Raw genomic sequence first — 115,343 nt, 5'->3', positions numbered from 1 at the left:
TTTTGCCGCCGACACACCCAACCAGACCTATGGTGTCGATGCGATCCCCGCTGACGGCATGATTCTCGATGCGGGCAGCCTGTCCACGGACCTGATCGCCTCCGCCGTAGACGACGCGGCAACGCTCATCTGGAATGGCCCGCTCGGCGCATTTGAACTGCGTCCCTTCGATACGGCAACCGTCAAGACGGCCCGGCATGTTGCCGAACGCACCAAAGCGGGCAAGCTGGTTTCGGTCGGCGGCGGTGGTGACACGGTCGCAGCCCTCAACCATGCGGGCGTGGCTGATGACTTCACCTATATTTCAACCGCTGGCGGCGCTTTCCTCGAATGGATGGAAGGCAAGCCGCTTCCCGGTGTGAATGTATTGAAGAAATAGATCGATAAGCCCGGTTCAGCCGGGCTTATTCCTTTGGCGTCAGCCGCAGCAAGCGCCCCGGATTGTCATCCTCGATCAGCCAGATCGCGCCGTCGGAAGCAACCGCGACATCGCGGATGCGGTTTTCCATGGCGAAGCGCTCGACCTCATCGGGCTGACCGTCGCTGTTTATGACAACCCGCACCAAGGCCATGGATGAAAGAGCGCCGATCAGCGCCGACCCGTCCCAGTCCGCAAACATCTTGCCTTCATAGAAAACCAGTCCTGCCGGAGCGATCACCGGCGTCCAGAACAGGGGCGGAGCCTCGAATTCCGGTCGGGTGCTGTGGCGCGGTATCGGCCTGCCGCTGTAATTGTCGCCATTGGAGACAACGGGCCAGCCATAATTGAGACCCGGCTTGATGAGATTGAACTCATCTCCGCCGCGCGGTCCCATTTCGTGTTCCCATAATTTCCCGTCCGCCGCGAAAGCAAGCCCATAGGGATTGCGATGCCCGGTCGACCAGGTGAGCGCTCTGATACCGCCTTCATTCGCATAAGGATTATCCGCCGGTACGGAGCCATCGGGGTTCATCCGCAAGATCTTGCCCATCGGCGCGTTGTCATCCTGCGCGCTTGCAGGCTCCATCCGGTCCCCGACGCTCAGAAACAGATGCTTGCCATCCGGCGTGAAGGTGATGATGCCACCCGGTTGCCCGCCGCGCGCGACCGTTGCCTGTTCCCAAATCGCGGTTCTGTCCTCAAGCACCGCCTTGCCGCCATCCTCGTTGAGCACGGCGCGCACGAGGATCACATAGCTGCCGCCCTTCGCTGGTGCGTTGAATGTAAAATAAACTGCCCTGCTCGTCTTGAAATCCGGTGCGGGCGCAATATCAAGCAATCCGTTCTGCCCCGTGGCGGCAACCTCGGGAACACCGGCTACCTCGGTCTTTTGGCCTTCCTGGGTCACGATGAAAATCCTGCCGCCTTTTTCCGTAAGAAGCAGCCGGCCATCAGGCAGAAACGCAATCGCCCAGGGCGTATCGAATTCAGCAATGGAAGTGACGTTGAAGGGTGCTTCGGCCTTGGCAACCCGTTCACCGGCATTGATGCTTTCCGCGCGGACAAAATGCGGCGCAAGAATGAGCATGGATGCTCCCAGAAGCATCGAAAGGCTTGTAAGGACCCGGCGCATTTCTCCTCCTGTGTCTGCTATCCACCAAATGGGGATCGGCGACATTAATGTCAAAAGCGTGACGCGGCCTGCCCTTCAACATTATTTATCAAGGCGGGTGCGGCCCGGTTCTTTCTGCTGCCGTCCTTAAACCGGTCTATCGGAAAGATGAAAGCCGACGATCAGCGCCATGATGAAAAGGGCGAGAACCGCGATTTTCCAGAAATCACTGCGCCGCCGCAGCCCGGGAAGCCCCAATGGCTTGATAATGTGCAGTCCCATCAGCATAAGAAGCAGCACGGGCAATATCTTTGTCACGGCACACCTTTTATCATTTCAACTCTCTTGTGCCGCAGCCATGCCAAAGCTGCAAGCCGCCACAGCGCCCGCCCCGCTTTAATCGCGTATCAATCTTAAGTTCGATGGACGCGGGCTTGCTGCTTTGCTTAACTGGCACCAGCGAGGATGAGAAGCCATGGAGGAGGTCCGCCAGCGGATTATGTGCTTCTCACTCAGGATCACGCTTGCTATTCTTCGAAAAGAGCGAGGCGTGTTGTGCGGAGGAGCAATATGACTTCAAAATATGCCGAAATATACGGAGCATGGCAGAGCAACCCGGAAGTCTTCTGGGCGGACGCCGCCAAGGCAATCGACTGGTTCACGCCCTATGAGCAGGTCTTTGCGGGCGATCAGGGCGTTTATGGCCGCTGGTTTGTCGGGGGACAATGCAATACCTGCTATAATGCACTCGACCGCCATGTGGCCAACGGGCGGGGAGACCAGAACGCGCTGATCCATGAAAGTCCCGTCACCAACCGGGTGCGCAAGATCAGCTATCGCGAATTGCTCGCAGAGGTCGAGGCGCTTGCCGCCGTCATGATTGACCATGGCGTTAAAAAAGGCGATCGCATCATCATCTATATGCCCATGGTGCCGGAAGCTGCCGCCGCCATGCTGGCATGCGCGCGCATCGGCGCGGTGCATTCCGTGGTCTTTGGCGGTTTCGCCGCCACAGAACTGGCAACCCGCATCGACGATGCGCAGCCGGTCATGATCATCGCCGCTTCCTGCGGCATCGAGCCGTCGCGCGTGGTGCCCTATCAGGACATGCTCGACAAGGCCATTGATCAGGCGCGCCACAAGGTTGCGCATTGCATCATCCTGCAACGCCCCGAACATGCGCATAATCCGCTCGAGGGTCGCGACATCGATTACCGGGCCGCAGTGGACGCTGCGCGCGGTCGCCACATTCCCTGCACGCCGGTCGAGGCCACCGACCCGCTCTATGTGCTTTATACATCCGGAACCACGGGCGAACCCAAAGGCGTGGTGCGCGACAATGGTGGCCATATGGTCGCGCTGGCCTGGTCGATGAAGCACGTCTTTGACGTCAGCCCCGGGCAGGTCTTCTGGACCGCATCCGATGTCGGCTGGGTCGTCGGCCATTCCTATATTGTCTATGCCCCGCTGATTGCGGGGGCCACCAGCATTCTCTTCGAGGGCAAACCCATCGGTACGCCCGACGCAGGCACGTACTGGCGCATCGCCGCCGAGCATGGCGTCGAAGTGATGTTCACCGCCCCCACGGCCCTGCGCGCCATCAAGAAAGAGGACGCGGACGGAAAATTCGTTCGTCACTACGATCTGTCGAAACTCCGCGCACTCTTTCTGGCCGGAGAGCGCGCCGACCCCGATACGATCAACTGGGCGGAAAACCTGCTGAAATGTCCGGTCATCGATCATTGGTGGCAGACGGAAAGCGGCTGGCCGATGGTGGCAAACCCGCTGGGTCTGGGGCTGCTCAAGACCAGATATGGCTCCCCTACGGTCTGTCTGCCGGGCTATGATATTCGCGTGCTTGACGATGAAGGCCATGAAGTCGAACGCGGCCAGCTTGGCAATATTCTCGTCAAGCTGCCGCTGCCGCCCGGATGCCTGCCGACGCTGTGGAATGCCGATGACCGCTTCCGCAAAGCCTATCTCTCCGAATTCCCCGGCTACTATAAAACAGCCGATGCCGGCTATATGGATCAGGATGGCTATCTCTACATCATGGGCCGCACCGACGACATCATCAACGTTGCCGGGCATCGCCTGTCGACGGGCGCGATGGAGGAAGTGCTCTCCTCGCACCCCGATGTCGCCGAATGCGCGGTGCTGGGCATTGCCGACCCGCTCAAGGGACAGGTTCCTTGCGGCCTCATCGTGCTCAAATCCAATATCGACCGTGACCCGCATGAGGTCGAGGCGGAATGCGCGGCCATGATTCGCGACAAGATCGGACCCGTTGCCGCTTTCCGGCTGGCCCTCACCGTCAATCGCCTGCCCAAGACGCGTTCCGGCAAGATATTGCGCTCGACGATCCAGAAAATCGCCGATGGCGAACAATGGAAAATGCCTGCAACCATAGACGACCCGGCGATTTTAGAGGAGATAAGCGCGATCCTGCGCGAAAGGCATATCGGCCATGCCTTCGCCTGACTATTGACCGCCCGCCTGCACAAGTTCACTCTTCCCCCAAACGGAGTGATTTCATGCGGCTGGAAGGCAAGGTAGCAATCGTCACGGGAGCAGCGCGCGGCATCGGCTATGCGATAGCGAAGCGTTTTCTGATGGACGGCGCAAGCGTCGTCCTGTCGGACGTAAATAGCGCGGCAGCGTCCCGCGCGGCCAGGGAGCTTGAACAATATGGCAATATCGAGCCTGTTGCCGCCGATGTCGGCGACAAGCTGGATATTCACAACATGCTGACCTATACCGCCACCAGCATGGGCAGGCTCGATATTTTCGTCAACAATGCCGCAATCACGCATCAGGCGGCTTTCCTTGATCTCAAGGAAGCGGATTTCGACCGCGTCCTGCGCGTCAATCTCAAAGGGGCATTCCTGTGCGGGCAGGCAGCCGCCAGACGCATGGTCGCACAGGTGGAGGCGGGTGCGGATGCAGGCACCATCATCAATATATCCTCGCTGAACGCATTGACCGCCCTGCCGGGCCATCTGGCATACGCCGTTTCCAAGGGCGGCCTGAACCAGCTTACCCGCGCAATGGCGGCGGCGCTGACCCAATGGGGCATTCGCGTAAATGGTATCGGCCCCGGTCCCGTCGAGACGGATATGCTTTCCGCACTTGATCCCGGCAACGAAAATACCGGCCCCGCAACATCGCCTGCACCAACAGGCGGCATCGGCCAGCCCGATGAGATAGCCGCAATCGCATCCTTCCTCGCCTCACCCGATGCAAGTTACGTGACCGGCCAGACGATTTATGCGGATGGCGGGCGGCAGGCATCCGGTTATATCGTTCCACCCTCCTGACAGAAGGTTGTCAGGAGGACTATGCGATAGTGCGTTTCCACGAATGAGGGAGATTTGCCATGACTATCGCGATTGCACCGCTGATTGCCATATTGAAGGCCTATAAACGCAGGCAGGATGCACGCCGCCGCTTCGTGCGCACCCAGCGCACCCTCGATGGCCTGCCGATGGAGCTGCGCAAGGATATGGGATGGCCCGACCGCTATCTTAAACAGTGCCGCAGAGGAGAGTGACAGGACAATGCGTCGCGCCGATCGCCTGTTTCAGATAGTTCAGCACCTGCGCGGTGGCAGGCTCGTCACCGCGCACCAGCTTGCCGAACGGCTGGAAGTCTCCGAACGCACGATTTACCGCGATATAGCCGATCTGCAATCGACGGGAGTACCCATCGACGGTGAAGCGGGCGTCGGCTATTTATTGCGTCAGGGTTTCGAGCTGCCGCCGCTGATGTTCACCCGCGATGAGATCGTCGCACTGGTTGCCGGGGCGCGTCTGGTCCGCGCCTGGGGCGGTGCTTCCATGGCGCGGGGCGCGGAAGAAGCTCTGGTCAAGATTGAAGCGGTCTTGCCCAGACAGGAGCGTATGCGGATCACCGGAACGCAGATTCACTCCCCCTCCACCAGCATCAGCGAGGGTGAACGCCACATTATCGATACCGTTGAACGCGCCGTCGACCGGAGCAATGTCCTCAATATCCGCTATCGCGATCTGGAGGCAAAAGAAAGCGAGCGCGATATTCGCCCTTTGGGCTTGTGGTTCTGGGGCAAGGTATGGACGGTGATCGGCTGGTGCGAATTGCGCGATGCATTTCGTACGTTCCGCACCGACCGCATCCTTGAAGCCAATAATGCCGGTCGCAATTTTCACTCCGAGCGCGGCAAAACGCTCAAGGACTTCTACCGGCAGATGGAATCGAGCGAATATAACGCGTTCAAAGATTAGAGCATTTCCAGCAAAAGTGTGAAACGGTTTTACGTTTGGATAATGCGATAAAGCAAAACTTGAAGCGTAAGAAACGAATCTGAAAGATCGCGACACGCCAACCCATCCTCCCAACAAAAAGCCCGGCGAAACCGGGCTTTTTTCAATTCACGGCCAGACGATTATTCCTCGTCTTCGTCATCTTTCGAACCCTGAAGGGACGAAAGCTTGGCGAAAACCTTGTCCGCGTCCAGCTCTTCCTCTTCCGCTGGCGTCTCATCGCGATAGTCGAGATTCTCGGTCGCGGATGCAGGCAGCAGCGTGCTGTCATCTGCGGTAGCCGGGCGATTGCGCGCCGCACGATCCACTTCCAGATCCAGATCGATCTGCGAGCAAAGGCCCAGCGTCACCGGGTCCATCGCGGTAAGATTGGCTGAATTCCAGTGCGTGCGATTGCGAATCTGTTCAATGGTCGACTTGGTCGTGCCGATCAGGCGCGAAATCTGGGCATCCTTGAGTTCGGGATGGTTGCGCACCAGCCACAGAATCGCGTTCGGACGATCCTGACGCTTGGACAGGGGCGTATAGCGCGGTCCCTTGCGCTTGGCCTCCGGCACCCGCACCTTGGGTTCGGCAAGTTTCAGGCGGTGATTGGGATCCTTCTCGCCCTTGACGATCTCCTCGCGCGAAAGCTGGCCGGTAATGACCGGATCAAGTCCCTTGATGCCCTGCGAAGCCTCACCGTCCGCGATAGCCTTTACTTCGAGCGGGTGCAATTTGCAGAATGCTGCGATCTGGTCAAAAGACAGCGCCGTATTATCGACAAGCCAGACGGCCGTTGCTTTCGGCATAAGAAGCTGGGTGGCCATTAGATATAATCCTCTTGTTCGTCCGCTCCGGGGGCGCGGGCCGTGGGCAAAAACCACAATTTCCGGGAAATCACGGCTTATATATATTTTTTTTCCATCCAGAGCAAGAAAGCGCTGCGATTACCCGCTCATTGTTGAAAAACCGCCGCGCCGTCAGGCGACATCCAGCACGATCTTGCCGATATGCTTGCTGCTTTCCATGCGTTCATGCGCGCGCCATGCATCCTTGAACGGAAAAATCATATCCATTACCGGGGCGACCTGCCGTTCCGCCAGAAGCGGCCAGACCTTCGCCTCCAACTGGTGCGCGATGCCTGCCTTGAATTCGACAGAACGCGGTCGCAGCGTGGAGCCGGTATGGGTCAGTCGCCTGGTCATCAATATTCCGACATTGACCGTCGCCTTGGCACCGTTCAGAAACGCGATCTGCACGATACGGCCATCCTCCGCCGCAGCCTTGTAATTGCGATCGACATAATCGCCGCCCACCATGTCTAAAATGACATCCGCGCCCTTGCCGCCGGTCGCTTCCTTTACGGCAGCGACAAAATCCTCCTCGCGATAATTTACCGCCTTTTCCGCGCCAAGCTTCAGGCAGGCCTCGCATTTTTCCGGCGAACCCGCCGTCGCAATGACATGGGCGCCAAAAGCCTTGCCAAGCTGGATCGCCGTGGTTCCAATGCCCGACGAGCCGCCATGCACCAGCAGCGTTTCCCCGCTCTTCAAGCCTCCGCGCTCGAACACATTATGCCAGACCGTAAAGAAGGTTTCAGGTATGGCCGCAGCCTCGATATAGCCATAACCTTTGGGAAGCGGCAGCGCATTGGTCTCATGCACGACCGCATATTCGGCATAGCCGCCGCCAGCAAGCAGCGCCATCACCTGATCGCCGATCCTGTAGCGTTCAACCTCGTCTCCCAGCGCCACTATATCGCCGGCGATTTCCAGCCCCGGTATATCAGATGCGCCCGGCGGCGGCGCATAATTGCCCTGCCGCTGCACCACATCCGGCCGGTTCACGCCGGCCGCACGCACCCGCACCAGAATTTCCCTGCCGCTGGGCACAGGCACGGAGCGATGCGTCGGCCGCAGCATATGTGCACCGCCCGGTTCAGCAATTTCGATCGCTATCATCTGGGAAGGCAATTCGGCCATCATCGTCAAACTCCTGTCGGTTCCGCCTGACCGTCATCGCGTGACGGTCTCGCATTATACCCGCCTGAAAGGGCTTCAGCGGGAATGAGGGAAATCTTCATCGATTTTCGCAAATATATATGCGAAGATTCAAGGTGTTAAATCTTTTATCGGCGCCTGGCTGCTTTAGGCGCGCGCATTGGCTTTGGAGGAGGCTCATGAGCGGTTTAGATGACGATGACATAATGAAGCCACGCCGCAGCTTGATCCTGAGCGAAGAAGAATTGTCTTTGCTCTCTCTTGCCGAGATCGATCAGCATATCGCCGTCCTTCAATCCGAGATCGAGCGGCTGAAGGTGGAAAAGCTGAAAAAAGGCGACAGTCGGGCAGCAGCAGAGGCTCTTTTTCGTTAAGATAATTCCACTGACGCTGCATCTATAATTCCGGGAAGTTTCACTTGCGCATTTACATTCAGGTTCTCGCCCTCCTTTGCGGAACTGCTTTTCTTCTGATCGCTTCGGGCCTGCATGGGCTTCTGCTGCCGTTACGCGGCGGCATCGAAGGTTTTTCCGTGGCGTCGCTGGGCCTGCTCGGCACGACCTGGGCAGGCGGTTTCGTCGCCGGATGCGTTTTCGCACCCCGCCTCGTGCGCCGGGTCGGCCATGTGCGCGCCTTTGGCTGCTTTGCCGCCTCAGCCGCCATCATCGCATTGCTGTCGGGCATCTATATCGATGCGACGGCCTGGATCGTCCTGCGTGCCTTCACCGGCTTTTCCATGGCGGGCGCATTCATGGTCATCGAAAGCTGGCTCAATGAGCGCGCCACCAACGAATCGCGCGGCAGGATTTTCGGCCTCTATATGATGGTCAATTACGGAGCGACGATGAGCGGGCAGATGCTCGTTGCCACCGGAGACATCCATACAGACCATCTGTTCATGATCACCGGCATTTTCTTCTGTCTTGCCCTCATTCCCACCGCTATTTCCACCGCAGTCAGCCCCAGGCCGCTTACGGAAGTGCAGCTTGATCTCAAAGCGCTCTATCGCAATTCGCCCGCAGCCTTCGTCGGCTGCATATTGATCGGCATAGCCAATGGCGCATGGGGAACGCTTGGCGCAGTCTTCGGCGCGCAATCGGGCATCTCAACCGTCGAAATCGCCCTGATGGTCAGCGTCACCATTGCCGCAGGGGCGCTCATGCAAATCCCCGTCGGGCGCATTTCCGATCTGGTCGATCGCCGTTTCGTGCTTGCAGGCGTGGCCTCGCTCGCAGCCCTTGTCGGGCTTCTCGCCTTCATCATCGGGCCTTCCGATGGAACGGTCATCATCATGATGACCGGCTGCTATGGCGCACTGGCCTACGCGCTTTATCCGGTCGCCGTCGCCCATGCAAATGACCACGCCTCTTCGGAAAGCTTCGTGAAAGTATCGAGCGGCCTGCTGCTACTATACGGTTTTGGAACCATGCTCGGCCCCCTGCTCGGCGCGGCCTTCATGGGTATTTTCTGGCCATCCGCACTTTTTGCGATAACGGCCCTCGCCCATATATCGATCGCCGGCTATGCCTTGTTCCGCTATCGCCAGCGCGCGGCCCCCTCGAAAGAGGAAAAAGACAATTTCAAAAGCATGCCGGCAAGCCGCAGCGCAACGCCCGAAGTCATGAAGCTGGACCCAAGGGCGGAGCCGGATAACTAAAGCATGTCGCCCGAAAGTGGGAACCGGTTTCGGGATAACGACATGCGTTAAAACAACAACTTAAAGCGCATCCCGAAAAGTGGGAACCGGTTTTCGGAAAAGATGCGCGTTAAAACAACAAAAGCGTAAGGAGCGGATCTGAAAGATCGCGACACGCTTTAAGTGCGGATGAGTGTGACGGTTCCCTTTGAACAGGGGAATTCCAGAATAGTGCTGAAATCAATTATTTGGCGGCCGTGTCCCAGCCGCCAATGAAATATCTTCGCTTACAAGAGCAAAGGTCCAGAAGGTTGAAGCATTGCTGCCTGCTTGCGGACCCGCAAAAGTCTGATGTCAGGCTTTGTTTTTAATGGCGAGTGACTTGGGATTTCAATTTTTCAATCTGCTCCTTGAGAGCCAGCTTCCTGCGTTTGAGAGATGCAACATGAAGGTTATCCATTGCCGGTGACGCAATAGCTTCGGAGATTTCCTGTTCCAGCGCGCCGTGCTTTTTTTCGAGCGTGGCAAGATGGGACTCGATAGCCATCATCATTTCTCCTTTGATTGATTTCCCATCGGATGAACCGATGCAGCGCAACCACAACGCCTCATCCGCTTTGCAGCCGCCATGACATGGAAGGCGTGGCGACCACCATTCATGACAGAACCATGACAGTTTGGCACGAGTTTGGTGGAAAGTCGAATTTGATGTGGTAGCATTTTCCAAACTCGAAAAATGTGATAAGGGCTTCGCCAGCAGGCGTTCAAACGCCATAGCCAGCCATTTGGCGGCGGGGCCTGTAACATCATTTTGAACCAATGGGGCAAGCCGCATGTCCGATCAGGAACAGGCCGAAATCAGATTGGCCGTAGCACGTCTGAAACAGGAACATGCGGATTTCGATGCAGCCATCAACGCCATGATGGCGACCGGCTGCGATCAATTGCGAATCCAGCGGATGAAGAAGAAAAAACTGGCCGTCAAGGACAAGCTTCAGGAAATGGAAGATCTGGTGATACCCGACATCATCGCCTGAACTGCCGACCACATTTTCTCGCAGCCGGGCCTTGCCCGGCTTTGTTTTTCATTCACAACGCCATAAGGGAAATCAATGAGCGCCAATGCAGATGTCGCCATTATCATGGGCAGCCAGTCCGACTGGGAAACCATGCGCCATGCAGCGGAAACACTGGATGCGCTGCAAATTACCTATGATGCGCGCATCGTTTCAGCGCATCGCACCCCCGATCGCCTTGTCGATTTTGCCAAGGGAGCCAAGGCTGAAGGCTTCAGCGTGGTGATTGCCGGTGCAGGCGGCGCGGCCCATCTCCCCGGCATGACGGCGGCAATGACGCCACTGCCGGTTTTCGGCGTGCCGGTGCAATCGAAGGCCTTGTCAGGACAGGATTCGCTTTTGTCCATCGTGCAGATGCCAGCCGGAATTCCGGTCGGAACATTGGCGATTGGTCGCGCTGGCGCCGTCAACGCCGCTCTGCTTGCCGCAGCCGTTCTCGCCCTTCATGACGAGGCCCTCGCCGACCGGCTGGACGAGTGGCGCAAAGCCCAAACCGAAAGCGTGGCGGAACGCCCATCCGATGAGGTCTGATATGGATAAGAACGCGCTGCAACCCGGCTCCACCATTGGCATAATCGGCGGCGGCCAGCTGGGCCGCATGCTCGCCATGGCCGCAGCACGCCTTGGCTATAAAACCGTGATTCTGGAACCGCAAACGGATTGCCCTGCGGCACAGACGGCAAATAGCCAGATCATCGCCGCCTATGACGACGCGGAAGCCTTGGCAAAACTGGCGTCGGCTTGTGATGTCATCACCTATGAATTCGAAAACGTGCCGGTCCATGCTGCCGACAGCCTGGCACAGACGGCGCTCGTCCTGCCGCCGCCCGCAGCCCTTGAAATCTCGCAGGACCGCTTTACCGAAAAACAGTTTCTCAATGAAAGCGGCATCGAGACCGCGCCATGGCGTCTGGTCGACGATGAGGAATCCCTCATTGCAGCCCTTGGAGCGCTCGGCGGGCGCGGCATCCTCAAGACCCGCCGCCTCGGCTATGACGGCAAGGGACAGGTCCGCCTCGACTCTCTCGATGAGGCGCAGGCAAGAAGCGCGCTTGAAGCCATAAACCACGCCCCTGCCATTCTTGAGGGCCTTGTCGCGTTCGAGCGTGAAGTCTCCGTCATTGCCGCGCGCGACCGCATCGGCAATGTGGCGATTTTCGACATTGCCGAAAACGTGCATCGGGACGGAATTCTCGCAACTTCGACGGTTCCCGCCACAATCTCCGCGCAGACCGCGCAAGCGGCCCGCAGCGCCGCAGAGAAACTCCTGCATGCGCTCGATTATGTCGGCGTGCTCGGCCTCGAATTCTTCGTGCTTGAAGACGGAACCCTGCTTGCCAATGAATTTGCACCGCGCGTGCATAATTCCGGCCACTGGACGGAAGCGGCCTGCGCCATCTCGCAGTTCGAGCAGCATATACGTGCGGTCGCCGGCCTGCCTTTGGGCAATACGAACCGTCATTCTGACTGCATCATGCAGAATCTCATCGGCGACGATGTAAAGAGCGTGCCGGCGATTCTGTCCGAACCCGATGCCGTCCTCCAGCTTTACGGTAAAAAGGAAGCACGACCGGGCCGCAAGATGGGTCATGTGACCCGGATCAGACCGCGCAGCCCGCATCAAGCGTGATGAATCCGCATATTTTGCGAAAAGCTTGCGCTTGGGGCAAGTTTTTCAGCGCCCGCGCCTGTGAATCTGTCATGCGGGAGTTGACATAAGGCCGGATTCTTGTGTATTTCGGCCAACCCTTCAGGCACATATCCGTGTCTGTAACCAATTGGCGCTTCGGGCGCCTGTTTTTATGACGCCCGGCGGCATGCTTGTCGATGGGCCAACCAGACCGGTGATTGACATGAAGATCAAGAACTCGCTCAAGGCGCTCAAGGCCCGTCATCGCGACTGCCAGCTCGTCCGCCGCAAGGGCCGCGTTTACCTCATCAACAAGACTGCCCCGCGCTTCAAGGCTCGTCAGGGCTGATCTTATTTCGCATTTTGCATTTGACGTTTCGCTACGCATGATCGACATTATGCGTATGCGGAACGTTTTTGCATATTTGCATCCGATAGCGCTTGCCGCCATTATGGGAACAGGCCTGTCTCTCGACATGCCTGCACATGCAGAAACCAGGCCGCCCCCCGCACCGGCGTCCTCTGCGCTCATAGCGCCTCTCCTCCCCGTGCAGATTGGCCCTGACAGCGAGCAAAAGCCCGCCCGGACGGCTCCTGCGGCACCCCAAGCGCAGACACAGGAAGATCGCCTCGACAAGCTCTTTGCCGATCTTCGCCGCGCAAGCAACGAAGCCAAGGCGCGTCGCATCACGATCCAGATCAATCGTATATGGTCACAATCGGGCAGCGCCACCGTTGATCTGCTGGTGCAATGGGCCAATGCCGCCATGCTTGAACGCCGTTACGCCTCGGCGCTCGATTTCCTCAACGAAGCCATAGCACTTGACCCGGACTATGCCGAGGCATGGAACCGGCGCGCGACCGTGCATTTTCTGCGCAATGATTACGCCCATGCCATGCATGACATTTATCGTACGCTGGAGCTTGAACCCCGCCACTATGGCGCGCTGAGCGGCATGGCCGCGATCCTGCGCGCGCGCGGCCTCAAGGAACAGGCCATGAAAGCCTATGAGAAGGCGCTGACCATCAACCCGATGATGCGCGACGCACAAAAAAACTATATCGACCTCACCGAAGAACTGACCGACACCCGCACCTGATCCTTGCGTGATTTGCAAACCAAAACGCGCCCCGAAGAGGCGCGTTTTTACTTAGAGCATGTTGCCCGCAAGGGGAACCGGTCAGATGGCCGATTGGCCATCCGCCCCGATATAGGCGATGCGCAGCATGTTGGTTGCGCCGGGCGTGCCGAACGGCACCCCTGCCGTAATGATGATACGGTCGCCCGCTTTTGCGAATTTTTCCTTGTAGGCGATCTGGCAGGCATGATCGACCATGCCTTCCAGTTCTTCAGCATCATGGGTCACCACGCAATGCAGACCCCATACGAGGGAAAGCCTGCGTGCGGTATCGACCACCGGAGACAGCGCGATGATCGGCGTGCTTGGACGCTCGCGCGCAGCCCGCAGCCCAGTCGTGCCGGAAGCGGTGTAGGTGACGATCGCCGACAGCCGCAGCGTTTCGGCAATCTGCCGCGCAGCCAGCGAAATCGCATCCGCGCCCGTCGGCTCCGGAATGGCGCGCTGTGCGTCGATGATGCTCGAATAGGTCGGCTCCCGCTCCACCTTCTCGGCAATACGGTTCATGGTGGCAACCGCTTCCACCGGATATTGACCGGAAGCGGATTCGGCGGAAAGCATGACCGCATCCGCCCCTTCGAAGACGGCGGTTGCCACGTCCGACACTTCTGCGCGCGTCGGCACCGGCGCGGTAATCATCGATTCGAGCATCTGCGTTGCAACCACCACCGGCTTGCCGGCACGGCGCGCCTTGCGGGTGATCTGCTTCTGGATGCCCGGAACGCTTTCAAGCGGCATCTCGACACCGAGATCTCCGCGCGCAACCATGATTGCGTCCGAAAGCTCGATGATCTCGTCAAGCCTTGTCACCGCCTGCGGCTTTTCGATTTTCGACATCAGTCCGACCTTGCCGCGCGAGATTTTGCGCACTTCGGCCAGATCTTCGGGGCGCTGGATGAAGGATAGCGCCACCCAGTCGATTTCTTCCTTCAGCACGGCTTCAAGGTCACGATGATCCTTCTCGGTCAGCGCACCGACGCCCAGCGTCGTGTCCGGCAGGCTCACACCCTTGCGGTCGGAAATCCGGGTGCCCGAAATCACCTTGCAGCGGATCGACTTGCCGTCGCAGGCTTCTGCGACCAGATGCAGCCTGCCATCATCGATCAGCAGGCGATGTCCCGGCTGCACGGCTTCGAGAATTTCAGGATGCGGCAGGAAAACGCGATTTTCGTCGCCCGGTGCATCATTGTCGTCCAGCGTGAAGGTCTGGCCGGGAACGAGTTCGACCTTGCCATCCCTGAATTTGCCAACGCGCAGCTTTGGGCCTTGCAGGTCGGCAAGAATACCAATGGGGCGGCCAAGCTTCTTTTCCACGCTGCGGATACGTTTGACGAGCGTGCGCATCAGATCATGATCCGCATGGCTCATATTGATGCGGAAGACATCGGCCCCGGCTTCAAAGAGCTCGGCGATGATAGCTTCTTCGCCTGACGCCGGACCCAGCGTTGCGAGAATCTTGACCTTGCGGTTGCGCTTCATTGACTGTTCGTTCCTGTAACTGTGGGGTTGTCCAACGGCGCTTCATCGGTGAGCTGCACCATCCAGCTCGATTGCTCGCCGGTGTCATACTCCTGAAAGCCGTTGCGTTGAAAGCCGCGTGCAAAGCAATCCTGCACGCCTGTGATGCGGAATTCCTTTTCCGCTACGCACATATTGACCTTGCCTTCCCAGCGTCCGCCGCTTTGGGAATCTTCGGCATAGAGATAATAATAGCGGGAGGTGAGTGGGCCTTCGATCAGCGTCTTGCAGGTCGAGCCGTCGATGTGCCACCAGCCTTCGGTCACCCAGCCAGCCTTCGCCCGGTAGCCGATAGCGACGCCGACGAGGTTTTGCGTGGAGTTGCATACCCTGAAATCGGCCCGCGCTTCCGTGGATGTCATGCCCATTGCAGCTACCAGCGCACTGGCAAACAAACCAAGAAACAGTGGAAGTCGCATTCGCCGAACTCCTTCAGCCCGCAATCGCTTGTGTCTCACCAGGGAAATCCTCTTTCGGTCGCTCTCTTTTCGGCAGTTTCGCCTTTGATGTCAACGCAATCCCACCGAGAAGCGGGACGTAGATACAAGAATGATCGTTGCAATCGGGGTTTTCTCATGACAGATCTGGCCTCTGCACGTTCTTTGGCCGCATAAAGCGTGTCGCGATCTTTCAGATTCGCTCCTTGCGCTTTCAGTTGTTGTTTTAACGCGCATCTTTTCCGAAAACCGTTTCACACTTTTCGGGATGCGCTTTAAGTTGTTGTTTTAATGCATGTCGTCATCCCGAAACCGGTTCCCACTTTCGGGCGTCATGCTTTAGTCTCGAAATAACCGGGGTAAATCACTTCATGCCATTCTCGCCTGCCCACCTGATCGATGGTGATTTCAGCGTCGGCCTGCTGCTGACGGCAGATCATGCGCGGCGTGACGTCCCTTCCGAATATGGCTCGCTGGGTCTGGCGCAAAGCCAGTTCGACCGCCATATCGCCTATGACATCGGCGTGGAAGAACTGACGCGGCAACTGGCTCTGCGCCTGAATGCCCCGGCGGTCATGGGCGGGTTTTCCCGCCTCCTGATCGACCCCAATCGGGGCGAGGACGATCCCACCCTCATCATGCAATTGTCGGACGGGGCGGTGATTTCCGGCAATTATCCTTTATCCGCGCATGAACGCGAAACCCGCCTGAAGCATTTTTACCGCCCCTATCATGATGCGGTCGCCCGCCAGAGCGCCCGGGTGGCTTCCACGAGCGGCAAGGCCCCTTTCATCGTCTCCATCCATTCGTTTACGCCGCACTGGAAAGGCCGGGCCCGCCCGTGGCATATCGGCCTGTTGTGGGATAGCGATCCGCGCGCCGTAACGCCGCTTCTTTCCATGCTGCGGGAAAATCCTGATCTCATCGTCGGCGATAACGAGCCTTATGATGGCGCCCTGCGCAATGATGCGATGTATCGCCATGCAACCGCCAATGGCTACGCCCATGTGCTGATCGAAGTGCGCCAGGATCTCATCGCGGAAAAAAGCGGGGCCGGACAATGGGCGGAACGCCTCGCGCCCATGCTCGAATCCATCAATGCACAACCGGAGATTCATGAAATCCGCCATTTCGGCTCGCGCACAGGCCCTGTCATCTGAACAGCTTTACCCGCTATCCACAGGGTGTTGGCATCAAAAACCCTAAATTTTGCCTGCGACCCGCAGGACAAATCTTTCCTCCTTTCGACCGCCCTCTTATTCCTCTAACTGGATGCATCCGCGCATTCATCATCGACTTGTATTGGAGAAACCCGTGAGCGACGATATTACCAGCGAAGCCCAGACCATTGCCGTTGGCCAGTTACGTGCCTTCATCGAACGCATCGAGCGTCTCGAAGAGGAAAAGAAGACCATCGGCGACGACATCAAGGAAGTTTACGCGGAATTGAAGGGTTCAGGATTTGACAGCAAGGTCGTAAGGACCATTATTCGTTTGCGTAAGAAAGAAGATCATGAGCGTCAGGAAGAGGAAGCCATGCTCCAGCTTTATATGGACGCACTTGGCATGAGCTGATTTCAAGGGCCTTTCTCTTCGCAGAATCACAACCCTGCGAATCCATGAGGATTTGCATTCCAGGGAAGGAATTGAATCCATGGAATCAAGAAAGCTCGGACAGACCGGACTTGAGGTCTCGCCGCTGTGTTTTGGCGGCAATGTATTCGGATGGACGGTCGATGAAGCGACATCTTTTTCGCTGCTCGACCGTTTCGTCGATGCAGGGCTGAATTTCATCGACACAGCCGACGCCTATTCCTCCTGGGCGCCCGGCAATATCGGCGGCGAATCCGAAACCATCATCGGCAACTGGCTCAAATCCCGCGGCCTGCGCCATAAGGTCGTCATCGCCACCAAGGTCGGCTCGGAAATGGGGCCGGGAGAAAAGGGCCTGTCTCCGGCCTATATCCGCAAGGCCGTCGATGCCTCCCTCAAACGGTTGCAAACCGACTATATCGATCTCTACCAGTCCCATTGGGACGACCCCGAAACCCCTTTCGAGGATGTGCTCGGCACCTATAAGGAACTGATCGAAGCAGGCAAGGTGCGCGCCATCGGTTGTTCCAACCTGACGCCGGAACGCCTGTCGGAAGCGCTCGATACCGCAAAAAAGCATAACCTGCCGCGCTATGAAAGCTTGCAGCCGCTTTATAATCTCTATGATCGCGCCGATTTTGAAAACGGGCTTGAGGCCATCTGCCGCGATAACGGCTTGGGCGTCATTCCCTATTATTCGCTCGCCGCCGGGTTCCTTACCGGCAAATACCGCTCAAAGGACGATCTTGGCCAGAGTGCGCGCGGCAGTTCGGTGGAAAAATATCTCACCGATCGCGGCTTGCGCATTCTCGCGGCACTTGATGAAGTGGCGCAGGCCAATAATGCCACGCCCGCCCAGATCGCCATTGCATGGCTGATCGCCCATCCGGCGATCACGGCGCCGATTGCCAGCGCGACCAGTTCCGCCCAGCTTGGCGAATTGATCGACGCCGCCCGGCTGAAGCTCGATGACGACGCCATCGCGCGTCTCAACCAAGCCAGCAACTGACAATGGATGGAAGGGTAAACCTTACCCTTCCAGTTCCTCGCGCAGCATTTCCAGCTCCAGCCATTCTTCTTCCATGGCCGAATGCTCAGCGCGCTTCTTTTCCAGAAGATCAGCGGTCTTCGCAAACAGGGCCGGGTCCTTGGTGTAAAGCTGCGGATCGGCAAGCTTGCCTTCAAGCATAGCGATTTCCTTGCCCAGCACGTCCATTTTGCCCGGCAGTGTTTCAAGCGCGAATTTCTGCTTGTAGGAAAGCTTGCGCTTCTCCTCGCGCTTTGGCTGTGCAGCCTCTGCGCCTTTGTCATCGCTGCGTGAAGCCGTCTTCACATTGCGCCGCGCCAAAGCCTGTTCCTTGCGCTGCGCCATCATATCGGCATAGCCGCCCGCATATTCGAGCCAGTTACCATCCCCTTCCGGGGCAATGACCGAAGTGACGGTGCGGTCAAGAAAATCGCGGTCATGGCTGACCAGAATGACCGTGCCGGGAAAGCCCGCGACCAGTTCCTGCAACAGATCGAGCGTTTCCATATCGAGATCATTGGTCGGTTCGTCGAGAATCAGCAGATTGGCAGGCCGCGCCAGCACGCGGGCAAGCATCAGCCGTGCTCTTTCGCCGCCCGAAAGTTCGCGGATCGGTGTCCGTATCTGTTCGGGCTGGAACAGAAAGTCCTTCATATAGGAAACGACATGACGCTGTTCGCCATTGACGATGAGGCTTTCGCCACGACCATCGGTCAGATAATGCGCCAGAGTGTCATCAAGATTGAGGCTCTCGCGCTTCTGGTCGAGTTCGGCCATTTCCAGATTGACGCCAAGCCGCAACGTGCCGGAATCGGGTTCCAGCTTTCCGGTGAGAAGCGACAGAAGTGTCGTTTTTCCCGCCCCGTTCGGCCCCACCAGACCGATACGGTCGCCGCGCTGGATGCGGGTCGAAAAGTCCTTGACCAGAACCCGCTCGCCATAGGCCTTGTTAAGCCCCTTGGCTTCGATCACCAGCTTGCCCGATTCCTTTGAATCGCTTGCGGCAAGCACGGCATTGCCCTGCGCCTTGCGATGATTGCGAAACTCGGCGCGCATCGTGTGCAACTCGCCCAGTCGGCGCATATTGCGCTTGCGGCGCGCGGTCACGCCATAGCGCAGCCAATGTTCCTCGCGCGCGATCTGACGACCCAGCTTGTGCAGATCGCGTTCCTCTTCTTCGAGAACCTTGTCACGCCATTCCTCGAAATGCGCAAAGCCCTGCTCCAGACGGCGCGTAATGCCACGGTCGAGCCATACCGTCGAACGGCTGACATTTTCGAGAAAACGGCGGTCGTGGGAAATCAGCACGATTGCCGAACGTATCTGCCGCAACTCGTCTTCCAGCCATTCGATGGTGTTGAGATCGAGATGGTTGGTCGGCTCGTCCAGCAGCAGCACATCGGGCTGCGGCGCGATCACCCTTGCAAGTGCTGCGCGGCGCGCCTCCCCGCCTGAGAGATGGTCCGGCTTTTCTTCCCCCGTCAGCCCCAGATGTTCGAGCAGATAGGTCACGCGATGCGGATCATCCGCCGGACCAAGCCCCGCTTCGACATAGGCGCGCACATTGGCAAATCCATCCAGATCGGGCGCCTGCGGCAAATAGCGGATCGTCGCGCCGGGATGTTTGAACACTTCACCCGAAGTCGGCTCCACCATGTCGGCGGCAATCTTGAGCAGGGTGGACTTGCCCGAGCCGTTGCGGCCGACCAGCGCGATCCGATCACCTTCGCTGACGGAAAGCGCGGCCTCTTCCAGAAGCGGTGTGCCGCCAAAGGTGAGTTTTACCTGATCGAGACGAAGAAGGGGAGGTGCCATGGTTCTCTTTGAAAAATGCCGTTGAAATTTGCGCCCTGCTTGTCGGGGACAAAAGCCGTTCTGTCAAATGGAACCGCTCAAAAAGGAAAAGGCCGGGTTGCCCCGGCCTTCCTTGAACCTTGCTGCATCCGGCAGCCTGCAACTGCTGATCAGTTACATGGAGCTTCGTAGATACGGCCATAATTGTCGCGATAACGGCAATATTGCACGCCGTTGCGCGTCTGTGCAGCACCCACCAGCGTACCGGCAGCACCGCCAATGGCAGCACCGGCCAACGCACCGCGGCCGCTACCCGTGATAGCGCCGCCAGCCAGCGCGCCAAGAGCCGCACCGCCGACACCATAACCAGCGGTACGCTTTTCCGAGGTCGTGCATGCAGCCATCGAGAACGCAAACACGCCGACAATTGCAATCATGGAAAGACGTGACTTCATGAAACAATCTCCTTCAAGAATTGACACAATCACCGACTTTGCGTCCCCAATTTCGGCGTAAAGCAGATGATACCCGCTTGAATCATTTACAATACATTTTGCTTGCAAGCGTCAAGCCTTTTCAGATTTTAAGGTTAGCGCCCCTCGGCGGACGCCGCCAACTCGAAGTTAGCGACAAGTATTGCAAGACCAGAACGCATGGTAACGCCAAGAGTTCCATAGGCTATATTGGAAACCGTCCATGAAGAGCCGAAAGGAAGGGTCACATTATCTAACGGCCATTGCGCGTTCGTGATTGAAAGCCCTTCAACAGTACTGAAGTTGACAACGCTGAAAATTGTTTCCTGCCCGAAATCAAACTGATGGCTTCCGGCCACAAGGGGCCACGCCTCCTCCGTTCCGCTTGTGAGCATGATATTGCGGCCTCTGGCCGCCTGCGCGCTCGCCATCGTCAGATGCAGCAATGTGTGATCGACGCGCGATCCGCCAAAGGCTCCGCAAAGAACGACTTTCGTTGCTCCGCGCTCGAAAGCCTCATCCAGCGCCAGTTCCCCATCGGTCTTGTCCTTGGCGCGCGGAAAGGTCTTTTTCGGTATATGGGCGTATTGCCTGTGCAGGTCTTCCGATGTCGAGTCGAAATCGCCCAGCCACAGTTCCGGCTCGACGCCAAGCATTTGCGCATGACGCATGCCGCTGTCGGCAGCAAAAACCCGCGCATCGGAAATCTGGCGCTTCAGGCGGTCGGTGACGACGAGATCGCCGCCCAGCAAAATGACGAATGTGCTCATAAGCTGCTCATAACACGACCAAATCGCAGCCGGAAGCCCGGTTTTGCCCACGCGCGCCCTCCCTTGCCCTTCGGGTACGAAAGCACTATTGTCATATTTGCTCTAACGGGGTGCCATTCGCAATCGCAATGGCTGAGAGGCCGCACTCCGGCCAACCCGCTGAACCTGATCCGGTTTGCACCGGCGGAGGGATTAGATGCTGCCCGATACAATGATAGCGGCGCTCGATCCTCTCGAACTTGAAAAGGAAAGTGCCCCTATGCGGCTTTTATCTTTGCTCGCCTTTTCGGCGGCTGTCATTCTCGCTCCTGCGGCGCAGGCAAAAGACACGCTTACGATCTATACCTATGACAGTTTCGTCGCCGACTGGGGCCCCGGCCCCAAAATCAAGGAAAATTTCGAGAAGGAATGCGATTGCGAGCTGCAATGGGTCGCTTCCGCCGATGGCGTCGCCCTTCTCAATCGCCTCAAGCTCGAAGGCGGCAATACCAAGGCCGACATCGTGCTGGGGCTGGACACCAATCTGACGAGCGAGGCGCGCGCGACCGGCTATTTCGCGCCCAGCCTCATCGACCAGTCCAATATCAGCATTCCCGGCGATTTCAGGGATGATATTTTCGTGCCCTATGATTACGGTTATTTCGCCGTGGTCTATGATTCCGAAAAGCTTGCCCGTCCGCCGCAAAGCCTCAAGGAACTGGTGGAAGGCGACCCTTCGCAGAAGATCGTCATACAAGACCCGCGCACATCGACGCCGGGGCTTGGAATCCTGCTCTGGATGAAAGCGGTCTATGGCGATCAGGCGGGGCAGGCCTGGGAAAAGCTTCAAAAGCGCATTCTCACCGTCACGCCGGGCTGGTCCGAAGCCTATGGGCTTTTCACCAAGGGCGAAGCGCCGATGGTGCTTTCCTATACCACTTCCCCCGCCTATCACATGATCGCGGAAGATACGCAGCGCTATAAGGCGCTGGCCTATCCGGAAGGCAATTATCTCCAGATAGAACTGGCAGCCCAGACGACGACAGGCGCAAAAAACCCGCTGGCACAGAAATTCCTTGCCTTCATGACCGGGCCGGGTTTTCAGGATGTAATCCCTGAAACAAACTGGATGTATCCGGCGGGCAAGACGTCAAATCCGCTTCCCGCTGCTTTCGACCAATTGGCAAAACCTGAAAAAACACTGCTCCTGCCGCCTGATGAGGTTGCGAAAAACCGCAGGGCATGGATCGATGAATGGCTTGCTGCCACGAGCAAATGAGCCATTCACACGCACAAAACCGCTTCAACCATGCACCCGCGATGAAGCCCGTCGCGGGAATGCTGGCATTGCTGTTTCTTGCAGTGCTCACCGGCGGCGCGCTTCTTGCGCTTGCTCTGGAAGCGAGTGGTTTTGGAGCGCAAATCCATATCGATGCCTATCTGCTGCGGGTCGCGCGCTTCACGGTCTTGCAGGCCATCGCATCGAGCCTGCTATCGGTTCTGTTTGCAGTTCCCGTCGCCCGCGCGCTCTATTCGCAGCCACGATTTCCCGGTCGCGCTTTCATCCTGCGCCTTTTTGCCCTGCCTCTGGCCCTGCCTGCGCTCGTTGCGGTTTTGGGCGTCACCAGCATTTACGGGCGCAACGGTTTTATCGCCCAGATTTCGCAATTGACCTCCTATCCGTTGCAGCCCGACATTTACGGCATTACGGGCATTCTCATCGCCCATGTCTTCTTCAATATGCCGCTGGCCGTGCGGCTCATTCTTGCGTCCTACGAAACGATTCCCGCCGATTACTTCAAGCTTGCCGCCCAATTGGGCATGGATAATCGCGCACGCTTGCGCCTCATCGAATGGCCGGTCATCCGCCGCAACCTGCCGGGAATGACGGGCCTCATCTTCATGCTCTGCATTACGAGCTTTACCACGGTTCTGACGCTGGGCGGCGGCCCGCGCGCCACGACGCTGGAAGTAGCAATCTACCAGAGCCTGCATTTCGATTTCGACCCCGCCCGCGCCGTGACCCTCACCTTCGCGCAACTGGCGCTGACCCTGCTGGTTCTGCTCGCTTTACGCCTGACCGGCAAGCCTTCGGAAGAAGGCTTCACCCTTGCGACCAGCGCGCGCCGCTATGGCAAGCCATCGGCGTCCGAGCGCCTTTTCAATATCGTCGTCATCACGATCGGATTTCTTTATGTGGCGCTGCCCATTGCCGGGGTCGTCATCTCCGGCCTTGCCTCCGATCTGGCCCGGCTCCTGGGTGAGCGCGCCGTCTGGCACGCTATCGGCACCAGCATCGTTCTGGGCTTTTCGGCAGCGCTTTTGGCGCTTCTCCTGTCGCTTGCGCTTGTCATGGCGCGTGCCGCAACGAAAAACGCCAGACTGGCAAACTTCTTCGATACCGGCTCAAGCCTCATTCTGGTCATTCCACCGATTGTCATCGGCGCGGGCTGGTTCGTGCTGTTACGCCATTTCACGGACCCTTTCGCCATGGCCGCTCTCATGGTCATAACCGTGAATGCCGCCATGGCCATGCCCTTTGCGGTAAGGCTGCTGCGCCCCGCCTGGGATACGGCGGCAGCACGCCATGACCGGCTCTGCGCCCAGCTTGGCATTCATGGGATCAACCGGCTGAAAATCATCGACTGGCCATCCATCCGCAGGCCATCCGGCATGGCCTTTGCCTTTGCCATGGCGCTTTCCTTGGGCGATCTGGGCACAATCGCCCTTTTCGGCAGTGACGCGCTGCAAACCCTGCCCTATTTGCTGTTGCAGCGCATGGGCAGCTACCGCACATATGACGCGGCTGGCCTTGCGCTCATTCTTGGCCTGCTCTGCCTTGGCCTGATGATGATTGCCGATCGTGCCGCCAGCCAGAAGAATAGGCCCTCATGACCACCTCCCCTGCCGCCGAAATCCATCTTGAAGACGTGCAGTTCAGCTATGGCGAAACGGCAATGCATTTTGATGCGCATGTGCCGGGCGGAACCATTGCCGCAATCGTCGGGCCGAGCGGATCGGGAAAATCCACCCTGCTCAATCTCATCGCCGGGTTCGAAGAGCCGCAGGCCGGTCGCATTCTCATTGCAAACCGGGATATTACCGCGCTTCCTCCCGCCCGCCGCCCCGTTTCCATGGTGTTTCAGGAAAACAATCTTTTCGCACATCTCGATGTCGAACAAAATGTCGGCCTTGGCCGCGCGCCAAACCTCAGGCTGAGCGCGCAGGATCATAAGGCTGTCGCCAATGCGCTTGCCCGCGTCGGGCTGCAAGGCAAGGAAAAACGCAAGCCCGAAGCGCTTTCGGGCGGCGAGCGTCAGCGCGTCGCCATTGCCCGTGCACTGGTGCGCGAAAGGCCCGTATTGCTTCTTGATGAAGCTTTCGCTTCACTTGGCCCGGCTCTGCGCCATCAGATGCTCGATCTCGTCAAACAGTTGCAAAGCGAGACCGGCATGAGCGTTTTGATGGTGACGCATACACCTGAAGACGCGCTTTATCTCGATACGCAACTGCTGTTTCTCGACAATGGCAGCATCCGCGCTCAGGGTCCGGCGCGCGAATTGCTCTCGCCGTCTGGACCGGAAGCGCTCAGACGCTATATCGGGGAGCAGGTTTTAAATCTGAAATAGAGTTACAATGACGGACATATTTTGTTCGCAATCACCTTTAACAACCGCCTTCGGCAATGATCTGCCGCTTGTACCCGTTCGCATCTGTAGCTAGATTTGCGGCAGATCGACCCGGTACACTTCATTTGCGAGGATAAAATACTGTTCCGTCAAAAGACCCCCATGCGGGCCTCCCTGCGTCTTCCAGACCTTCTGCCAGTTCGGACGCAGCGCAATTGGCGGAAACCGGCCCTCGGGCTTGGCTTGCTGGCGGTGTCGCTGATCTCCGGTTGCCAGTCGCTCAATTCAAGCAGCGATCTGGGACTTCAACCGTCCTCCAACCCGGTAACGGTCGAAAACGTCACGCGCAACGACCGCCTGGCGCAGATCGGCGCACGGCAACATCCGCGCATCCTTGCGACCTATGGCGGCGAATACAAGGATCCCAAACTCGAACGCATGGTGGCCAAGATCGTCGGCAAGCTGACGACCGTTTCCGACAAGCCCGATCAGACCTATCGAATCACGATCCTTGATTCGCCCAATATCAATGCCTTCGCCCTGCCCGGCGGCTTTCTCTATATAACGCGCGGCCTTCTCGCGCTTGCCAATGATTCGTCGGAAGTGGCGGCAGTCATCGCCCATGAGATGGGCCATGTCGTTGCCAATCACGGCATTCTGCGTCAGGAAAAGGAGACGGAAACGGCGATTGCCGGGCGCGTCGCCAGCGAGGTTCTGCATAACGAGGCCGCAAGCCGCGAGGCGACCATCCGCGGTAAATTGCGTCTGGCGCAATTCTCACGCAATCAGGAACTGCAAGCCGACGTACTGGGCATCAAGATGATCGGCGAAGCGGGATATGATCCCTTTGCTTCGGCTCGTTTCCTGCAATCCATGGAAGCCTATAACAGCTTTCGCTCGGTTTCGGGCGCAACCGATGCCAGCCTCGATTTCCTGGCGAGCCATCCGGCAACACCGCAGCGCATCGAACTGGCATTGCGCCATGCCCGCCGTGTCGGCGCACCCGGCGTCGGTTCCGCCGACCGCGATTCCTTCCTCGACGGCATAGACGGCATTCTCTATGGCGATTCGCCCACCGAAGGCTACGTCCGCGATCAGGCCTTCATTCATCCCAAGCTTGGCATAACCTTCCGCGTGCCCGCTGGCTTCAGCATCGACAATTCGGCCAATGCCGTCATGGCGAGCGGCCCCGGCGAAGTCGCAATCCGCTTTGACGGCGCAGCTTTGCCTGCCGGTTCCAACCTCACCGATTATATTCGCTCCGGCTGGGTAAAGGGGCTTGAAGAAGGCTCTATTCGCACGCTGACGATCAACGGCCTGCCTGCCGCTTCCGCGCGCGCCAGTGCCGACCGCTGGCAGTTCGATATTGTGGTGATCAGCCTGAACGACAAGGTCTATCGCTTCCTGATCGCAGCCCCTCGGGGAAGCAGTGCCTTGGCGCCCGCCACGCAGACCGCGACGCAATCGTTCCGCGAGCTTTCTGAAGCTGAGCGCACCGCGATCAAGCCATTGCGCATCCGCGTCGTCACGGTGAAGCCGGGCGACACGATGGCAAGCCTTGCCGCGCGCATGCAGGGCGCCACACGCAAGCTCGACCTTTTCCGTCTGCTCAACGCCATGTCGGCGGGAGCGTCCGTCTCGGTCGGCGACCGCGTCAAGCTGATCAGTGAATAATGAGCGTGGGGGCTGAAATGGCGGTCTGCATCGAAGCCTTGCTCATCGGCGGGATTGCCCCGCTCGGAGCGCGACAGGCGCCAAGCGGCATCGACAAAAAGCCGGTAAGCGGCCGCCTCAAGGTGTTGCGCGAAGGACTTGACGGCGATGCGCAGGGCGATCGCAGGGTCCATGGCGGACCGGAAAAAGCGTTGCATCACTACCCGCGTGAGCATTATGCCGACTGGCGCGCGGATATTGGCGATAATCCGCGCCTTGATGCAGCAGGCGCTTTTGGCGAAAATCTCTCCACCAGCGGATTGACCGAGCATAATGTAGCGATAGGCGACCGCTTCCGGCTGGGCGGCGCCATTATCGAAGTTTCCCAAGGTCGCCAGCCCTGCTGGAAACTCAATGCCCGTTTCGATCTGCCCGACATGGCGATCCGGGTCCAGAAGACCGGGCGCACCGGCTGGTATTACCGCGTTGTCGAGGAAGGCGAAGTCGAGGCAGGCGACACGATGGTCCTCATCGAGCGGCTATCGCCCGAATGGACGCTGCATCGCCTCTGGCATCTGCTTTATGTCGATATGCTCAATTATGACGAGCTTGCCCTGATGGCCCGGCTTCCGCATCTCGCGGATGGCTGGAAACGATATGCCGTGCGCCGCCTCGAAAACCGCAAAGTCGAAGACTGGTCGTCCCGCCTTCAAGGCGACAAACAGGAACGGCTGTAAAGCATGTCGTTATCCCGAAACCGGTTCCCACTTTCGGGCGACATGCTTTAGGCCTGATAGGCAGCCTGTTCATGCTGATCGAGCAAGGCGAGCTTGAGCTTCTCCATGGCCCGGCTTTCGATCTGCCTGACACGCTCCTTTGAAATACCGAGCTTCTGCCCTAAAGCCTCCAATGTCACGCCATCATCATCGAGGCGGCGCTCGCGAATGATGTGCAGTTCACGCTCATTGAGGGAATCAAGGGCAACGTGAAGCCAGCTTACGCGCCGCTCCATGTCGATCACGCTTTCCACGACCTCGTCCTGCAAGGGACGGTCATCGACAAGAAAATCCATCCGGCGCGAAACACCCGATTCATCGTTGTTCATCGAAGCGGACAGCGAACTGTCGGGACCGGAAAGCCTGCTGTCCATGAATTCGACATCGCTCTGCGAAACGCCCAATTGCTCGGATATTTCCCGATAGATCTGCGCCTTGCTCATCGTTTCGTCTTCCTGCGCCAGCTTGGAGCGCAATCGGCGCAGATTGAAAAACAGCGACTTCTGTACTGAACTCGTGCCGCCGCGCACAATGGACCAGTTGCGCAATATGTAATCCTGCATGGATGCACGAATCCACCAGGAGGCATAAGTAGAAAAGCGCACGCCGCGCTCCGGATCAAACCGTGCCGCCGCCTCCAGAAGCCCGACATAGCCTTCCTGGATAAGATCGCTCATCGGCAGCTTGAATTTGCGAAAACGCCCGGCCATCGAAATAACCAGCCGCATATGCGACGCGGTGATGCGATGAAGCGCTTCCTGATCTTCATATTCCTTCCAGCGGATGGCAAGGGCGTGCTCTTCTTCACGCTCCAGATAAGGCGCGGACATCGCATTGCGGATCATGGACTGGGAGGATGCGGCGGGGGCCGGAAATTTAGGGGAAACCGAGGCTAGGCGGGCTGGCGAAACGGTGGAGGAACTGCTCGTAGACGACGGCTTCATCTGGCTCTCCTGTTCTGGCGCTCTATTCCATTGCCCGGTTCTGGTGTTGCCAGTCTCCCAACGCCCACAAATGACCATCGCATTTGCCGGTTATCGTTGCAGACCGGCCCTAAAGCGCCCTGAAATACGTTGAACGCCCCAAAACAAAGCCGCGTTCGAAATGGCCTGTATTCGAACTGGTAGAAAGTAGAACGCGGGAAGAACCGTCCGGTTCCATCATGCCGCTTAAATTCTCCTTCGTTGAAAAGCGCCATGACAAGACTGTCCGCGCCCATATGCTGGAAGCCGCATCAACAAAAAGCCCGGCCTCTTTGCAGAGCCGGGCTTTTGCGGGAAATGTTCGGAAGAACTTGATCTTCTTATGCTGCTTCGACTTCGCTGCCTTCAACATCACCTTCGGCATCGGCTTCCGCATCAGCCTTGCCGCGCTTGGGTCCCTTGGCAAGATTGGCTTCGATGAGACGAACCGCTTCGGTTTCCGACAGCTTGTTTACGGCTGCGATTTCGCGCGCCATGCGGTCAAGCGCTGCTTCATAAAGCTGGCGCTCTGAATAGGACTGCTCCGGCTGGTTTTCAGCACGATGCAGGTCACGCACAACTTCCGAAATCGAGATAAGATCGCCGGAATTGATCTTGGCATCATATTCCTGCGCGCGGCGCGACCACATGGTGCGCTTGACGCGGGCGCGGCCCTGCACGACCTTGAGCGCGCGCTCGACATAATCCGTCTCCGACAGCTTACGCATGCCGATGCTCACGGCCTTCGCGACAGGCACCTTCAGGCGCATCTTGTCTTTTTCAAAATCGATTACAAAAAGCTCAAGCTTATGGCCGGCAACTTCCTGCTCTTCAATGGCGACGATCTGGCCAACGCCGTGGGCAGGATAAACAATGGATTCACCGGTCTTGAAACCCTGACGGGCGGAGGATTTCTTCTGCTGGGATGACATACGCTTCAATACTCCCTGTTGTGCCCGGCGCAATTCGCCGGTTGACACATGATACCAACCGCGCATCTTGCAGGATGTGCGGGAGTCGTGTTCGGATTTGAACTGAAAGCGTTTCCGGAAAGCGCAAGCTTGTTGACCGGGAGTTACAGGTGAGGAACGGACGCGAAAATCGCACTCGACCGTTCCGGTGCCATAAAGCCCAGTATAAAGAAGCAGCCTTTCAGAGATTAACGCATTTGCGCCACGAATTGACGTCCAGTCACCGAAATTATTAACGCAAGCTAACACAATTTCGCGAAAGAATCAACAAATTGCCAATTATGTCGTATTTGGCGATTTCACGGCTCTGCCGCGCAGGCCTGTCATCGCCCGCCGCGTCGATCCATGGCAAATATATCGAGGGCGTTCTAATCGCCTGTGCCCGGCTCCGCCGAGAAGAACTGTTCGAATTTGCCCGGCACGCCGTCCATTTCCTTGGCTTCCGGCATCTCGTCCTTCTTGGCGGTGATGTTCGGCCATTTCACGGCATATTCGGCGTTCAGCTCCAGCCACTTGTCGAGACCGGGTTCCGTATCGGGGCTGATGGCTTCAGCGGGGCACTCCGGCTCGCAGACGCCGCAATCGATGCACTCGTCCGGATTGATGACGAGCATGTTCTCGCCTTCATAGAAGCAGTCCACCGGACAGACTTCGACGCAGTCCGTATATTTGCATCGGATGCAATTATCGGTCACGACATAAGTCATTGTCCAACTCCTGTTGCCATTCTTGCACGGAAGACATGGCTTTTCTATCCCAAGCTGGTTGCCTCAGTTTCACGATCAGGCAAAGGAAATGATCGAACCGCCGCAGCGGCAAAAACGTTATCGCGAGGCCAGCTCATATTCTTGCAACAACCACGGGTGAGGTAACGATTTTATCAGCCCGTGACAAGGGTCCAATCGCCGCAATCTGAATATCTTGCAGCAGTTTGAAACAGCATTTCCCTGTAGCGCCTGCATTCGGAAAAGACTTTTATTCTAAGGGCTTATGACGCAACTTCTGTTACAGCGGCAATCAGCCCTGCGGCATCGCGTCCAGCTGAAAAAGCGACATCCGCCAGCCAGCCCTCTCCAAAATCACTACGCTCCCCGCAAGCGATCCGTGTCGCGGCGCTCTTTTTTGGTGGGTCGGCCCGCTCCGCTTTCGCGCTGCGGTATAGCCGCATTCGCAATGCCGGGCCGCTCCTCGGGCGGTGGAGACATATCCTCGTAAAGAAGCTGAGCTTCCGGTGCCGGGCCGCGCCGCTCACCCGTTCCCAATATCTTATAGACGAGGATGCGGCGTTCCAGCGCGATGGTCAGCACATCGCCGATCTTCACCTGATGCGACGCCTGATCGATCTTGTCGCGATTGACGCGGACTTTACCGCCAGCGGCGAGTTTCGCCGCCAGCGATCTGGATTTGACCACGCGTGCAAAGAACAGCCACTTGTCGATACGCTGCCTTGCAATCGCTTCGCCCGCCATCTTACTTCTTCATCTGCTCCTTGAGAGCAAGCAATTTGGCAAATGGCGAATCGGGATCGATGCGGGCGGGACGTTCCTGCTCGAAGCGTTTATTGCCCTGCTGAGCCGCATTCTCCCGCTTCGGCTGGCGTTCACGCCCACCGCCATCGCGCGGCTTGCCCTTGAAGCCGTCCCGCTTGCCATGGCCCTGCCCCTGATTCTCACCGTCCGGGCGCTTGTTTCTGTCAAAACGCTTGCCGCCGCGGCGCTGCTCTTCGCCTTCCGGCTTTCCGGCTTCACTGCCAGCCCTTCCCTGCTGATCGCGATTTTGGCGCTGCCGGTTCTGACCCTGCCGGTTCTGACCCTGATTACGACCATCAAAACGACCCTGACGCCAGAGAAGTACAGGCTTGGGCTTTTCGGCAGCCGCCTCTTCCCCGGTCTCGGAAGCTGGCTTGTCCTCTGCAAGCGTTTGAGCAGCAGGCGCGGCTTCAACAGGCTTTTCTTCGGCAGGTTTTTCCTGAACCACCGGTGCAGGCACCGGTTCGGCTGGCGGAACGGCGGGCTTATCGTCTTGGGCAGATGCCGGTGTGCTCTCACCTGCCGCTTTGAAGACGGTTTCCTTGGCCGCAGCCTCCGCCGCAAAGGCATCGAGTTCTGCAAGCTTGGCCGTTACTTCTTCCGCAGCCGCCTCTTCATGGCGATAGCCAAGGCTCTTGAGGATTTCTTCCATGTCTTCGGAAGTCGCGCCGAGGATAGACATCATGGCAGGCGTTACGATGAAACGTCCGCCAATATATGCGCCTTCCGGGCGCGCGCCCGATCCCGGACGCCAGGCAAGCGCTGGACGAAGGAGGTCCGCAAGCCGTTCCAGAATATCGATGCGCACGGCGCGGCGACCAAGCACGCGATAGCCTGCCAGACGATAGAACATCGGATCGAATGCGGGATCGATCACCGCCGATGTACGGCCAGCGGCCAGAACATTGACGACATCGCCATAGCCGGGACGCTCGCGCCCGTCATTCTTCAAGGCCCAGAGCAGCGTAATCATGCCTGCCGGTGCGGGCTTGAGCAGCATCGGCATGAAAATGTGATAGGCGCCGAAGCGCACGCCAAGACGGCGCAGGGCCGCGCGCGAATCCTGATCAAGTCCGCGCACTTCCTCCGCCACGTCGCGGCGCTGGAGAATGCCGAGATTTTCCACGATCTGGAATGCGAGGCCGCGCGTCATCCCCGTCAGGGCATCGGCAGCGGCAAGATCGGTGAGCGGTTTGAGGACCGTTTCGATATGATGCGCCACGAAGCGGTCGATACGGGCGGCAACCTTGTCGCGTGCCGGTCCCGTCAGCTGTTCATCGGCCAGAATGACCGCGCGCGGCTTGAGCACGTCCTCGCCCGCGACCAGTGCTGCGACGGTTGCGCCAACCCAGCGCAGCACGCCATCCGAACCCAGCGCAAAGTCGCTGTTGGGCGCGGCGGCGAACCGTTCGGCCCGGCGTTCGAATTCGGCGGCAAGCGCCTTTTGTGCGGCCCCTTTTACTGCTTTCGCGTCCGGCCCTTCGGCCTGAACATCGGCAGTGAAACGGAACCCTTCCAGTTGCCCGACATTATGACCTTCGACAATCACATCTCCGGTCGGGCTGATTTCTGCTTCAAGCATGGCATTCTCTCTCAGGCGCCTCATAAGCACGCTTGTCCTGCGGTCTACAAAGCGTTTCGTCAACCTTTCATGCAGCGCGTCGGACAGTCTGTCCTCTATTTCGCGCGTCTTTTCCTGCCAGTGTGTCGGATCGGCAAGCCATCCGGGCCTGTGCGACACAAAAGTCCAGGTTCGAATTTGCGCCACGCGATGCGAGAGAGCATCAATTTCTCCCTCGGTACTATCGGCGAGACGTACCTGTTTGCTCATATAATCTTCATCAACGCTCCCCCGGCGCACCAGATCCTGGTAGATGGTTGCAATAATATCAGCGTGCTGCGCTGGCGCAATCTTGCGATAGTCGGGAAGCGCACAGGCATCCCATAAAAGTGCGATCCGCTCCGGCGTGGTCGCCAGCCGGGTGATGTTTTCATCCCGCGACAGATATTCGAGCGCCTGCTGGTCGACGGCGGGCAAGGCCCTGGCAAGCCCTTCGACGGGACTGGGTGTTTCCAGCGAGCGGCGCAAGGCATCAAACGACGAAAAATCAAAACGTGCCGTGCGCCATTGCAAGACTTTTACCGGATCGAATGCATGCCCCTCGACCCGTTCCACCAGTTCAATGTCGAACGGATCGACCTGCCCGGTCACGCCAAACGTGCCGTCGCGCATATGGCGTCCGGCCCGGCCCGCGATCTGGCCGACTTCGGCAGGCGTCAGATCGCGAAACTGATAACCGTCGAATTTGCGGTTCTGCGCGAAGGCGACATGATCGACATCGAGATTGAGGCCCATACCGATTGCGTCGGTGGCAACCAGAAAATCCACATCCCCGGATTGATAAAGCTCGACCTGCGCATTGCGGGTGCGCGGCGACAATGCACCCATGACCACCGCCGCACCGCCGCGCTGGCGGCGGATCAGTTCGGCGATGGCATAGACCTCATCGGCTGAGAATGCCACGATTGCCGAACGATTGGGCAGGCGCGTGATCTTCTTCGACCCCGCATAGGTCAGTTGCGACAGGCGCGGCCGCGTTACGACATTGATGCCGCGCAGCAGCTTTTCGAGAATGCCGCGCATGGTTGCAGCGCCCAGCAGCAGGGTTTCCTGCCGCCCGCGCAAATGCAGGATGCGATCAGTGAAAATATGCCCGCGTTCCAGATCGCCCGCCAGTTGCACTTCATCGATGGCGACAAAAGCAACGTCGGTACGGCGCGGCATCGCTTCCACCGTGCAAACCGAAAAACGCGCGCCGGGCGGGGCGATCTTCTCCTCGCCGGTGATCAGCGCGACATTGGCGCTCCCGACTTTTTCGGCGACGCGATTATAGACCTCGCGCGCCAGAAGCCGCAGCGGCAGGCCGATCATGCCGCTTTCATGCGACAGCATGCGCTCGATAGCCAGATGCGTCTTGCCGGTATTGGTTGGACCTAACACCGCCGTAACGTCACGACCGCTTAAAATCAGCGGTAAATCCTGGGCAGAGAGTTGGTTCATGCCAATAATAAAATTCCCCGAGCAAAGGCGATATACGAAACCACGCGAATAGCACTCTATGGCTTCGCCCGGAAGCGCTCTTGTTAAGTTTCAGCCAGTGTTTTAGCCGTCGTTGCGGATTTTAACAAACCCGCATTTTAAGAAATGGAACGAGTCTGGAACGAATCAGCGACGAATCGCTGACTCCGGTCTCTTCGCCTTTTGTTCACGCCCCATATATAGTGTTCATACAGAGGCCCGCCACCATATGGTGAATCAGGCCCGTTAAGGATTAATCCGGTCGCGGAACAAAATGCCGGGCCTGTTAACCTTTGCCCGATGCGGCTTACGACGAAAGGACGAGAGGCATGCAAAGCGAGTGAATATCAATAAATCCCGATAGTTGTTTAATGCTCGTGCCGCAAGAAAACACTCCCCGTCATTAACCTTCAGGCCAAAGCCGGAACGAATCAGCGACGAATCGCTGATTGAGAACATTTCCCTGTTTGTTCCCACAATATCTGGTAGGTGATGGCCGCAACACCCCTATATAATTGCCGCCTATCGCCTTCAAAAGAACCAGAAATCCGGATCTTGTTAAGGTTTGCAGCGCTTTCGGCAAAGCCTGAATAAAAAAGCGGCCCGAAGGCCGCCTTGCTCAGTCGCTCAATTTCAAGGCTCAATCGCGTTCAACACACATGGCGACACCCATGCCGCCGCCGATGCAAAGCGTGGCAAGACCGCGCTTGGCATTGCGCCGCTTCATTTCAAAAAGAAGCGTGGTCAGCACGCGCGCACCGGATGCGCCGATCGGATGCCCGATGGCGATTGCACCGCCATTCACATTGACGATTTCCGGGTTCAGCCCAAGATCGCGAACCACCGCGCAGGATTGCGCCGCAAAGGCTTCATTGGCCTCGATAAGATCAAGATCGTTCACGCTCCAGCCTGCTTTTTCCAGCGCTTTCCTTGTCGCAGGAATAGGGCCGGTTCCCATGATCGACGGATCGACACCCGCCGTCGCCCATGAAACGATGCGCGCCATCGGCGCGATGCCGCGCTTTGACGCCTCTGCGCTATCCATCAGAACAAGAGCGGCAGCACCGTCATTGATGCCCGACGCATTACCTGCCGTAACGGTCCCTTCCTTATCAAAAGCAGGCTTGAGCTTTGCAAGCGCCTCAATCGTGGTTCCGTGACGGATATATTCATCTGCTGAAACCACTGTTTCCCCCTTGCGGGTCTTTACGGTGAAGGGCACGATTTCCTCATCAAACCGCCCAGCCTTTTGCGCGGCCTCGGCCTTTTGCTGTGAAGCAAGCGCAAACTCATCCTGCGCGTCACGGCTCAATTTCCACTGCCCGGCGATATTTTCAGCCGTCACGCCCATATGATAGCCATGGAAAGCATCGGTCAGGCCATCCTTCAGCATAGTGTCGACCAGCTTGAAATCGCCCATCTTCACGCCGCCGCGCAAATGCGCGCAATGCGGCGCCATCGACATGGATTCCTGTCCGCCAGCCACCACGATCTTCGCATCGCCGGCAAGAATCTGCTGCATGCCGAGCGCCACAGCGCGCAAGCCGGAACCGCATAACTGGTTGATGGAAAAAGCCGTCGCTTCCTTGGAACAGCCTGCCGCCATCGCCGCCTGACGGGCCGGGTTCTGCCCCTCGCCCGCCGTCAACACCTGCCCAAGAATGACTTCATCGACATCAGCGGCTGCAACGCCCGCCCGCTCCAGCGCCGCACTGATCGCTAGCGCACCCAGTTCATGGGCGGGAACATTGGCGAACGCTCCGTTGAACGTGCCGACCGCCGTGCGAGCGGCGCTGGCAATGACGATTGTCTTCGGACCAGTAGAAGCGGTCATTCTTTCCTCCTTGAAGAACCATTGCCAGAGAGAAAGACTAAAAAGCGCCTTATGGCAAGTTCTGCGTTTGGATTTCAGGCATCGTCCGCCAATAATAAAAGCCGTTTCCGGCGAACCGGAAACGGCTTTTAAAGATAGAAATCTGATTTCCGCAAATTGCGGGATCAGACTTATTCCTTCGGTTCGAGAACCTGACGGCCGCGATACATACCGCTCTTCAGATCGATATGATGCGGACGGCGAAGTTCGCCCGAATTCTTGTCTTCAACATAGGTCGGTGCCTTCAACGCATCGGCCGAACGGCGCATGCCGCGACGCGACGGAGAAGTTTTTCGTTTTGGTACAGCCATGGATTCAGCTCCACTGATCGGTCAATAAAGGTCCGGCACGGCCCCGGCGGAGCCTGTCACAGCGGACAAAATTCCGGAAAGTCAGGTGCCTATACACGCTCTCGCGGCATTTGACCAGCGGGAGTCTGATCTTTTTTTAGCTTACAGCCCTATCTGACGCAAGTAACATAGGGTCCGGCCCTTGCCGCACGGCCCGAAACGATCCGCGCGGTACGCTGCATGGCGCGGGTCGGCTTGGTCGGGTTGCGCATTGCCGGATTGGGCAGGGTGACGGCCAGAAGCGCCGATTGCTGCGCAGTCAGTTTTGCCGCCGGTCTTTTGAAATAATGCTGCGCTGCGGCTTCGATCCCGTAAATGCCCGGCCCCCATTCGGCAATATTGAGATAGATTTCCATAATGCGCCGCTTGGAAAGGATCGTATCGGTAGCGATCGCGAGAGGGAACTCCAATCCCTTGCGGATATAGGAACGCCCATTCCACAAAAAGAGGTTCTTGACCACCTGCATCGTGATCGTCGATGCGCCACGGCTTGGCGCGCCATCGCCCGCATCTTCGAGGACGAGACTGAGCTGATGCCAGTCGACGCCATCATGGCTGCAAAACTGCCCGTCCTCCGACATCATGACCGTATTGACCAGCACGGGGGCTATATCCTCGATATTCACCCATTGCCGATCCACGTCCTGCAACAGCACCTTATCCACGACCATCAGTGTCGAAACGGGACGGACGGACGGCACGGAGTAGAGAAACAGCAGCGCGAAAGGCAGCAATGCCAGCACCAGAAGAAGCCAGAACGCGATCACGATCCTTCGGCCCCAGCGCGGCGGCTCGGCGAGATAGCTGCGTCCGCCTCTGTTCTTGATGATGATTTTCGCCACGATCCCTGCCCGTTGCCTGCGCCTTTATGGTATTCCTTAACAGGTTTGAACTCGATTCCATAATCTTGCGCGTGACACAAGCCGCAAACGCTCGGCTCACATGCATTCCGAAAAGTTGGGACCCATTTTAGATTCCAAATGGACGCAGGATGACCGCCATATGAAAAAGCCTGTGCTCATCTGCATGACCAGTTGACCGCGCAACCGCTTTCGTCCATCCCCTTTTATATGGAAAACCTGTCTGACGATTTTGTTCACTCTCTCAACCGCCGCGCGCTCGAAGTGGAAACGATGCTGGCCGGCATGCTCGACATGCGCCTGCGCACCGGCGAGATTGCACGACCGCAGCGCCTGCTTGCGGCCATGCGTCACGGCGTGTTGAACGGCGGCAAGAGGCTGCGCCCTTTTCTGGTGATCGAAAGTGCCGCCATGTTCGGCAAGACCGGCGAGCCGGTTTTGCGTGTTGCGGCGGCGCTCGAATGTATTCATTGCTATTCGCTGGTTCACGACGATCTGCCCGCCATGGACAATGACGATATGCGCCGCGGCCAGCCCACCGTGCATCGGGCTTTCGACGAAGCCGCAGCCATTCTGGCAGGCGATGGCCTGCTCACCTATGCATTCGACATTATCGCATCCGACGGAACAGACCTTGCGCCGCATGTCCGCGTGCAGCTTGTCGCAGCCCTTGCCCGCGCCGCAGGTATTGGCGGCATGGTCGGAGGTCAGGCGTTCGATCTGATGGCCGAAACCGACAAGCCGGACGAAGCGGGCATCATCACGCTGCAAGCCATGAAAACCGGCGCGCTGATCCGCTTTGCCTGCGAGGCAGGCGCAATCATTGCCAATGCGCCGCGCGAAGATCGCGAGCGCATGGCCGAATTCGGCTCGGCAATCGGTCTCGCCTTCCAGCTTGCCGATGATCTTCTCGATGTGACGGCGGATGCATCCGCCATGGGCAAGGCCACCGGCAAGGATGCGCAAGCAGGCAAGGCCACTCTGGTCGCGCTGCATGGCATCGACTGGACGCGCAAGCAACTGGCGGGGCTCGTCAAGCAGGCCGAAAGCCTGCTTGAGCCATTCGGAGAAGACGCCGCCACCCTCAAACAGGCTGCGCGTTTTATCGCCGAGCGGCAAAGCTGATCAGGAAGCGATTTTACGACCTGCTCCAAAGCGGTTTTCGATATATTCGGAAACCATCTGCTGGAAATCCTCGGCAATCGCCGGGCCGCGCAGGGTCGTCACCTTCTTGCCGTCGACAAAGACCGGCGCGGAGGGCGTTTCGCCCGTACCGGGCAAAGAAATGCCAATATCGGCATGTTTTGATTCGCCCGGCCCGTTGACGATGCATCCCATGACCGCCACCGAAAGCGCTTCGACGCCCGGATATTTCTCGCGCCAGACCGGCATGTTGCGGCGAATATCGTCCTGAATCGTCTGCGCCAATTCCTGAAACACCGTCGATGTGGTGCGCCCGCAGCCCGGACAGGCCGCAACAATCGGGATGAACTGGCGAAAGCCCATCGTCTGCAACAATTCCTGCGACACCTGAACCTCGCGGGTGCGGTCGCCGCCCGGCTCCGGCGTCAGCGAAATACGGATCGTATCGCCAATGCCCTGTTGTAAAAGAATGCCCATGGAAGCTGAAGAAGCAACAATTCCCTTGGTGCCCATACCCGCTTCGGTCAGGCCCAGATGCAGTGCATGGTCGCAACGCTGCGCCAGCATCGTATAGACGGCGATCAGATCCTGCACCTGGCTGACCTTGGCTGACAGGATGATCTTATCGCGCGCAAGGCCAATCTCCTCAGCCAGATTGGCGGAAATCAGCGCCGATTGCACAATCGCCTCACGCATGACTTCCTGCGCGCTCAAAGGCGCGCCTTCCGCCTGATTGCGATCCATCAATGTGGTCAGCAATTCCTGATCGAGCGAGCCCCAGTTGACGCCGATACGCACCGGCTTGTCATGGCGGATCGCCATTTCGACAATATCGGCGAACTGCTTGTCTTTCTTGTCCTTGAAGCCGACATTGCCCGGATTGATGCGATATTTCGCAAGCGCTTGCGCGCATCCGGGATGATCGGCCAGCAATTTGTGACCGATATAATGAAAATCACCCACCAGCGGCACATCCATGCCGAGCCGTTCGAGCCTGTCGCGGATTTTCGGCACGGCGGCAGCGGATTCATCGCGGTCCACCGTGATACGCACGATCTCGGACCCTGCCTGATAAAGCGCTGCCACCTGGGCGACCGTCGAATCCACGTCCGCCGTATCGGTGTTGGTCATGGACTGGACGACGACAGGCGCGCCGCCGCCGACCATGATGCCGCCAACATCGACGCCAACGGACTGGCGGCGGGGGAAAGGCTGCGAAAAATAATTGGGGGTCTCGAAAGACATATCGCTCTGTTCTTTGTCTTGCACAATTCCGCACGAAAACCGCTTTGCGCTTCCCCGGAACTGCTTCTGATCGGGCCTGCATTCAGGTGACGCGGCTTGGCGCATTTGTCAATGTCCGTCCGCCTGTGGTTTCCTCTATATAATCTCTTGCCGTCGCGCTGTCGCCCTCTCATTATGTCCCGATTGGCAAACAGGATATAAGTCGATGAGCGCATCCCCGGACCGCAAGACTGCAATCATTACCGGTTCCAATTCGGGCATCGGCCTTGCCATCGCCCATGCGATTGCCACGGCAGGGCACAATGTCGTGATCAATTCGTTCACCGACCGGGAAGAGGACCACGCACTGGCGCAGACAATCGCCAGAAAACATGGCGTTAACGTGATCTATATTCAGGCCGACATGGCAAAGGCGGACCAATGCCGCGCGCTCATCGACAAGAGCGTCGCAGCGCTCGGCAGCGCCGACATCCTCGTCAACAATGCCGGTATCCAGCATGTGGCCCCGATTGAAGACTTCCCGCCCGAACAGTGGGACCGCATCATCGCAATCAACCTGACTTCGGCCTTTCATACGATTGCCGCAGCGATCCCACATATGAAAAAAGCAGGCTGGGGTCGCATCATCAATATTGCTTCCGCCCATGGCCTCGTGGCTTCGCCCTATAAATCGGCCTATGTGGCAGCCAAGCACGGCATTGTCGGGCTGACCAGAACCACCGCACTTGAACTTGCGCAGCACCAGATCACAGCCAACGCCATCTGCCCCGGCTATGTGCTGACCCCCTTGGTCGAGGCGCAGATTCCCGATCAGATGAAAGCCTATAATATGGATCGCGAAACGGTCATCCATGATGTGATGCTGGAAAAACAGCCCACAAAGCAATTCGTTACCGCAGGCCAGATCGGCGCGCTCGCCGCTTTCCTGATCACCGATGCGGCAGCACAGATCAATGGCGCAGCCCTGCCGGTCGATGGCGGCTGGACCGCGGAATAATTAATGTTTCTGATCGGCGTAGCGCGCAAGACCTGAAAACGACAGGACAACCAGCAGCAGCACGGGCATGGCGACGAACACCACGCCAAAGCCGCTATGGCGCGCCACAAAGCCGATCAGCGAAGGCGCGACCAGCATGCCCGAATAGCCAAGCGTCGTGGCGATGGACAGGCTGACGCCCGGATTGACGCCCGGCAGGTTCCCCGCCATGGAAAAGGCGATGGGTACCATATTGGAAATCCCGATGCCGCAAATGGCAAAGCCCACGATCACCGCATAGGGATGGCTGGAAAGCCCGGCAGTCAGCAAGCCTGCCATCGCAATCAATGTGCAGACCCGCAATGTCTTCACTGCGCCAAAACGGTCGCGCACCAGATCGCCGGCAAAGCGCATGATCGCCATGGTGAAGGAAAAGGCCGCAAAGCCAAACCCCGCCACCACGACCGACGCACCCAACTCGTCGCGCAGATAATAGGCGCCCCAATCAAGGATTGCCCCTTCCGGGATCATGGAAAACAGCGCCATGACGCCAATCAGCCACGGCAACGGATTGCGCGGCAATCGCAATTTCTGCTTTTGCCCGGACTGATGAACCGGCTGGTCCGAAATGACTTTCGGCCATGCGATGGCAAGCAGGATTGCGGCCACGACCATCGTGATGACAGCGTGGGTCGTCGCGCCGACACGCGCGATCAGAAGACCGCCCGTCGCCGAGCCGATCAAGCCGCCAAGGCTCCAGAAGGCATGGCAGGATGACATGATGGCGCGGCGCATGGATTTTTCCACCGCGACCGCATTGGTATTCATCGCCACATCCATGGCCGCGATCGTGCCGCCAAAATAAAGCATGGCCGCAATGGCCGCAGGCACATTGGGAACCAAGGCGATGATGAACAAGGCAGGCACGAGCGCAAGTGCCGCAATGCGTGCGACGATGCTCGAACCGTGATGCGCCGACAGAGCGCCCGCAATGGGCATGCAGGCCAGCGAGCCGACACCGAAAACGAAAATCATCAATCCCATCGCCGCGCTGTCGAAACCGAGCCGTGCAGCGAATTCAGGGATTTTCGGAGCCCAGCCGCCGAAAATATAGCCGTTCATCAGGAACAGCAGCGCGACGGCGACGCGTTCTCTGGTGATAAGCGGCAGGGATTTTCCCACCGCATTTTCCCGTCCGGCAAGCTGTTCCATCATAGCTCTCGTCAATTCTAGTGGTCTGATTCCAACATTTGCATCCCTCGGCTCAAGCGCTGAGCAAATGTTGGGATCAAAAAGACCACTAGCAAGTATATGTATCTAGTGGATTTTTCAAATTTGACGTTTGAAACAGCATATGTTTCAGCCGGGATTCAAACGTCAAATTCAATCCACTAGTGCGGGTCACTCCGCATAAACAATCAACAGGTCTTTGGCGTCGATCTGCTCGCCGGGCCGCACCAGCACTTCGGCAATTGCGCCATCACGCTCGGCACGCAGCGCCGTCTCCATCTTCATGGCCTCGATGGAAAGCAGCACATCCCCCGCCTTGACACTCTGCCCCACGGCGACCGCGACGGTCGAAACCACGCCCGGCATCGGCGCGCCAACCTGCCGGTCATTGCCCAGTTCCGCCTTGCGTTTCACACCACCCGAAGCGCCCTTGGCGCGGTTGGGCACCTTGACGCGGCGCGGCTGTCCGTTGAGCTCGAAGAACACCGTCACCATGCCCTTCTCATCCGTCTCGCTGATCGCCTGATTGACGATCACCAGCGTCTTGCCACGTTCGAGATCGACAAAAACCTCTTCTTCCGGCTTGAGACCGTAGAAATAGACCGGCGTTGGCAAAACGCTGGTCGGCCCATAATTTTCATGCGCTGCCGCATAGTCGGTGAAGACCTTGGGATACATCAGTGCGGATGCAAATTCCTGATCGGTGATTTCGCGCTCGACACTTTCCTCAACCGACTTGCGCTCGGCTTCCAGATCAGCCGGTTTAAGCAGCGAACCGGGGCGTTCGGTGAACGGCTTTTCACCCTTCAGCACCTTCTTCTGAAGCGCCTGCGGCCATCCGGCTGGCGGCTGGCCCAGATCACCGCGCATCATTGAAACCACCGAATCGGGGAAAGCAATATCCTTGTCGGGATCTTCGACATCGGCCACAGTCAGGTCCTGGCTCACCATCATCAGCGCCATATCACCCACCACCTTGGAAGACGGCGTGACCTTGACAATATCGCCGAACATGCGGTTCACATCGGCATAGGCCTGCGCCACTTCATGCCAGCGCGTTTCAAGCCCCAGCGAACGAGCCTGTTCTTTCAGGTTCGTAAACTGACCGCCCGGCATTTCATGTAAGTAAACCTCCGAAGCCGGGCCCTTGAGATCACTTTCAAAGGCCGCATATTGGTTGCGCACCGCTTCCCAGTAGAAGGAAATGCGGCGGATCGATTCCGTATCCAACCCCGGATCGCGCTCGGATCCGTGCAGTGCCTCGACAATCGAACCGAGGCACGGCTGCGACGTGTTGCCCGAAAATGCATCCATAGCCGCATCGACCGCATCGACACCTGCATCAACCGCCGCCAGCACGGTGGCAGCAGAAATGCCGGACGTATCATGGGTGTGGAAATGGATCGGCAGATCGGTTTCCTCGCGCAATGCCTTGAACAGAACGCGGGCTGCGGCAGGCTTCAAAAGCCCCGCCATATCCTTGACCGCAATGATATGCGCACCGGCCTTTTCGACTTGCTTGGCCAGATCGACATAATATTTAAGATCATATTTGGCGCGTTCCGGATTGAGAATATCACCCGTATAGCAGATGGCTGCTTCACAGAGCTTGTTCTCTTCAAGCACCGCATCCATCGATACGCGCATATTCTCGACCCAGTTGAGACTGTCGAACACGCGAAACAGGTCCATGCCGCCTCTGGCTGCTTCACGGACGAAATATTTCACCACATTGTCGGGATAGCTCTTGTAGCCGACGCCATTGGCGCCGCGCAAAAGCATCTGCAACAAGATATTGGGCGCGCCCTCACGCACCTTGGCCAGACGCTCCCACGGATCTTCCGTGAGAAAGCGCATGGAAACATCGAAGGTAGCGCCGCCCCAGCATTCGAGCGAAAACAGATTGGGCAGCGCCTGCGCATAAGCATTGGCGATGCGCGCAATATCATAGGTGCGAACGCGCGTCGCCAGCAGCGACTGATGACCGTCGCGCATGGTCGTATCCGTCACCAGAACGCGCTTTTCATTGCGCATCCACTCGGCAAACTTTTGCGGACCAAGCCTGTCGAGCAACTGCTTGCTGCCGTCCGCAGGCGGATGATCGCCAAACCACGGTACGATTGGCCGGGCTGCATCGCGCGATGGCTCGGCGCGGCCCTTGGTTTCGGGATGCCCGTTCACCGTCACATCGGCAATATAGGTCAGAAGCTTGGTCGCACGGTCCTGCCGCTTCATCTGCGTGAAAAGTTCAGGCGTCGTGTCGATGAAGCGCGTCGTATAATCATTCGACAGGAATTTCGGATGATTGATGATCGCTTCAACAAAAGTCAGATTGGTGGCAACCCCGCGAATGCGGAACTCGCGCAGCGCGCGGTCCATGCGCCGGATGGCTTCCAGCGGGCTTGCGCCCGATGCGGTGACCTTCACCAGCAGCGGATCGTAATAACGGGTGATGACCGCGCCCGAATAGGCCGTGCCACCATCCAGACGGATGCCGAAACCCGATGCCGAACGATAGGCCTGGATGCGGCCATAATCGGGAATGAAGTTCTGTTCCGGGTCTTCAGTGGTGATACGGCATTGCAGCGCATGGCCGTTGAGGCGGATTTCCTCCTGCGGCGGCACTCCCGATTCCGGCGTGCCAATCACCGCACCGTCGAGAATATGAATCTGCGCCTTGACGATGTCGATCCCCGTCACTTCTTCCGTGATGGTATGTTCCACCTGAATGCGCGGATTGACCTCGATGAAATAAAACGCGCCGGTGTCGACATCCATCAGGAATTCGACCGTGCCCGCACCGACATAATCGGTCGCATGGGCAATTTTGAGCGCATATCCGGCAAGTTCCTGCCGCTGCGCGTCATCGAGATAGGGCGCTGGCGCGCGCTCCACCACCTTCTGATTGCGGCGCTGGATGGAGCAGTCGCGCTCATAAAGATGCACCGCATTGCCATGCGTATCGCCCAGAACCTGCACTTCCACATGGCGCGCGCGCTCGACCAGCTTTTCGAGATAAACTTCATCCTTGCCGAAAGCCGCCTTGGCTTCGCGCTTGGCTTCCGTCACGCCGCGTTCAAGGTCCTCTTCCGCACGGATGACACGCATACCGCGCCCGCCGCCGCCCCAGCTTGCCTTGAGCATCAGCGGATAGCCGATCCCGGCGGCGAGCTTCTTCACCTCGTCCATATCGTCAGGCAAGGGTTCGGTCGCAGGCACCACCGGCACGCCGACCTCGATGGCCAGATTGCGCGCGGCCACCTTGTTGCCGAGCCGTCGCATGGTTTCCGGCTTCGGGCCGATGAAGATGATGCCGTTTTGCGCGCAGGCTTCGGCAAATTCCGGGCTTTCCGCCAGAAGCCCATAGCCCGGATGGATTGCATCCGCGCCCGAAAGCTTGGCAACGCGGATCACTTCATCAATGGAAAGATAGCTTTCAATCGGCCCCAGATCACGCGCGAGATGCGGCCCGCGCCCGACCTGATAGCTTTCATCCGCCTTGAAACGATGCAGTGAGAGCTTGTCTTCTTCCGCCCATATCGCCACCGTTTTAAGGCCCAGCTCATTGGCCGCGCGGAACACGCGAATGGCGATTTCGGAACGGTTGGCGACCAGAATTTTTCTGATAGGCAAGACAGAACTCCCAAACTGCAACGATGATTTTGCATTTGCTTACCCTGCAATGGGATCGAGTGCAACGAACTATGCAAAAGGCGTGCAAAAACAAAATGCCCGGCTAAAAGCCGGGCATCATGAAGAATTCAGTGCTTGTTACGCTCTGACTTCAGACAAATTATTTCTGAACGTAATTATACCTGCCATCGTCGCCCTTGCGCCATTCGAACATGACATAGGGCGAAAGGCTTGGATCGCCATTCGTGTCATAGGAAAGATCCCCGAGCACGGTCTTGAACGGTCCCTTGCCTTTCAGCGCTTCCGCCACTTCCTGCGGATCATTGCTGCCTGCGGCATTGGCTGCATCGACGAGCGACTGCACACCGGCATAGGCATAGAACGTATAGGCTTCCGGCTCAAAGCCCTTGTCACGGAATGCCTTGATCAGTTCAGCATTGGCCGCATCTTCGCGCGGGTCGGGGCCAAAGGTGTTCATGACGCCCGCCACCGCATCGCCCGCGATGGAAGCCAGTTCGTTCGATACGATACCGTCGCCGGAAATGAACTGCGCATCAAGATTCTGGTCGGCCATCTGGCGAATGATCAGACCGGCTTCGCCATGCATGCCACCCCAGTAAACGACCGTGATGCCCGCAGCCTTCATCTTGGAGATCAGCGCGGAAAAGTCCTTGTCGCCCTGATTGACGCCTTCATAAAGCGCCTCTTCCTTGCCATTGGCGTTCAGCGACTTTTTCGTCTCGTCGGCAAGGCCTTGTCCATAAGGGGTCTTGTCATGCAGGATGGCGACCTTGCCGTCCGCATAATGATCGGCGATATATTTACCCGCGACAATGCCCTGCTGGTCATCGCGGCGGCAGGTGCGGAATGTATTCCACAGACCGCGTTCGGTAAAAGTCGGATTGGTGGTTCCCGGAGCAATCATCAATACGCCGTTTTCGGAATAAATATCCGAAGTGGGTATGCTCACGCCGGAATTGAAATGGCCGATCACGAACTGAACGCCATCGCCTACGAACTTGTTGGCAACCGAGATGCCCTGGCGTGGATCGGCGGCGTCATCACCGTACACGATCGAGATTTTCTCGCCGTTCATCCCGCCATTGGCGTTGACTTCCGCAACAGCTGCCTCCACGCCGCGCTTGACCTGTTCACCGAACGCAGCCTGACCGCCGGTCAGCGGCGCTCCGACACCAAGAAGCACATCGGCAAAGGACGCGCCTCCCATGGCCACGAGTGCCGAAAAGCAAACGCCGCAGAACAAAGATTTCTTCATTTCAATCAACTCCCATTCAATACGAGTCCCGCATCAAATCCCGATATTCAGGCTTGTCCGCGAAACGAAATGCTTATTGCATGCCATGCAAACAACTTCGCCATGACAGATAGAGTGACACCGGGAGAAGATTGTCCATCCCAAGAAATAGCCGACTTCAAATTCTTTATTCATGACATCATGCAATTACAGAAATTATAAAATAAAAATGCCCGGCTGAAAGCCGGGCATTCTCTATCAGTACGAAATAATACTGACAAATATTACTGCTGAACGTAATTATATTTTCCGTCAGCATCTTTTTCCCACTTGTACAAGACGTAGCCGGGAAGCTTCGGATCACCATTCTCGTCATAGGCGAGATCGCCAAGCGTGGTCTTGAACGGGCCTTTCTCCTTCATCGCTTTTGCCACTTCCTGCGGATCATTGCTGCCGGCAGCCTTGGCCGCTTCTGCAAGTGACTGGACGGCTGCGTAGGAATAAAGCGTGTAGGCTTCAGGCTCGAACCCGGCATCGCGGAATTTCTTCACGAGTGCCTCATTGTCCGGGTTGTTGCGCGGATCAGGACCAAACGTATTGAGCGTTCCCTCAACCGCATCGCCTGCAATCGATGCCAGTTCGTTGGAAACAATGCCGTCACCGGAAATAAACTGCGCCTTCAGCCCCTGATCGGCCAGCTGCCGCATGATAAGACCGGCTTCGGCGTGCAATCCACCCCAGTAGAGAACACCAATATCCTGCTGTTTGAGCTTGGCGATCAGAGCAGAGAAATCCTTCTCGCCCACATTCACGCCTTCATAGACGGTTTCCTTGATGCCCAGTTCGTTCAGTTTTTTCTTGGTTTCGTCGGCAAGGCCCTGGCCATAAGGCGTCTTGTCGTGGATTACCGCGATCTTGGCATCCTTGAAATGATCGGCAATGTACTGACCGGCAACGACGCCCTGCTGGTCGTCACGACCGCAGGTGCGGAATGTATTCCACAGACCCTGTTCCGTATAAACCGGATTGGTGCAGCCCGGCGAGATTTGCAGAATGCCGTTTTCTGCATAAACGGTCGAAACCGGGATGCAGACACCGGAATTGAAGTGGCCAATGACAAACTGGACGCCATCGGCGGCAAATTTGTTGGCGACGGAAATACCCTGCTTCGGATCGGACACGTCGTCACCGAGCGTAATGACGATTTTTTCGCCGTTGAGGCCGCCGGCATCATTGATTTCCTTGATTGCAGCTTCTGCGCCCCGCTGAATCTGCGCCCCGTAAACAGCATTGGGACCGGTCAGCGGTGCGCCGATTCCGAGCAGGACATCGGCCCAGGCCGACCCTGTAAACGCGATGACTGCCGCAAGCGCTACGCCTGAGAAAAGCGACTTCTTCATTCCTTGAACTCCCGTTTTAGTTACCCCGAAGCGATGTTTCTGCATCGCCTTATGCCGTGCTGAATACCCAGCAACATCTACGTTGAACCTTGTTTTCAACGTGATTCTTTTAAAACTCCGCCATTTCGAGCACCCGGTTTATGAAGCTTTCCGGAGCCGCTCTTTCTTTTGTTTTATGCATTCCCCGGTCAAAATCGTTTGTTTTTGGTGGAATGCTCAAAATGACGGAGCCTGATTTATTTAGCCCTCCAGTTCAGCGGAGAAGCTTTCTCGTAAAGCCAGCTATATTGGCGCACCATCTGTTTGGTCCTTGTATACCGGAAACCAACCGACCCGATGATGATCAGCACGATCACATCGACCAGATAGTAATGGAGCGACAAAAGCGTGCCTTCAAAGAGCGCATAGTGGATGAACCGGACGGCGGCGCCCAGCGGAATGAGATAAAGCAGCAAGACGCCATAGGGGCGCCATGTCTGCGCACAGGCGCGGCCTGTCATCCATGCTGCCCAGCCGCCCAGAAGACAGGTAATGAGAAAAAACAGCCAGAACGACGGTTCTTCGTAAAGAATTCCCTGCATGATTTCTCCCTCGAGCATTGCCAGCAAAAGTGTGAAACGGTTTTGCGTCAGGACAATGCGTCAATCAAATAAATAGAGCAGTTCCAAGGCTTGTGTCAAAACCGGAACCGCTCTAATGCCTTCCGCCTTCGAGATAGGCCGCGCGGACCTCCGGATCGGCCAGCAATTCGCGGCCAGAGCCGCTCATGGTAATCGATCCATTGACCATCACATAGCCGCGATCCGCCAGCTTGAGCGCGCCGAAAGCATTCTGTTCGACCAAAAATACCGTCAGCCCCTTTGTCTGGTTCAGCTCCTTGATCGCCTCGAAAATCTGCTTGACGATCAGCGGCGCAAGCCCCAGAGACGGCTCGTCCAGCAGCAGCAGGCGCGGACGCGCCATCAGCGCGCGCGCGATTGCCAGCATCTGCTGTTCACCGCCCGAAAGTGTGCCGCCGCGCTGGTTGATACGTTCCTTCAGACGCGGAAACAGGTCGAACATCAGCGCCACATCTTCTTCGAAATGCGCCTGATTATCGAGGCTCGCACCCATTTGCAAGTTTTCAAGAACGGTCATCCGCGGAAAAATGCGCCGACCTTCCGGCGACTGCGCAATGCGCAGCTTGGCGATTTCATGCGGCGGAAGCTGCGTAATATCGTGGCCTTCAAACAGGATACGGCCTGATCGTGCGCGCGGCGACCCGAAAATCGTCATCATCAGCGTCGATTTGCCCGCCCCGTTCGCGCCAATCAGCGTGACGATCTCTCCCTGCTCCACGGACATATCGATACCCTTGAGGGCACGGATATTGCCATAATAGGTTTCGACCTTTTCGACGGCCAGAAGAGGTTGCTTTTTCTGCATGGTTTCAGCCTGCATCACTTGTCTCCCTTCCTGGGCCCGGAAGCCCTTGCGGGAGATGTCTTGTGGCTCGTGGGAACGTCACCGGATTCCACCCGTGCGGAAAATTCCGTTGCCTCGCCTTTCGCCAGTTTTCCTGCCTGCCCGACCCAGTCCTCGCGGGCGATGCGCCCGTCAAAGGCCAGATAGGATTCGGCCTGAACTATATCGGCTTCGCTCCACGCTGCGATCTGATCGAAATGATAGATGCCATGCGCATTGAGCTTGCGTTCATTGACAGGCCCGATGCCCTTGATAAGCGTGAGATTATCAGGCTTGCCATCGCGCGCGCCAGAAAGCCCCCCGGAAAGACGGGCGGCTTCTTCAGCCTCCACTTCCTCGATGGCCTCATCGGCAAGCTGCGCCGTCACCGCTTCGATTGGATCGACCGCACCGGGCTTGTCCGCATCCTCGATGAGTTCCACGACCTCCTCGTCATCAACGCCGAGATAAGCGGCGATGACGCGCGGATCATTCTTGACGTTTTCGGGCGAGCCGTCGGAAATCTTGGTGCCATATTCGAGCACGATGACATGGTCGGAAATCTCCATCACCACCGACATGTCATGCTCGATCAGCAGGATCGACGTGCCCGTCTCATTGCGAATATCAAGCAGCAGCTTGTTAAGCTGCGCCGATTCGCGCGGGTTCAGACCCGCTGCCGGCTCGTCGAGGCAGAGGATTTCCGGTTCGGTGCACATTGCGCGGGCAATTTCCAGCCGGCGCTGATCACCATAGGGCAGATCACCCGCCGGATCATCGGCGCGGGCAATCAGGTTGATCTTTTCGAGCCAGTGCCGCGCCTTCTCGATGGCGTCCTGCGCAGCCGTCTTGTAACTGGGCAGGCCGAACAATCCCAATATGGTGAAGCCGGAAGCCCGCATCAGCGTATTATGCTGTGCGACAAGAAGGTTTTCCAGAACGGTAAGGCCGGAAAAAAGCCGGATATTCTGGAATGTACGCGCCACTTTCGCCTGTTTGGTAATTTTGAAGTCGGGCAGGCGCTCAAGAAGAAACTCCTCGCCCGTACTGCTGTGCATGGACAGCATGCCACCGGTCGGCTTGTAGAAGCCGGTGATGCAGTTGAAGACCGTGGTCTTGCCTGCACCATTCGGCCCGATGATCGCTGTGATCTCGCCGCGCTTCACTTCGAAGCTCAGATCATTGATCGCAATGAGGCCCCCAAAGCGCATCGACAGGTGTTCAACTGTGAGAATGGTGTCTTTCGAACCATTGCCAGCCATATTCCCGGCCATATTGATTGTCTCCGCCATCAGCCGTGCCCCTCTTTGGTAAAGGCACCTGACACCAATTTTTTCTCGTGGAGAAATGCACTCGGTTCCCGGTTTGAGACGAAGCCGCGCGGCTTCCAGACCATGACGATCACCATGGCCAGACCGAAAATCAGCATGCGATAGAGTTCAGGCGTGAAGTTGGCTCCGAAAACAACTTTCAGGAAGCTCATCTCACGCAGGATTTCCGTACCGCCGATCATGAGAACCGCAGCGATCGCGATACCGACGAGCGACCCCATGCCTCCGAGAACCACGATGGCCAGAATGACCGCGGATTCAAGGAAGATAAAGGATTCAGGGCTGACGAACCCCTGGCGCGCCGCAAAGAACGACCCGGCAAAGCCGCCGAACATCGCGCCCGTCGCAAAGGCGGTCAGCTTGGTTGTCGTCGTATTGATGCCGAGCGAGCGGCAGGCGATCTCATCTTCACGCAAGGCTTCCCATGCGCGCCCCACCGGCATGCGGCGCATGCGGATGGTGACCCATGCCGTCAGCAGAGCAAGCAGCAGAATGATATAATAGAGGAAGAATTTGTAATGCGCCGCCGAAAACGACAGGCCGAAATAGGCGGCAAAGCCGTCTTTGCTGGCATTGAACGGCAGGCCGAAGAACGTCGCCTTTGCGATGCCCGAAATACCGAACGTGCCTCTTGTCAGGTCGGTCCAGTTGATCAGCACAAGGCGGATGATTTCACCGAATGCCAGCGTCACGATGGCCAGATAGTCACCGCGCAGGCGCAGGACGGGGAAACCGAGAATGACGCCCCATGTCGCCGCCAGAAGCCCTGCAATCGGCAACAGAACCCAGAAGGAAAGGCCGAAATAGCTCGACAGGATAGCGTAGGAATAAGCGCCCACCGCATAAAATGCCACATAGCCAAGATCAAGAAGGCCAGCGAGGCCGACCACGATATTGAGGCCCCATGCAAGCATCACATAGATGAGGATCTGGACGCCGAAATTATCCACCCATTTGAGCGATCCCTGCCAGCCGAGCGTGGTGACGATGAAGATCGGATAGGCGAAAAGGAACAACACTCCGATTTGTGAAAAATGCCGGACAAAAAAGGAGCGGTCTTCCGGCGCCACCGCCGCGCGGCTGCTTTTTTCCAGCTTGCGCGCATCGAGCCAAGGGTTGACGAAAGCGATAAAGACAAACCGCCCGACCGCCGACAGCGCAACGAGAACCGCAAGTGCGCCCCAGCGCTGGTCCAGCACCAGTGCGTTGTTGATGTTCTGATCGGTCTTGAAGCCGACGATGAGAATGAACAGCCCCAGTGCCAGCAGGCCGGCGATGATGCCTTCGCGAATGGCCCGGCCAAAAAGGGAATCCGGGCGTGAACCTGTTTGTACGGCCATGATTACACCTTTTCGACTTCAGGACGGCCAAGAATGCCGGACGGCATGAAGATAAGCACGATGGCAAGGATCGAGAACGCGGCAACATCCTTGTAGTCGATCGAGAAATAAGCTGACCACAATGCCTCGATGAGACCGATCAGCAGACCGCCGACAACCGCGCCCGGAAGCGAGCCGATGCCACCCAGAACCGCAGCCGTGAACGCCTTGACGCCGGGAATGAAACCGTCCGCAAAGGAAATCACGCCATAAAAGCTCAGATAAAGCGTCCCGGCCACCGCGGCGAGCATCGCGCCCATGACGAAGGTGAGCGAGATCACCCGGTCGACATTGATGCCGAGCAGCGCCGCCATCTTGCGATCCTGCTCGCAGGCGCGCTGCGCACGACCCAGCGACGTGCGATTGACGATATACCAGAAGATCGTCAGCAGCACCGCCGTCACCACGATGACCACGATCTGCTTGAGCGAAATCGTGACATTGGTGCCAAACAGGTTATAAGTGCCGCTGAGCAGATTTGGCACCGGCTTGTTGCGCGGCCCCTGCGTCACCTGAACGAAGTTCGACAATGCGATGGACATGCCGATTGCCGTAATCAGCGGCGCAAGCCGGAACGAGCCGCGCAAGGGCCTGTAGGCCGCGCGCTCGATGACCCAGCTCCAAAGCCCCGTCAGAAGCATGGCGACAACCATCATCACAAGCAGCATCAGCGCCAGTGGAAGCGCGCCGATGAAAGTGGTGATTATCAGGAAAACAATAAGCGCCATGAAGGCGCCGAGCATGAAAACGTCACCATGCGCGAAGTTGATCATGCCGATAATGCCGTAGACCATCGTATAGCCGATGGCGATCAGCCCATAGATCGATCCGAGCGCAAGCCCGTTGATCACCTGCTGGAGGAAATATTCCATAGAGAAGCCACCCATTTACTCTGCCGGAATTTTATTGCCGCATCATTATTTCGTGCGGCTTCATTTTATTTCCGGTTATTTACACCTAACGGCTGTATGGAGGATTGCAACCCTTTTTGTCTTCGACAAAAGACTAAGTTCCCATCCTCTCCCCGAAACTAGTTATGTCCCCTATAAAGCGCCCTGTATACGTTTTTTTCTCCTGCCAGCGGTGGCTTATTCCATTTTTTTCCCGCTGGCTAAATCGCAAAAAATTGGGCACAGATCGCAATTCCTGTCAACCGTACCGGTTTATGCAACGCTAAACCCATGCGCGAACGGATCGCGATCATCGATAAAGATCGTATTATAGCCGGTCATCCGCGCCCATCCCGCTATGGAAGGAACGATTCCGGGGCGTCCAGCCACTTCCACCGCCTTTTCCACACGGCCGTGAAACAGCGAACCAATGATTGATTCGTGCACGAAATCGTCCCCGGGCTTGAGCTTTCCCCTGGCCGCAAGCTGCGCCATACGCGCTGAAGTGCCGGTGCCGCAGGGCGAACGATCAATGGCTTTGTCGCCGTAGAAAACAGCGTTGCGCGCATCCGCCTCCGGGTGATTCGGCTTTCCTGTCCACAGAATATGGGTCAGCCGGTTGATATCTTTCAGTTCCGGATGCTGGAATTGATAGGCTTCGTTGAGGCGCTGCCGCAGCACCGGACTCCATGCGATCAGCTGCAACGCGGAATAATCTTTCATATCCGTGTAATTTTCTTGCGGCTCGACGATTGCATAAAAATTTCCGCCATAGGCGACATCCACCTTTAACGGCCCAAGATCGGGGCATTCCACCTCGAAATCCTGCCCATAGAGGAATGCCGGCACATTGGTCAGCCGCACGCGCTCGACATATTGGCCATCCTGCTCATATTCGATCGCGACCAGCCCCGCAGGCGTGTCGAGATTGAGCTTGCCCGGTACTTTCGGCGTCACCAGTCCCTGCTCGATCGCCATCGTCACGGTGCCGATGGTTCCGTGGCCGCACATGGGCAGGCAGCCCGATGTCTCGATGAAAAGCACGCCCACATCGCAATCGGGCCGCGTTGGCGGATAAAGGATCGAGCCGGACATCATGTCGTGACCGCGCGGCTCAAACATCAGTCCGGTGCGAATCCAGTCATATTCCGCCAGAAAATGCGCACGCTTCTCCATCATGGTCGAACCTTGCAGGTTCGGGCCGCCGCCCGCCACCAGACGCACGGGATTGCCGCATGTATGTCCGTCGATGCAGAAGAAGGAATGTCTTGCCATGAGGGTCAGTTCCGAAAACGTTGAGGCGCGAAGGGTGAAAGATCGATTGCCGGCCTGTCATCGGCAATCAGATCGCAAATGAGGCGTGCGGTCGCTGCCGACTGGGTCAGACCGAGATGGCCATGGCCAAAACCGTAATAAACATTTTTTGCCGCCGCAGCGCGCCCGATCACGGGAAGCGAATCGGGCATTGAGGGACGATAGCCCATCCATTGCCGCCCGTTTTCCGTCTTCAGACCCGGAAGGAACCTGGCTGCCTTTTTGAGCATGGCTTCGGATCGCGCAAAATTTGGCGCCAGCCTGAGACCGCCGAATTCGACCGCGCCACCCACGCGCAGGCCCGTTGCCATGGGGGTGATGACAAAGCCATGGCCGGGAAAGGTCAGTTGCCGCTTCACATCGAAACTGCCCACCGGCAAAGTGGTGTTGTAGCCGCGCTCGGTATCCAGCGGAACCGTATCGCCAAATGCCTGCGCCAGACTGCGCGACCATGCGCCAGCCATGATGACGAGATGCGGGGCGGCTATTTCGGTGCCGTCCTCAAGCCGCAATATAGCGCCTGCATCCGTGGGTCGGGCATGTACGACCTTGCCTTGCCTCAATCGCGCACCCAGACCTTCCGCATAGGCCCAGATGGCCTGTCCGAACAGTTTGGGATCGCTCACATTCTTCCAGCCCGGCACGAAGGTTCCCGCAACAAAGCGCGGGCTCAATCCCGGCTGCAATTGCGCAAGCCGGGCTCCGCGCACATGTTCATAGGCAATCCCGGCCTTCTCACGCACATCCCAGCCGGGCTGGGATGCGGCAAGTTCAGCCTCGCTTTCATAAAGCTCCAGATTGCCGTCTTCACGCAGCCTGTCGCGCAGTGCGGCGCGATCGATCAGCGACAGCATCTCGCTTTCGGCAAGACGCATGATCGCCGCCTGTGCTGCGGCTGTTTTCGCCTGCACGCTGGCGCTGCTTGCCCGCCAGAAGCGGTAAAGCCATGGAACCATCCTGGGAAAATAGGATGGACGGATTGTAAACGGCCCGAGCGGATCCAGCAGCCAGCCGGGCACCTTGCCCATCACGCCCTTGGAGGCCAGCGGCAGAATATCCGAGAAAGCCAGCGCCGCCGCATTCCCGCTGCTCGTTTCCTCGCAAATGCCGCTTCGGTCTATCACCAGAACCTTGCGGCCCGCCTCCGCCAGCAAGGCCGCAGTAGCAACCCCGACAATGCCTGCCCCTATGATTACGACATCGTGAGGGCTTGCCAAATCCGATTTCATCTATGCGGCTCCCCGCCGAATCCACATCGTTGATAGTCTGAACGGCATTTCATGGCTTATCGAGGGGATTGTCCAGTGTTTTCCCGAGATGAACCTGTGCGCATAACTATCCATCCCGCCGATTCTCGCAGCGGTCCGCGCTTGAAATAAGGTGATAAAGCATTCCGGAATCAAAAAAGCGGGCCGAAGCCCGCTTTGAAGAAAGAAAAAGACAATCGCAATCAGGCAGGCAGAACCGTTCCCTGCAACGTCATGAGCTGATGCAGGAAAATTTCGGCCTTGGTGCGATGCTCGACAGACGAAGCATCATTGAGAAGCTCGCGCGCATGATCGATGCGCCGCTGAATATCTGCCGGATCGATGTCATCGATATGTGTCGCTGATTCGGCCAGAACCGTGCAGCCCTGCGGTGTAATGTCGGCGAAACCGCCAAAAACCACGTAGGAATCCGGCTTGCCATCGGCCAGCTTCACCGTAACAATGCCCGGCATGATCGTCGTCATCAACGGCGAATGCCCGGCCAGAGCCGTCAGATAGCCCTCGCTGCCCGGGATAACGACTTCCGTCACCTGCGCTGAAAGCAGGAGCCGCTCAGGCGATACGAGTTCGAATTGGAAAGCTTGAGCCATGGTTCTCACTTAATTCTTCAGAGCGTGATCCCGAAATATGGACAGCAATTTTCGAAAAAGATCGTGCTCAAACAAAATGAACAGGCATTTCCGGCGGACATGAAAGCCCGCCGGAAATTCAATTCATCAAGCCGCTTCCGCAGCCAGCTTCTTGGCCTTTTCGACCGCTTCGTCGATGCTGCCGACCATATAGAAGGCAGCTTCCGGAAGATGATCGTATTCGCCGGCGCAAAGACCCTTGAAGCCCTTGATCGTGTCGGCCAGATCGACCAGCTTGCCCGGCGCACCGGTAAAGACTTCGGCCACGAAGAACGGCTGCGAGAGGAAGCGTTCGATCTTGCGCGCGCGCGCAACCGTGAGCTTGTCCTCTTCGGAAAGTTCATCCATGCCCAGGATCGCGATGATGTCCTGCAGCGACTTGTAGCGCTGAAGGATCGACTGAACCTGACGGGCCACTTCGTAATGCTCTTCACCGACAACCTTCGGATCGAGCATGCGCGAGGTGGAGTCGAGCGGATCGACAGCCGGATAGATGCCCTTTTCCGCGATCGAACGTGAAAGAACGGTCGTTGCGTCAAGGTGAGCAAACGAGGTTGCCGGTGCAGGGTCGGTCAAGTCGTCGGCAGGAACGTAAATGGCCTGAACCGAGGTAATCGAACCCTTGGTCGTCGTGGTGATGCGCTCCTGCATCGCGCCCATGTCGGTCGCGAGCGTCGGCTGATAACCAACTGCCGAAGGAATACGGCCGAGAAGAGCCGACACTTCGGAACCCGCCTGCGTGAAGCGGAAGATGTTGTCCACGAAGAACAGAACGTCCTGGCCCTGGTCACGGAAGTTTTCAGCAACCGTCAGACCCGACAGGGCAACACGGGCACGAGCACCCGGGGGTTCGTTCATCTGGCCGTAAACGAGGGCCGCTTTCGAGCCTTCGCCACCGCCGAGCTTGTTGACGCCCGATTCGATCATTTCGTGATAAAGGTCGTTACCTTCGCGGGTACGTTCACCCACACCAGCAAAGACCGAATAACCACCATGCGCCTTGGCGACGTTGTTGATCAGTTCCATGATCAGAACGGTCTTGCCGACGCCCGCGCCGCCGAACAGGCCGATCTTGCCGCCCTTGGCGTAAGGAGCGAGAAGGTCGACGACCTTGATGCCCGTAACGAGGATTTCGGCGTCCGTGGACTGCTCGGTATATTCCGGAGCATCCTGGTGGATGGCGCGCAGGGTCTTGGTCTTGATCGGACCCGCTTCGTCAACCGGCTCGCCGATGACGTTCATGATGCGGCCGAGCGTTTCCTCACCGACCGGAACCATGATCGGGCTGCCCGTATCACGCGCTTCCTGACCGCGCACGAGACCTTCGGTCGCGTCCATGGCGATGGTGCGGACCGTGTCTTCACCAAGGTGCTGCGCAACTTCGAGAACCAGACGATTGCCCTGATTATCGACCTCAAGCGCGTTGAGGATCAGCGGAAGCTGGCCCTCGGGGAACTTGACGTCGACAACCGCGCCAATGACCTGTGTGACATGGCCAACAGCACCGGTTGCAGCCGCTGCCTTGGGAGCGGCAGCCTTTGCTGCGGTTTTTGGAGCCGCCGGCTTTCTGGCGGGCGCCTTCGCCGCAGGCTTTTCTTCGGCCGCGGCGGTAGTTTTCGGGGTCGCTGCTTTTGCCATCGATCCTTACCTTCCGTTAGCATGATCCCGAAAAGTTGCAGACTTTTCGGACAAGATCACGCGGTAAAACCAAACTCTAGAGCGCTTCTGCGCCCGAAATGATTTCGATCAGTTCCTTGGTGATCTGCGCCTGACGCTGGCGGTTATAAGTGATCGACAGAGCGTTGATCATATCACCCGCATTGCGCGTTGCATTGTCCATCGCGCTCATCTTCGCGCCCATTTCCCCGGCGACATTTTCCAGCAAGGCGCGGAAAATCTGCACGGAAATATTACGCGGAATCAAAGTGCTCAGGATTTCTGCAGGATCCGGCTCATATTCGTAGATCGCCTCGCCCGCAGCTTGCGCACCGGCATCGCCATCGGCACTTGCCGGAATGAGCTGCTGCGCGGTCGGAACCTGGCTGATCACCGACTTGAATTCGGAATAGAACAAGGTGCAGACATCGAAGGCACCTTCTTCAAACAGCTTGATCACCTTCTGGCCGATCTGATCAGCATGAACGAAGGCAAGCTGCTTGACTTCGCGCAAGTTGACATGATCGATCAGCAGTTCGGCGAATTCGCGACGCAGAATATCCGCGCCCTTCTTGCCGACCGTGATGATCTTGACCGTCTTGCCTTCGGCAATCAGCTTACGCGCATGATCGCGCGCAAGACGTGCGATCTGCGAGTTGAAACCGCCGCAAAGGCCGCGCTCCGCGGTGCAGACGACTAGCAGATGCACGTCGTCCTTGCCCGTACCGGCCATCAGGGCCGGCGCATCTTCACCGGAAACGTTCTGGGCGATATTTGCCAGAACGGCGCTCATGCGCTGCGAATAGGGCCGTGCGGCCTCCGCAGCTTCCTGAGCACGGCGCAGCTTCGCCGCGGCGACCATCTGCATCGCCTTGGTGATCTTCTGCGTCGCCTTGACCGAGGCGATACGGTTTCTCAGATCCTTTAGTGAAGGCATCCGTTCATCCCGTCACAAAATTCAGGCAAAGGACTTGGCAAAAGCGTCAACCGCTGCCTTGAGCCTTGCCTTGATGTCGTCGGTAAGGGCTTTCTCATCGCGAATGCTCTCAAGCACGTCCTTGTGCTCGGTGCGCAGCGAAGCGAGAAGTCCCTGTTCGAACTTGCCGACCTGATTGACGGCGAGCTTGTCGAGATAGCCGTTGACGCCGGCATAGATCACGGCAACCTGTTCTTCCGTCTTGAGCGGCGAGAACTGCGGCTGCTTGAGAAGCTCCGTCAGGCGGGCACCGCGATTGAGCAGGCGCTGCGTGGAAGCATCCAGATCCGAACCGAACTGGGCGAAGGCCGCCATTTCACGATACTGTGCGAGCTCACCCTTGATCGAACCGGCAACCTGCTTCATCGCCTTGACCTGCGCGGCGGAACCAACGCGGGAAACCGACAGACCAACGTTCACGGCAGGACGAATGCCCTGATAGAACAGGTTGGTTTCAAGGAAGATCTGGCCGTCGGTGATCGAAATCACGTTGGTCGGAATAAAGGCCGACACGTCATTGCCCTGCGTTTCAATGACCGGAAGGGCGGTCAGCGAACCGGCGCCGTTTTCGTCGTTGAGCTTGGCAGCGCGTTCGAGCAGGCGCGAATGGAGATAGAAAACGTCGCCCGGATAAGCTTCACGGCCCGGAGGACGACGAAGCAGCAGCGACATCTGGCGGTAGGCGACAGCCTGCTTGGACAGATCGTCATAGCCGATCAGCGCATGCTGGCCATTGTCGCGGAAATATTCGCCCATGGCGCAGCCCGCAAACGGAGCCAGATACTGCATCGGAGCCGGATCGGAAGCGGTAGCCGCGATCACGATCGAATATTCGAGCGCGCCGCGCTCTTCGAGAACCTTCACGAACTGCGCAACGGTCGAACGCTTCTGGCCGACAGCGACATAGACGCAGTAAAGCTTGTCCTGGTCGGGGCCATTATCGTGGATCGGCTTCTGGTTGAGGAAGCTGTCGAGAATGATTGCGGTCTTGCCGGTCTGGCGGTCGCCGATAACCAGCTCGCGCTGGCCGCGGCCAACCGGGATCAGGGCGTCGATGGCCTTGAGGCCGGTCGACATCGGCTCATGAACCGACTTGCGCGGAATGATGCCGGGAGCCTTGACGTCGACGCGGCGACGTTCCTTGGCCTTGATCGGGCCCTTGCCGTCGATGGGATTGCCGAGAGCGTCGACAACACGGCCCAGCAGTTCCGGACCGACCGGAACGTCGACGATCGCGCCGGTACGCTTGACGACGTCGCCTTCCTTGATGTCGCGGTCGGCACCGAAGATAACGACACCGACATTATCGCTTTCAAGGTTCAGCGCCATGCCGCGAACGCCACCGGGGAATTCGACCATTTCACCGGCCTGAACATTGTCCAGACCATAGACGCGGGCGATACCGTCGCCGACGGACAGAACCTGCCCGACCTCGGAGACCTCAGCCTCCGTGCCGAAGTTCTTGATTTGCTCTTTCAGGATAGCGGAAATTTCCGCGGCGCGGATGTCCATCAGCCGACCTCTTTCAGTGCAAGCTTGAGAGAAGAAAGTTTTGTGCGAAGGGACGTGTCGATCTGACGCGAACCCATCTTGACGATAAGACCGCCGAGGATCGACGGATCGACGGTGACGTTGATCGCCACGTCCTTGCCGGCAACACCCTTCAGCGTTGCCTTCAATTCATTCTGCTGTGCAGCAGTCAATTCATGCGCGGAAACGACATCCGCGGAAATCTCGCCGCGATGCTCGGCTGCGATCTGGCGGAAAGCGGCAATGATGCCCGGCAGCGCAAACAGGCGCCGGTTATGCGCGATCACACGCAGGAAATTGCCGACGAGGCCCGTTATGCCCGCCTTGTCGGCTACCGCGCCGATCGCCTGCAACTGGTCTTCTGAAGAAAAGACCGGACTGGAGATCAAACGCTTGAGGTCTTCGCTTCCGCTCAGAAGCGCCTCGAAACGGTCAAGATCTTTTTCCACAGCTGCCACGGAATTCGCTTCGAGAGCAAGCTCGAATAGCGATCCGGCGTAACGCTGGGCGACACCTGAAATGAGCGAAGACGTTTCTGCCACGAACAACCTGCTCTCTGCGTTGAAATCATCTTTCTGGAGCCTATCGGGACACAGGAATCCAACCAGATGATTTTATTGAATCTTTCCGGAGAACTATTGACGCGCGGGCGCGCCAACACCGAAATGTGAATGCCGTCTAGCATAGACGAACGGGACTCGCAACACGCGAATCCCGCACTTTTGTGTAAGCTATGGTGCATTTTCTGGTTAAACAAAACGACTGCCTGCCTCCCGCATGGGATGGACACTCCTTTAGCGACCGGAAAATCAGGCCACAAAGCCGAAAGCATAGAGCAATGGGCCGGCCATGAGCATGAATTCGATGATGGCCGCAAATATGTTGTAAAAACTTGCGCCCCGATCAGACATCATTGAAATAAAACGGCCAAAAAGCGCGAACCCCCAGCCTGCCCCCAGCACCACCCACAGGAATGGCTGCGCGAAAACAAGGCAGCCAAGCCCCGTGCCAAGATAGAAACCCGCCATGGTGGCGCGGATCGACGCATAAGCCTCGGCCCGTCCGTGGGCGGGCTGCAGCCTGAGCAATTTCATCGACAGCCCCGGCGCAAAGAACATGACCGCGCCCAGAAAGGCCGTGATCGCCGCCGAACTCCAGGCGAGCCACTCGCCCGTACTTGCAGGAAGATAAAGATCCATTTGTTTTACCTCGTGGTTCCTGCCAGCTTTATCAAAGAAAACTCTGCGGATCGACGTCAATCTGCACACGCAGCGAGCCGCGTTCTTTCGGCGCGGCAGCAAGCAAGGCCCTGATAAAGCCTTGAATATCAGCGCGTTTCGTGCCGTGCACCAGAATGCGGAACCGATAGCGCCCACGCACCAGCGCCAGCGGTGCTTCGGCAGGCCCCAGCACCGAAATCTCCGGCGACGCGGGGGCTGCGCGGCGCAGGGCGCGCGCATGATTTTCCGCGTCAGCCCGGTTGTCGGCAGAAATTATAAGTGCTGCGAGCCGCCCGAACGGCGGCAGGTGGCTTCGTTCCCGCTCCTCGATTTCGCGCGCGTAAAAAGCCTCCGAATCGCCGCTGACAATCGCCCGCATGACCGGATGATCAGGCTGGTAGGTTTGAATGAGACCAAGGCTCTTGCGACCCGTACGCCCCGCGCGACCCGTCACCTGATTGAGAAGCTGGAACGTGCGCTCAGCCGCACGCGGATCGCCATTGGCAAGACCCAGATCGGCATCCACCACGCCCACCAGCGTCATATTCGGAAAATTATGCCCCTTGGCGACGAGCTGCGTGCCGATGACAATATCCGCCTCACCCTTTGCAATCGCGTCGAGTTCCAGCCGCAGACGTTTTACCCCGCCCGCCATATCAGACGAAAGAACGATGATTCGCGCCTCGTTGAACGTTGCCGCGACCTCCTCGGCAATCCGCTCCACGCCCGGACCGCAGGCGACCAGATGATCGAGCGTCCCGCATTCGGGGCAGGCTTCCGGCACCGGCTCGTGATAGCCGCATTGATGGCACATCAACTGCCCGCGAAAACGATGCTCGACCAGCCAGCTTGAACATTGCGGGCACTGGAAGCGATGGCCGCAGACACGGCACAAGGTCAGCGGCGCATAGCCGCGCCGGTTGAGAAACAGCAGCGCCTGTTCGCCGCGTTCGACTGTTTTGCCGACCTCTTCAGTGAGCGCAGGGGATAAAAACCGTCCCGGTGGTGGCGGCGAGCGACGCATATCGATGGTTTTCAGATCGGGCAACGCGGCTTGCGCATAACGACCATACAACTTGATTCGCCTGTAGCGGCCCTGATCGGCATTGACCTGGCTTTCAATAGACGGCGTGGCCGACGCAAGCACCACCGGAAAAGCTCCAATGTGGCCACGAACGACGCTCATGTCGCGCGCATTGTAAAAGACACGGTCTTCCTGCTTGTAGGCGGGATCATGCTCCTCATCGACCACGATCAGCCCCAGTTCCCTGAACGGCAGAAACAGCGCCGAACGCGCACCCGCCACCACCCGCACCGTGCCTTCCGCCACCTGCCGCCAGACGCGCTCGCGCGTCCTTGGCGCGAGATCGGAATGCCATTCGGCAGGCTTTGCGCCGAAACGATCATGGAATCGGTCGAGAAACTGCTGGGTGAGCGCTATTTCGGGCAAGAGAATCAGCACCTGCCTGCCCTGATCAAGTGCCTTGGCGACGGCTTCGAAATAGACCTCCGTCTTGCCCGATCCGGTCACGCCGTCAAGCAGCGAGACCGAAAAACCACCCGCTTCAACGGCTTCCGAGAGCATTTCCGCCGCCGCCTGCTGGTCTTCCGACAATGTCGCGCGCGCATAATCCGTATCGGGCCGCGCCACCACGGCGGGCGGCGGCAGCAACACTTCCTGAAACAGCCCTTGCGCTTTAAGCCCATCGACCACCGTCAGCGAGACGCCTGCGGCATGGGCAAGTCCGGAGCGCGTCCAGGCAAGGCCGCTGCGGGCAAGCTCCAGCACGCGGGCGCGCGCATCCGTCATGCGTTCCGGCTCGCCGCCATGATAGCGAAGTCCCGGCACATGCGGTTCGGGATCGAAAGCCGCAGGCGCGCGCAGCACCATGCGCGCCACCATTCCGGGTGGCGAAAGCGTATAGTCCGCCGCCCATCGCATGAAGCGCAACATCTCTTCATTGACCGGCGGGCAATCAAAAACCTCCGCGATCGCACGCAGCTTTTTCGCATCGACCGCATCTGTTTCCCCCGCGCAGACGATTCCGGCAACCTCGCGCGGACCTAAAGGCACGCGCACGATGGAACCGGGCTGGACCTGCATCCCTTCCGGCACCATATAGGAATAGGGTCGTTCAGCAGGCATGGGGACGAGCACCGGCACCACTCTGGGAGAGTGTTGCGCGAACAGACCTGAAATATCGTGCGAATCTTTCGACATGTCTGCGTGACCTTGGCGCGGCTTTGCGCTAAAGAAAAGCCACCTTCCGGGATTTAAATGGATTTAACTCCCTCACACCCGCGCTCATTATGGAGGAACGCTGTTATGAAGTTTTTCGTCGACACTGCGGACGTCAAGGAAATCCGCGAACTCAACGATCTTGGACTGGTTGATGGCGTCACCACCAACCCCTCTCTTATCGCAAAATCAGGCCGTGACATTCTCGAAGTCACCAAGGAAATCTGCGGCATCGTCGATGGCCCGGTTTCAGCCGAAGTCACTGCAACCGATTTTGACGGCATGATCAAGGAAGCAGCCGTGCTTTCCAAGCTGGCCGACAATATCTGCATCAAGGTTCCGCTCACTCTCGATGGCCTCAAGGCCTGCAAGAAATTGAGCTCCGAAGGCCTCAAGACCAATGTCACGCTCTGCTTTTCGGCCAATCAGGCGCTTCTCGCAGCCAAGGCCGGCGCGACCTACATCTCGCCCTTCATCGGCCGCGTCGATGATATGGGCATCAACGGCATGGAACTGATCGCCGAAATCCGCACGATCTACGACAATTACGATTTCCGCACGGAAATTCTTGCCGCATCCATCCGCACGGTCAACCACGTCAAGGAAGCAGCGCTAATCGGCGCCGACGTCGCGACCGTGCCGCCTGCAACGCTCAAGGCGCTGGTCAAGCATCCGCTGACCGACAAGGGCCTCGAAGCCTTCCTCGCCGACTGGGCGAAGACCGGCCAGAAAATCGCCTGACCACAGGCGCTATCCGCATAAAGCAAAACGGCGGGTCATTGGCCCGCCGTTTTCTTGTTCAGAGCTTTGAAAGCTGCATGGCAAGCGCCAGATAAACCTGCTCCGCCAGTTCTTCGGCGGCGCGCTTGCGCGCATCGCGCTCGGCGCGCAGATTGGCGAATTCCTGACGCGGACGATCAAAGGAAGCGGTCGCCGTGCGCGTGCCTTTCGCCAATGGCTTGCCGTCACGATCAAACAGCACGAAATTCGACGTCGCCTTGACCATGCCCGCTGAAGGCCGCCCGGTGCGGTCGGTCCTGTCGCCAATATCGACGCTGACTGCCGAAAGCGTCGACTGGCTCAATCCCAGTCGCAGCCTGTAGACCGGGTTGGCCGGTTCACCCGCGCCGCCGCCCAGCAGGAAGATCAGCCTGTTGCGCACCTGCTGGCCGAAGACGTCGCCCGCAGGATCGATTGCGACCGACGCAAGCTTGGCTCGCATATCCGGCGCGACACTGCCGCCAATCGTGCTGCCCGCACTGCCCGACGAATAAAGCGGCTGCACCGTGCAGCCTGCCATGAGCACAGTCGCAGCAAGTGCGGCGAAGACGACGCGAAAGCGCCTGAATGTGAAAGCGAGGCGATCAGGCAACGACATTGATGATCCTTTGCGGCACCACGATGATCTTTTTCGGCGTGCCCCCATTGAGCGCGGCCTTGACGAAGTCAAGTTCGAGCACCGCCTGCTGGATGCTAGCTTGATCAGCGTCGCGGGCGATTGTCAAATCCCCCCGCTTCTTTCCGTTGATCTGGACCGGCAAAATTATCTCGTTTTCCACGATCATCGCCGGATCGAATGTCGGCCACGGAGCGCGCGCCACCAGCGTTTGCTCGCCCGCAACCGTGCCGCCCAGCTCGCCCACGCATTGTTCGGCCAGATGCGGCATCATCGGCGCAAGCATCACAAGAAGCATTTCGGTCGCTTCGCGCAGCGCGGCTTTCAGTTCATCATCGGCCTTGCCGGATGCCGCCTGCTGCAATGGTGCGGCAAGCGCATTCACCAATTCGTAAAGCCGCGCGACGGCACGGTTGAAAGCGAGCTTTTCAATGTCGTCGCCAACCGCCTTGACCGCCTTATGCGCCGCCTTGGAGACGGCAAGCGCCTCGCCCTGCGTTCCCGCTGCCGGCAGAACATCCTTGAGCGCGGGAGCGGATTCCGAAATCAGCCGCCAGACGCGCTGGACAAAACGATGCGCGCCTTCCGCACCGGCTTCCGTCCAGATCACGTCACGCTCCGGCGGGGAATCGGAGAGCATGAACCAGCGCGCCGTATCCGCACCGTAGGAAGCGATGATGTCGTCGGGATCGACCACATTCTTCTTCGATTTCGACATTTTCTCGATGGAGCCGATTTCCACCGGCGCGCCGGTCGAAATCAGCGTGGCATGGCGCTTGCCATCCACCTCTTCGAGACGAATATCGGCTGGCGCCACCCACTGGCCGTCGGCCTTGTAGGTTTCATGCACCACCATGCCCTGCGTAAACAGGCCCTTGAACGGCTCGTCGATGCCGACATGACCGGCCACTTTCATGGCGCGGGTGAAAAAGCGCGAATAAAGCAGATGCAGGATCGCGTGCTCGACCCCGCCAATATACTGATCGACCGGAAGCCAGTGATCCGCCACCGCACGATCCGTCGGCTCGTTCTCCCACGGCGCGGTGAAGCGCGTATAGTACCACGACGAATCGACGAACGTGTCCATCGTATCGGTTTCGCGACGCGCATCGCCGCCGCATTTCGGGCATTTCACATGCCGCCACGTCGCATGGCGATCGAGCGGATTGCCCGGACGGTCGAATTCCACATCATCGGGCAGCTTGACCGGCAGATCGGCGCGCGGCACCGGATTGACGCCGCAGCTTTCGCAATGGATCATCGGGATCGGGCAGCCCCAGTAGCGCTGGCGCGAAATACCCCAGTCGCGCAGACGGAACTGCACCTTGCGCGCCGCTTGCGGACGACCATGAAGATCGGTCTTTTCCAGACGGCTGGCGGCTTCCTCAAAAGCCGCTTCCGGCGTCATGCCGTCAAGGAAGCGCGAATTAATCATCACGCCGTCATCGGTATAGGCCGTTTCGCCAATGCTGAAACTCGCCGCATCCTCGCCCTTGGGCAATACGACGGGCGTAACCTTGAGACCGTATTTATTGGCAAAGTCCAGATCGCGCTGATCGTGGCCGGGGCAGCCGAAAACCGCACCCGTGCCATATTCCATCAGCACGAAATTGGCGACATAGAGCGGCAGTTCCCAGTTCTCGTCAAAGGGATGCTTCACCTTGACGCCGGTATCGATGCCCTTCTTTTCGGCGGTTTCGAGCGCCGCAAGCGAAGTGCCTGCATGGTGGCATTCATCGATGAAACCAGCCAGCACCTCATTGCTCTGCGCCAGCTTCTTCGCCAGCGGATGATCGGCGGCGACCGCCACGAAGGATGCACCGAACAGCGTATCCGGGCGGGTCGTATAGACCTCGACTTCCGAAAAACCTTCCGGTGCGGTCTTCTCATCCAGCGCGAAGCGGACCTGCAGGCCTTCCGACTTGCCGATCCAGTTTTTCTGCATGAGGCGAACCTTGTCCGGCCACTGGTCGAGCGTGTCGAGACCGGCCAGCAATTCCTCGCTGAAATCGGTGATCCTGAAGAACCACTGCGTCAGTTCGCGCTGCTCCACCAGCGCCCCCGACCGCCAGCCGCGCCCGTCCACCACCTGTTCATTGGCAAGCACGGTATTGTCGACCGGGTCCCAGTTGACCTTGGAGGTCTTGCGCGTCACCAGCCCCTTTTCATAAAGATCGATGAACAGCATCTGCTGGCGGTGATAATATTCCACATCGCAGGTCGCAAATTCGCGCGTCCAGTCGAGCGACAGGCCCATGGATTTAAGCTGGCGCTTCATCGTGGCGATGTTCTGATAGGTCCATTCCTTGGGATGAACCTTGTTCTGCATTGCGGCGTTTTCCGCAGGCATTCCGAACGCGTCCCAACCCATCGGGTGCAGGACATTGAAACCTTTGGCGCGCTTGTAGCGGGCGACAACATCGCCCATCGCATAATTGCGCACATGGCCCATATGAATGCGCCCCGACGGATAGGGAAACATTTCGAGCACATAATATTTCTCGCGCGGATCGCTATTGTCCGTCTCGAAAGTCCGGTTTTCTTCCCAGACTTTTTGCCAATGAGCTTCCGCCACGCGCGGATTATAACGTTCGGCTGCCATGTGCGTGTTTACTCGTATGAAGATGATACATAGAAAGAGTCGTTATTTAACGGCGACCTTCACCACGTATTGGCGAAAGCGTCAAGTTTTTGCGCACGAAAAGCCTGAAAGCGAGAGTTCCATGTCTGATATTGTAGCGAACCTGAATATGGTCAAAGGCCAGATCGCCGCTGCCGAAAAGGAAGCGCGTCGCGATAAAGATTCAGTAACGCTCGTTGCCGTATCCAAAACCTTCGATGCCGGGGAAATCAGCCCCGTGCTTGATGCGGGTCAGCGCGTCTTTGGCGAAAACCGCGTGCAGGAAGCACAAGGCAAATGGCCGCAATTGCGCAAAACCTATTCCGGCATCGAGCTGCATCTCATCGGCCCGCTGCAATCCAACAAATCTGCGGATGCGGTGGCACTGTTTGATGTGATCGAAACGGTGGATCGCGAAAAGATCGCCGCAGCACTTGCCAAGGAAATACGAAAACAGGGCAAAAGCCCGAAACTCTATGTGCAGGTCAATACCGGCCTTGAGCCGCAAAAAGCAGGTATCGAACCCAAAGACGCTGCCGCCTTTGTCGAGCGCTGCCGCAGCCATCACGGCCTTGCGATAGAAGGGCTGATGTGCATCCCGCCCGCAGAGGAAAATCCGGGGCCGCATTTTGCGCTTCTGGAAAAACTGGCCCGCGAGGCAGGCGTCGAAAAGCTCTCCATGGGCATGTCGGGCGATTATGAAACGGCCATCGGCTTTGGCGCAACTTCCGTGCGCGTCGGCTCGGCGATTTTCGGCGGGCGTGATTATTCCCCGCCTGCCTGATCGCATGCACCTCAATGCAGCACGATCTCGCCCGTCACATTCTTCCAGTCTGACGGTCCCAGCAGGCGGCAATGGGCATAGCTGACCGAATGGAGCGGGCCGTCGATTTTCTTTTGCCAGAACTCGATGAAGCGATAAAGCGCCGGAAAATCCGGCGCAAGATCATATTCCTGCCAGACAAACAACTGGAGCAGGTGCGGATGATCCGGCATATGGTAGAACAGTTTTGCTGTCGTCAGCCCGTAACCGGCAAGCTGCAATTCGAATGCCGATTTTGAATTAAAAGCGGACGTCGTCATGGCGATTTCCCCTTTTTATAAAGAGCCTGTTAACTGCTTCATTATGACAGATAATCGCTGAAATTAGTTTTTAAATAGTAAAAACAATATGTTAGCACCAATCAAACCGGAGTGCTGCCATTCTGTTGATTTTTTGTGCTGCGTCACTGTGGACCATAGGCGATCCCATTGTCTAATTTACCTTATCGAATATGAACTGTAGATGAGTCTGGCGACGGCCATGCCCTGATGCATGCTGTCGATTACGGCGCGAGGATCGCCGGACGTTAGGAGGATTTTATGTCGGACAAGCTTTACCCCGTACTGCCGGAGGCAAAGAAGAACACGTTCATCGACAATGCGACCTATCTGGAATGGTACGAGGAGAGCGTGACCGACCCTGATGGCTTCTGGGCCAAGCACGGACGGCGTATTGACTGGTTCAAGCCCTTCACCAAGGTCAAGAACACCAGCTTCGACGGCGACGTTTCGATCAAATGGTATGAGGATGGCGTCACCAACGTCTCCTATAACTGCATCGACCGCCATCTCAAGAGCCGCGGCGACAAGGTTGCCATCATCTGGGAAGGCGACAATCCCTATATCGACAACAAGATCACCTATCGCGAGCTTTATGAAAACGTCTGCCGCATGGCGAATGTGCTCAAGAAGCATGGCGTCAAGAAGGGCGATCGCGTCACCATCTATCTGCCGATGATCCCGGAAGCCGCTTACGCAATGCTCGCCTGCGCCCGCATCGGCGCGGTGCATTCGGTCGTCTTTGCCGGGTTTTCACCCGAAGCGCTGGCAGGCCGTATCGTCGATTGTGAATCCACCTTCGTCATCACCGCCGATGAAGGCGTGCGCGGCGGCAAGCCGGTCCCCCTGAAAGAAAACACCGACACCGCCATCGACATTGCCGCCAAGCAATATGTCATGGTCAACAAGGTGCTGGTCGTGCGCCGCACCGGCGGCAAGGTAAGCTGGGGTCCGGGCCGCGATCTCTGGTATCATCAGGAAGTTGCCAGCGTCGAGCCGCATTGCGAACCCGAACCCATGAATGCGGAAGATCCGCTCTTCATCCTTTACACGTCCGGCTCCACCGGCAAGCCGAAGGGCGTTCTGCACACCACCGGCGGCTATCTCGTCTATGCCTCGATGACCCATCAATATGTCTTCGACTATCATGACGGCGACATTTACTGGTGCACGGCGGATGTGGGCTGGGTGACGGGTCATTCCTATATCGTCTATGGCCCGCTGGCCAATGGCGCGACCACGCTGATGTTCGAAGGCGTGCCCAACTTCCCCGATCAGGGCCGTTTCTGGGAAGTGGTCGACAAGCATCATGTCAACATCTTCTATACCGCTCCGACCGCGCTGCGTTCGCTGATGGGTGCCGGCGACGAATTCGTCACCCGCTCCTCGCGCTCGTCCCTGCGGCTTCTGGGCTCCGTCGGCGAGCCGATCAACCCGGAAGCGTGGGAATGGTATTACAACGTCGTGGGCGACCAGAGGTCCCCCATCGTCGATACGTGGTGGCAAACCGAGAATGGCGGCATTCTCATTACGCCCCTGCCCGGCGCAACCGATCTCAAGCCCGGCTCGGCAACCCGTCCCTTCTTTGGCGTCAAGCCGGTTCTGGTGGACAATGAAGGGGAAGTGCTCGAAGGCGTGGCCGATGGCAATCTGTGCATTTCCGATAGCTGGCCCGGCCAGATGCGCACTGTTTATGGCGACCACAAGCGCTTCATCGAAACCTACTTCTCCACCTATAAGGGCATGTATTTTTCCGGTGACGGCTGCCGCCGTGACGAGGACGGCTATTACTGGATCACCGGCCGCGTCGATGACGTGCTCAATATTTCCGGCCACCGCATGGGCACGGCGGAAATCGAATCGGCACTCGTCTCGCACCATTCCGTCTCGGAAGCAGCCGTGGTCGGCTATCCGCATCCGATCAAGGGACAGGGCATTTATTGCTATGTCACGCTGATGACCGGCGCCGAAGATCAGGACCCCGACGAATTGCGCAAGGAGCTGGTAGGCCATGTGCGCAAGGAAATCGGCCCTATCGCCACGCCGGACAAGATCCAGTTCGCGCCGGGCCTGCCCAAGACCCGTTCAGGCAAGATCATGCGCCGTATCCTGCGCAAGATCGCCGAGGATGAATTCGGCGCGCTGGGCGACACCTCGACGCTTGCCGATCCGGGCGTGGTGGACGATCTGATCGAAAACCGGCAGAACAAGAAATAATGCCATCATAAAACCAAAAGGCCGGGAAATTCCCGGCCTTTTGTTTAAACCTAAAAATCGATAGTCCGCCCCTTGATCTCCCAATCGCCATAACGCGCGGGGTCCTTGCCGCCACGTCCGCCAATTTCGCGCGGTGCCTGAGATGCCTTTTCGGCGGCGCGGCGTTCTTCCGCTTCCTTCAGCGCCCGCTGCGCTGCTGGCGGCAGATCGTCAAAGGCGCGCGGCGCTGCATCTTCGCGAATTTCTGTTGCGTCGTTTTTCTCGTTCATCCGCCTGTATTCCATTATTGAAGCCCGGCTATTATTGAAGGAAAGCCTTTTCATACCCATCATATAGGCAGAAAGAGTTCCGGTGCAAAACCTGTTTGGAGACCGCGACATATGAATATGATGAAAACGGCCATGCTGATCGCGCTCATGACGGTCATGTTCATGAGCATCGGCTATCTGCTGGGCGGTGGCGGCGGCATGATGATCGCGCTCGTCGTCGCGGTCGCGATGAACCTGTTTGGCTACTGGAATTCAGACAAGATGGTGCTGCGCATGTATAATGCGCAGGAAGTGGATGAACGCAGCGCCCCCGATTATTACCGCATGGTCAGCGGCCTTGCCGCCAATGCAGGCTTGCCCATGCCAAAGGTCTATATCATCCATGAGGACCAGCCGAACGCTTTTGCCACCGGCCGCAACCCGGAAAATGCAGCCGTTGCCGCGACAACCGGCCTTCTCCAGCGCCTGACGCCGGAAGAAGTCGCAGGCGTCATGGCGCATGAACTGGCCCATGTGCAAAACCGCGATACACTGACCATGACGATTACCGCTACCCTTGCCGGTGCGATCTCGATGCTTGGCAATTTCGCCTTTTTCCTTGGCGGAAACCGCGAAAACGGCAATGGCATCATCGGCGTGATCGGCACGATCCTTGCCATGATCGTTGCGCCTTTTGCCGCCATGATCGTGCAGATGGCGGTAAGCCGCACGCGTGAATATGCCGCCGACCGGCGTGGCGCTGAAATCTGCGGCAATCCGCTCTGGCTTTCATCCGCTCTGGGCAAGATCGCCCGCAGCGCAAAAGCCATTCCCAACGAGGAAGCCGAACACAATCCCGCAACGGCGCATATGTTCATCATCAACCCATTGAGCGGACGTGGTGCCGACAATCTGTTCTCGACCCATCCCGACACCGATAACCGCATTGCAGCCCTTGAACAGATGGCTTCCGAACTGGGTATTCGCTCCGCCGCGATGTCCGCACCAACTCCCCCTTCCCAAAGCAGCGGTCCATGGGGTAATGCAGGCGGTAGCAATAATGGCGGTTCCGGTTTCCGGGGCCCATGGTCCTGATCCCAAGAAAACCAAGAAGAGCAACATTGAGTGAAGCAAAGCCCGCGCAAAGGCGCCGAAACGACAAATCGTTAGCCACCAGCCGCCCCGGTCTGGCAGCGCGTTTATGTGCTGCGCGCCTGCTTGGCGCGGTGATTGAGAAAAACACTTCGCTCGACGGGCTGACCGACAACAGCCACGGCCATCCGCAATATCTGGCGCTGGAGCCGCGCGACCGCGCGCTGGTTCGCGCCATTCTTGGTTCGGCGCTGCGCAATCGCGGCGCCATCGAGCGCGCCATAAACAAACGTCTCGACCGGCCTTTGCCGGAAAATGCGGTGGCGCTCAAACATCTGCTTCATGTCGCCGTCGCCCAGATTTTCTATCTCGACCTGCCCGATCATTCTGCCGTCGATCTGGCCGTGGAAGCCGCCAATGCCGACCCGCGCAATCGCAAATATGCGGGCCTCGTCAACGCTCTTTTGCGCAGGCTCTCACGCAACAAGGAACGCGCGCTCGCCCATCATTTGCAGCCGGAACTCAACGTTCCCGACTGGTTTGCAACAAGCATCGTGCAAGCCTATGGCACTGAAAAGGCAGCGGCAATCTTTGCCATGCACGCCTATGAACCGCCCATCGATCTCACCGTAAAAGGCGACCCGCAAATATGGGCGGAAAAGCTTGGTGGTACGGCCCTCCCCAATGGCTCGGTGCGGCTTGAGACCGTGGACGGCGCGCTCACCGAACTCCCCGGCTTTGCCGAGGGCGAATGGTGGGTGCAGGATGTTGCAGCCAGCCTGCCTGCGCGGCTGATGGGCCATATTGACGGCAAGCGCGTTGCCGATCTTTGCGCAGCCCCCGGCGGCAAGACGGCGCAACTTGCGGCTCAGGGCGCGAAGGTAACGGCGCTCGATCTTTCTGAAAACCGGCTCAAACGCCTGCGCTCCAATCTCGAACGGCTGGGCTTTGACGCGGAAACCATTGCAACAAATCTCCTCGATTTTAAGCCGGACGAGCTTTTTGATGCCGTGCTGCTCGATGCGCCCTGCTCATCCACCGGCACCGTCCGCCGCCATCCCGATGTGCCATGGACCAAGACGCAAGCTGACATCGACAAGCTGGCTCAGCTTCAGGCAAAATTGCTGGCCCATGCAGCCGCTCTGGTAAAGCCGGGCGGCACAATCGTCTTTTCCAATTGCTCGCTGCACCCGCAGGAAGGCGAGCTGGTGGCGCGGGAAGCCGCGCAAAACCCGCTGCTGGAACCCTCTCCGATCACGCCCGATGACTGTCCGGGTCTGGATGGCCTGATTACGGAAGAAGGCTTTTTGCGCTCCACCCCGGCAGACCTTCCCGCCGGGCACTTTGATGGCAATCCGCGCATGGCCGGCATGGACGGCTTCTTCGCCGCACGGTTCAAACGGCGTTCGTAAACTGGAAAAATCGCTGAAATTGCCAAATCGGACGCGCGCGCCCGGTATGGTTAACACTCGATTCACCATTCTATAGAATTGTATAAAGGCACGAATCCGCAAGGTCGTGCCCTGCAAGGGAATCGGCCCTTCCATCTGGCCGCAGGACAATGAAAAACGATACGGAGAACGAACAGGTGGCAGTGGCGCTGAGCGAAACCCCGCATCTTTGGGGACTGGCACTCGCACAGGCTTGGCGCAGTTTCAGCCGTCGCCTGCGCATGGGGCCGCTTTATCGCTGGCGCTTCACCGGCTTCACGCCCGAGCGCATTCTCATTGCCCCGCCTGACCTTCGCGTCGCCGATCCGCAGCTTGCGCAGGAATTCTATCACGGTCGTTTCGCCCTTGCCGGTCGTCTGGTCGAAACCGGCGGATTATCGCCTTTCGCCGTCGAGCCGCCGACGCCGGAATGGGAAGCGGCGCTGCATGGCTTTGGCTGGCTGCGCCACCTCAAAAGCGCCAATAGCGAACTTGCGACCGCCAATGCGCGTGCGCTTATCGATGACTGGATGCGCCTTTATGGCAAACGCATCGGCGGGCTGGCCTGGTCGCCGCAGGTCACGGCACAGCGCATCATCGCGTGGTTGCAACATTCCAATCTCATCCTGTCGGGTGCGGAACTGCCCGCCTATCGCAAATTCATGCGCTCTCTTGCCATGCAGGTGCGCTATCTGCGCACCGCAGCCTCCGCCATGGATGACGGCGAAGAGCGCCTGCGCGCCCGCATAGCCCTTGCCTTTGCAGCCCTTGCCCTGCCCGTCTCACCGCCGACCGCACGCGCGGCGCGGCGCAATCTCGAATATGAGCTTAAACGCCAGATCCTGCCCGATGGCGGTCATATCTCCCGCAATCCGGCAACCATATTGGAGCTTCTGGCCGATCTGCTGCCCTTGCGCCAGACCTATGCCAACGGCACCGAAGCACCACCCAAAGCGCTTATCGAAGCGGTTGAACGCATGTTGCCCGCCCTGCGCTTTTTCCGCCATCAGGATGGCAGCCTCGCGCTTTTCAACGGCGTCGGACCGACCATGCCCGAGCGCATCATCTCGGTCCTGCGCCATGATGAAACGGCGGGTTCCCCGCTGACCCATGCGCCCTATTCCGGCTATGAACGGCTCTCGATGGGCTCGACCACCGTGATCGCTGATACCGGCCTGCATCCGCCTGTCACCGCCTCGCGCGATGCCCATGCGGGTTGCCTTGCCTTTGAAATGTCATCGGGTCGCCAGCGCTATATCGTCAATTCCGGCATCGACCGCTACGGCCCATCGGAATTTCGTCCGCTGGGGCGCTCGACCGCCGCCCATTCGACCGTCACCATCAACGACACTTCCTCCTGCCGGTTCAGCCAGAATGCCGGGCTTTCCAGCATGATCGGCACGCCGATCATCGCCGGGCCGACCAGAGTGCAGCGCGACCGAGTGGAAGACTTGGGACGGCAGGGTTTCGTCGCCAGCCATGACGGCTATGTGCGGCTTTTCGGGATTTTCCATGAGCGCCGCATGGTCCTGTCGCATAATGGCAGCGTCATTCAGGGCGCGGACCGCTTTTATCGCGGCGACGCAAAAGCGCTCAAAGCCAATGGGCGCGATAATATTGCCGTGCGTTTTCATATCCACCCATCGGTCGATATTTCCTTCGACGAAAATGGCCTGATCGTGCTGAGCGCCGATCATGACGATACATGGGCCTTTTCCTGTTTCGAGGTTGCGCCGCAACTCGAAGACAGCATTTTCTTCGCCGGTTTTCGCGGTCCCGTGACGTCAAAACAGATCGTCCTGTCCTTCCCGGCATCCGAACTTCCGGAAGTGAACTGGCAATTCAGCCGCATCGCCATCGGCAGCTATGCGTGAGGTGTTGCAGTTTAAGGTAGGATTCCTGCCTTTCCTGTGCTAACCCGCCTGCGTCCACCCTTCCTGAATGCAAAACGCTTCAGCAACGAAGAGACCATTTTCCATGGCTGTCAGCTCAAAACATATTCCCGCTCCCGATTTGCATCGGGTGCGCCGCGCCCTCCTTTCCGTGTCCGACAAGACCGGCCTGATCGATTTCGCCAAGGCGCTTCACAAGCATGGCGTCGAAATCCTCTCGACCGGCGGCACCGCCAAGGCGATTGCCGCTGAAGGCATCCCGGTAAAGGACGTTTCCGAAGTCACCGGCTTTCCGGAAATCATGGACGGGCGCGTAAAGACGCTGCATCCGGCGGTCCATGGCGGTCTTCTCGCCGTGCGCAATGACCCCGAACACATCGCGGCGATGGAAGAACATGGGATCGGCGGCATCGATCTGGCCGTCATCAACCTCTATCCGTTCGAGGAAGTGCGCTTTCAGGGCGGTGATTACGACACCACCGTCGAAAATATCGACATTGGTGGCCCGGCCATGATCCGCGCGTCCGCCAAAAACCATGCCTATGTGGCCACCGTGGTCGACCCCGCTGATTATGCCAATGTGATCGCGGAAATGGAAAAGCAGGATGGCTCGCTGCCGCTTTCCTTCCGCAAACAGCTTGCCGCCAAGGCTTTTTCGCGCACCGCCGCGTATGATGCAGCGATCTCCAACTGGTTTGCGCAAGCCATCGAAGAAGAAACGCCGGTCTGGTGCTCGGTGGCAGGCAAGCTGCATTCGGTCATGCGCTATGGCGAGAACCCGCATCAGAATGCAGGCTTCTACCTGACAGGCGAACAGCGCCCCGGCGTCGCCACCGCGACCCAGCTTCAGGGCAAGCAGCTTTCCTATAACAATATCAATGATACCGATGCCGCTTTCGAGCTTGTCGCCGAATTCGATCCGGCCCGCACCGCAGCGGTTGCCATCATCAAGCACGCCAATCCGTGCGGGGTTGCGGAAGCCACCACCATCAGGCAAGCCTATCTCAAGGCGCTGGCCTGCGATCCGGTTTCCGCTTTCGGCGGCATTGTCGCACTCAACAAGACGCTCGATGAGGAAGCAGCCGAAGAAATCGTCAAGATTTTCACCGAAGTCATCATCGCACCCGACGCGACCGAAGGCGCAAAAGCCATCGTTGCCGCCAAGAAGAACCTGCGCCTGCTCGTGACCGGCGGTCTGCCGGACCCGCGCGCCAAAGGCATTGCGGCAAAGACGGTTGCCGGTGGCCTGCTGGTCCAGTCGCGCGACAATGGCGTCGTTGACGATCTCGATCTCAAGGTCGTGACCAAGCGCACCCCAAGCGAAGCCGAACTCAACGACATGAAATTCGCCTTCCGCATCGCCAAGCATGTCAAATCCAACGCCATTGTCTATGTGAAAGACGGCGCAACGGTGGGTATCGGCGCAGGCCAGATGAGCCGCGTTGATTCGGCGCGTATCGCCGCGCGCAAGGCGGAAGATGCGGCTCAGGCGGCGGGCCTCTCAGAGCCTTTGACCAAGGGCTGCGTGGTGGCCTCCGACGCCTTCTTCCCCTTTGCCGATGGCCTGCTTTCAGCGGTCGAGGCTGGCGCCACCGCCGTCATCCAGCCCGGCGGCTCCATGCGCGATGATGAAGTGATCGCCGCAGCCGACGAACATGGCATTGCCATGGTCATGACCGGCATGCGCCATTTCCGGCATTAAGCCTCAATCAAAGCTCTAACACATTTGAAAAGCCCCGGAATCCATCATTCCGGGGCTTTTTCTTGGTCCCCGCGTTTCGTATGGTTTCGCCTGCATTCGTTTGGAGGAGCACCGCCCATGACCCGCTATATCGGTTCCATCGATCAGGGAACCACAAGTTCGCGCTTCATCATTTTTGACCGCAACGGCGATATTGTCGCCATGGACCAGCGCGAGCATGAGCAGATCTATCCCAAGGCGGGCTGGGTGGAGCATGATGCAACGGAAATCTGGCGCAATACGCAGCATGTCATCGATGGCGCACTGAAAAAGGCCGGATTGCGCGCCTCTGACATTGCTGCCGTGGGCATCACCAACCAGCGCGAAACCACGCTTTTGTGGGATAGGAAAACCGGCGCACCGCTTCACCATGCACTGGTGTGGATGGATACACGCACTGACGAACTGGTCGCCCATTTCGTGAAGGATGGCGGTGCTGACCGTTTGCGCGAAAAAACCGGCCTGCCGATCTCGACCTATTTTTCCGGCCTTAAACTGCGCTGGCTGCTCGATCATATTCCCGGCGCGCGTGAAAAAGCGCAGGCAGGCGATGCGCTTTTCGGCACGATCGATTCATGGCTTGTCTGGAAGCTGACCGGCGGCCCGAATGGCGGCATTCATATTACCGATGTGACCAACGCCTCGCGCACGCAGTTGATGGACCTCGCCACATTGCAATGGGACGAGGAAATTCTGCGCTTGTTTGAAATCCCATCGGCCTGCCTGCCTCAAATCCGCTCCTCCAGCGAGGTCTATGGCGAGATCACCCTGTCTGCGCTTGAAGGCGTCAAGCTTGCAGGCATCCTCGGCGACCAGCAGGCAGCGCTTTTCGGTCAGGCCTGTCTCAAGCCGGGCGAAGCCAAGAATACCTATGGCACCGGCTGCTTCATGCTGATGAACACCGGCGAAAAACTGGTGCCTTCCAATTACGGCCTGCTGACGACCGTCGCTTACCGGCTGGGCGACGAAAAGCCCGCCTATGCGCTGGAAGGCTCCATCGCCATTACCGGCGCTCTCGTGCAATGGCTGCGCGATAATCTCGGCGTCATCAAGAATAGCAGCGACATCGAAACCCTCGCCCGCACGGTTGATGACAATGGCGACGTCTATTTCGTGCCAGCCTTTTCCGGCCTTTATGCGCCGCATTGGGATGATTCCGCACGCGGGATCATTGCGGGCCTTACCCGTTTCGCCAATAAGGGGCATATCGCCCGCGCAGCCCTTGAAGCAAGCTGTTATCAGGTGCGCGAAGTGCTCGAAGCCATGGTCAAGGATTCAGGCGTCGAGATCACCGAACTGCGCGCCGATGGCGGCATGACGGTCAACCAGCTTCTCATGCAATTCCAGTCCGATATTCTCGATGTGCCGGTGGTGCGGCCCAAAATCATCGAAACCACAGCGCTCGGCGCTGCCTATGCCGCGGGGCTTGCCGTCAGCTACTGGAAAAGCACCAACGACATTATCGAAAACTGGCAGGTAGGCCAGCGCTGGCATCCCAAAATGAGCGAGAAGGAACGCAGCCGCCTTTTCCATTCATGGGAGAAGGCCGTGCAGCGTTCGCTCAACTGGATTGAATAATCAGCGATCGCTCAAATATTGTTGGCCGGATAAGGCGTTGTCTTTGCCAGGATGAAACCGACGGCGAAAAACGCAATCAGAACCGACATGCCCAGCGCCGCTGAACCGCTGAGCGTGGTGACGCTTGCCACCAGAAACGGCCCCATAAAGCTGGTGGCTCGTCCTGCCAGCGCGTAAATACCAAAATAGCGCCCCGATTCCTGCGGCTCGATACTGCGCGCGAACCATGACCGCGACGATGCCTGCACCGGCCCGAAAGCGGCTCCGATCATCAATCCGTAAAACAGAAAAACATGTTCGGCAGGCGTTGCAAAAAGCCCGTCGGCCTCGGTAGCGTCAAACGAAATCAGCCCGAATAAAGTATATTCGTGCCCCGTCGATACGATGCCGAGGGATGCCAGAAGCAGGAGCAGGACTGAAGCCAGCACGACGACCTTCGAGCCAAGCCTCGTATCAAGCCTACTTGCCGCAAGGCAGCTGAAGACCGCCATTACATTGAGGATCATCCCGAAAAGCCCGATTTCCGTGATCGACCAGCCAAACAATATCGCCGCATAGCCTGCCCCAAGGGCAAGCAGGGCATTGACGCCATCCTGATAAATCATCCGGGCGATGAGAAAGCGCATGATGCCGGGGCGCTGGCGCAGCTCGGCAATTGTTATTTTCAGTTCCGAAAGCCCGGCCTGCATGGCTTTTGCAAGCGGCTCTCCCTTCGCCGCATCAGGGGTAAACAGGAACATCGGCAGGATGAAGATGAAATACCATGCCGCCGCCAATGGCCCGGCAATGCGCGCATCCTCGCCCCTGGCCGGATCAAGCCCGAATAGCGGCTCGATACCGATGATCGTCCTTCCTGTTTCCGGCGAGGCCGAAAGAAAAAGTACGATGAAGATCAGCACGATCATGCCGCCAAGATAGCCAAGCCCCCATGCAATATTGGAAACCCGCCCAATATCTTCCCGTGCGATCAGCCGCGGCATCATGGAATCGTTGAAGACGATGGAAAATTCCGCTGCCACCATCGCAATGGCAAAGACCAGCAGAACCCAGAAGAGACTTGCGCCCGGCTCGGCGAACCACAGCAATGACAGGGAGATGATTTTCAGGGCGGCGAAAAACGCAATCCACGGCTTGCGCGCGCCTGTCCGGTCGGCGACCGCCCCCAACAGGGGGGAAAGGATGGCGACCAGCAAACCCGCCGCCGCCACCCCATAGCCCCATGCGGCCTGTCCCGCTTCGGGCGTCTGCGCCATGCGCGAAATAAAGTAGGGGCCGAATATGAAGGTCGTCACCACCGTAAAAAACGGCTGCGCGGCCCAGTCGAAAAATATCCATCCCCATATTCCGCGCCGCGAGGCGGGCACCATGAAGCCGCCCGCTTCCCGCGTCAAAGGGCCAGATCCGACATCAACCCGGCGGCAACCGCAAGCCGGGAAACCGTGGGCGCCCCGCCTTCCGTCAGGGCCAGCATCCGGCCCCGCACCTGTTCAATGCGCGCGCTGTTGGCTGCAAGCCATGAAGATGCCGGATCCTTGTCCTTGCCAAAGCGCTTCAATGCCGTAACCGTCATGCTGCGCGCGGCATGCATGATGGTATCGCTTGCGCGCGCAAGGGCCAGCCCGTCATAATAATCCGTGACCGGTATGATGCGCACCGCTTCCTCGATCCGGCCAATCCGGAATGCTTCGGTCACGCCGAAATAGGTTTTGGCGGCAGCCACCAGATCAGCTTTTGCAAGCTGGGCAATCAGGGCAATATCCGGCATGATGGTGGCAAATTGCAGATGCGCCAGACGTACCGCCAGCGCTTCCGGCGCGCCCTTTTCGATGAAAGCCGCCTTGTCTTCCTGTATCCTTGCGGAAAGATATTCTGGCATGAACTCGATCAGATGCGGCTCCAGTTCCGCATGGGCTGTTGCGATAGTCTTCACCAGTTTGCCCAGCGGCACATCGCTCTTCTCGTTGCGCAGGCCCCATGCCGTCGTCGCTTGCAGCATTTCGCCGACAAGCTCATAGAACTGGTTCTGCACCACGCCCGCCACCTTGTTGTCGAGCGCATCGATGGCGTCGTAGATCGCATTGACCGCGAAACCGTCGCGCACCGCCACATAGGCATGGACAATATCGGCCGCCGCCTTGCCTGTTATATCCGCAAGATTGCTGACAAAGGTGATGCCGCCGCGATTGACCACGTCATTGGCCAGTTGCGTGGCGATGATTTCCCGCCTCAGGCGATGGTTTGAAATCTCCTGCCCATAGGCTTTCACCATCTGCTGCGGGAAATAATCGAGCAGAAGCGAATGGAAATAAGGCTCGTCGGGCAATGCACTTGCAACGAGATCGTCGCAAAGTGAGAGCTTGGCATAGGCCAGCAGCACGGCAAGTTCGGGCCGTGTCAGCGGCTGGCCGGATTTCTGGCGTTCGACGAGCAAAGCGTCCGAAGGCAGGTTCTCGACCTTGCGGTCAAGCAGCTTGCGGCTTTCCAGCTCGGTCATGAAACGGGCCTGATAGGGCAGGCCCCCAAGGCCCTGCCGCTCCATCAGCGAAAGGGCCAGCGGTTGCAGATAATTGTTGCGCAGCACCAGTTGCGCCACATCATCGGTCATGCTGACCAGCAGCTTGTCGCGCGCCGAGCGCTTGAGCGAACCGGAGCGCATGGCGGCGGCGAGCGCGATCTTGATGTTGACTTCGACGTCGGAACAGTTGACGCCAGCCGAATTGTCGATGGCGTCGGTATTGCCCCGCCCACCCTTGCTTTCAATACCGCCTGCCAGCGCATATTCGATGCGCCCGCGCTGCGTCATGCCCAGATTGGCGCCCTCGCCGATCACCCGCGCCCGCACATCCGAGCCGGTGATGCGGATGGCGTCATTGGCGCGATCGCCCACCTGTGCATCCGTTTCGGCGGATGAGCGGATATAGGTGCCGATGCCGCCGAACCAGAGCAGATCGACCGGCGCTTTGAGGATCGCGACCATGATTTCCTGCGGCGTGGCCGTGGTCTTGCCCATCCCGATGGCAGCAGCCGCTTCTGCCGAAAGCGTGATCGTCTTCTGGCTTCGGCTGAAAACACCGCCGCCCGCCGAGATTTTCGCGCGATCATAATCCTGCCAGCTCGAACGCGGCAGATTGAACAGCCGCTGGCGTTCTTCAAAACCCGTCGCGGCCACCGGATCGGGATCGATGAAGATGTCGCGGTGATCGAAAGCGGCAATGAGCCGCGTCTGCTGCGAGAGCAGCATGCCATTGCCGAACACATCGCCCGACATATCCCCCACACCCGCCACCGTGAAAGGCTGCGATTGAATATCAATATCCAATTCGCGGAAATGACGCTTCACCGCTTCCCATGCCCCGCGCGCAGTGATGCCCATGCCCTTATGGTCATAACCTGCCGAGCCGCCCGACGCGAAAGCATCATCCAGCCAGAAATCATGCGCCTGACTGATCGCATTGGCGGTATCGGAGAAGGTCGCCGTGCCCTTGTCGGCTGCGACCACGAAATAGGGATCGTCATCATCGTGCCGCACCACGTCGATGGGCGGCGCGACATGCGCATCCCTGATATTGTCCGTGACCGACAAAAGCGTCGTGATGAACACCTTGTAGGCATTGCGCCCGGCCTCGAAAACCGCATTGCGGTCGCCGCCCGCAGGCAGGCGCTTGGGATAAAAGCCGCCTTTTGCGCCAACCGGCACGATGACGGCGTTTTTCACCTGCTGCGCCTTGACCAGACCCAGCACTTCCGTGCGGTAATCCTGCGCCCGGTCCGACCAGCGCAAGCCACCGCGCGCCACTGCGCCAAAACGCAGATGAACGCCTTCCACTTCCGGCCCATAGACGAAGATTTCGCGATAGGGGCGCGGTTCCGGAAGACCTTCGATCACACGCGGATCGAGCTTGAAGGCGAAGGTCACAGGCGGCTTTCCCTCGCCATCCTCCTGCCAGGCATTGGTGCGCAGCGTCGCCTCGACCAGATTGCGCAAGCGGCGCAATATCTGGTCGTCATCAATGCTTGGAACGCCAAGAAGTGCTGTCTCGATGGCCTCCACCAGCTTTTTTTCAGCCTTGTCGCGGCGCTTGGATGCGGGATTGAAGCGCAGGTCGAAGAGCGCAAAAAGATCGGTTGCAATCTCCGGATAGCGATTGAGGGCAGCGGCAATGAAGCTCTGCGGATAGGCAATCCCCGCCTGTTGCAGATAACGCCCATAGGCGCGCAGGATCATGATCTGCCGCGCGCTCAGGCGGGCTGTCTGCACCAGCGCATTATAACCGTCATTGTCCGCCTGCCCGCTCCACACGGTGCGGAACACCTCCTCCAGCATCTCGCCTTCATCCGAGAGATCGACCGCAGACCCAAAGGCATTGACCAGTTGCATATCGTGGAAAAATACCGGAATGCCCGGACCGCCTGCATCGGGCAGTTCGATGGTCTGCTCGCTGATGACGCGAAAACCCATATTTTCCAGAAGCGGCACGCGCTGCGAAAGCACCACCGGCGCGCCATGGTGATAAAGCTTGAGCGAAACCCCGTCCGGCCCATCGGTGCGATAGCGATAAAAATCGACGAAAAGCGGCGCTTGCGGGCTGAGCCCTTCAATGCGCGCGGCATCTTCCAATGCATCGGCAGGCGTGAAGATTTCGCGATAAGAGGGCGGAAATGCCGAAGCCAGCGCAATTGTCGAGGCATTTTCCGTCGCAGCACTTTCGGCCACGGTATCTTCCCATGTGCGGATAATATCGCGCACCTTGTTTTCCAGCGTTTCGCGATCCACATGCGGCATGGAATGCTTCATGCGGCGAACCACAAACTGCACGCGTGTCAGCCCATTGGGCAAAAACACCGGGTGAAATTCGAAACTCTCGCCTTCATAGACTTCGACAAGATAGCGCCCGATCTTCTCGCGCGCGATTGAATCATAGCGATCACGCGAAATATAGATCAGGATGGACGCAAAGCGTCCGAAACGATCATGGCGCGGAATGACGCGCACGCGCGGGCGCTCGCCAAGCGCAAGGATCAGTTCGGCATTGGCGGTCAGGCTTTCCGTATCGATCTGGAACAGCTCGTCGCGCGGATATTCCTCCAGAACGCTGACCAGCGCCTTGCCGGAATGGTCCTCGCGGTTAAAGCCCAGCGTCTTGATGACCGCATCGGCCTTTGAACGGATGAAAGGAATATTGGTGATGGAACTGGTATAGGCAACCGAGGTGAACAGGCCCACCAGCCGCAATTCCCCCACCGCTTCGCCCTTGTCGCCGAAGATTTTAATGCCGATATAATCCAGATGGGCGCGCCGATGCACCAGCGAAAGCGTATTCGCCTTGGTAATGATCAGCGGTTCCGCACTGTCGAGAAATTCGGCGGTCTCCGGCGGCGCGGCCTGATCCTCATCGTCCTTGCGCAGAACACGCACAGCCTGATCGGCCAGAATGCCCAAAGGCTCTCCGAGCGTCGCGAGAACACGCTTCTTGCCTTCGCGCGCAAAGGCCAGTTCACGCATTCCCAGAAAAACGAAATTATCGTCGCGCAGCCATTGCAGGAAGGCAATGGCCTCCGGCATGACCGCATCTCTGGTCAGTGCATAGGTGCGCTTGTAATCGGCAATGGCCGCCTCGATGCGTTGCAGCATCGGCTTCCAGTCACCCACGGCAAGGCCGACCTGTCCGATAATGCGCTCAAGGGAAGCGGCCAGCTCGCGCTGCGCCTCCTCGTTCATGGCCGAGAGATGAAACTGTATCAGGCTGACGCGCTCGACATCCTTGGCCGCAGCGAGCTGCGAAGCTTCGCCATGAATGACGAGCTGGTTCTTTTCGTGCGAAATATCGAGAACCGGATGCACGAGCATGAATATCTGCCCGGCATGCATGGCCAGTTCGCCCATGACGGAATCAACCAGAAACGGCTTGTTGCCATTGACGATCGTAACGACGCTGATGGGGCGGCCTTGCCGCTCTATATCATTCTCGATGCTGATGACGGTGCTGCCCCGCCGCCAGCGCTCCAGTGCGGCATAGGCGGTGGAGGCCGATTTTTCGAGGGCCTTGGCGCTATATGCAGCGAGATCTTCCGGTGGCGCCCATTCAAACAGAAGCTGCGAGAAAGCAGCCGGAACCTTGGGCTTCCCGCCCTTCTTTTCCTCCCTGCCTGCCTTGGAACCTTTTGCTTTGCTCGGTCGGTCCTGCTTTGCAGTCAACTCGGATACTCCTGTTATGTGGCAATTGGGTTAGACTAGAGCATTTCCAGCAAAAGTGTGAAACGGTTTTGCGTCCGGAAACGGCGGAGATTTTTCACGGGCTCACATATTTGTCAGATCTCGATGAGATGGTCGTCAAGTTCGTTGGGCGTATCCGGCCCTGCGGGGAAATGCTGCGACAACAACCCGCCCGCCTGCTCTATCGCCTGTAAAAAGCCCTCTGCAATGGCAGAGCGCGATGCATGATGGGTCAGCATGGCCACAATGGCGTTCCAGTCCTCCTGCCTGACACGGGCATGAATACCTGCATCCGCTATCACTTCGGCATATTGTTCGGCCAGCGAGACAAACAGCAAAATCCCCGTACGCTGCTCGGTGATATGCACATTCCGCGCCAGAAACTGCTGCACACCATTCAGATGCGCGCGCTTGTAGCGGATATGCCGCGGCACCAGCCGCATGCGCATCGACGGCACCAGCCACAGCAGCCCTATCGCAGAAATGAAAGCGGCAAGAATGGCAAGACCGAACATCGGCAAGGATATGTCGAACCAGTACCAATGCGCCAGACAGGCAGCAATCACCGCGGCAATGAGAATGCCGCAGGTCGCGATAAAACCCGCCGCAAAAAAATAATCATCGCTGGAGCGCGCCAGAACCGCGTAAATTTCGCCTCTCGTGCCAGCCTCGGCCCTGCGGATCGCTTCCGCAATGCGGGTATGATCGTCAGCACTTATGAAATTGCCCTGTTGCATGCCTCTCACCAGCTTCCCGACGCGCCGCCGCCGCCCGACGAACCGCCGCCGCCGGAAAAGCCGCCTCCACCCGACGACCACCCGCCACCACCGCCCATACCACCACCACCAAGGCCACCGCCCCAACGTCCGCCGCCACGCGAATTGCGCGCCCCATTAGTGCCGACACGCATGCCCAGCCATTCATATTGGCCGGGGCCGATCTTGCGCCCGAAGATCGGTGCGAGCACCGCCATGCCGAAACCGCCAAAGAAGATGAGGAACCAGAATGTGATGAAGACGACCGCGATCCAGTCCACATCATCCGGCTGGCTCTGCGCATTGCGTTTGGCGCGCGCTTCAAGTTCGGCCCCATCGCCCGAAAGCACCGACAAGATTCCATCGACGCCCTGCACGATGCCGCCGCTATAATCACCATTGCGAAATGCCGGGATGATGGTGCCATTGACGATGACGCTCGACAGCGCGTCGGTCATGGTGCCTTCCAGCCCATAGCCGACCTCGATGCGCACTCTGCGCTCATTGGGCGCCACCACCAGCAATATGCCGTTATCTTCCTGCTTCTGCCCCAGCGCCCAGGCCCGGAAAAGCCGGTTGGAAAAGCTCTCAATGTCCTCGCCATTGAGGCTTGGCACCGTGACGACCACCACCTGATCGGAGGACTTCGCCTCGAAATCGGCCAGTTTTTGCGTGAGTTGCGCCCGCTGCGCCGGATCGATGATACCCGCATCGTCAACGACGCGACCGCTCAGCACCGGAACGGGCTTTTGTGTCTCCTGCGCCGTTGCTCCCGTGATTACGAGAAACAATGCAGCCAGAAGGACAGCGAGGAAACCGGCAGGGTTCCCCCGTCGTCTCAGGCCATGTAAGGCGTCACGCAACACAAGCACAGCAGCCACCGCAAGCCCGATCAGTTGTTGAAATTCACCTGTGGCGCGCTCTGGCTGGCTGCATCCGCCGTGAATGTCTGCATCGGTTCGGCATCACGGAACCAGAACGTCTTCCAGAGCATGGTCGGCATGGTTCTGAGCGAGGTATTATAGACACGCACGGCTTCGATATAATCACGGCGCGCCACCGCAATGCGGTTTTCAGTTCCCTCAAGCTGGGATTGCAGCGCGAGAAAGTTCTGGTTGGCCTTGAGATCCGGATAGCGTTCGACAACCACCATAAGGCGGGAGAGAGCACCGGTCAGATTGGCCTGATTATCCTGAAACTGCTTGAAAAGCTCGGGATTATTCAGCGTTTCCGGCGTGATCTGCACCTGTGTCGCCTTGGCGCGCGCATCGATGACCGCCTGAAGGGTTTCGCGTTCATGCGCGGCATAGCCCTTTACGGTTTCGACCAGATTGGGCACCAGATCGGCACGGCGCTGGTACTGGTTCTGCACCTCGCTCCAGGCGGCCTTTGCCTTCTCCTCATTGGTCGGAATCGTATTGAAACCACAGGCGGAAAGCAGCGGAACCAGAATGAAAAGACCAAGGGCAATGAAAATACGGCGGAAGGAAAGAGAAGTCGTAATCGTCGCAGCCGACATGAGGCTCTCCTGAAAAAGCGCGGTTCGCAGCGCCCGCATCTAGGCAATCGAAGAAATGCGAGCCGTCAAATCAACAAGATAGAGAAAAATCACCAGCCGTCCAGCCGTTTGACGCATGGACAGAAAACCATATGAAAAAAGCGGCGGATTGCTCCGCCGCTTTTTAAAAAAATGCAGTTTTTCGCAACGATTATTCGCTTGCGGCTTCTTCAGCTGGTGCTGCTTCTGCTTCAGCCGCTGCGGCAGCAGCTTCAGCAGCCTTGGCTGCGGCTTCTTCTTCGGCCTGCTTGGCGAGAGCGATACGCTCCTGAGCCTTCTTGCCCGGAACGGCCTTGTTCGGGTTGTTGCGCTCTGCACGCTTGGCAACGCCAGCCTGATCGAGGAAACGCAGGACGCGGTCGGTCGGCTGTGCGCCCTGTGCGATCCAATGCTGAACGCGGTCGGCGTCGAGCTTCACGCGCTCGGCATCCTTGGCGAGCATCGGGTTCCATGCGCCGAGCGTTTCAATGAAACGGCCGTCGCGCGGTGCGCGAACGTCGGCAACGACGATGTGGTAGTAAGGGCGCTTCTTGGAGCCAGCGCGTGCGAGGCGGATTTTAAGGGCCATGGTTCAATCTCCTGATGTCTATTATGCGCCGGTCTTGGCCGGAACATGAAGGTGGTTAAAATTAATTTCCGCCGTGATTTGCAGCGGTATGCTCGTGATGCCTGATGACTTCCTTCACGATGAAGTTGAGGAATTTCTCGGCAAAATCGGGGTCGAGATTGGCAGATTGCGCCAGCGTCCGCAGACGCTCAACCTGCCGCTTCTCGCGGTTGGGATCGGCGGGGGCCAATCCACGTTCAGCCTTGAGAATGCCCACCGCCTTGGTGCAGCGGAAGCGTTCGGCCAGCATATGAATGAGCGCTGCATCGATATTGTCGATGGATGCGCGCAATGCCAGAAGTTCGGCGGGTATGGTGTTCTGCTCGTCGCTCATGACACTCACTTTTTCTTCGGCAATCCGGGCAAGCCGCCACCAAGGCCGGGAAGTTTCGGCCCGCCCAGCCCCGGCAGTCCGCCACCGGGAAGCCCCGGCATTCCGCCGCCCTTGGTGAGCCCTGCTGCTTCCGCCTGCTTGGCCAGCGCCTCAAGCTGCTTGGGGTCCATCTTGGAGAGATCGGGCATGCCGCCCATTCCCCCCATGCCGCCGCCCAGACCACCAAGACCCATCTTGCTGGCAAGGCCGCCCATCATCTGCTTCATCATTCCGCCCTTGCCCTTGCCCATGGCTTTCATCATGTCGGCCATCTGGCGGTGCATCTTGAGCAGCTTGTTGATGTCGGCGGCACTCGTGCCCGACCCCTTGGCGATGCGCTGCTTGCGGCTGTGCTTGAGCAGGTCGGGATTGGCGCGTTCGGCCTTGGTCATCGAACCGATGATCGCAAGCTGGCGGTCGAAAACCTTGTCGTCGAGACCGGCGGCGGCAGCCTGATCCTTCATCTTGCCCATGCCCGGCATCATACCCATGATGCCGCCCATGCCGCCCAGTTTCTTCATCTGGTTGAGCTGGTCGGCAAGATCGTTGAGATCGAACTTGCCCGACTGCATCTTCTTGGCCATCGCTGCGGCTTTTTCCGCATCGATGTTTTCAGCAGCCTTTTCAACGAGCGAAACGATGTCGCCCATGCCCAGGATCCGGTCGGCGATGCGCTTGGGATAGAACTCCTCCAGCGCATCCATTTTTTCGCCGGTGGCGATCAGCTTGATCGGCTTGCCGGTGACGGCGCGCATCGAAAGCGCTGCACCGCCGCGGCCATCGCCATCCATGCGGGTCAGCACGATACCGGTAATGCCGACGCGCTCGTCGAAATTGCGCGCCAGATTGACAGCGTCCTGACCGGTGAGACTGTCGGCAACGAGCAGGATTTCATGGGGATCGGCGACCTGGCGGATGTCGGCCATTTCCACCATCAGCGGCTCGTCGATATGCGTGCGGCCAGCGGTATCGAGGATCACCACGTCATGACCGCCAAGCTTTGCGGCCTGAACGGCGCGCCCGGCGATTTCCACCGGCGACTGACCGGCGATGATTGGCAATGTATCGACTGTGGTCTGAATGCCGAGTTGGCGAAGCTGTTCCTGTGCTGCCGGGCGGCGCGTATCGAGCGAGGCCATCAGCACTTTCTTGCGCTGGCGCTCGCTCAACCGCTTGGCGATCTTGCCGGTGGTGGTTGTCTTACCCGAACCCTGCAAGCCGACCATCATGATGACGACCGGCGCGGGCGCGTTCAGGTCGATGGCGACGCCTTCGGTGCCCAGCATCTCGACAAGCTCGTCATGAACGATCTTGACGACCATCTGGCCGGGCTTGATGCTCTTGAGAACTTCCGCGCCGACGGCCTTCTCGCGAACCCTGTCGGTGAAGGAACGAACCACTTCCAGCGACACATCGGCCTCGATCAGCGCGCGCCGCACTTCACGCAGCGCCGCCGTCACGTCGCTTTCGGAAAGAGCGCCGCGTCCGGTCAGGCCGTTCAGAATGGAGCCAAGGCGCTCCTGAAGTGATTCAAACATCGAATTTCCCTTTTATCCGCGAGGAGGCATAAGGCTTCATCAGGGATAGATCGTCCCGCCTGCCTGCCAGTTCAAGAAGCGCCAAAGAGGTAACGCACCCGAGGGCGCATCGCGCTGTCGGATGTGGACCTCCGGGATCGCTTTATACCATAATGGGTCCCGGTCGGCGGCTCGCGTTCTGTAGATCGCGGATAGATTGGGGGAGCATTTATGGCTTTATGGCATCGCTGTCAAGCAAAAGCACCGCTAATGGCGCTCCCTGCCGCCAATCTGGCATGACATTTGCCATAAAGAATGGCAAATTCGCGCCGAGATCGAATCAACTCCAAAGGAGAAACGAATGGCATTCGTTGCCAAGGGTCGGTCATTGACCGCAGCAGCAGTTCTAGCAATCGGCATGATCGCCGGAACCGGCAGTGCCATCGCAGCACAATGCGGCAATGACGGCGCAGGATATAATGCCTGGCTGCAATCGACAATCAAGGAAGCGCAGGCCCGCGGCATCGGTCCGTCAGCGATCCAGGCTCTCTCCGGCACCAATTATGCCCGCGCTACGATCAACGCCGACCGCAACCAGAAAAGCTTCAAGCTGTCCTATGAGGAATTCAAGCGGGTCCGCGGCACCGACACCATCATCAAGCGTGGCCGCTCCATCAAGCAGCAGAATGCCGCCCTCCTCGCCAATATTGAAAAGCGTTATGGCGTTCCTGCCGGTCCGCTGATCGCCATCTGGGGCATGGAAACCGCCTTTGGCTCCTATCTGGGCAAACAGCATACGCTTTCGGCGGTCGCGACACTTGCCTATGATTGCCGCCGCAGCGCCTTCTTCACCGAGCAGCTTTATGCCGCGCTCCAGCTCATTGACCGTCAGGATCTTGCGCCCAATGCGATCGGCGCCATGCATGGCGAAATCGGCCAGACCCAGTTCCTGCCCGTCAATGTGCTCAGATATGGCGTGGACGGCGATGGCAGCGGCCACATAGACATGGTCGGCTCCAAGGCCGATGCACTTTATTCCACCGCCAATTTCCTCGTCGGCCATGGCTGGCAGCGCGGTGCGGGCTACCAGCCGGGCGAGCCCAATTTTGTCGCGATCCAGGGCTGGAACGCCGCAAGCGTCTACCAGCGCGCCATTGCCGAAATGGGCAAGGCCATCGACGGCAAATAACATCGTCGGTAATAATGAAAACGCCCGGAAGTTCCGGGCGTTTGCATATCCAGCGATGATAGAGCATTTCCAGCAAAAGTGTGAAGCAGTTTTGCGTCCGGATAATGCGTGAAAACAAATAGATAGAGCGGTTCCAACGATTCCGTTTAAACAGGAACCGCTCTAGATGCCGTTATCCATTAATCCGGGCGTTTGAAATCGCCCGTTTGCTGATCCATGACCCACAACTCTCCGGTCGAAATATCGAACCAGGCGCCGTGCAAGGTGAGTCTGCCCTTCTTCTCCAGAATATCGACGCAGGGGAAGGTGCGCAGGTTTTTCAGGGAATAGCGGATCGAGATGCGTTCCAGCGCCGTCTGCCGCTCTGTCTGCGTCATCAGCCCGTTGCTGCCGACCGCCGCTGCCGCAGGTGCTATCAGGCTCATCCATTTGCCGATGAAGTCGCCCGGTGAAAGCGGCTCGCTTTTGGTATCGAGCGCCGCCTTGATGCCGCCGCAGCGCCCATGGCCCATGACCACGATATTCTTGACCTTGAGGCTTTGGACCGCAAATTCCAATGCTGCGGAAGCTGCGTGAAATTCACCATCCGGCTCATAAGGGGGGATGAGATTTGCAACATTGCGCAAAACAAAAATCTCGCCCGGCGCCGTGTTGAAAATCGTTTCAGGCGCCGCGCGTGAGTCGCAGCACGCAATCACCAGCGTTTGCGGTGATTGCCCCTTATCGGCCAATTCCCGATAACGCGCCGTTTCATGCGAAAAATGCTCGCTCATGAAGGTGCGATAACCGGCAAGCAATGTCTCTGGAAGATCTACCATGCCTGTCCATTATCCTGATCGAAAATCGAGAGCAACGAAAAAGCGCGTAACACGCAATTTTTACGCTTGCGCCCCAAGGCTCCCCCCTACGCCCACCCCCTACGCCCGCCCCCTATGCCCGAAGGCCTTTTGTCGGATGAACCAGCCGCCGCATCTGCACCATGGCCATCGGCGAGGACAGGCTGGCCGCATCGGCCTCCAGCATGAGTTCGTCCGCTCCGCGCTTTGCCGCGCGCGCCATGATCTCGAAAACCGCAGCCGTCGTGCTTTGCAGCATCTTCTCGTCGGAAAATCCCGCCAGTTTTCGCGCCAGAAGCAGCGCCGCCGTAAGATCGCCCAGCCCGTTGGTCGGCCCTTGCACGCAGCGGTGCTCAGCCATCAGGGCAAGCGTGGGTGTGAGCAGAATATTGCCGGTGCTTCCCCCCATCAGTGGAAAGGCCGACGTCACCAGCGTAGTGGCAGGCCCTATTTCCAGAGCCGCCTCCATCAGCGCCTTGTTATCTTCAAGCGCCACCCCCGTAAGCCATGCAAGCTCGAAACGATTGGGCGTCGCAATATCGGCGAGAGGCAGCAGGTCATCGCGAATGCCGGTAGCCGTTGCCTCGGGCACGTAAAGCCCCTTCAGATCGCCGATCACCGGATCGCACAGATAAAGGGCCTTGGGATTGCGCGCCTTGACGGCGCGGACCAGCCCGGCAATGGCCTGTACCTGTTCGGAATGCCCAAGATAACCGGTCAATACCGCTCCGACCTCACCCAGCCATGGCGCGCGTTCAAGATCCTGCATCAGACCTGCAAATTCCTGCGGCGGCGGCACGATACGCCCCGCCGGTCCGTGTCCCGGATGCCAGGGCAACACCACGGTCGGCACGGCCCAAACGGGAAAGCCGAGTGATTCCAGCGCGAAGACCGCCGCGCGATTGCCGACGGAGCCGCGCACGACATGGCTTGAGATGACGATAACGCTTGTTGCGTCCGAAGATGCAGGAAATGCCATGACGATTCAGCCTTGCAGGAGATAGGTGACGAGCCAGACGATGATCGCCAATGTGATGAAAAGGCCCAGCACGCGCCCGATGCGGGTGGCCCAGACCTCGACAGGATCGGCCGTGTCGGCATCATGCGCCGAAAGATGGCTGGCGGTGCGGGAAAAGCCGCGCTGCACCATGGTTTCCATGGCACTCGATTCGCGCTCCATCCGCTCCAGTATGCGGCGAGACTCTTCCTGGTCTTGCGTCCGCGCCCCCGGTCTTTTGCCGCTTTCGTCTTTTGCTGCCTGCCGCCGCTCGGCCATGATATGCCTGTCTGTCGATATTGGTGCATGATCCGGGCAGGACCTGACCAGCCTGCCCGGATCATTTCTCCAACATCACGCCCGGCGCGCCCTTGTGCAAGCAGAATCGTCATGCCGTCACACAAGCTTCATTTTTCTCCCGCGCAGCAAAGCGAGGACGCGCAAGCAAACAAATCGTCTGGGGTTACTTCATCGTCGGAATAACAAACTCCGCGCCGTCTTTCACGCCAGACGGCCAGCGCGAGGTGACGGTCTTGGTCTTGGTATAGAAGCGGAATGCATCCGGGCCATGCTGGTTGAGATCGCCGAAGCCGGAAGCCTTCCAGCCGCCGAAGGTGTAATAGGCAATCGGAACCGGGATCGGCACATTGATGCCGACCATGCCGACCTGCACGCGGCTTGCGAAATCACGCGCCGCATCGCCGTCACGGGTGAAGATGGCGACACCATTGCCATATTCATGATCATTGGGCAGAGCGAGCGCTTCTTCGTAATTCTTGGCGCGCACGATGGAAAGAACCGGGCCGAAAATCTCTTCCTTATAGATGCGCATATCCGGCGTTACATGGTCGAACAGGCAGCCGCCCATATAGAAACCGTCTTCATAGCCCTGCATCTTAAAGCCACGACCATCGACGACGAGCTTCGCGCCTTCCTCGACGCCAAGATCGACATAATTGCGCACGCGCTCAAGCGCTTCCCGCGTGACCAGCGGACCGTAATCGGCGGAATTGTCGGTCGAGGTGCCGATTTTCAGCGCCTCGACGCGCGGAACCAGCTTTTCCATCAGGCGGTTAGCAGTATCTTCGCCAACCGGCACCGCGACCGAAATCGCCATGCAGCGCTCGCCCGCCGAACCATAGCCCGCACCGATCAGCGCATCGACGGTCTGGTCCATATCCGCATCCGGCATAATGAGAAGATGGTTCTTCGCACCGCCAAAGCACTGCACGCGCTTGCCGTTCGAGCAGCCGCGGCCATAGATATATTTCGCAATCGGCGTGGAGCCGACAAAGCCGATAGCCTGCACATCGGGATCGTCGAGCAGCGCATCAACCGATTCCTTGTCGCCATTGACCACGTTGAAAATACCTGCCGGAAGACCCGCTTCCATGAACAGTTCGGCAAAGCGCATCGGCACGCCCGGATCGCGTTCGGAAGGCTTGAGGATGAAGGCATTACCGCAGGCAATCGCAGGGCCAGCCTTCCAGAGCGGGATCATGGCCGGGAAATTGAACGGCGTGATGCCGGCGACGACACCAAGCGGCTGGCGCATGGAATAGGTATCGATACCCGTTCCGGCATTATCGGTGAACTCACCCTTGAGCATATGCGGCGCACCAAGGCTGACTTCGACCACTTCAAGGCCGCGCTGAATATCGCCCTTCGCATCGGCAATGGTCTTGCCATGCTCACGCGCCAGCAATTCGGCAAGGCTGTCATATTCGGCCTCGACCAGTTCGATGAACTTGCGCAGGATACGCACGCGGCGCTGCGGATTGGTGGCGCCCCATGCCGGCTGTGCCGCCTTGGCATTTTCCACTGCCGCGCGCACCTCTTCCTTGGTTGCAAGCGCCACCTTGGCCTGCACCGAGCCGTCGAGCGGCTGGAAGACATCGGCCGTGCGGCCGCTCTTGCCTGCGACATGCTTGCCGCCGATAAAATGTCCGATATTACGCATGGATAGACCTCCCTGAAAGTCATAAAAGGGCAAAAGACCCTGTTCGTGCTTCATCATCGCTCTGCAAATTATTGATTGCAAGGCACTGAAAAGCGTATCCGTTGTGCGTTTTTTATAGTAATCGTCAAAACATGAACTGGGATGATATACGCATATTTCTTGCCGTCGCGCGTTCAGGCCAGATTCTGGGCGCTGCAAAAAGGCTCGGCCTCAATCATACGACCGTTGCCCGCCGCCTGACGGCGCTCGAAACCGCGCTTTCAACAACCCTTTTAACCCGTCGCACCAATGGCTCAACACTGACACAGGCGGGCGAGGAATTCCTGCTTGCCGCCGAACGCATGGAAGCAGAGATGCTTTCCGCCCGCGCGCAGGTCGGCAATGCCGATATTGCGGTTTCCGGCACAGTGCGAATTGGCGCACCCGACGGGTTCGGCGTCACATTTCTGGCACCGCGGCTGGCGCGGCTCACCCGGCAATATCCCGATCTGACGGTCCAGCTCGTGCCCGTGCCGCGTTCCTTTTCGCTCTCGCGCCGCGAGGCGGATATAGCGATCACGGTCGAGCGCCCCGAACAGGGCCGGCTGGTTGCGCGCAGGCTGGTGGATTATACGCTCGGCCTCTTTGCCCATCGCAGCTATCTCGAAGAATATGGAATACCCCAAAGCGTGGAAGATCTGAGCGCCCATCGCCTCATCGGCTATGTGGAGGATCTGGTCATCAATGCCTCGCTGGCCTATGCCTCCGAAATCAGCCGCGACTGGAAACCCGATTTTGAAGTGTCCAGCGCCCTGGGCCAGGTCGAGGCCGTGCGCGCCGGGGCCGGTATCGGCATTCTTCATTCCTTCATTGCACGCGCCGATCCCGATCTGGTGCCGGTGCTCGCAGATCGGGTCATCCGCCGCGCCTATTGGCTGACCTATCATGAATCCGCACGCACATTGCGCCGCGTAACAGCCGTCTCCGCCCTGATTTCAGAACTGGTCGAGAACGAAAAATCGCTGTTTGCCTGATCTATCGTTTCAGCAGCCCATAGGCCACCATCGCGCCGATAATCGTCACCGAGGGGACGAACAGCGCATCCAGTCCCATCAGCGCATGGCAGGCACCACCGAGAACCGCGCCCACCATCAGCGCGAACCACACGGAAAGATGCTGCACCCAGCGCCATTTGGGCGTCTCGCCGCGCAGCGAACAGGCAAGGTCGGCGGCAGCATTGAACAGCGTGCCGGTCACATAGGTAACACCCAGACGCGCCGCCCCGATCGGCTGCACCGCCGCATTTTGCGCACCCATGGCGGCGGCAAGAAGCAGGATGGGCTGTATGACGAGCGCGCCCTCGCGGCGCAGCACAGTGAGGATAATGAGCATCGCAACGACGCTTCCCATGACGATCAGGCTGCCCCGCTTGCCATAGGCGCGCACGGTCAGCGTGCCTATGAAGGCACCTGCGAAAAACAGGATGATCAACGCAGCCGGAAACCAGATGATGACGCGCCCCAATATGCCCGGCTGCCCCGCAAGGCCGATGCCGAGTTGCGTGGTGTTGCCGCTCATGAAGGAAGCGAAAAAACCGCCCAGTTGCAGGAAGGCGATCGCGTCGACAAAACCAGCCGATGCGGTCAGCACCAGACCGAGCGCCAGTTTGGAATTGGGTGTCATGGCTCTTTTCAAAAAAGCGACCCGGCAAACTTCCGCCGGGCCTGCTAAAGCATGTCGCCCGAAAGCGGGAACCGGTTTCGGGATAACGACATGCGTAAAAACAAAAACTTAAAGCGTAGGGAGCGAATCTGAAAGATCGCGACACGCTTTAAGTATGACGTAAACCGCTCAGACGCGTTTGATGATGCGCAGGATGAGCAGCAATATGGCGGCACCGATAAAGGCGTTGATGATCGCGGCGATAATGCCGCCGCCAATGGCAAAGCCAAGACGCGGCAACAGCCAGCCTGCGAAAAATGCACCGATCACGCCGACGATGATATTGCCGATCAGGCCGAAACCGCCGCCCTGCACGACTTTTCCTGCAAGCCAGCCGGCAACCAGGCCCACAAAAAGGAATACAAGAAGACTTCCAATATCCATGTTTATTCAGTCCCTCTCAAAATGCGGCATCGAAAGATTGCGCCGCCATCCTGCGTGAGTTGACATGAAGTTGCCCGGCCAGACAAGAGGGGGTAATAAAATTATGGCGCAAGATGGCGGAATGCGGCGACGACCTCCTCATAGACCTTGCGTTTGAAGGGCACGATCAGCTCCGGCAATTGCGCCATCGGCTTCCATTCCCACATGTCGAATTCGGCTGTATGCCCGCCGGGCGGAGGATTGATTGCGACCTCGCTTTCATCGCCCTCGAAGCGATAGGCGAACCATTTCTGCGTCTGGCCGCGATATTTGCCCTTGAGCGCCCTCCCGACCAGATGCGGCGGCAGGTCATAATTGATCCAGTCCGACGCCTCCTCAAGCAGGGAAACGGATTTCATTCCGGTTTCCTCGTAAAGCTCGCGCAGGGCCGCTTCCACCGGTTCCTCGCCCTTGTCGATACCGCCCTGCGGCATCTGCCAGAGCTGGGTCGATCCGTCGAGTTCATCCCCCGGAATGATGATCCGCCGCCCGGCCCAGACCAGCCCCGCGCCATTGAGCACCATCAGCCCCACACAGCGGCGATAGGGCAGGCTTTCCGGGTCGACGGCCTCTTTATGCTTCGACATTTTTTGCTCCATGATTGCTGTCGATCATCCTGGACGCAAAAGCGCGGAAGCGATTGGCTCCCGCGCTTTTGCATGTCACTCGTTCTACAAGGCGATCAGTTCAGAACGCCCTTCTTGGGATCGGGCGGGAAGGCGGCATTGGCCACTTCGCCGCGCAGGAGCTTCAGCGCTTCATTAAGCTGAATGTCATCCTTCGGCTCGGCGGGAACATAAGCGGCGGAACCCGATCCCTCGTCATCCTCGTCATTGCCCTTGATATGGCCCTTGAGTTCGGATTCACCCCGCACCACGTCCTCGCCGCGCAATTCTGGCGGCAATGGCTGTTCGATCTTGATGTCGGGCGTAATGCCCTTGCCCTGAATCGACGTGCCCGACGGCGTATAATAAAGCGCCGTGGTCAGGCGCAGCGAGCCGTTTTCGCCCATCGGGATGATCGTCTGCACCGATCCCTTGCCAAACGACTGCGTGCCCAGCACCGTCGCGCGGCGATGATCCTGCAACGCGCCCGCGACGATTTCGGACGCACTGGCCGAACCGCCATTGACCAGCACGATCACCGGCTTGCCATCGGCAAGATCACCCTTGCGCGCATCGAAGCGCGTCACATCCTGCGGATCGCGACCGCGGGTGGAGACGATTTCGCCCTTGTCGAGGAAGGCGTCGGACACGGCCACCGCCTGATCGAGCAGGCCGCCCGGATTGAGGCGCAGGTCGAGCACATAGCCCTTGAGCTTGTCAGCAGGCACCTTGTCCTGAACGTCCTTGATGGCCTTCTTGAGATCGTCCGCCGTCTGCTCGGTAAAGGAGATCACGCGCAGATAGCCGACATCGTTCTCGACGCGGTAACGCACCGCCTTGACCTTGATAATGGCGCGATTGATGGAAAGCACGATCGGCTTATCCGCGCCCTGGCGGATAATCGTCAGTTCGATCGGCGAGCCGACTTCACCGCGCATCTTGTCAACCGCATCGGTCAGGCTGAGGCCACGCACTTCCTGCCCGTCGATCTTGGTAATGAGATCACCTGCCAGAACGCCCGCTTTGGAAGCAGGCGTGTCGTCGATGGGCGCAATGACCTTGACAAGATCGTTATCCATCGTGACTTCAATGCCAAGTCCGCCGAACTCGCCCTTGGTCTGCACGCGCATATCCTGCGCGGCTTCCGGGTTGAGATAGGAGGAATGCGGATCGAGAGAGGTCAACATGCCGTTGATCGCGCTTTCGACCAGCTTCTTGTCGTCGGGCGGCGTCACATATTGCGCGCGCACCCGCTCGAAAATATCACCGAAGAGAGCCAGTTCCTTATAGACGTCTGCGTCCTTGCCCGCAGCGAATGCGGAAGTTGCTGGCGTACCCTGGACCATCACCATAGCTGACGCCCCCAGCAGGGCTCCGGCGAAAAGCAGCGACAGTTTACGTATCATTTTGTGCCTTTCCAGAAAGCCGTTTCGTCCACCATGGGGCCGGATCAACGGGTTTTCCATCCTTTCGAAACTCAATGTAGAGCAATGGCGAACCGTTGCCCACCTCTATCGGCGCAACACTTGCAAGAAGTTTTTCTCCCATTGCGCCGACAGGCTCACCCGCCAATACGAACTGGCCTTGCGCCACATCGATTCGGCCCATGCCAGCCATTACGACATGATACCCGTCGCCAGCATCCAGGATCAAGAGTTGCCCATAAGATCTGAATGCGCCTGCATAGAGTACAACGCCATCGGAAGGTGACGTAATCGTGGCAATGGGCAAGGTTTCGACCACCTCGCCCATCATATGACCACCTACGCCATCATTTTCGCCAAATTGACGAATTGTCTTGCCCGCCGCAGGCAGCGCAAGCCGCCCGCGCAACGATGCGAAATCGATCTGCGCATGCAGGCGGTTTTCTTCCGGCGCGCTTTCCCCTGCTCTTTCGCGCGCTTTCGCCAGCCGTTCCGCCTCCGCTTTTCTCGCGGCTTCCGCAGCATCACGCACGCTCGCCATCTGCTCGTCGAGCGTATCGATCAGCTCCTTGAGGCTGCCCGCCTTCGCGGCCAGTTCCTCGGAACGCTGGCGCTGGGCTGCGATCTCCTGCTCCGATTGCGCCTGCAATTTCTTCTTCTCTTCCAGCAGGAGCGACTGGCGCTTCTGCTCCTGCGCCTGCGCGCTGCGCGTCTCGCTCAGCTTCTGCTGCTCCTGCGTGATCGACGCCGTGACGCGCTGCATATCCTGCAAATCACCGGTCAGTTCTTCGACCTGCCCGCGCATTTCCGGCACAACCGCGCCAAGCAGAACCGCGCTGCGCACTGAAGCCAGCGCATCATCGGGACGCACCAGAATGGCAGGCGGCGGGTTCAGCCCCATGCGCTGCAAAGCCGCCAGCACCTCCGCCAGAATGGCGCGGCGCGCGCGCAATGAAATGCGGATGCCCTCTTCCTGCTCATGCAGAGAAACGAGCCTGTCGGCAATATCGGCAATATCCTGCTGTAATTTCTTGTCGGTCTTGGCCGACTGGATCAATGCCGCCGTAATGGTCGCCTGATCCTTTTTGAGCGCCGCCACCTCATCCTCAAGCTGCTTGAGCCTGTCGCCGGTGACCGACATTTCGCTGTTGAGCTTTTCATATTCCTGCGCTGCCTGCTCGCGCTGCGCCTGCAATCCGTCTTCGGTCAGCCCCGTCCCCATCGCCGCAAAAAGACCGGCCACGACAAAGCCCGCCCGCAACATGGCAGGCAATAAGGGCTTTATGTGAAGGCGAACAGAATTCATGACGCGCTATATCAATGATGAAGGGCCAAAACTAGCGGCATATCATTAAGGATTTGTTAGCCATGATCGATCACGAGCGATGATAGGGATGCCCGCTTAGAATGGTCGCCGCGCGATAAAGCTGTTCGGCAATCAGAATACGTGCAATCTGATGCGGCCACGTCAATGCGCCCAGTGCAAGAACGAGATCGGCGCGCGCACGTAACTTGGGATCATGTCCGTCCGGACCGCCGATGGCAACGATCAACTGTCGTTTGCCCTCATCACGCATATGGCCGATACGTTGAGCAAAATCTTCCGAGCCAAGTGCCTTGCCGCGCTCATCGAGCAGGATCAGCGCAGCACCATTATCCAATGCTTCGTAGATGCGCTGCGCTTCTTCGCTTTTGCGCAAATCCGCCGTCTGGCCCCGGCTTTCCGGAATTTCGCTCACCCCGGCAAATTCCAGTCCCAGCGGCGGGCCCGCCTTGGAAAACCGATCAAAATAACGCTCGACCAGTTCCCGTTCGGGGCCGGCTTTCATCCGGCCCACGGCAAAAACGCTCACACGCATGGCACCCTCAATATGGCAGGTCGATCAGTGGACGGTTCCCGTCGCCCGATCATCATCATGCCCATCGTCCAGCCAGATTTTTTCCAGATTGTAAAAATCCCGGACTTCCGGATGGAAAATATGAACGATGATGTCGCCCGTATCGATGAGAACCCAATCGCCCGACTCAAGCCCTTCGACCCGAAGGTTCTTGCAGCCCATTTCGCGCAGCGCCTCCAGAAGATGCTCTGCGACCGAGCTGACATGACGATGCGAGCGTCCCGACGCGACGATCATATAATCGCCGATCGAAGATCGTCCGCGAATGTCGATGGGGATGATGGATTCCGCCTTGGAATTTTCGAGACTGGCCAAGGCCGCGTCGAAGGTCTGGGACACGAAAGCCATTTCGTTCATCCCGACCGTTGAAGGCGCGTGGTGAGCCTTCTTCTCAAGTGCTGTTCTCAGTGTATTTCCTTTCCGACCAGAACAACGCAGTGCGGCAATCATAAGCACCGCACACCCTAAAATAGGCCCAATCCCGGGTTGTTTTCAAGGGTTGCGGACAATTATGGCCGTTCACTTTTTCAGTTTTCCCTTACGCAATGCGCTGGAAGACAGCGAGGAACGCGGGCCATGGATGAAAGTCCACGCTGGCGGCGTCCGTCTTGCCAGCACCGGCGCATAGCGCTCATCAAGGCGGCTGTCGGAGAATGTCTGCGCCATGCGCGACGAAAGACCGGCGAGCGTCGATCCGGGACGGTCGATGACCGCAATCGGAAAATTCCGTGCAATCTCGCGCCAGCGCTGCCAGTGATGGAATGTGGCAAGATTGTCCGCGCCCATCACCCAGACGAAATGCACCCCCGGATTGGCTTGGCGGATCAGCGCCAGCGTATCCGCCGTATAGCGCACATGAAACGCCGCCTCCAGCGCCGTCACCTTGATGCGCGGATCGCCTGCTACCGCCTCACTCTGTTTGAGCCTTTCCGCGAGCGGGGCAAGCTCGCGCTGATCCTTTAGCGGATTGCCCGGCGTTACCATCCACCAGAGCTGGTCGAGCTTGAGCCGCCGCAGCGCGATTTCCGCCACCAGCGCATGCCCGCCATGCGGCGGATTGAACGACCCGCCAAACAGCCCCACCGTCATGCCTTTCTCGACATGCGGCATGCGCAGATAATGCGCATCAACGCCCGGATAGCTCGCCTTTAATGCTGGAAGCCCGAAGCCGAAACGCATCAGCTACGAACTTGTCCGTTACCACGAACACGATATTTGAACGAGGTCAGCTGTTCGACGCCGACCGGCCCGCGCGCATGCATCTTGCCGGTCGCAATGCCGATTTCCGCCCCCATGCCGAACTCGCCGCCATCGGCAAATTGCGTCGAGGCATTGTGCAGCAGAATGGCCGAGTCGATCTCATTGAAGAAACGGCCGACTGCCTGCGCATCCTCCGCGACGATGGCCTCCGTATGATGGGACGAATAGCGGTTGATATGCGCAATTGCACCGCCGATCCCATCGACCAGCGCCACCGAAATGATCGCATCGAGATATTCGCTCGCCCAGTCCTCATCCGTTGCAGGAATGGCGGCGGGATAAAGCACCCGCACCTCTTCGCTGCCGCGTATCTCACAGCCCTTTGCCGCCAGATCTTCGAGGACCGGTACAAGATGGGTCGAAGCCGCAGCACGATCAACCAGCAGGGTTTCGGTCGCACCGCAAATGCCGGTGCGCCGCATCTTGGCATTGACGGCGATCTGCCGCGCCATGTCGGGTTCGGCAGAACCATCGATATAAAGATGGCAGATGCCTTCCAGATGCGCAAAGACCGGCACCCGCGCTTCCGACTGCACGCGCGCAACAAGGCTCTTGCCGCCGCGCGGCACAATCACATCGATAGCGCCATTCAAACCTTTAAGCATTTCACCGACCGCCGCGCGGTCCGTCACCCGCACGATCTGGATGGCGTCAGCCGGCAGACCACCCGCTTCCAGCCCTGCGACCAGCGCCTTGTGAATGGCAGCCGACGAATGCGCCGAATCCGAACCGCCGCGCAAAATCACGGCATTGCCCGCCTTGAGGCACAAAGCGCCCGCATCTGCCGTCACATTGGGGCGGCTTTCATAGATCACGCCGATGACACCAAGCGGCGTGCGCACGCGCTCGATATGCAATCCGTTGGGACGATCCCATTCGGCAATCACCTCGCCGACCGGATCGGGCAGCGCGGCAATGGCGCGAATGCCTTCGGCAATGGCTCCAATGCGGCTTTCGTCGAGCGTCAGCCGGTCGATAAAAGAAGCCGCCATTCCGCTTTGCGCTGCATTGGCAAGATCGATCCTGTTGGCATCGAGGATGGCATCGCTGTTTGCGATAATCGCATCGGCGGCAGCGTGGAGCGCCCTGTTTTTCTGTTCCGTGCTGGCAATGGCAAGGGGCGCGCTGGCAGCTTTCGCCTTGCGGCCAACCTCGGCCATGATCTGCGCAATATCGTTAGCCATATCCGGTTTCGTCAGCATTCCCGTTCCCTCAAGCCTCCTCGACCTCGATGGATGCGGCTGCACCGCGAACCACCAGATCATTGCGATGGATCATTGCCGCGCGCGCATCATAACCAAGAATGGCGCTGATCTCATCGCTTTTATGCCCGGCGATTTTACGCGCATCCTCTGCATCATAGGCGATCAGCCCGCGCGCGATCTCACGCCCGTCCTCATTGAGCACAGCCACCGTATCACCGCGCTCGAAACGCCCTTCAATCTCCCGGACGCCAGCAGGCAAAAGCGACTTGCCCGATTTCAGCGCCTTCGCGGCACCGGCATCGACCCTTAGCCGTCCCGCCGGTTCCAGATTGCCGGAAATCCATGTTTTCCACGCATTGACCGGCGCATTTGACGGCTCGAACAAGGTCGCCCGCTCGCCACGGTCGATTGCCGAAAGCGGCGCCATGCGGGTTCCCGACGTGATGATCATCGCGGTTCCGGCGGCATTGGCGATTTTGCCCGCATCAAGCTTTGTTTTCATGCCGCCGCGCGAAAGTTCGGACGCAGCCGCCCCCGCCATCGCTTCGATCTGCGGCGTGATGGCCTCGACCAGCGGCAGAAACTGCGCATCGGGGTTCTTGTGCGGCGGCGCGGTGTAAAGCCCGTCAATATCCGAAAGCAGGATCAGAAGATCAGCCCCCATCATGGTCGCAACACGCGCCGCCAGCCGGTCATTGTCGCCATAGCGGATTTCCGTGGTCGCGACCGTATCATTCTCATTGATGACCGGCACCGCCTTGAGCTTCAGAAGCGTATCGATGGTGGCGCGGGCATTGAGATAGCGGCGACGCTCCTCCGTATCGGAAAGCGTAACGAGAATCTGGCCTGATTTGATGCCATGACCGCCCAGCACATCGGCATAGGCCTTGGCCAGCGCGATCTGGCCAGCCGCCGCAGCCGCCTGGCTTTCCTCAAGCTTCAATGCCTTTTTCGGCAGACCAAGCACGGTGCGGCCAAGCGCGATGGCGCCCGAAGACACGACCAGAACCTCGACGCCCGCATTGTGCAATACGGCAATGTCATGGCCAAGGCTTTCAAGCCATTCGCGTTTCAGCCCGCTGGCGCGGTCGACAAGCAGCGCCGAGCCGATCTTGACGACGATGCGGCGATAATCCTTCAATTGCTTCAGCATAGTCCCGTTCCCTCGCCGCATGCCGAAATTCAATCGTCAGCAGACTGCGCCTCTGTTTGCGCGCCCGCTTCCTGCGCACGGCTCTCATCGATAATGGACGCCAATTGCCGCAGCGCATCGTTGAGCCCCTCATGGCTGACCGCCGAAAGCAGCAGCGGCTCGCGCCCGCACGCTTTCTTCAGCGCCTTGGCCTTTGCCTTGCGTGCGTCCGGGTCGAGCGTATCGATCTGCGACAGGGCCACGATTTCCCGCTTGTCCGCAAGCCCGTGCTCATAGGCTTCAAGCTCCCCGCGAATGACATTATAGGCTTTCGCCACATCTTCTTCCTGTGCTGACACCAGATGCAGGAGAACCCGCGTGCGTTCGACATGGCCAAGAAAGCGATCGCCAAGGCCCACGCCTTCGCTCGCGCCCTCGATCAGCCCTGGAATATCGGCGATGACGAATTCACGCCCGTCAACCCGCGCAACGCCCAGATTGGGATGCAGCGTGGTGAAAGGATAGTCCGCAATTTTTGGCTTCGCCGCCGTAACGCTTGCAAGAAAGGTCGATTTGCCTGCATTGGGCAGTCCCACCAATCCGGCATCGGCAATGAGTTTCAGCCGCAGCCAGATTGTGCGATCGATCCCCTCCAGCCCCGGATTGGCGCGGCGCGGCGCGCGATTGGTCGATGTGGTGAAATGCAGATTGCCGAAACCGCCATTGCCGCCCTTGGCCAGACGATAGCGCTGGCCGACCTCGGTAATATCGCAGATCAGCGTCTCATTATCTTCCTCGAAAATCTGCGTGCCCACCGGCACCTTCAGCACGACGTCGTCGCCCTTGCCGCCCGTCAGGTTGCGCCCCATGCCGTGCATCCCGGTCTTGGCGCGAAAATGCTGCTGATAGCGATAGTCAATGAGCGTATTGAGCCCATCGACCGCTTCCACCCAGACATCGCCGCCGCGTCCGCCATCGCCGCCATCGGGTCCGCCAAATTCAAGAAACTTCTCGCGACGGAACGAAACAGCCCCCGCTCCGCCCGCGCCGGAGCGGATATAGACCTTGGCCTGATCGAGAAATTTCATTGATCTCTACCTCTTGCGGCATACCCGCATTCCAAAACTATTCTGGCATCGCGCCTGAACAAGCGCGCTGCCGATTGCAATTACAGCAAAACCCGCGCCCTGCAAACCATCGCAGGGCCGGGAATGTGCCAAGGAGAGGCGAAACCCCGCAAAATGCGCGGGGCGCGCGCGCTCCGCGCCGCCGCCTTCTCCTTATGCCTGCCAGCTTCTCAGGCCGATCCATGTGCTGCGGTCAAGCACATAGCGCTCGACAGCGACATTTCCGGAGGCAAGCGAATCTCCCATGCCCATGGCGCTGAACTGGAAGCCGCATTTGTGGATCACGCGCCGCGAACCGCTATTGGTGACGCGGCACGATATATGCAGCCGTTCGATGGCGGTTGCGCGGAATGCCAGATCGATCAGCGCATGGGCAGCCTCGGTGGCAAACCCATTGCCCCAATAGGGTTCGCCCAGCCAGTAGCCGATCTCCAGGCCTTCACCATGCTTATGCGCATGGATGCCGCAACAACCCATAAAAATGCCGGTTTCCGCTTGCGTGATCGCGTAGATGCAGTTGCCCATCTCGCCTTTTTGGGTGCGTTCGACAAAGTCGAGCGCATTATCGCGCGTGTAGGGATGCGGCATACGGGCAAGCATGTCGGCAACGCGGATATTATTGGCGAGATGAGAAATCGCATCCACGTCTTCTTCATGGGGCGGGCGCAGGACCAGCCTTTCCGTGACGAGAACGGGGCAATCCAGTTCGTAAGCGAGCCTCGGCGATAATTCCGAAGCCGAAGCGTCCTCATGCCTGCTACAGCTTTCGTAACAGTCTTCTTCCAATGTTTCGACAACCATTTTTCGTTCCTCCAGATGCAAAAAGGGAAGATGGTAGTCCCATCTTCCCTTCGATCTTTTGGCTTGGCTGCCATATGCACCGGGTCCAATGGGACGCCGGTGCTTATAAGAGTGCCCGGCTTACTCTGCTGCTTCCGCGATCGGGTCGACCGACACATAGGTGCGGCCATTGGCTTTCGCGCGGAAAGACACCGAACCCTGCGTAAGCGCAAACAAGGTGTGATCCTTGCCCATGCCCACATTGGCGCCCGGATGCCATTTCGTGCCGCGTTGGCGCACGATGATGTTGCCGGCGAGCACTGCTTCACCGCCAAACTTCTTCACGCCAAGGCGTTTGGATTCTGAATCGCGACCGTTGCGCGAGGAACCGCCAGCTTTTTTGTGTGCCATTGGTGTTCTCCTTTAATCTCTCTGTTTACTCAGCCGACTCGGCCTTGGCTGCGGCCTTCTTGGGCGCTGCCTTCTTCGGCTTTGCGGCTGCGCCTTCAGCGGCGGCTTCTGCCTTCGGAGCTTTCTTTTCGGCGGCCTTCTTGGAAGGCTTCGCACCGTCGGTGAGAATCTCCGAGATGCGGATCGTCGTCAGTTCCTGACGATGGCCACGGGTACGCTTGGAGTTCTGACGGCGACGCTTCTTGAAAGCGATGACCTTGCGGGCGCGGCCCTGCTCGACGACTTCGGCGGTCACAAGCGCGCCTTCGACAAGCGGAGCGCCAACGGTCGTGCCGACCATCAGGACTTCTGCAAATTCTACGACATCACCGGCTTCGCCAGCGACTTTTTCGACCTTGATGAGATCGTTTGCGGCAACGCGATACTGCTTGCCACCGGTTTTAATGACTGCGAACATTTGTTTTCCTTTCGGTTGTTCGGTCCAGCTCTCATTTCTGCGACTTTCGCGTCGTAGTCATGGGCCGTCTTTTTATCAGTCGGGTGAATTTTGAAGCTTTTCAGCCCCTTGATCAAAGCCTCCAGCGATGGATTCTCCAATCAAAACAATAAGCGCGGCTGATGCCACGCATAAAGTTGGGTGCTTATAGATGCAGGGCAGCGAAAAAGTCAAGGTTTTTTGTCTTTAAACGCAAATTAGGTCTTGTCTAAATGCGTTTGTCTGGTTATTGAGCCGCTGCACGCTCGGCATTCGCTTTTTGATGCTCGTTACTGTGCGATTCTTCATGGATCGTTTTACAGTGCTGCAAAACGCGGAGAGGTGGCTGAGTGGTTGAAAGTACCGCACTCGAAATGCGGCGTGGGGGTAACTCCACCGTGGGTTCGAATCCCACCCTCTCCGCCATTTTTCTTATCCCCTTGAACACAATCCGCATCAGGGCAGCCAATCCGCATCAGGGCAGCATTGAGCCGGTTTCGATAAAGCGCTGGTGCCAGGATAAAGCTTCGTTCAACAGGCCGGGCGTTTGCAATCCATAAGAGCCAGCAAGGGCGCGCGTGAAATAGTCTTGCAGCGCGGGCCGGTAGGTGGGGTGCGAGCAATTATCGATAATCACCCGCGCACGCTGCTTGGGAGAAAGCCCGCGCAAATCCGCAAGCCCCTGTTCGGTCACCAGCACCTGAACATCCTGATTGATGTGGTCCACATGGCTTGCCTGCGGCACGATCGCCGAAATCTTGCCGCCCTTGGCGGTCGATGGCGTCATGAAGATGGAAATATAGGCATTGCGCGCGAAATCGCCCGAACCGCCAATACCATTCTGAATGCGCGATCCCATGATATGGGTCGAATTCACATTGCCGTAAATATCGGCTTCAATCAGGCCATTCATCGCAAGACAGCCCAGGCGGCGGATCAGTTCGGGATGATTGCTGATCTCCTGCGGGCGAAGCACCATACGGTCGCGATAGCGCGCCATATCACTATTAAGCCGGCTGGCAGCTTCCGGGCTCAGCGAAAAGGCCGTCGCCGAGGCCATGCGGAGCTTGCCCGCATCCAGCAGGTCGAGCATCCCATCCTGAATGACTTCGGTAAAGGCCGTCATATTGTCAAACGGGCTGTCGATCAGGCCCATCAGCACGGCATTGGCGATATTGCCGACACCGGACTGGATCGGCAGCAGCGAAGCTGGCAAGCGCCCCCTGGCCACCTCGTGACGGAAGAATTCCAGCAGATGCCCGGCAATCGCCTGCGCCGCGTCATTGGGCGGCGAGAATGGCAGATTGCGATCGGGCGCATCGGTTTCAACGATGGCGACGATCTTGTCGGGGTCGCAGCGAAAGGCTGTCTCGCCGATCCTGTCGTCCGGTCGCAGCAAGGGAATGGGCACACGATGCGGCGGCAGCGCTGTGCCATAATAAAGGTCGTGCATGCCTTCGAGTGCAGTGCTTTGCCAGCTATTGACTTCGAGGATGATCCTGTCCGCGCGCTCAAGCCAGGTCTTGTTATTGCCGACCGAGGACGAAGGAACCAGCGAGCCATCGGGCCGGATGCCTGAAATCTCGACGATAGCGGTATCGAGCGGCCCCAGAAAACCCTGCCAGGCCATTGGCGCGACCTGCGAAAGATGCATGTCGAAATATTCCATTTCGCCACGATTGATTTTTTCCCGGGCAATGGGATCGGAATTATAAGGCAGCCGGAATTCGATACCATCGGCCTTGGCAAGCGCCCCATCCAGTTCCGGCCCGGTGGAGGCGCCCGTCCATACCCGCAGATGGAAGGGCTTGCCGGCTGCATGTTCCGCTTCGATTCTGGCGGCAAGCGCAAGCGGCACGGCCTTCGGATAGCCCGACCCGGTAAAGCCGCTCATTCCAACCGTTGAACCATTGCTGATCAACGACGCCGCATCTTCTGCGGTCATGATGCGTGAACGCAGGGTTTCATTGGCTATTCGAGACATCTTGCCTCCACTTCTGTTGGAATGCTCGGGACATGATCAATGCATATCGTTGAGTAAGCCCCGGTTTTTGGGGTGTCAATGACTACCAACGACTACCAACGGTTAGTAAAGCAGGCGATCAAGGCGCGCACGCATATCGATTATGGTTTCTTCCAGCGCCCGAATGAAAATCGAGGCGAAAGGCCCGCGCTTGGCCGGTTCCGGCTGCCAGATATGGACATGATAGGCAATCTTGTGGGCAAGCGGTCGCACGCACAGGCCATCGCCGTGAAAGGCCAGCGCGGTCAGCGGATTGACGATAGATACGCCCAATCCGGAGCGAACAAGCGAGCCGATGGAAGGCGCTGTCGTCGTTTCGATGAGCAGCCGCCGCGAAATATTGGCGCGCGAAAAAAATGCATCTACCTGCCTGCGATAGGAATCCTCTTCCGAATAATAAATGAAGTCCTGACCTGCCAAATCCTGCGGGTGCAGCACATCGCGCTGCGCCAGATGGTGCGAGACGGGCATCACGCAGACCAGATCACCGGCATAAAGCGCGATGGTGGATGAGGCGGTTCGGTCGAACTTGCCTTCCACGATACCCAGATCGAAAAACTTGCTGACCAGATCGCGGGTCAGGGCAGCCTCTTCCAATGAATGTATCTTAATGGATGTTCCGGGCAGTTGCGCCAGAAACAACCGCAGCGCCTGCGGGATCAGCGCATGGGCGAATGCGGGCAGGCAGGCGATGGAGAGCCGCTTCAACCGGTCTTCGCGAATGGCCTGCGCGGTGCGGAAAATCTCGTCGAGACTTACGAATGAGCGCTGCACGACAATATTGAGGGCAATCGCCTGCTGGCTTGGCTCCAGTTTGCGGTTTTGACGATAAAAGAGCTGAAAGCCGACTATCTCCTCGATGTTTTTCAATTCGCGACTGATCGTCGGCTGCGACGAGAACAACTGCTGCGCGGTAGCCGTAATATTCAGCGTCTGCATGAGAGACTGAAAAATTTCCAACTGCCTGTGTGTCAGCCGCATCAAGCCTGTCCTCTTCCGTGCATTCACCCCGCTCCAGCCACAAGTTAACATATCAAAAATGAATGATATGGGCCAAATATTGAATTTGACGAATATAAAACCCTTGCTAGCATATGAGGACATCAAAAAGGCGGACCAACCGCCTGCACGGGGAAAAAATGGGGCTTCAGCTGTTATCAGGCCGGCAGGCATTGATGGACATATGGTTTTGCGGGGCGGCGACAGCCCGGGGCGAACGGTTTGCCCGTCGCGAATGGTTTGACTGTTCCCGGATGCATATTCATAAGCGCCTTTCTGCTTCGCCATTCAGAGAAGGGAATCAGCGCATTGGTTGATTGCGGCATTTTTGATTCTGCGTCGGCCCGGGGACGGCCATTCGTAAAACTCCATGGTCTGGGCAATGATTTTGTGGTTGTCGACGGACGCCATCAGCCACTCTCCCCATCCCCCCGCACAGTCATGCAGGTATGTGACCGCCATATTGGAATTGGCGGCGATCAGCTGCTGGTGATCGAGCAGCCCGCATCGCCCCAATCCACGATCCGTCTGCGGATTTACAATATCGACGGCGTCGAGGCGCAATCCTGTTTCAACGCAGTGCGTTGCGTGGCCTGGCTGTTGATGGAAGAAAAGGCCGCAGACACCATTATCGTCGAGACACTGGGCGGCTTGATCGAAGCCACGCGTGCGGGAGATCGTCGCGTGAGCCTGCGGATCGATGATATTCGCTATGAGTGGCAGTCGATCCCCCTTGCCGGTCCGCTTTCGCAAGCGGGCGCAGCCCTTGAGAACGGACCGCTTCGCAATCCGTTTGCCGTCAATCCGGGCAATCCCCATCTGGTCTATTTCGTTCCCGATCTGGGCGCGCTCGATGCCGCGGCTCTGGCCGACCCGATACAAAAAAGCCGGTATCTGCCGCAACAGGCCAATATCGACATTGCCGAAATCCTCTCGGACGGACATATTCGGCTTGTCGTTTATGAACGGCCGGGCATTCTCACCCAGGCTTGCGGCAGCGGCGCCTGCGCGACAGTCTTGGCAGCGCATCGAAAAGGTCTTATGCAGGGCATGCAGGCGAAGGTGGATATGCCGGGGGGCAGTCTTGATATACGCATCATCGGGGAAAATTCGGTCTTGCTGACGGGGGATGTCGCCATTTCATTTTATGGGATCAGCGCATGGGAGTTGGCTTGATCATGTCCGACAAAGCATTCATTACGGTCAAGGACGTTTCGAAGACGTATCCCGCCACCCGCAATGGCAAGGCGCATCGCGCACTCATAGATGTGTCTTTTTCTGTCGAGAAGGGCGAGGTTCTGGTCATTATCGGCCCGTCCGGCTCCGGCAAGAGCACCCTGCTGCGCACGCTCAACGCACTGGAGGCGACCGATTGCGGGCTGATTGAAGTCAACCGCATGGAGATTTCAAATCCAAAGACGAATCTGAATGCCGCCCGGTCGGAAATCGGCATGGTTTTTCAGCATTTCAACCTGTTCCAGCACAAGACCGCACTGGAAAATGTGGTTCTGCCGCAAACCGTGGTGCTCAGGCGCACCCGCGAAGATGCCACCCGGCGCGCACGCGACATGCTGGCCAAAGTCGGGATCGCTGACCGGGAGGGTCACTATCCGAGCCAGCTTTCTGGCGGGCAGCAGCAGCGCGTCGCCATTGCAAGGGCGCTGGCGATGAACCCGAAAGTCATGCTGTTCGACGAGGCAACCTCCGCCCTTGACCCTGAAATGGTCGGCGGCATTCTCGAACTCATGAAGAATCTCGCCCGCGAAGGCATGACGATGGTCGTCGTCACCCATGAAATGGGCTTTGCGCGTGAAGTGGCGGACCGGGTCATTTTCATGGATGAGGGCCAGATCGTGGAAGTGGGAACGCCGGTCGAGCTATTTTCCAGTCCGAAGCAGCAACGCACCAGGAGCTTCCTGGAGCAAATCCTGTAAACCGATCTATCCAGAGGGAGAACTGAAATGGGTATCTTCAAAAAGTTTTTCGTATCCATCGCCGCCATGGCGGGGCTGACAGCCGCTGTATCTGCCGCCCAGGCCGACGAAATGGACGATATTCTCAAGCGCGGCGAAATGCGCGTCGCCGTGCAGACGCAGGGCGCGCCTGTGAGCTTCATCAACAAGGACGGCAAGCAGACCGGCCTTGCCGTGGAACTCGCGCGCATGATGGGCGAAGACCTCGGCGTCACGGTGGTCTTTCAGGATTACGACTGGAAGGGCCTGATTCCGGCGCTGCTCGCGGGCAAGGTCGATATGATCGCCGCCGACATGACCCCGACACCGCAGCGTGCCGCACAGCTTCTGTTCTCAACCCCGATGTTCTATGAAGAGACCGTTGCAGCCGCCCTCAAGGATTCGCCCTATACGAAATGGGAAGATCTCAATCAGGCCGGCCTCAACATCGGCTCGACGCAGGCCAGCTCCTATAGCGATGCGATCAAGAAATTCCTGCCCGAAGCAACGCTGAAGGAATATACCGGCGGCACCGCTGCCGTTTCGCAGGCCCTTTCCACAGGCCGTCTCGACGGCCTTGTGTCAGACCTTGGCAACGTCTCCAACTTCCTCAATGATTTCGACAATCTCAAGCTGCTGGATGGCATCATCGTCAAGAACCCGCTTTCCTTCGCGGTCCGTCCCGATGCCTTCCATCTGAAGATGTGGCTCGACAATTACGTGGAACTGATCACTTCCGACAAGCGCCTGGAGAAACTGGTCAATTACTGGTGGAACACCACCGATTGGGAAAAAGACCACAAATAATCACCTCATGGCCCTGCCCCGGACGAAGCCCGCCTTCATCCGGGGCAGGACATTTCCGGCAAACGAGCCTTCAACATTGACGCAGGCGAACCTGCGTCATGCGGAATACAAGGTTTATTGATGTCGTCTTTCATACTGGATTATTATAATTATCGCATTGTCGCACAATATTATGACGCCTTCATCCGGGGGCTTGGCAATACGATATGGGCGGCATCGATAAGTCTGGTCCTGTCTCTGATACTGGGCACGATTCTGGCCATTTTGCTGTTCAGCAAGTGGGCCGTCCTGCGCCAGTTGATCCATGGCTATATAACCTTCATCCGCGGGACACCGCTTCTGGTGCAGATTTATCTCGTCTATTTCGGCTTGCCGGTGCTGTTTCCGTTTACCCTCAAATGGCCGGAAATGAGTCTGGGCATTGCAGCGCTTGTGCTCAACTGCGCGCCCTATATGTGCGAGATCATCCGCACGGGAATCGAAAGCGTCGCGCGCGGTCAGGTCGAGGCTGCCAAGGCTGTCGGCATGAGCTACGGCCAGAGATTGCGTCACATCGTTCTGCCGCAGGCTTTCGCCAATGTGATACCGCCGGTGATCGGCCAGACCGCCGTTCTCATCAAGGATACCTCGCTTTTGTCGCTCATTACGGTCTTCGAACTGACGAGCGCGGGTATTCTCCTCAACAGCGAGCGCGTGCGCCCCAATGAAGGCTTTCTGACGATCGCGGTCGCTTACCTTGCCATATATCTGCTGGTGCTGTTGCTCTCCCACGCCGTTAAACAAAAACTGGCCGGACCGGCATGGAACGTGAAGGGCTGACAGGATGGAATATTACTGGAACCTCACCATCTCGATCCTGCCTTTTCTCTGGCAGGGTTTTAAGGAAACCTTCGTCGTCTCGCTGGTCGCCATTCTCGCTGGCTCGCTGATCGGTGCGCTCGTCGGTATAGTCCGCAGCTACAGGGTGCCGCTCCTGTCGCAACTGTTCGCGCTCTATGTACACTGCTTGCGTGGAACGCCATTTCTGGTTCAGCTCTATGTATTCTATTTCGTCCTGCCCAATACCGGACTGGAATGGCTCAACTGGAGTTCGCAAACCGCCGCATTCGTCGCCCTCTCGCTCTACACGTCAAGCTATGTTGCCGAAATCGTGCGCGGTGCTATCGATGCGGTCCCCAAAGGTCAATGGGAGGCAGCAACCTCGGTCGGCATGAACCAGATGCAGCGCCTGTGGCATATTATTCTGCCGCAGGCCCTCAAGCTGACCATAGCCCCCATGAGCAGCGTATATGTCATCATCATCAAGAGCACGGCGATTTTGTCCGTCGTGGGCATCGCCGAACTGACCCGTCAGGGCGAAGTGACGATATTGCGTTACCCGCGTGATATTCTCTTCATCTATGGCCTGATTGCCGTGGTCTATTTTATTTATTGCTATCCGGTTCTGCGCTTTTCCAAATGGGCTGAAAACCGTATCAACAACACGCCCCGCCTCTCACTCGATTGATTGAAACCGTCCGGGCGCCAATCCACATCTGCATGATTTTTTGATCATGCAGATAGGGTCATTGCGGCAGAGGGTTTCGTCCAGTGCATTTGGGCAAACGCATTAAATACAACAAAGGAAGCCGACTCACTGAGCTGCTTCCACTTGGCTTCGATCCCATAGGATGGTGATTGGGCCGCACGCTCCTGATAATTTCGTTTGAGGAGGCCCCATTCCAGCCCCTTACTGGCGGCCATATATACTTTCGCAACCAGTATTTTTGATGCCTCCAAACTGCCCCTTGAATGCAAAAAAGCCCCTATCCGAAGAAAGGGGCTTTTTCGTAATCGATTAATTTAACGATCTTATTTTGGTTGCGGGGGCAGGATTTGAACCTGCGGCCTTCAGGTTATGAGCCTGACGAGCTACCGGGCTGCTCCACCCCGCGTCAAGGTGTTTTACTGTTGTCCGGCCTGGATAGTTTACTGCGTTTTTTTGCGCTGATGGGTTCTGTTTGTATGATTTGAGAAGATGCTTTTTTTTGTGTGCTTGGCAGACCTGGCAGCGACCTACTCTCCCGCGTCTTGAGACGAAGTACCATTGGCGCTGGAGCGTTTCACGGCCGAGTTCGGAATGGGATCGGGTGCAGCCGCTCCGCCATAACCACCAGGTCGGCGAAGAACACAAATATGAGAAGCTGGATTAGGAGAATAAGGCAGTAGGTGAGTATGTTTACTCACTGCTTTACTCGCTTTCCCGTCTTTCATGCACTGATAAGCAATAAGCACACGACTGTGTGCCGGCGCTTGTGCGCCGCCCCGTCCGGAGCGAAGCGGCGAAGCCGCGACAGCGTGAGGACAGAAGTTAAAGCTGTCATTCATCGAACTTCGTTCGATGGATACAGATAATGAGAATGATCAAGTCGATCGAGCTATTAGTACCGGTAAGCTGCATGCGTTGCCGCACTTCCACACCCGGCCTATCAACGTGG

General features: G+C 58.2%; 108 protein-coding genes, 2 tRNA genes, 2 rRNA genes and 1 riboswitch (1 of these 113 running past the window's edge). Of the genes, 38 read left to right on the top strand and 74 right to left on the bottom strand.

From position 1 onward, the window contains the following. Positions 1-379: the final stretch of a phosphoglycerate kinase gene (locus DKP76_RS15280; protein ID WP_109707660.1), read on the top strand. Its footprint begins 812 nt before the window's first position; 379 of the gene's 1,191 nt are visible here — the last part of the coding sequence; its start codon lies off the left edge, out of view; the stop codon is at positions 377-379. A 25-nt stretch (positions 380-404) separates the two neighbouring features. Here DKP76_RS15280 and DKP76_RS15275 read toward each other — a convergent pair whose 3' ends face one another. Together DKP76_RS15275 and DKP76_RS19425 are read right to left on the bottom strand one after the other, a co-directional pair. Continuing rightward, positions 405-1,553: a PQQ-dependent sugar dehydrogenase gene (locus DKP76_RS15275; RefSeq protein WP_109707659.1), complete on the bottom strand. Its 1,149-nt coding sequence runs from the start codon at positions 1,551-1,553 to the stop codon at positions 405-407. A gap of 126 nt (positions 1,554-1,679) precedes the next feature. Beyond that, the gene (locus DKP76_RS19425) at positions 1,680-1,850 is read right to left on the bottom strand and encodes a hypothetical protein (RefSeq protein ID WP_199224821.1); all 171 of its coding nucleotides are present in this window, start codon (positions 1,848-1,850) and stop codon (positions 1,680-1,682) included. A 252-nt stretch (positions 1,851-2,102) separates the two neighbouring features. Between DKP76_RS19425 and DKP76_RS15270 the strand changes: the two genes are divergently transcribed. From DKP76_RS15270 to DKP76_RS15260, 4 genes are read left to right on the top strand one after another with little or no spacing between them, the layout of a single operon-like run. Then, a complete protein-coding gene (locus DKP76_RS15270; protein ID WP_109707658.1) occupies positions 2,103-4,013 on the top strand; it encodes a propionyl-CoA synthetase in 1,911 nt (636 codons plus the stop codon). A 53-nt stretch (positions 4,014-4,066) separates the two neighbouring features. Then, entirely contained in the window at positions 4,067-4,849 is a 783-nt protein-coding gene (locus tag DKP76_RS15265; RefSeq protein WP_109707657.1) for an SDR family NAD(P)-dependent oxidoreductase, read from the top strand. Positions 4,850-4,908: 59 nt separating this feature from the next. Next, positions 4,909-5,082 (top strand): hypothetical protein, encoded by a 174-nt coding sequence (locus DKP76_RS19420; protein ID WP_199224820.1) that lies wholly within the window; start codon positions 4,909-4,911, stop codon positions 5,080-5,082. 7 nt (positions 5,083-5,089) lie between these two features. Continuing rightward, positions 5,090-5,791: a helix-turn-helix transcriptional regulator gene (locus DKP76_RS15260; protein ID WP_109707656.1), complete on the top strand. Its 702-nt coding sequence runs from the start codon at positions 5,090-5,092 to the stop codon at positions 5,789-5,791. A 161-nt stretch (positions 5,792-5,952) separates the two neighbouring features. On the opposite strand, the gene DKP76_RS15255 is transcribed toward DKP76_RS15260, so the two are convergent. Together DKP76_RS15255 and DKP76_RS15250 are read right to left on the bottom strand one after the other, a co-directional pair. Continuing rightward, complete coding sequence (locus DKP76_RS15255; RefSeq protein WP_109707655.1) at positions 5,953-6,639, bottom strand: DUF1013 domain-containing protein; 687 nt, start codon at positions 6,637-6,639, stop codon at positions 5,953-5,955. A gap of 153 nt (positions 6,640-6,792) precedes the next feature. Further along, positions 6,793-7,797 carry an NAD(P)H-quinone oxidoreductase gene (locus tag DKP76_RS15250; RefSeq protein WP_109707654.1) on the bottom strand — a complete coding sequence of 335 codons (1,005 nt, stop codon included), beginning with the start codon at positions 7,795-7,797 and terminating at the stop codon, positions 6,793-6,795. Between the two features lie 194 nt (positions 7,798-7,991). Between DKP76_RS15250 and DKP76_RS15245 the strand changes: the two genes are divergently transcribed. Further along, positions 7,992-8,186, top strand: coding sequence for a DUF1192 family protein (locus tag DKP76_RS15245; protein ID WP_109707653.1), 195 nt, complete (start codon positions 7,992-7,994; stop codon positions 8,184-8,186). Between the two features lie 44 nt (positions 8,187-8,230). After that, positions 8,231-9,469 carry an MFS transporter gene (locus tag DKP76_RS15240; RefSeq protein ID WP_109707652.1) on the top strand — a complete coding sequence of 413 codons (1,239 nt, stop codon included), beginning with the start codon at positions 8,231-8,233 and terminating at the stop codon, positions 9,467-9,469. A 346-nt stretch (positions 9,470-9,815) separates the two neighbouring features. On the opposite strand, the gene DKP76_RS15235 is transcribed toward DKP76_RS15240, so the two are convergent. Continuing rightward, positions 9,816-9,998 carry a YdcH family protein gene (locus DKP76_RS15235; RefSeq protein ID WP_199224825.1) on the bottom strand — a complete coding sequence of 61 codons (183 nt, stop codon included), beginning with the start codon at positions 9,996-9,998 and terminating at the stop codon, positions 9,816-9,818. A gap of 283 nt (positions 9,999-10,281) precedes the next feature. Between DKP76_RS15235 and DKP76_RS15230 the strand changes: the two genes are divergently transcribed. The 5 genes from DKP76_RS15230 (at position 10,282) to DKP76_RS19855 (ending at position 13,254) form a co-directional block, all read left to right on the top strand. Further along, positions 10,282-10,485 carry a YdcH family protein gene (locus DKP76_RS15230; RefSeq protein ID WP_109707651.1) on the top strand — a complete coding sequence of 68 codons (204 nt, stop codon included), beginning with the start codon at positions 10,282-10,284 and terminating at the stop codon, positions 10,483-10,485. A 75-nt stretch (positions 10,486-10,560) separates the two neighbouring features. Further along, positions 10,561-11,055, top strand: coding sequence for a 5-(carboxyamino)imidazole ribonucleotide mutase (gene purE, locus DKP76_RS15225; protein ID WP_109707650.1), 495 nt, complete (start codon positions 10,561-10,563; stop codon positions 11,053-11,055). A 1-nt stretch (position 11,056) separates the two neighbouring features. Next, on the top strand, positions 11,057-12,154 hold the full coding sequence (locus tag DKP76_RS15220) for a 5-(carboxyamino)imidazole ribonucleotide synthase (protein ID WP_109707649.1): 1,098 nt from the start codon (positions 11,057-11,059) through the stop codon (positions 12,152-12,154). 223 nt (positions 12,155-12,377) lie between these two features. Next, positions 12,378-12,503 carry a type B 50S ribosomal protein L36 gene (ykgO, locus tag DKP76_RS15215; protein ID WP_019172358.1) on the top strand — a complete coding sequence of 42 codons (126 nt, stop codon included), beginning with the start codon at positions 12,378-12,380 and terminating at the stop codon, positions 12,501-12,503. 37 nt (positions 12,504-12,540) lie between these two features. Then, positions 12,541-13,254 carry a tetratricopeptide repeat protein gene (locus DKP76_RS19855; protein ID WP_109707648.1) on the top strand — a complete coding sequence of 238 codons (714 nt, stop codon included), beginning with the start codon at positions 12,541-12,543 and terminating at the stop codon, positions 13,252-13,254. 81 nt (positions 13,255-13,335) lie between these two features. Here the strand turns inward: DKP76_RS19855 and pyk are convergent, their stop codons facing one another. Both pyk and DKP76_RS15200 read right to left on the bottom strand, forming a co-directional pair. Further along, positions 13,336-14,772, bottom strand: coding sequence for a pyruvate kinase (gene pyk, locus DKP76_RS15205; protein WP_109707647.1), 1,437 nt, complete (start codon positions 14,770-14,772; stop codon positions 13,336-13,338). After that, the gene (locus DKP76_RS15200) at positions 14,769-15,230 is read right to left on the bottom strand and encodes a DUF1036 domain-containing protein (protein ID WP_109707646.1); all 462 of its coding nucleotides are present in this window, start codon (positions 15,228-15,230) and stop codon (positions 14,769-14,771) included. Before DKP76_RS15200 ends, pyk begins: the two co-directional genes overlap by 4 nt. A gap of 389 nt (positions 15,231-15,619) precedes the next feature. Here DKP76_RS15200 and DKP76_RS15190 point away from each other — a divergent pair, with 389 nt between their 5' ends. The 3 genes from DKP76_RS15190 (at position 15,620) to DKP76_RS15180 (ending at position 17,850) form a co-directional block, all read left to right on the top strand. Further along, on the top strand, positions 15,620-16,408 hold the full coding sequence (locus DKP76_RS15190) for an N-formylglutamate amidohydrolase (RefSeq protein ID WP_109707644.1): 789 nt from the start codon (positions 15,620-15,622) through the stop codon (positions 16,406-16,408). A gap of 154 nt (positions 16,409-16,562) precedes the next feature. Continuing rightward, positions 16,563-16,823 (top strand): DUF2312 domain-containing protein, encoded by a 261-nt coding sequence (locus DKP76_RS15185; protein WP_002964837.1) that lies wholly within the window; start codon positions 16,563-16,565, stop codon positions 16,821-16,823. Positions 16,824-16,902: 79 nt separating this feature from the next. Beyond that, on the top strand, positions 16,903-17,850 hold the full coding sequence (locus DKP76_RS15180) for an aldo/keto reductase (RefSeq protein WP_109707643.1): 948 nt from the start codon (positions 16,903-16,905) through the stop codon (positions 17,848-17,850). A 21-nt stretch (positions 17,851-17,871) separates the two neighbouring features. Here the strand turns inward: DKP76_RS15180 and DKP76_RS15175 are convergent, their stop codons facing one another. From DKP76_RS15175 to DKP76_RS15165, 3 genes are all read right to left on the bottom strand, one after another. Further along, positions 17,872-19,683, bottom strand: a complete 1,812-nt coding sequence (locus DKP76_RS15175; protein ID WP_109707642.1) for an ABC-F family ATP-binding cassette domain-containing protein — start codon at positions 19,681-19,683, stop codon at positions 17,872-17,874. Between the two features lie 149 nt (positions 19,684-19,832). After that, positions 19,833-20,117 carry a glycine zipper domain-containing protein gene (locus DKP76_RS15170; protein ID WP_109707641.1) on the bottom strand — a complete coding sequence of 95 codons (285 nt, stop codon included), beginning with the start codon at positions 20,115-20,117 and terminating at the stop codon, positions 19,833-19,835. 134 nt (positions 20,118-20,251) lie between these two features. Further along, the gene (locus tag DKP76_RS15165; protein ID WP_109707640.1) at positions 20,252-20,905 is read right to left on the bottom strand and encodes a thiamine diphosphokinase; all 654 of its coding nucleotides are present in this window, start codon (positions 20,903-20,905) and stop codon (positions 20,252-20,254) included. Positions 20,906-21,001: 96 nt separating this feature from the next. Then, positions 21,002-21,114, top strand: a riboswitch (TPP riboswitch). A 50-nt stretch (positions 21,115-21,164) separates the two neighbouring features. On the opposite strand from DKP76_RS15165, the gene thiB reads away from it, so the two are divergent. The 5 genes from thiB to DKP76_RS15140 all read left to right on the top strand — a co-directional run bounded on the left by thiB (position 21,165) and on the right by DKP76_RS15140 (position 26,903). After that, positions 21,165-22,163, top strand: coding sequence for a thiamine ABC transporter substrate binding subunit (gene thiB / locus DKP76_RS15160; RefSeq protein ID WP_109707737.1), 999 nt, complete (start codon positions 21,165-21,167; stop codon positions 22,161-22,163). After that, entirely contained in the window at positions 22,139-23,779 is a 1,641-nt protein-coding gene (gene thiP / locus DKP76_RS15155; RefSeq protein WP_425349410.1) for a thiamine/thiamine pyrophosphate ABC transporter permease ThiP, read from the top strand. Before thiB ends, thiP begins: the two co-directional genes overlap by 25 nt. After that, on the top strand, positions 23,776-24,513 hold the full coding sequence (gene thiQ / locus DKP76_RS15150) for a thiamine ABC transporter ATP-binding protein (RefSeq protein WP_109707638.1): 738 nt from the start codon (positions 23,776-23,778) through the stop codon (positions 24,511-24,513). Before thiP ends, thiQ begins: the two co-directional genes overlap by 4 nt. A 192-nt stretch (positions 24,514-24,705) precedes the next feature. Then, positions 24,706-26,187, top strand: a complete 1,482-nt coding sequence (cdlP, locus tag DKP76_RS15145; RefSeq protein ID WP_199224824.1) for a cell division protease CdlP — start codon at positions 24,706-24,708, stop codon at positions 26,185-26,187. Positions 26,188-26,204: 17 nt separating this feature from the next. Next, positions 26,205-26,903, top strand: coding sequence for an MOSC domain-containing protein (locus DKP76_RS15140; protein ID WP_109707736.1), 699 nt, complete (start codon positions 26,205-26,207; stop codon positions 26,901-26,903). A gap of 47 nt (positions 26,904-26,950) precedes the next feature. On the opposite strand, the gene DKP76_RS15135 is transcribed toward DKP76_RS15140, so the two are convergent. The 9 genes from DKP76_RS15135 to mtgA form a co-directional block, all read right to left on the bottom strand. Then, entirely contained in the window at positions 26,951-27,886 is a 936-nt protein-coding gene (locus tag DKP76_RS15135) for an RNA polymerase factor sigma-32 (protein ID WP_109707636.1), read from the bottom strand. A 359-nt stretch (positions 27,887-28,245) separates the two neighbouring features. Beyond that, a complete protein-coding gene (locus DKP76_RS15125; RefSeq protein ID WP_109707634.1) occupies positions 28,246-28,836 on the bottom strand; it encodes a CarD family transcriptional regulator in 591 nt (196 codons plus the stop codon). A gap of 407 nt (positions 28,837-29,243) precedes the next feature. After that, positions 29,244-29,582 carry a ferredoxin FdxA gene (gene fdxA, locus DKP76_RS15120; RefSeq protein WP_109707633.1) on the bottom strand — a complete coding sequence of 113 codons (339 nt, stop codon included), beginning with the start codon at positions 29,580-29,582 and terminating at the stop codon, positions 29,244-29,246. Between the two features lie 375 nt (positions 29,583-29,957). Continuing rightward, positions 29,958-30,344 (bottom strand): RNA-binding S4 domain-containing protein, encoded by a 387-nt coding sequence (locus DKP76_RS15115; RefSeq protein WP_109707632.1) that lies wholly within the window; start codon positions 30,342-30,344, stop codon positions 29,958-29,960. Position 30,345: 1 nt separating this feature from the next. Then, positions 30,346-33,465, bottom strand: a complete 3,120-nt coding sequence (locus DKP76_RS15110) for a helicase-related protein (RefSeq protein WP_109707631.1) — start codon at positions 33,463-33,465, stop codon at positions 30,346-30,348. Between the two features lie 449 nt (positions 33,466-33,914). Next, complete coding sequence (locus DKP76_RS19055; RefSeq protein ID WP_146198934.1) at positions 33,915-34,127, bottom strand: hypothetical protein; 213 nt, start codon at positions 34,125-34,127, stop codon at positions 33,915-33,917. Further along, the gene (locus DKP76_RS15100) at positions 34,124-35,317 is read right to left on the bottom strand and encodes an acetyl-CoA C-acetyltransferase (RefSeq protein ID WP_109707629.1); all 1,194 of its coding nucleotides are present in this window, start codon (positions 35,315-35,317) and stop codon (positions 34,124-34,126) included. The genes DKP76_RS19055 and DKP76_RS15100 overlap by 4 nt, the downstream gene beginning before the upstream one ends. Before the next feature lie 170 nt (positions 35,318-35,487). Next, positions 35,488-35,667 carry a 50S ribosomal protein L32 gene (gene rpmF, locus DKP76_RS15095; protein WP_002964856.1) on the bottom strand — a complete coding sequence of 60 codons (180 nt, stop codon included), beginning with the start codon at positions 35,665-35,667 and terminating at the stop codon, positions 35,488-35,490. 149 nt (positions 35,668-35,816) lie between these two features. Next, complete coding sequence (gene mtgA / locus DKP76_RS15090) at positions 35,817-36,548, bottom strand: monofunctional biosynthetic peptidoglycan transglycosylase (protein ID WP_109707628.1); 732 nt, start codon at positions 36,546-36,548, stop codon at positions 35,817-35,819. A gap of 228 nt (positions 36,549-36,776) precedes the next feature. Between mtgA and DKP76_RS15085 the strand changes: the two genes are divergently transcribed. Then, positions 36,777-37,691, top strand: a complete 915-nt coding sequence (locus DKP76_RS15085; protein WP_109707735.1) for a polyprenyl synthetase family protein — start codon at positions 36,777-36,779, stop codon at positions 37,689-37,691. On the opposite strand, the gene ispG is transcribed toward DKP76_RS15085, so the two are convergent. Beyond that, positions 37,692-38,954 (bottom strand): flavodoxin-dependent (E)-4-hydroxy-3-methylbut-2-enyl-diphosphate synthase, encoded by a 1,263-nt coding sequence (gene ispG, locus DKP76_RS15080; RefSeq protein WP_109707734.1) that lies wholly within the window; start codon positions 38,952-38,954, stop codon positions 37,692-37,694. Between the two features lie 205 nt (positions 38,955-39,159). Here ispG and DKP76_RS15075 point away from each other — a divergent pair, with 205 nt between their 5' ends. Further along, on the top strand, positions 39,160-39,951 hold the full coding sequence (locus tag DKP76_RS15075; protein WP_109707627.1) for a 3-hydroxybutyrate dehydrogenase: 792 nt from the start codon (positions 39,160-39,162) through the stop codon (positions 39,949-39,951). Here DKP76_RS15075 and DKP76_RS15070 read toward each other — a convergent pair whose 3' ends face one another. The 18 genes from DKP76_RS15070 to DKP76_RS14980 all read right to left on the bottom strand — a co-directional run bounded on the left by DKP76_RS15070 (position 39,952) and on the right by DKP76_RS14980 (position 63,305). After that, entirely contained in the window at positions 39,952-41,142 is a 1,191-nt protein-coding gene (locus DKP76_RS15070) for an MFS transporter (protein ID WP_109707626.1), read from the bottom strand. Between the two features lie 189 nt (positions 41,143-41,331). Next, positions 41,332-44,793: a pyruvate carboxylase gene (pyc, locus tag DKP76_RS15060; protein ID WP_109707625.1), complete on the bottom strand. Its 3,462-nt coding sequence runs from the start codon at positions 44,791-44,793 to the stop codon at positions 41,332-41,334. A 160-nt stretch (positions 44,794-44,953) separates the two neighbouring features. Further along, positions 44,954-46,069 (bottom strand): branched-chain amino acid ABC transporter substrate-binding protein, encoded by a 1,116-nt coding sequence (locus tag DKP76_RS15055; protein WP_109707733.1) that lies wholly within the window; start codon positions 46,067-46,069, stop codon positions 44,954-44,956. A gap of 263 nt (positions 46,070-46,332) precedes the next feature. Then, on the bottom strand, positions 46,333-47,448 hold the full coding sequence (locus DKP76_RS15050; protein WP_109707624.1) for a branched-chain amino acid ABC transporter substrate-binding protein: 1,116 nt from the start codon (positions 47,446-47,448) through the stop codon (positions 46,333-46,335). 236 nt (positions 47,449-47,684) lie between these two features. Beyond that, positions 47,685-48,029: a DUF6867 family protein gene (locus DKP76_RS15045; protein ID WP_109707732.1), complete on the bottom strand. Its 345-nt coding sequence runs from the start codon at positions 48,027-48,029 to the stop codon at positions 47,685-47,687. Between the two features lie 112 nt (positions 48,030-48,141). Next, the gene (locus DKP76_RS15040) at positions 48,142-48,888 is read right to left on the bottom strand and encodes an ABC transporter ATP-binding protein (protein WP_109707623.1); all 747 of its coding nucleotides are present in this window, start codon (positions 48,886-48,888) and stop codon (positions 48,142-48,144) included. Continuing rightward, positions 48,888-50,153 (bottom strand): ATP-binding cassette domain-containing protein, encoded by a 1,266-nt coding sequence (locus DKP76_RS15035; RefSeq protein WP_109707731.1) that lies wholly within the window; start codon positions 50,151-50,153, stop codon positions 48,888-48,890. The genes DKP76_RS15040 and DKP76_RS15035 overlap by 1 nt, the downstream gene beginning before the upstream one ends. Before the next feature lie 29 nt (positions 50,154-50,182). Further along, a complete protein-coding gene (gene livM, locus DKP76_RS15030) occupies positions 50,183-51,562 on the bottom strand; it encodes a high-affinity branched-chain amino acid ABC transporter permease LivM (RefSeq protein WP_109707622.1) in 1,380 nt (459 codons plus the stop codon). A gap of 2 nt (positions 51,563-51,564) precedes the next feature. After that, on the bottom strand, positions 51,565-52,473 hold the full coding sequence (locus DKP76_RS15025; protein ID WP_109707621.1) for a branched-chain amino acid ABC transporter permease: 909 nt from the start codon (positions 52,471-52,473) through the stop codon (positions 51,565-51,567). A 291-nt stretch (positions 52,474-52,764) separates the two neighbouring features. Next, positions 52,765-53,766: a 4-hydroxyproline epimerase gene (locus tag DKP76_RS15020; protein ID WP_109707620.1), complete on the bottom strand. Its 1,002-nt coding sequence runs from the start codon at positions 53,764-53,766 to the stop codon at positions 52,765-52,767. A gap of 5 nt (positions 53,767-53,771) precedes the next feature. Then, positions 53,772-55,034: an NAD(P)/FAD-dependent oxidoreductase gene (locus DKP76_RS15015; protein WP_109707619.1), complete on the bottom strand. Its 1,263-nt coding sequence runs from the start codon at positions 55,032-55,034 to the stop codon at positions 53,772-53,774. Positions 55,035-55,255: 221 nt separating this feature from the next. Further along, positions 55,256-55,663: a F0F1 ATP synthase subunit epsilon gene (locus DKP76_RS15010; RefSeq protein ID WP_109707618.1), complete on the bottom strand. Its 408-nt coding sequence runs from the start codon at positions 55,661-55,663 to the stop codon at positions 55,256-55,258. A 126-nt stretch (positions 55,664-55,789) separates the two neighbouring features. Next, positions 55,790-57,340 (bottom strand): F0F1 ATP synthase subunit beta, encoded by a 1,551-nt coding sequence (gene atpD / locus DKP76_RS15005; RefSeq protein WP_109707617.1) that lies wholly within the window; start codon positions 57,338-57,340, stop codon positions 55,790-55,792. Between the two features lie 76 nt (positions 57,341-57,416). Then, positions 57,417-58,295: a F0F1 ATP synthase subunit gamma gene (locus DKP76_RS15000; protein ID WP_109707616.1), complete on the bottom strand. Its 879-nt coding sequence runs from the start codon at positions 58,293-58,295 to the stop codon at positions 57,417-57,419. A 21-nt stretch (positions 58,296-58,316) separates the two neighbouring features. Continuing rightward, entirely contained in the window at positions 58,317-59,846 is a 1,530-nt protein-coding gene (gene atpA, locus DKP76_RS14995) for a F0F1 ATP synthase subunit alpha (protein ID WP_109707615.1), read from the bottom strand. After that, positions 59,846-60,406, bottom strand: a complete 561-nt coding sequence (locus DKP76_RS14990) for a F0F1 ATP synthase subunit delta (RefSeq protein WP_109707730.1) — start codon at positions 60,404-60,406, stop codon at positions 59,846-59,848. Before DKP76_RS14990 ends, atpA begins: the two co-directional genes overlap by 1 nt. Positions 60,407-60,673: 267 nt before the next feature. Further along, positions 60,674-61,063, bottom strand: a complete 390-nt coding sequence (locus DKP76_RS14985; RefSeq protein ID WP_109707614.1) for an AGROH133_08824 family phage infection protein — start codon at positions 61,061-61,063, stop codon at positions 60,674-60,676. Between the two features lie 31 nt (positions 61,064-61,094). Next, positions 61,095-63,305, bottom strand: a complete 2,211-nt coding sequence (locus DKP76_RS14980) for a primosomal protein N' (RefSeq protein WP_109707613.1) — start codon at positions 63,303-63,305, stop codon at positions 61,095-61,097. A 105-nt stretch (positions 63,306-63,410) separates the two neighbouring features. On the opposite strand from DKP76_RS14980, the gene fsa reads away from it, so the two are divergent. Continuing rightward, complete coding sequence (gene fsa / locus DKP76_RS14975; RefSeq protein WP_109707612.1) at positions 63,411-64,064, top strand: fructose-6-phosphate aldolase; 654 nt, start codon at positions 63,411-63,413, stop codon at positions 64,062-64,064. Between the two features lie 58 nt (positions 64,065-64,122). Here the strand turns inward: fsa and lptE are convergent, their stop codons facing one another. After that, a complete protein-coding gene (gene lptE, locus DKP76_RS14970) occupies positions 64,123-64,701 on the bottom strand; it encodes an LPS assembly lipoprotein LptE (protein ID WP_109707611.1) in 579 nt (192 codons plus the stop codon). Beyond that, positions 64,688-67,321, bottom strand: a complete 2,634-nt coding sequence (leuS, locus tag DKP76_RS14965) for a leucine--tRNA ligase (protein ID WP_109707610.1) — start codon at positions 67,319-67,321, stop codon at positions 64,688-64,690. The genes lptE and leuS overlap by 14 nt, the downstream gene beginning before the upstream one ends. Before the next feature lie 121 nt (positions 67,322-67,442). Here leuS and DKP76_RS14960 point away from each other — a divergent pair, with 121 nt between their 5' ends. Then, on the top strand, positions 67,443-68,123 hold the full coding sequence (locus DKP76_RS14960) for a YggS family pyridoxal phosphate-dependent enzyme (RefSeq protein ID WP_109707609.1): 681 nt from the start codon (positions 67,443-67,445) through the stop codon (positions 68,121-68,123). Between the two features lie 11 nt (positions 68,124-68,134). Here the strand turns inward: DKP76_RS14960 and DKP76_RS14955 are convergent, their stop codons facing one another. Further along, positions 68,135-68,422: an usg protein gene (locus DKP76_RS14955; RefSeq protein ID WP_109707608.1), complete on the bottom strand. Its 288-nt coding sequence runs from the start codon at positions 68,420-68,422 to the stop codon at positions 68,135-68,137. Positions 68,423-68,701: 279 nt separating this feature from the next. Here DKP76_RS14955 and acs point away from each other — a divergent pair, with 279 nt between their 5' ends. Next, positions 68,702-70,657 carry an acetate--CoA ligase gene (acs, locus tag DKP76_RS14950; protein ID WP_109707607.1) on the top strand — a complete coding sequence of 652 codons (1,956 nt, stop codon included), beginning with the start codon at positions 68,702-68,704 and terminating at the stop codon, positions 70,655-70,657. Between the two features lie 50 nt (positions 70,658-70,707). Here acs and DKP76_RS14945 read toward each other — a convergent pair whose 3' ends face one another. Next, positions 70,708-70,926 carry a DUF1674 domain-containing protein gene (locus DKP76_RS14945; protein ID WP_109707606.1) on the bottom strand — a complete coding sequence of 73 codons (219 nt, stop codon included), beginning with the start codon at positions 70,924-70,926 and terminating at the stop codon, positions 70,708-70,710. 111 nt (positions 70,927-71,037) lie between these two features. Between DKP76_RS14945 and htpX the strand changes: the two genes are divergently transcribed. From htpX to glpK, 5 genes are all read left to right on the top strand, one after another. After that, a complete protein-coding gene (htpX, locus tag DKP76_RS14940) occupies positions 71,038-72,000 on the top strand; it encodes a zinc metalloprotease HtpX (protein ID WP_109707605.1) in 963 nt (320 codons plus the stop codon). A 26-nt stretch (positions 72,001-72,026) separates the two neighbouring features. After that, complete coding sequence (locus DKP76_RS14935; protein WP_109707604.1) at positions 72,027-73,409, top strand: RsmB/NOP family class I SAM-dependent RNA methyltransferase; 1,383 nt, start codon at positions 72,027-72,029, stop codon at positions 73,407-73,409. A 149-nt stretch (positions 73,410-73,558) separates the two neighbouring features. Further along, positions 73,559-75,301 (top strand): heparinase II/III family protein, encoded by a 1,743-nt coding sequence (locus DKP76_RS14930; protein WP_109707603.1) that lies wholly within the window; start codon positions 73,559-73,561, stop codon positions 75,299-75,301. 103 nt (positions 75,302-75,404) lie between these two features. Continuing rightward, on the top strand, positions 75,405-77,021 hold the full coding sequence (gene purH, locus DKP76_RS14925; protein ID WP_109707602.1) for a bifunctional phosphoribosylaminoimidazolecarboxamide formyltransferase/IMP cyclohydrolase: 1,617 nt from the start codon (positions 75,405-75,407) through the stop codon (positions 77,019-77,021). Positions 77,022-77,138: 117 nt separating this feature from the next. Further along, positions 77,139-78,638, top strand: a complete 1,500-nt coding sequence (gene glpK, locus DKP76_RS14920; protein ID WP_109707601.1) for a glycerol kinase GlpK — start codon at positions 77,139-77,141, stop codon at positions 78,636-78,638. Positions 78,639-78,649: 11 nt separating this feature from the next. Here the strand turns inward: glpK and DKP76_RS14915 are convergent, their stop codons facing one another. The 8 genes from DKP76_RS14915 to ffh all read right to left on the bottom strand — a co-directional run bounded on the left by DKP76_RS14915 (position 78,650) and on the right by ffh (position 89,683). Next, positions 78,650-80,005 carry an MFS transporter gene (locus tag DKP76_RS14915; protein WP_109707729.1) on the bottom strand — a complete coding sequence of 452 codons (1,356 nt, stop codon included), beginning with the start codon at positions 80,003-80,005 and terminating at the stop codon, positions 78,650-78,652. Positions 80,006-80,025: 20 nt separating this feature from the next. Further along, entirely contained in the window at positions 80,026-84,834 is a 4,809-nt protein-coding gene (locus DKP76_RS14910) for an NAD-glutamate dehydrogenase (RefSeq protein WP_109707600.1), read from the bottom strand. Between the two features lie 113 nt (positions 84,835-84,947). Beyond that, positions 84,948-85,589: a TPM domain-containing protein gene (locus tag DKP76_RS14905; protein WP_109707599.1), complete on the bottom strand. Its 642-nt coding sequence runs from the start codon at positions 85,587-85,589 to the stop codon at positions 84,948-84,950. Between the two features lie 5 nt (positions 85,590-85,594). Then, a complete protein-coding gene (locus DKP76_RS14900; RefSeq protein ID WP_425349413.1) occupies positions 85,595-86,407 on the bottom strand; it encodes a TPM domain-containing protein in 813 nt (270 codons plus the stop codon). A gap of 92 nt (positions 86,408-86,499) precedes the next feature. Beyond that, positions 86,500-87,126, bottom strand: coding sequence for a LemA family protein (locus DKP76_RS14895; protein ID WP_109707598.1), 627 nt, complete (start codon positions 87,124-87,126; stop codon positions 86,500-86,502). 190 nt (positions 87,127-87,316) lie between these two features. Further along, a complete protein-coding gene (rpsP, locus tag DKP76_RS14890) occupies positions 87,317-87,733 on the bottom strand; it encodes a 30S ribosomal protein S16 (RefSeq protein ID WP_109707597.1) in 417 nt (138 codons plus the stop codon). A gap of 61 nt (positions 87,734-87,794) precedes the next feature. Next, on the bottom strand, positions 87,795-88,106 hold the full coding sequence (locus tag DKP76_RS14885) for a chorismate mutase (protein WP_109707596.1): 312 nt from the start codon (positions 88,104-88,106) through the stop codon (positions 87,795-87,797). 5 nt (positions 88,107-88,111) lie between these two features. After that, positions 88,112-89,683, bottom strand: coding sequence for a signal recognition particle protein (gene ffh / locus DKP76_RS14880; RefSeq protein WP_109707595.1), 1,572 nt, complete (start codon positions 89,681-89,683; stop codon positions 88,112-88,114). 340 nt (positions 89,684-90,023) lie between these two features. Between ffh and DKP76_RS14870 the strand changes: the two genes are divergently transcribed. Beyond that, on the top strand, positions 90,024-90,851 hold the full coding sequence (locus DKP76_RS14870; protein ID WP_109707594.1) for a lytic murein transglycosylase: 828 nt from the start codon (positions 90,024-90,026) through the stop codon (positions 90,849-90,851). Positions 90,852-91,030: 179 nt separating this feature from the next. On the opposite strand, the gene DKP76_RS14865 is transcribed toward DKP76_RS14870, so the two are convergent. From DKP76_RS14865 to DKP76_RS14850, 4 genes are all read right to left on the bottom strand, one after another. Continuing rightward, positions 91,031-91,669 (bottom strand): carbonic anhydrase, encoded by a 639-nt coding sequence (locus tag DKP76_RS14865; protein ID WP_109707593.1) that lies wholly within the window; start codon positions 91,667-91,669, stop codon positions 91,031-91,033. A gap of 112 nt (positions 91,670-91,781) precedes the next feature. Continuing rightward, entirely contained in the window at positions 91,782-92,666 is an 885-nt protein-coding gene (gene pdxY / locus DKP76_RS14860; protein WP_109707592.1) for a pyridoxal kinase PdxY, read from the bottom strand. A 6-nt stretch (positions 92,667-92,672) separates the two neighbouring features. Then, complete coding sequence (locus DKP76_RS14855; RefSeq protein WP_109707591.1) at positions 92,673-92,963, bottom strand: hypothetical protein; 291 nt, start codon at positions 92,961-92,963, stop codon at positions 92,673-92,675. Between the two features lie 184 nt (positions 92,964-93,147). After that, positions 93,148-94,644, bottom strand: a complete 1,497-nt coding sequence (locus DKP76_RS14850) for a CoA-acylating methylmalonate-semialdehyde dehydrogenase (RefSeq protein WP_109707727.1) — start codon at positions 94,642-94,644, stop codon at positions 93,148-93,150. Between the two features lie 131 nt (positions 94,645-94,775). Here DKP76_RS14850 and DKP76_RS14845 point away from each other — a divergent pair, with 131 nt between their 5' ends. Next, the gene (locus tag DKP76_RS14845) at positions 94,776-95,657 is read left to right on the top strand and encodes a LysR family transcriptional regulator (protein WP_109707590.1); all 882 of its coding nucleotides are present in this window, start codon (positions 94,776-94,778) and stop codon (positions 95,655-95,657) included. Position 95,658: 1 nt separating this feature from the next. Here the strand turns inward: DKP76_RS14845 and DKP76_RS14840 are convergent, their stop codons facing one another. The 14 genes from DKP76_RS14840 to rplU all read right to left on the bottom strand — a co-directional run bounded on the left by DKP76_RS14840 (position 95,659) and on the right by rplU (position 107,067). Beyond that, positions 95,659-96,306 (bottom strand): YoaK family protein, encoded by a 648-nt coding sequence (locus tag DKP76_RS14840; protein WP_109707589.1) that lies wholly within the window; start codon positions 96,304-96,306, stop codon positions 95,659-95,661. A 168-nt stretch (positions 96,307-96,474) separates the two neighbouring features. After that, positions 96,475-96,729 carry a GlsB/YeaQ/YmgE family stress response membrane protein gene (locus DKP76_RS14835; protein WP_109707588.1) on the bottom strand — a complete coding sequence of 85 codons (255 nt, stop codon included), beginning with the start codon at positions 96,727-96,729 and terminating at the stop codon, positions 96,475-96,477. Between the two features lie 101 nt (positions 96,730-96,830). Then, on the bottom strand, positions 96,831-97,355 hold the full coding sequence (locus DKP76_RS14830) for an RNA pyrophosphohydrolase (RefSeq protein WP_109707587.1): 525 nt from the start codon (positions 97,353-97,355) through the stop codon (positions 96,831-96,833). A gap of 95 nt (positions 97,356-97,450) precedes the next feature. Next, complete coding sequence (locus tag DKP76_RS14825; RefSeq protein WP_109707586.1) at positions 97,451-98,779, bottom strand: S41 family peptidase; 1,329 nt, start codon at positions 98,777-98,779, stop codon at positions 97,451-97,453. Continuing rightward, a complete protein-coding gene (locus DKP76_RS14820; RefSeq protein WP_109707585.1) occupies positions 98,769-100,103 on the bottom strand; it encodes a murein hydrolase activator EnvC family protein in 1,335 nt (444 codons plus the stop codon). The genes DKP76_RS14825 and DKP76_RS14820 overlap by 11 nt, the downstream gene beginning before the upstream one ends. Before the next feature lie 70 nt (positions 100,104-100,173). Then, complete coding sequence (rlmH, locus tag DKP76_RS14815) at positions 100,174-100,656, bottom strand: 23S rRNA (pseudouridine(1915)-N(3))-methyltransferase RlmH (RefSeq protein WP_109707584.1); 483 nt, start codon at positions 100,654-100,656, stop codon at positions 100,174-100,176. 24 nt (positions 100,657-100,680) lie between these two features. After that, complete coding sequence (gene rsfS, locus DKP76_RS14810) at positions 100,681-101,052, bottom strand: ribosome silencing factor (RefSeq protein ID WP_245410250.1); 372 nt, start codon at positions 101,050-101,052, stop codon at positions 100,681-100,683. A 162-nt stretch (positions 101,053-101,214) separates the two neighbouring features. After that, positions 101,215-101,874 (bottom strand): nicotinate-nucleotide adenylyltransferase, encoded by a 660-nt coding sequence (locus tag DKP76_RS14805; RefSeq protein WP_109707582.1) that lies wholly within the window; start codon positions 101,872-101,874, stop codon positions 101,215-101,217. Then, positions 101,874-103,157, bottom strand: a complete 1,284-nt coding sequence (locus tag DKP76_RS14800) for a glutamate-5-semialdehyde dehydrogenase (RefSeq protein ID WP_109707581.1) — start codon at positions 103,155-103,157, stop codon at positions 101,874-101,876. The genes DKP76_RS14805 and DKP76_RS14800 overlap by 1 nt, the downstream gene beginning before the upstream one ends. 10 nt (positions 103,158-103,167) lie before the next feature. Beyond that, positions 103,168-104,313 carry a glutamate 5-kinase gene (proB, locus tag DKP76_RS14795; protein WP_109707580.1) on the bottom strand — a complete coding sequence of 382 codons (1,146 nt, stop codon included), beginning with the start codon at positions 104,311-104,313 and terminating at the stop codon, positions 103,168-103,170. Positions 104,314-104,342: 29 nt separating this feature from the next. Further along, positions 104,343-105,380, bottom strand: coding sequence for a GTPase ObgE (gene obgE, locus DKP76_RS14790; protein WP_109707579.1), 1,038 nt, complete (start codon positions 105,378-105,380; stop codon positions 104,343-104,345). Between the two features lie 192 nt (positions 105,381-105,572). Then, positions 105,573-106,220, bottom strand: coding sequence for a GNAT family N-acetyltransferase (locus DKP76_RS14785; protein WP_109707578.1), 648 nt, complete (start codon positions 106,218-106,220; stop codon positions 105,573-105,575). A 120-nt stretch (positions 106,221-106,340) separates the two neighbouring features. Next, positions 106,341-106,610, bottom strand: a complete 270-nt coding sequence (rpmA, locus tag DKP76_RS14780) for a 50S ribosomal protein L27 (protein ID WP_109707577.1) — start codon at positions 106,608-106,610, stop codon at positions 106,341-106,343. A 25-nt stretch (positions 106,611-106,635) separates the two neighbouring features. Beyond that, positions 106,636-107,067 (bottom strand): 50S ribosomal protein L21, encoded by a 432-nt coding sequence (gene rplU, locus DKP76_RS14775; RefSeq protein ID WP_109707576.1) that lies wholly within the window; start codon positions 107,065-107,067, stop codon positions 106,636-106,638. A gap of 354 nt (positions 107,068-107,421) precedes the next feature. Between rplU and DKP76_RS14770 the strand changes: the two genes are divergently transcribed. Next, positions 107,422-107,511: transfer RNA gene (locus DKP76_RS14770), tRNA-Ser, on the top strand. 49 nt (positions 107,512-107,560) lie between these two features. On the opposite strand, the gene scpC is transcribed toward DKP76_RS14770, so the two are convergent. Continuing rightward, complete coding sequence (scpC, locus tag DKP76_RS14765) at positions 107,561-109,069, bottom strand: succinyl-CoA:acetate CoA-transferase ScpC (protein WP_109707575.1); 1,509 nt, start codon at positions 109,067-109,069, stop codon at positions 107,561-107,563. A 102-nt stretch (positions 109,070-109,171) separates the two neighbouring features. Continuing rightward, positions 109,172-110,089: a LysR family transcriptional regulator gene (locus DKP76_RS14760; protein ID WP_109707726.1), complete on the bottom strand. Its 918-nt coding sequence runs from the start codon at positions 110,087-110,089 to the stop codon at positions 109,172-109,174. 327 nt (positions 110,090-110,416) lie between these two features. Here DKP76_RS14760 and dapF point away from each other — a divergent pair, with 327 nt between their 5' ends. The 5 genes from dapF to DKP76_RS14735 all read left to right on the top strand — a co-directional run bounded on the left by dapF (position 110,417) and on the right by DKP76_RS14735 (position 114,373). Next, positions 110,417-111,283 (top strand): diaminopimelate epimerase, encoded by an 867-nt coding sequence (gene dapF, locus DKP76_RS14755; protein WP_109707574.1) that lies wholly within the window; start codon positions 110,417-110,419, stop codon positions 111,281-111,283. A gap of 2 nt (positions 111,284-111,285) precedes the next feature. Then, positions 111,286-112,041 carry an amino acid ABC transporter ATP-binding protein gene (locus DKP76_RS14750; protein ID WP_109707573.1) on the top strand — a complete coding sequence of 252 codons (756 nt, stop codon included), beginning with the start codon at positions 111,286-111,288 and terminating at the stop codon, positions 112,039-112,041. A 27-nt stretch (positions 112,042-112,068) separates the two neighbouring features. Next, positions 112,069-112,866 (top strand): ABC transporter substrate-binding protein, encoded by a 798-nt coding sequence (locus DKP76_RS14745; protein WP_199224819.1) that lies wholly within the window; start codon positions 112,069-112,071, stop codon positions 112,864-112,866. Between the two features lie 120 nt (positions 112,867-112,986). After that, complete coding sequence (locus tag DKP76_RS14740) at positions 112,987-113,685, top strand: amino acid ABC transporter permease (protein WP_109707572.1); 699 nt, start codon at positions 112,987-112,989, stop codon at positions 113,683-113,685. A gap of 4 nt (positions 113,686-113,689) precedes the next feature. Next, positions 113,690-114,373 carry an amino acid ABC transporter permease gene (locus DKP76_RS14735; RefSeq protein ID WP_109707571.1) on the top strand — a complete coding sequence of 228 codons (684 nt, stop codon included), beginning with the start codon at positions 113,690-113,692 and terminating at the stop codon, positions 114,371-114,373. 44 nt (positions 114,374-114,417) lie between these two features. On the opposite strand, the gene DKP76_RS19230 is transcribed toward DKP76_RS14735, so the two are convergent. The 4 genes from DKP76_RS19230 to DKP76_RS14715 all read right to left on the bottom strand — a co-directional run. Then, a complete protein-coding gene (locus DKP76_RS19230; protein WP_109707570.1) occupies positions 114,418-114,609 on the bottom strand; it encodes a hypothetical protein in 192 nt (63 codons plus the stop codon). Positions 114,610-114,723: 114 nt separating this feature from the next. Beyond that, a tRNA-Met gene (locus DKP76_RS14725) sits at positions 114,724-114,800 on the bottom strand. 108 nt (positions 114,801-114,908) lie between these two features. Beyond that, positions 114,909-115,023, bottom strand: a 5S ribosomal RNA gene (gene rrf / locus DKP76_RS14720). A 242-nt stretch (positions 115,024-115,265) separates the two neighbouring features. Beyond that, positions 115,266-115,343, bottom strand: a 23S ribosomal RNA gene (locus DKP76_RS14715); the annotation flags it as partial.

The sequence above is a fragment of the Falsochrobactrum shanghaiense genome (assembly GCF_003149535.1).
GTDB classification, from domain to species: Bacteria; Pseudomonadota; Alphaproteobacteria; order Rhizobiales; family Rhizobiaceae; genus Brucella; species Brucella shanghaiense.
Note: the sequence above shows the minus strand (reverse complement) of the source record. Positions and strands in the feature narration are given on the sequence as shown.

Coding starts and splice junctions, on each gene's coding strand:
- DKP76_RS15275 (WP_109707659.1), bottom strand. CDS start 1,553: ATGCGCCGGGTCCTTACAAGCCTTTCGATGCTTCTGGGAGCATCCATG.
- DKP76_RS15270 (WP_109707658.1), top strand. CDS start 2,103: ATGACTTCAAAATATGCCGAAATATACGGAGCATGGCAGAGCAACCCG.
- DKP76_RS15265 (WP_109707657.1), top strand. CDS start 4,067: ATGCGGCTGGAAGGCAAGGTAGCAATCGTCACGGGAGCAGCGCGCGGC.
- DKP76_RS19420 (WP_199224820.1), top strand. CDS start 4,909: ATGACTATCGCGATTGCACCGCTGATTGCCATATTGAAGGCCTATAAA.
- DKP76_RS15260 (WP_109707656.1), top strand. CDS start 5,090: ATGCGTCGCGCCGATCGCCTGTTTCAGATAGTTCAGCACCTGCGCGGT.
- DKP76_RS15255 (WP_109707655.1), bottom strand. CDS start 6,639: ATGGCCACCCAGCTTCTTATGCCGAAAGCAACGGCCGTCTGGCTTGTC.
- DKP76_RS15250 (WP_109707654.1), bottom strand. CDS start 7,797: ATGATGGCCGAATTGCCTTCCCAGATGATAGCGATCGAAATTGCTGAA.
- DKP76_RS15245 (WP_109707653.1), top strand. CDS start 7,992: ATGAGCGGTTTAGATGACGATGACATAATGAAGCCACGCCGCAGCTTG.
- DKP76_RS15235 (WP_199224825.1), bottom strand. CDS start 9,998: ATGATGGCTATCGAGTCCCATCTTGCCACGCTCGAAAAAAAGCACGGC.
- DKP76_RS15230 (WP_109707651.1), top strand. CDS start 10,282: ATGTCCGATCAGGAACAGGCCGAAATCAGATTGGCCGTAGCACGTCTG.
- purE (WP_109707650.1), top strand. CDS start 10,561: ATGAGCGCCAATGCAGATGTCGCCATTATCATGGGCAGCCAGTCCGAC.
- DKP76_RS15220 (WP_109707649.1), top strand. CDS start 11,057: ATGGATAAGAACGCGCTGCAACCCGGCTCCACCATTGGCATAATCGGC.
- ykgO (WP_019172358.1), top strand. CDS start 12,378: ATGAAGATCAAGAACTCGCTCAAGGCGCTCAAGGCCCGTCATCGCGAC.
- DKP76_RS19855 (WP_109707648.1), top strand. CDS start 12,541: ATGATCGACATTATGCGTATGCGGAACGTTTTTGCATATTTGCATCCG.
- pyk (WP_109707647.1), bottom strand. CDS start 14,772: ATGAAGCGCAACCGCAAGGTCAAGATTCTCGCAACGCTGGGTCCGGCG.
- DKP76_RS15200 (WP_109707646.1), bottom strand. CDS start 15,230: ATGCGACTTCCACTGTTTCTTGGTTTGTTTGCCAGTGCGCTGGTAGCT.
- DKP76_RS15190 (WP_109707644.1), top strand. CDS start 15,620: ATGCCATTCTCGCCTGCCCACCTGATCGATGGTGATTTCAGCGTCGGC.
- DKP76_RS15180 (WP_109707643.1), top strand. CDS start 16,903: ATGGAATCAAGAAAGCTCGGACAGACCGGACTTGAGGTCTCGCCGCTG.
- DKP76_RS15175 (WP_109707642.1), bottom strand. CDS start 19,683: ATGGCACCTCCCCTTCTTCGTCTCGATCAGGTAAAACTCACCTTTGGC.
- DKP76_RS15170 (WP_109707641.1), bottom strand. CDS start 20,117: ATGAAGTCACGTCTTTCCATGATTGCAATTGTCGGCGTGTTTGCGTTC.
- DKP76_RS15165 (WP_109707640.1), bottom strand. CDS start 20,905: ATGAGCACATTCGTCATTTTGCTGGGCGGCGATCTCGTCGTCACCGAC.
- thiB (WP_109707737.1), top strand. CDS start 21,165: ATGCGGCTTTTATCTTTGCTCGCCTTTTCGGCGGCTGTCATTCTCGCT.
- thiP (WP_425349410.1), top strand. CDS start 22,139: ATGGCTTGCTGCCACGAGCAAATGAGCCATTCACACGCACAAAACCGC.
- thiQ (WP_109707638.1), top strand. CDS start 23,776: ATGACCACCTCCCCTGCCGCCGAAATCCATCTTGAAGACGTGCAGTTC.
- DKP76_RS15140 (WP_109707736.1), top strand. CDS start 26,205: ATGGCGGTCTGCATCGAAGCCTTGCTCATCGGCGGGATTGCCCCGCTC.
- DKP76_RS15135 (WP_109707636.1), bottom strand. CDS start 27,886: ATGAAGCCGTCGTCTACGAGCAGTTCCTCCACCGTTTCGCCAGCCCGC.
- DKP76_RS15125 (WP_109707634.1), bottom strand. CDS start 28,836: ATGTCATCCCAGCAGAAGAAATCCTCCGCCCGTCAGGGTTTCAAGACC.
- fdxA (WP_109707633.1), bottom strand. CDS start 29,582: ATGACTTATGTCGTGACCGATAATTGCATCCGATGCAAATATACGGAC.
- DKP76_RS15115 (WP_109707632.1), bottom strand. CDS start 30,344: ATGGCGGGCGAAGCGATTGCAAGGCAGCGTATCGACAAGTGGCTGTTC.
- DKP76_RS15110 (WP_109707631.1), bottom strand. CDS start 33,465: ATGAACCAACTCTCTGCCCAGGATTTACCGCTGATTTTAAGCGGTCGT.
- DKP76_RS15100 (WP_109707629.1), bottom strand. CDS start 35,317: ATGACCGCTTCTACTGGTCCGAAGACAATCGTCATTGCCAGCGCCGCT.
- rpmF (WP_002964856.1), bottom strand. CDS start 35,667: ATGGCTGTACCAAAACGAAAAACTTCTCCGTCGCGTCGCGGCATGCGC.
- DKP76_RS15085 (WP_109707735.1), top strand. CDS start 36,777: ATGGAAAACCTGTCTGACGATTTTGTTCACTCTCTCAACCGCCGCGCG.
- ispG (WP_109707734.1), bottom strand. CDS start 38,954: ATGTCTTTCGAGACCCCCAATTATTTTTCGCAGCCTTTCCCCCGCCGC.
- DKP76_RS15075 (WP_109707627.1), top strand. CDS start 39,160: ATGAGCGCATCCCCGGACCGCAAGACTGCAATCATTACCGGTTCCAAT.
- DKP76_RS15070 (WP_109707626.1), bottom strand. CDS start 41,142: ATGGAACAGCTTGCCGGACGGGAAAATGCGGTGGGAAAATCCCTGCCG.
- DKP76_RS15055 (WP_109707733.1), bottom strand. CDS start 46,069: ATGAAGAAATCTTTGTTCTGCGGCGTTTGCTTTTCGGCACTCGTGGCC.
- DKP76_RS15050 (WP_109707624.1), bottom strand. CDS start 47,448: ATGAAGAAGTCGCTTTTCTCAGGCGTAGCGCTTGCGGCAGTCATCGCG.
- DKP76_RS15045 (WP_109707732.1), bottom strand. CDS start 48,029: ATGCAGGGAATTCTTTACGAAGAACCGTCGTTCTGGCTGTTTTTTCTC.
- DKP76_RS15040 (WP_109707623.1), bottom strand. CDS start 48,888: ATGCAGGCTGAAACCATGCAGAAAAAGCAACCTCTTCTGGCCGTCGAA.
- DKP76_RS15035 (WP_109707731.1), bottom strand. CDS start 50,153: ATGGCTGGCAATGGTTCGAAAGACACCATTCTCACAGTTGAACACCTG.
- livM (WP_109707622.1), bottom strand. CDS start 51,562: ATGGCCGTACAAACAGGTTCACGCCCGGATTCCCTTTTTGGCCGGGCC.
- DKP76_RS15025 (WP_109707621.1), bottom strand. CDS start 52,473: ATGGAATATTTCCTCCAGCAGGTGATCAACGGGCTTGCGCTCGGATCG.
- DKP76_RS15020 (WP_109707620.1), bottom strand. CDS start 53,766: ATGGCAAGACATTCCTTCTTCTGCATCGACGGACATACATGCGGCAAT.
- DKP76_RS15015 (WP_109707619.1), bottom strand. CDS start 55,034: ATGAAATCGGATTTGGCAAGCCCTCACGATGTCGTAATCATAGGGGCA.
- DKP76_RS15010 (WP_109707618.1), bottom strand. CDS start 55,663: ATGGCTCAAGCTTTCCAATTCGAACTCGTATCGCCTGAGCGGCTCCTG.
- atpD (WP_109707617.1), bottom strand. CDS start 57,340: ATGGCAAAAGCAGCGACCCCGAAAACTACCGCCGCGGCCGAAGAAAAG.
- DKP76_RS15000 (WP_109707616.1), bottom strand. CDS start 58,295: ATGCCTTCACTAAAGGATCTGAGAAACCGTATCGCCTCGGTCAAGGCG.
- atpA (WP_109707615.1), bottom strand. CDS start 59,846: ATGGACATCCGCGCCGCGGAAATTTCCGCTATCCTGAAAGAGCAAATC.
- DKP76_RS14985 (WP_109707614.1), bottom strand. CDS start 61,063: ATGGATCTTTATCTTCCTGCAAGTACGGGCGAGTGGCTCGCCTGGAGT.
- DKP76_RS14980 (WP_109707613.1), bottom strand. CDS start 63,305: ATGTCGAAAGATTCGCACGATATTTCAGGTCTGTTCGCGCAACACTCT.
- fsa (WP_109707612.1), top strand. CDS start 63,411: ATGAAGTTTTTCGTCGACACTGCGGACGTCAAGGAAATCCGCGAACTC.
- lptE (WP_109707611.1), bottom strand. CDS start 64,701: ATGTCGTTGCCTGATCGCCTCGCTTTCACATTCAGGCGCTTTCGCGTC.
- leuS (WP_109707610.1), bottom strand. CDS start 67,321: ATGGCAGCCGAACGTTATAATCCGCGCGTGGCGGAAGCTCATTGGCAA.
- DKP76_RS14960 (WP_109707609.1), top strand. CDS start 67,443: ATGTCTGATATTGTAGCGAACCTGAATATGGTCAAAGGCCAGATCGCC.
- DKP76_RS14955 (WP_109707608.1), bottom strand. CDS start 68,422: ATGACGACGTCCGCTTTTAATTCAAAATCGGCATTCGAATTGCAGCTT.
- acs (WP_109707607.1), top strand. CDS start 68,702: ATGTCGGACAAGCTTTACCCCGTACTGCCGGAGGCAAAGAAGAACACG.
- DKP76_RS14945 (WP_109707606.1), bottom strand. CDS start 70,926: ATGAACGAGAAAAACGACGCAACAGAAATTCGCGAAGATGCAGCGCCG.
- htpX (WP_109707605.1), top strand. CDS start 71,038: ATGAATATGATGAAAACGGCCATGCTGATCGCGCTCATGACGGTCATG.
- DKP76_RS14930 (WP_109707603.1), top strand. CDS start 73,559: ATGAAAAACGATACGGAGAACGAACAGGTGGCAGTGGCGCTGAGCGAA.
- purH (WP_109707602.1), top strand. CDS start 75,405: ATGGCTGTCAGCTCAAAACATATTCCCGCTCCCGATTTGCATCGGGTG.
- glpK (WP_109707601.1), top strand. CDS start 77,139: ATGACCCGCTATATCGGTTCCATCGATCAGGGAACCACAAGTTCGCGC.
- DKP76_RS14915 (WP_109707729.1), bottom strand. CDS start 80,005: ATGGTGCCCGCCTCGCGGCGCGGAATATGGGGATGGATATTTTTCGAC.
- DKP76_RS14905 (WP_109707599.1), bottom strand. CDS start 85,589: ATGCAACAGGGCAATTTCATAAGTGCTGACGATCATACCCGCATTGCG.
- DKP76_RS14895 (WP_109707598.1), bottom strand. CDS start 87,126: ATGTCGGCTGCGACGATTACGACTTCTCTTTCCTTCCGCCGTATTTTC.
- rpsP (WP_109707597.1), bottom strand. CDS start 87,733: ATGGCCCTTAAAATCCGCCTCGCACGCGCTGGCTCCAAGAAGCGCCCT.
- DKP76_RS14885 (WP_109707596.1), bottom strand. CDS start 88,106: ATGAGCGACGAGCAGAACACCATACCCGCCGAACTTCTGGCATTGCGC.
- ffh (WP_109707595.1), bottom strand. CDS start 89,683: ATGTTTGAATCACTTCAGGAGCGCCTTGGCTCCATTCTGAACGGCCTG.
- DKP76_RS14870 (WP_109707594.1), top strand. CDS start 90,024: ATGGCATTCGTTGCCAAGGGTCGGTCATTGACCGCAGCAGCAGTTCTA.
- DKP76_RS14865 (WP_109707593.1), bottom strand. CDS start 91,669: ATGGTAGATCTTCCAGAGACATTGCTTGCCGGTTATCGCACCTTCATG.
- pdxY (WP_109707592.1), bottom strand. CDS start 92,666: ATGGCATTTCCTGCATCTTCGGACGCAACAAGCGTTATCGTCATCTCA.
- DKP76_RS14855 (WP_109707591.1), bottom strand. CDS start 92,963: ATGGCCGAGCGGCGGCAGGCAGCAAAAGACGAAAGCGGCAAAAGACCG.
- DKP76_RS14850 (WP_109707727.1), bottom strand. CDS start 94,644: ATGCGTAATATCGGACATTTTATCGGCGGCAAGCATGTCGCAGGCAAG.
- DKP76_RS14845 (WP_109707590.1), top strand. CDS start 94,776: ATGAACTGGGATGATATACGCATATTTCTTGCCGTCGCGCGTTCAGGC.
- DKP76_RS14840 (WP_109707589.1), bottom strand. CDS start 96,306: ATGACACCCAATTCCAAACTGGCGCTCGGTCTGGTGCTGACCGCATCG.
- DKP76_RS14835 (WP_109707588.1), bottom strand. CDS start 96,729: ATGGATATTGGAAGTCTTCTTGTATTCCTTTTTGTGGGCCTGGTTGCC.
- DKP76_RS14830 (WP_109707587.1), bottom strand. CDS start 97,355: ATGTCGAAGCATAAAGAGGCCGTCGACCCGGAAAGCCTGCCCTATCGC.
- DKP76_RS14825 (WP_109707586.1), bottom strand. CDS start 98,779: ATGATACGTAAACTGTCGCTGCTTTTCGCCGGAGCCCTGCTGGGGGCG.
- DKP76_RS14820 (WP_109707585.1), bottom strand. CDS start 100,103: ATGAATTCTGTTCGCCTTCACATAAAGCCCTTATTGCCTGCCATGTTG.
- rlmH (WP_109707584.1), bottom strand. CDS start 100,656: ATGCGTGTGAGCGTTTTTGCCGTGGGCCGGATGAAAGCCGGCCCCGAA.
- rsfS (WP_245410250.1), bottom strand. CDS start 101,052: ATGAACGAAATGGCTTTCGTGTCCCAGACCTTCGACGCGGCCTTGGCC.
- DKP76_RS14805 (WP_109707582.1), bottom strand. CDS start 101,874: ATGCGTTTCGGCTTCGGGCTTCCAGCATTAAAGGCGAGCTATCCGGGC.
- DKP76_RS14800 (WP_109707581.1), bottom strand. CDS start 103,157: ATGCTGACGAAACCGGATATGGCTAACGATATTGCGCAGATCATGGCC.
- proB (WP_109707580.1), bottom strand. CDS start 104,313: ATGCTGAAGCAATTGAAGGATTATCGCCGCATCGTCGTCAAGATCGGC.
- obgE (WP_109707579.1), bottom strand. CDS start 105,380: ATGAAATTTCTCGATCAGGCCAAGGTCTATATCCGCTCCGGCGCGGGC.
- DKP76_RS14785 (WP_109707578.1), bottom strand. CDS start 106,220: ATGGTTGTCGAAACATTGGAAGAAGACTGTTACGAAAGCTGTAGCAGG.
- rpmA (WP_109707577.1), bottom strand. CDS start 106,610: ATGGCACACAAAAAAGCTGGCGGTTCCTCGCGCAACGGTCGCGATTCA.
- rplU (WP_109707576.1), bottom strand. CDS start 107,067: ATGTTCGCAGTCATTAAAACCGGTGGCAAGCAGTATCGCGTTGCCGCA.
- scpC (WP_109707575.1), bottom strand. CDS start 109,069: ATGTCTCGAATAGCCAATGAAACCCTGCGTTCACGCATCATGACCGCA.
- DKP76_RS14760 (WP_109707726.1), bottom strand. CDS start 110,089: ATGCGGCTGACACACAGGCAGTTGGAAATTTTTCAGTCTCTCATGCAG.
- DKP76_RS14750 (WP_109707573.1), top strand. CDS start 111,286: ATGTCCGACAAAGCATTCATTACGGTCAAGGACGTTTCGAAGACGTAT.
- DKP76_RS14745 (WP_199224819.1), top strand. CDS start 112,069: ATGGGTATCTTCAAAAAGTTTTTCGTATCCATCGCCGCCATGGCGGGG.
- DKP76_RS14740 (WP_109707572.1), top strand. CDS start 112,987: ATGTCGTCTTTCATACTGGATTATTATAATTATCGCATTGTCGCACAA.
- DKP76_RS14735 (WP_109707571.1), top strand. CDS start 113,690: ATGGAATATTACTGGAACCTCACCATCTCGATCCTGCCTTTTCTCTGG.
- DKP76_RS19230 (WP_109707570.1), bottom strand. CDS start 114,609: ATGGCCGCCAGTAAGGGGCTGGAATGGGGCCTCCTCAAACGAAATTAT.